A 115,343-nucleotide genomic window follows, 5' to 3' on the forward strand; every position below is an offset into this window, starting at 1 on the left:
ACGTTGTTTCTCCAATAGTTCAAATTCAATTCTTTCAAGCCCGAGTATTGACTCCATAATCAAGGGGGTACTAATAAGACCCTGCAGCTTGTACTGCGGATCTAATACAGGTATTGCCGAATACCCACTTTTAGTAAGAACTAATAAAGCGTGCTCCAAGCTATTTTTTACCTGTACATGGGCAACCCGTTCAGAAGGAATCATCAAATCTTTAATATTAATCTCCAAAAACTCTCCACTGTGAAGATCTATCATAGTCGAAAACTCCTCGTAAATGTTTTCATTCTATTTTATTCTATCACAGTTTCAGCAGTGATGCTTCATAGAACACCCTGGAACACGATAAAATGCATAAAATTCAATTAGCCTTTGCTCGTATGAATATTTCGCACTTCATAATGACATTGCGGACACTTATAAATGACATTTTGATTCGATTGCGCTGTTAAAACATGATTCATTTCTGCAATGTAAGAACATTTTGGGCATTTAACTGTTGGCAACAAACGTGATCGCTCCTCTTCAAATTGATCATTATTCAGCTTTTTCAATAAGTCCATTTCACTTACTGTATCAGGTCAAAAATTTCAATCGTAATCATATCAATATTGTCAAATTGATAACGCTTAGGCTTTTCTTTCTCATTATATACCTCGAGCTCAAACGTTTCTGTTTTGGGGTGATATGTAACCTGACACTTTCTTTCGCCATTTACTTCAAAAAAGCGTTGCGCTGATTCTCCAGCGCCACCTTGTTCTTGAAGACTTTTTAAACGTGTGATGATACCTTGTAGCTGTGACATGTTTCCTCTCCTTTCACAAAAACCATGTATGATATGCATTCCGCTTTATCCTTAGGTTTCTCTTTTGACATGTTTCTATCCATAAGTAATAATTTCAGAAAATTCAAGTTATTATCTTTACATGCCAATATTAACAGCATAAAATAAGACATAGGTTTGTACAAGAAAAAGGTATGAAATGGAGGAATTTTTTTGAGCACTGTTGAAAAGCTTTTTGAGAACCTATATTTAATTGACGCGCTTGATCTCAATATAAAAGAAAGAACTGGCTCCTACGTTTTACTTGAACGGGAATTAACAATTATTGAAACAAGTGCCAGTCCCTCTGTTCCACATATTATCAATGGTTTGAAAAGTCTAGGGCTTTCCCCAAAAGATCTGAAATACATCATTGTAACCCATATTCACCTTGATCATGCAGGTGGTGCAGGTCTCCTTTTACATCATTGCCCTAATGCAAAAGTTATTGTCCATCCTAAAGGAAAAAGACATTTAGCTGATCCTTCCCGGTTAATCGCTGGCGCAAAAGCAGTCTACCGCGAAAAGTTCGACACCTTCTTTCATCCGATTGTCCCAATTCCTGAAGAACAATTAATTTCGATGGACAATGGAGACAAATTACAAATATCCGAGGATTGTACCCTTACGTTCTATCATACGCCAGGACACGCAAATCACCACTTTAGCATTTATCATCCAAAATGGAATGGAATGTTCACCGGAGATACAGCGGGAATTTATTATCAACTAAAAAAAGAGATAGAGTTCTACCTTCCAACTACGACTCCTTCAAATTTTGATCCTGATAAAATGGAACAATCGATTGAATTATACAAATCAATGAACTTAGACTATATCTTTTTTGGCCATTATGGAATGTCCGATAACCCAAAAGAAGTCTATAAACAAGTGCTCAGTTGGATTAAACCCTTCGTTGATGTGGCCGCTGCCGCCTTTAAAAATGGGGGTACTCCTGAAGAAATGATAGATGTAACAAAAGTAGGACTCTTTCAATTAGTTTCCTCTCATTTAGACAACTTAAATATACCTAGAGAACATGAAATATACGATATTCTCGCACTTGATCTTGAGGTATGTGCAATGGGATTAATTGATTATCTCTTCAGAAAGAACAAGTGAAAGCATGGCTCCTATGTTCCATGCTTTTTTATTGATGTTATCCTTTGCTAATTTAGCAGCACTCACTTACCATTCTTCCTTTAAAATAATTCGCTGCTTCTTTCATTTTAGCTCCATACCAGAACATTTCTCCATCGACAATTAACGGCACTGCATCTGGTAAAAATTCTAAAAATTCTTGTTTATGCTTCTCCTTAAAATGAAACGGTTCTGTGGCGAGAAAAATGTAATCTAGCTGACTTTCTTGAAACTCTTCTTTTGTAATTGAAGGATATCTTTGAGGAGAAATTGCAAATGGATTTTGAAATCCCATTTCTTCCAATACAGAGTTTATATATGTGTTGCCCCCAACAACCATATATGGATTTCTCCAAATAACATATGCCGCTCTTTTCCCAGTAATCTTCGGCAGTGTCATAAACTCCTTTTTTATGGAGTCTATAAGGCATTGCGCATTATTTTCGTGATTTGTTATGATTCCCATATCTTTTATCATCCTGTATGATTCAGTAATCGAACGCACCTCAGCAACAAATACGGGAAAGTTGTATTCCAATAGCTCAACAATCTCCTTCGTATTCTCTTCTTTTTCTGCAATGATAAGGTCAGGGTTTAATTTTCTTACCATTTCCATCTCAATATCTTTTGTACCTCCGACAATCATTGCTTGTTCCACTTTGTCTTTTGGGAAAATACAATAGCGGGTTCGCCCTACTATTTCGCTTTCTAACCCTAGGGCATATAGAGTTTCCGTAATTGCAGGACAAAGCGACACAATTCTTCTAGGAGGATACTCAAATTCAATCTTTCTTTGAAGATGGTCTTCCATTCTTTTCAGCACAATAAAACCCCCTTCTAATGATTTGGAACTGGTTTCAAAACGGTTAACTTGTAACTGTTTCACAACTGATAAAAGTCTGCATCAGTTTTGCAATGCTTGATCAAATGAACAATGATGAACCAGTTCTCTTTTATGGATATTATACCGCCAAATCACTATCAACACTTAAAAGAGTTCCGTTTGCTTAACCTGCTCCATCAGAAGGCAATCTTGAAAGTTAGATGGATACTTCTTCTAGTCAAAATTTTATGCAGTACTTATTTCACTAGTCTTCTTTTTTAAGATTAATAGTTTTAAGTCTGCAGGAATAACAATAGTCAATTTGTTCATTTTACATCTCAATGCTGTTTACTACCAGAACGGACGGTACCGCGTTATAATTAATTTATCAAAATGTAAGCGGAGGAACATATATTGACAAAGATTACAATTTATACTCAGCCGGATTGTCCATCATGTGAAATAGCTAAACTTTTTTTACAAGAATATGGCTTTACATTTGAACTTAAAGATATAAAAAAGGACAGCAAGGCTCGCAATGACTTAATCAACAAGTATCAATCATACTCAACTCCTACCTTTGTCATCAACAATGATACTGTGATTACAGGTTTTGAAATTGACAGGCTAAAAAAAGCATTGGCGATTGAATCATAAATAACATTTCATCATGTACGACCATTAATTAAAAACAAACAAGACTAATTTTTCCAATGAACACATCAAAAAGTAGACATGCAACTAAAAACTATAGACAAACTCGATTGTTAGTGAGTTTGTCTATAGTCAGCACCAATTTACCAATAAATTGCTGTAAAAATAATTAACAATAGAACTAAAACTGCAAAAGCAAAAAAAGTGATAAAGACCGGGTTGCGTTGATATATTCCTTCTTGAACTTTGCCGGGAATGGATGTGTCCAACTCACCCTTCAATCTTTTTTGAGTTTTTGTCACCGCCAATGTGTACCCTAAAGCAAAAAGAACGATTGCAACGGCAATAATCGTCAAAACAAGCATATAAGTTGTCAATATTCTCACCCTTACAGAATGTATTACTCTTACATTCCCTCTAAAGGCAAGGGATTATTCGACTCCTCTTTACCAATTTACAGCAATTCAAGATGCTCTAAAATGAACTCATAAGATATATCTATAAATAAAAACTGCTTATCTTTCAATGGATAAGAAAATGTTCGCACGTTTTCCCCAGTCTCAATGTCACTATATAAATCCGACAGAATTCCCTTTTTTTCTTTACTCATTTTCAAAATATTTTCAAGAAAGTACGGTCTCCAACTCCAATTTTTATAGACATACTCACGTTGTACAAGCCATTCATTTTGAGTTTTGAAAAGGTTGGGAGAGAGTTGAAAACCGTTTTCATCACAAATATACATTCTAAAAGCAAAGTTCTCCATTTCCTTTCCCAAAACCATTAATAACTCCTCATATTTTTCTATTTTACGATATTTTTGCAATAACTCAGAAACAACACTTTGGAACTTCTCCGTTTGTTCAAACAGGGCCGCCAGTTTTTTCTTTTCACTATCAATAAATTGCTGACATTCATTTTTCAATTGTTCCTTCAGTATATCCCGGTCAACGAATTGAGAATGCGGTTTTTGCAAATAATAACCTTGATAATACCTCCCCCCATTTTTCCATGCATATTGAAGCTGATAGACCATCTCAATATTCTCGAATAAAAGGGTTGCTCCAATCTTTCTTGCTAAAAGTGAGTAAGAATAAATAATATCTTGAAAGCTTGAGGCAAGCCTTGTTGATCTTAAAGCCTGCAAATCAACTTTTAGAATAGTAGGCGAAATCAGACCAATGAGGTCAATTTGATGACTACTATCTCCGAGTTTGTCAAAGGCAATTTTAATGCCATAAGTTTTGTAATAGTTAATTAAATGACCAATTCTTTCAGCATCATCTAAATGGTTATTGAAAGAAATTTCAATAACCACCCTTTCGATTTTGACTCCTTTCTCGCCAAATTCTAGTAAAAGATGAAGTAACTCTTCATTTTCATCATATAATAATAAATCGGCATCCCGATTAATAAAAAGAAGAACATCGTCATCAAGTGCTGTTGCCTGTTGAAGGGCTTTTCTTAAAACTGTATTGTCAAGCTCTAAGCGATATTCCTCAGGAATACCTTCATCAAGAAAATAAGGACCAAGGCTAATATGATCATCGTCAGTTTTAAATCGGCCTAATACCTCATACCCTATTACACGATGTTCATCAGCACTGAATATCGGTTGGAAGAATGGAATGACATTTTCAAGATCGGTTAAAATATCCAATGCATCCATTTACATCCCTCCTATCAAAGTAAACTATTGCTTTTAAAAATTATATCATGTAACAAAGTTGATTTCACAATGTACAAAAGCAAAGAAAAAGCCAGCACTTTAGCAAGTTATTCTTAAATATTTTCATCCCCCATTTTTATTTCCCGTTCAGCTTAAGCTACAGTATTATTAATGTCATTCATTTTATTTCAAATAACGAATTTTTCCTTCCTTCCAAAGATAAACATCCTTCTTTTTCTTCTTATTATTTGATAGTATTAACTATACAAGCATGAAAAAACATCGTGTTTATTACATTATTGAGTATTACCTATCATGATTCAATCATATGATTGAGGACAGTCCCAACATTCAAAAAAAAGACAATAAATGGATTTTTATTTCATGGTTGAGAGAGCGGAATTTTTAAAGTTAGGTTGGTAAAGAAAATGCCCAAAAAAGTTTCAAGAAGATCTTTTTTGAAAAGATTTTTCGGTACATTACTAACGACAATTGGATTGTCAGTCGGCGGATATACTTATGCTGGAAGGATAGAGCCTAAACTGCTAAAAATCAATAAATATCAGATTTCTCATCTTGATATTCCTGCGGATTTTGAAAATATTAAAATTATCCAATTCAGTGATACCCATTTAGGTTTTCAATATACATTAGAGCAGCTTCAAGAATTAGTTGAGGAAATTAATCATCACAAGCCGGATATTCTCTTTTTTACAGGAGATTTATTAGACGAGCCGAATAAATATGGAGAGTTTGAACGTGTGATCACGATTTTAAAAAAGCTTAAGGCCCCACTCGGGAAGTACGCTGTATATGGAAACCATGACCACGGTGGATATGGAACAGATATTTTTAAAAGAATTATGGAAGAGTCTGATTTCACTTTACTTCTTAATGATTCAATCAAAATTGAAAAAAATGCCCAGAATTCCATCTACCTTCTTGGCATTGATGATGCCATGCTTGGTCAACCTGATATTAGTGCAGCACTCGCCAACGTGCCTGATGACGCATACAAGATTTTATTGTCCCACGCCCCAGATCTTGCAGATAACGCTGCAATGTTTAATATCCAATTACAACTAAGCGGTCATAGTCATGGAGGGCAAATTCAAATTCCTTTACTTGGAGCATTAGTCAAACCGCCATATGGTGAAAAATACTATGAGGGATTTTACACGGTTGGAGAAGAAAAGCCTTTAACATTATATGTAAACAGAGGATTAGGTACAACAAGACTACCCTTTCGCTTCCTCTCCGTACCTGAATTAACGATTTTCACTCTTTCCCGTAAGTAATGCTGTCGTTTTTACAAGTAGCGATGACTTTCTATCTATTGAAAGTATAGGAGGTTTTTAGTCTCCACCTGCTGCATTATGTCCATGTTAACATCGAGCCATAAGCATGAACAACATGAGCTAAAGATTCAGTCACGGCGCTTTTTTATGAAGATATTCAGCTTTTCCACAAAAGCCATCGAGAGTGATGTCTTTTGTTATTCCCACACGAGATTGCGGGTAAATTCATTGATTTCCACTCCAAGTACTTGCTTTCCACGGGGTGTTCGCCAAGCTTTCTCGTTTTCAATTTTCCATCACCTTTATTTAGCTATGTCGGTGTTGATTTTGGGCTCATTTCATGTGAAATGAGCCCAAAATCAACACCGACATATAACAGAGCCTTCTTAAAAAATAACCATTTCCTCATTGCCGTTAAAGATTTTGAATTCAACATCTGTTGCACTAATCGGTCTAGAGAATAAGTATCCTTGACCTTTATGGCAATTCGCTCTCATCAGAAACTCAGCTTGTTCCTTCTCTTCTATACCTTCAGCCACTACTTCTATACCGAGACTATTGGCTAAATGGATGATAGTTGTGGTAATTGCTGCATCCTTCTCACTATTTATAACATCTCGAACAAATGACTGGTCAATTTTTAAAACATCAATCGGGAATTGCTTAATATAATTTAATGATGAATAGCCTGTTCCGAAGTCGTCAATTGATATGGTTACTCCGAGTTCTTTTAAACTATTAAGAATAGGTGAAGTCTCCGCCGTATCCTGCATCGCACCTTCCGTTATTTCAATTTCTAACAGCGACGGTTCAATCTTATGTTTCCGGATCGATTCTTTAATCGTCTCGACTAGCTTTGGTTGTAAAAACTGTTTTGGCGATATATTAATGGCAATTTTTATCCCTTTTTTGCCCAGTTCCGACCATTTCTTAATTTGCCTGCACGCGGTATCGATAACCCAGTTACCGATCGGAATAATTAGACCTGTATCTTCCGCTAAAGGAATAAAATTGGCAGGTGAAATCATCCCTAACTCTTTGCTATTCCAGCGTATTAATGCTTCAAAACTCTTGACCTTGCCCGTTGCTAGACTCACTTGTGGCTGGTAAAACAACATAAATTCATCTTTTGCGAGAGCTTTTCTCAGATGGGTTTCTAATGAAACAATATGGGCACCTACGGAATTCATTTCTGTTTTATAAAATTGAAAATGAGCCTTGCCTCTCTCTTTGACACGAAACAGCGCCTCATCGGCATTTTTTATAATCGTTTCAGCATTTTTTCCGTCATGCGGATATATGCTAATTCCAATACTTGGTGAGATAAAATATTCTTGATAATGAAGATAAAAGGATTTAGTAAAAAGCGAAAGAATTTTTTGAGCTAACGATGTAATTTCCTTTCTTGAACCCTCAAAAAGGATGCTGAACTCATCTCCACCCTGACGATAAACTTTAATATTGTCATTATTAAATATACTTAATCGCTCGGCAACTTGAATCAAAACTTGATCGCCAGCTAGGTGTCCTAACGTATCATTCAAATATTTAAAGCGATCCAAGTCGATAGAAAGGAGCGCAAACATGCCTCTGTTTTTATTTGCCTTAATCATTTGCTCCAAATCGTTTAACAAAGCCCGACGATTATATAGACCTGTTAGGTGGTCATGGAAAGCCATATACTTAATGGTTTCAGCATTTTTCGCATGTTCAGAAATATCTCTTGTGATGACATAAACACCTTCAATTTTTGAATTGATGACAATCGGAATTGTCTTAATATGAGTGGTTATACCGTATCCTTTTGAATGAATCAAACGACAATCAAGTGACTCCAACGCAACGCCAGCTTCAACTGTTTGTTGAAATAAATCGATAAATTTTTGCACCTCAGCATCAGGAATTAAATCAAAAAAAGAGCGTTTTGTCATTTGTTTTTCAGCATACCCTAATAATAGTTGGCCAGAAGGATTTACTTCTAAAATCTTGCCTTCCAACGACACAGTAAATACACCATCTAGTGTATGATCAACGATAGATCGGTACTTTTGCTCTGCATTAATAAGCCGATTTCGTTCTTCGACCAACTCTGTAATATCCCTTGTCACAGCAACAATATATTTTATTTTATTATGTTCATCCCGAACTGGGGTTAATAAGGATTCTGTATAGCCCATGCTTCCATTCGGAAACATGATTTGATCCGAATAAGTAACTGAATCATTTAAAATGACAACACGATCATATGCCTTTTTTATTTTTAAGTAGCGTTCATATGGCAGAACATCCTCCATTGATTTCCCAATCGCTTCTTCTGATATCCCAGCATAAAGAAGCCCCATTTCATTAACAAATAAGTATTGAAATCGAGGACCTTCTTCAACCTTCATAACAAAAACCATATGCTTTACATAATTGAAAATTAAATTGTAAATGATCGATTCAACTGTACTGTCATCTGATATTAACTTCTCTCTTTCCTTTGCATTTTTTCTCAGTGGCCCCACCTTACCAACCTCATTCCATTGAGAAGGTTTTTCTTGATCATCCCTTTTCCAGTCACTGTTTTTTAAAAATTCATCTCGGCTGCTGCTACTCAGAATGAGTACAACAACGTTTCATTTTTTTTAGGCGAGCAGATCAAATAAATTCCAAAAAACAATGTTTGTGAAAAAATCCTCATCAAGTAAAAAACCTTGTCGTCTCTATCTTTTCGTTTCTCTGAATTAATGCATTAGTATAATATATTATAGCATTGATTAAATAGTGCAATCAATTTCATAAACCGAAAGAACTCCTAAAAAACGAACATTACCAATCATTTTCGAAAATTTTACGATTTATTGACGAAATATAATTATCTTTTTAAATATATTATTCGTTTTTAGATAAATAATTGTATATTTCGCAAATCTTCTGATTCTTTAATCAGATTATTGCTTTCAATAATTATTCAAAGCTACGTTTTATAACGCATTTCCTTATCGTTACCATTTATTCAAGATATTATCAATCACCATTTCCTTTTTTATGATAAAAAGGGTATACTATGTGAAGAAGGAAATTTCATTTTGAAAGGAGCAAGCATTTTGAATCGGGATAGGAATCACTCTCCTCATTTGGACCCAACGGTAGAAAACCTCTCACAAGCAATCTTCACGGTTAATCGTCATGCAAAAACGGCTCCAAACCCAAAATTTCTTTATAAGTTAAAGCATGATGCCTTAAAAAAATTACTAAAGGAAGGGAAAGCCAAAAAAGTTGGTCTTCATTTTTCAAATAATCCTAAATATAGTCAACAACAATCAGATGTTTTAGTTGTCTGTGGCAAATATTCTTTCCACCTGCCCCCTTCAAAGAGCGATTTTGCGTATTTACCTCATTTAGGAAAACTGGACAAAAATGTTCGTAACCCTAAAGCGCATCTTTCATTGAATGAAGCGAAAAAATTACTTTCACTGTATACTGGACTAAAAGAAGAAAAAAAACAGTCTAATAACAATAAAAAACGTTATGAGAAACCTGTATTTAAAAGACTTGGAGACAATTATTTTTAATTCAATCCAAAGCAAATTAACAACCATAGTGTATGTAAACTTTAACAAGCCCATTTTATGGTTCGATATGATAAAACGATTTTTAGCTCAACAATTCCATATAATAAAAACGGCAATTAAAAAAACACCCCTAACTCGTTTAAATTTTTTACTTTTAACCAGTTAGGGGTAGGTTTAGCTCTTATTTATCAAGCTTGTCTCCAAATTTAAAACGCTCACTTTTATTCTACGAATCTTCTCTATCGAATTAGAAACAGTCAATGACATTATTCATAGACGAAAAAGATAAGGCAGTAAAAAGATCCGCTCACTTATAAGATGAGTTCGTCAATTAATAAGACTAATTCAGCTATCTCTGGTTTACTCACCTGCCCATCAGCTCCAACCATTTGACCTTTATGGCGTAAATCATCGGTAATTAGGGAAGAAAAAATGATTACTGGAAGTTTTGCAAGTTGCGAATCGTCCTTAATTCTTTTTGTCAAATGATGACCATCCATCTGTGGCATTTCAATATCTGTAATAACTAATTGCACCACGTCTGCGACATCTTTGCCAGCCTCTATCACAGACTCCAAATAGCTTAACGCGTCACGACCATTTTCAAAAAATTCAACTTGTTCATACCCTGCTTCACCAAGAGTGTCACTGAGAAGCTTACGCAATAATGGAGAATCCTCTGCGACAACCAATTTTTTCGATGAGCGCTCTCTTTTTCCTAGCTTCTTTATTTGTCCAACATTAATACCTGAATCAGGGTTAATTTCTACAACAATCTTTTCAAAATCTAGCAATAACACCATTTCACTATTAATTTTTACAACACCGATTACTTGACTATCCGTTCCCTGATACATGTCAGACGGTTTTTCAATTTGATCCCATGAAATACGATGAATTTGAGTAACACTATGTACATGGAACACTACCTTTTGTTTATTAAACTCTGCTACAATAAATTTGTCGAGTTCAGGGTTAGCTGATGGTGGAAAACCAAGAGCTGCTGCTACGTTAACAACTGGCAAAACTTCTCCCCTTAATTCAATAATCCCTTCCACGTTTTGGTGAGCATGAGGAATTTGCGTTATCGCAACAGGATTAATAATTTCTTTTACTTTTATGACATTAATTCCGAATTTATTTTGACCGATGCTAAATTCAACCATTTCTAACTCATTTGTACCGCTCTCTAATAATATTCCTTTGTTTATTTCCATCCCAGTTCTTCCTTCCTATTTCTTAAGTAACATATATACATACTACTATACCATGAATAGGTAAAAGAACTAATTCGATTTTTCATTTAAATGATTAAAAATTTACGTCCTTTTCATCATTATTGAGAATTATGTGAACTTTATAACAATCATATAGACTTTTTAACGCTAGAGGAATACAATTCAGTTGAACAAATAAGTTAGGATTAAAAGAGGTGCAATTGCAAATGAAGGGAACTGCCATTCTGTATAAGAAAGACCAGACTCTTACAATTATTGAGAATATCGATCATTCCGTATTTAATGAAATTCAAAAACAATGTGGTTGCGATCAATGTACCTGTAAATATGATAACAAGGTTGTGAATTTCGGAGCAGTGTCACCAGTGTTTTGGCACGAAGATGAAATTGATTGGGATTATGGATATTAATATTAGTGCTCCCCCTGCTTATGGCAGAGGGATTTTTTTATTGTTTCAAGCAATGAATAATATTTCATAATCAACTTCACTTTGCTAAAATAGATCCATAAATGGAGGTTGAGGTTATTGGAACATTTAATTAATGCCAAAGTTAAAAATATAGAAATCTCAGGAATTCGAAAATTTTTTAATTTAGTTGCTGGCACGGAGGACATGATTTCCCTAACAATCGGGCAGCCAGATTTCCCGACACCCTTTCACGTAAAAGCGGCGGGAATTAAAGCGATTGAGGAAAACTTTACTTCCTACACGCATAATGCAGGGACGTTAGAGCTTAGGCGCGCAGCAGCACAATTTGTCAAAGAAAAATATCAACTTCACTACAATCCAGAAACAGAAATTATTACTACTGTTGGAGCAAGTGAAGCAATTGACATTACTTTCAGAACTATACTAGCTGAGGGTTCCGAAGTAATCTTGCCTGGTCCAGTTTATCCCGGTTATGAGCCGATCATTCGATTATGTGGTGCAAAACCAGTATACGCAGATACAACGACAAATCAATTTCGATTATCTGCAGAAATAATCGCAAACTACATAACAGATAAAACTCGCTGTATCGTTCTTCCTTACCCTTCTAATCCGACTGGAGCAAGCTTAACAAAGGAAGAACTAACCGAAATCGCTGCGCTAGTAAAAGAAAAAGAGATTTTTATTGTCGCTGATGAAATTTACAGTGAACTCGTCTATGAACGGGAACATTTTTCAATTGGAACTATACTAAAGGAGAAAGCGATTATCATCAACGGCTTATCGAAATCTCATTCGATGACAGGTTGGAGAGTGGGCTTTATCTTTGCCCCCGAAATCATTGCGAAGCATATTCTGAAGGTTCATCAATACAACGTCTCCTGTGCAACTTCAATCTCTCAAATTGCTGCGCTTGAAGCGTTAACCAATGGAAAAAATGATGCACACGAAATGAAAGAGGAATACTTAAAAAGAAGAGACTATATGTACATGCGACTAAAGAAGATGAAGCTTAATGTCGTAAAGCCTGACGGTGCTTTTTATTTCTTTGTTAAGCTGCCTTCCCAATACGAGAATTCCTTTGAATTTGCCCTCGCGCTTGTTGAACAAGCTCGGGTAGCTGTTGTTCCGGGCAGTGCATTTTCTCCGATCGGAGAAGGGTATGTGCGGCTGTCTTTCGCCTATTCAATGGAAACCATTAGAGAAGCGATGGATCGCATGGAACAATTTTTCCTGACATCCATATAAATAGGAATACCCCAAGAATACGTTCTAAACCAAAAAGCATGGGAAGAAAATGGCTTTTTTCTTCCCATGCTTTTTTTACACGACAATCCGTGGGATGAGTCTAAAAAAATGGCTTTGTTGAAAAGCGTATTGGCATTTTAGCACAACTAAAGGACATATGAAACTCAAGTTTCACACAAAAGTTTTGAACAGCAGCAATAAAAGAACAATCATTGCCAATATTTATATAACGCTTGTGTGCCGCTGTTTTCCTCACCACGCTCAGCCAGCTCTTTATATAATGACAACGCTAACGCTAAGCCTGGCGCTTCCATTCCCATACTTTCCGCTTCTTTGAGAGCAATCGACATATCCTTTATAATATGTTTAATAAAGAAGCCAGGTTCAAAATTACCTTCAATCATTTTCGGCGCCAAATTAGAGAGCGACCAGCTTCCAGCAGCTCCAGAGGAAATACTTTTTAAGACGTTTTCTGGATCCAGTCCGGATTTGACTGCATAAGCCATCGCTTCGCTAACCCCTATCATTCCTGAAGCAATAGCAATTTGATTACACATTTTTGTATGCTGTCCAGCACCAGCTTTTCCTTGATAAACAATATTTGTTCCTAGCACATTCAAAATCGGCAACACTGCCTCAAAATCTTCCTTATCTCCGCCAACCATAATCGAAAGTTTACCTTCCCTTGCACCGATATCGCCGCCTGATACAGGGGCATCAAGAGCATGTATTCCCTTCTTTTTAGCTTCTTCATATATTTCAACAGCAAGGCTAGGTGTGGAAGTTGTCATGTCAATTACATAAGTATCCCGATTCCCATTTGGAATTACACCATGATCACCTAAATATACTTCTCTTACATCTGAAGGATAACCGACAATCGTAATAATAACATTAGCTTTTGTAGCAACCTCTTTACTTGAACTCCCCCATATTGCCCCTTCTTCAAGGAGGCTTTGTGCCTTAGCTTTTGTCCTTGTAAAAACGACAACAGGATACCCTGCTTTTAAGAGGTTTGTGGCCATACTTTTTCCCATAACACCTAAGCCTATAAAGCCAATTACTGTTTGCTCCTTCTTTAACATACATATTCCCCTCTCATTTTTCATTTCGAAAATTTATGTCATTATTCTATCATTTAATAGAAGGACAGAGGAGAATTTAGATAAAAAAAAAGCCGACTGGAAAAAACAGTCGACCTTAATAGGGAGAAAATAGGTTCACCAAGTGCCTTGGTTCCTATACCCTTATTTTTATCCAATTAAACCTAATTCTTGCTTGTAGCAGCCGTCACCATTTCAATGACTTCTTCAGTCGTTGATTTCTGTAATGCCTCTGCCGCTAATTTTTCCATCTCAGCCTTGTTTAAATAACGAATCTGGGAGCGCGCTTTTAAAATGGAAGTTGCGCTCATGGAAAACTCATCCAAACCAAGACCCAATAGAAGTGGAATGGCTGTTTCATCTCCGGCCATTTCCCCACACATGCCTGTCCATTTTCCTTCTTTATGAGCGGCATCAATGACCATTTTTACTAACCGTAAAATAGAAGGATTATATGGTTGGTAAAGATACGAAACTCTTTCATTCATGCGATCTGCAGCCATCGTGTACTGAATGAGATCATTCGTACCGATGCTAAAGAAATCAACTTCTTTTGCAAATTGATCCGCAAGAACCGCTGTTGAAGGAATTTCTACCATAATACCAACTTCTATTTTGTCTGAAACCTCGATACCTTCACCTTGAAGCTTTGCTTTTTCTTCCTCAAGCATTGCTTTCGCTTGTCTGAACTCATCTAAAGTCGCAATCATCGGGAACATTATTTTGAGATTTCCATACGTACTAGCTCGAAGTAATGCTCTTAATTGTGTTCTAAAGATTTCTTTTTCCTCTAAGCATAAGCGAATTGCCCGGAAGCCAAGGAAAGGATTCATTTCTTTCGGCAATTTTAAGTATGGAAGCTCTTTATCTCCACCTATGTCCAACGTACGAACAACAACTGGCTTCCCTTCTAAGCCTTCGAGGACAGCCTTGTAGGATTCAAACTGCTCCTCTTCTGTTGGCAGCTCGTCTCTTCCCATGTAAAGAAATTCAGTTCTATACAGGCCGACGCCTTCTCCTCCGTTATTCTTCACACCTTCGAGATCGTTAGGCGTTCCAATGTTAGCAACTAATTCCACTTGATGCCCATCTGCTGAATAAGTATGTTCATTCTTTAGCTTCGCCCACTCGGCTTTTTGTGCTTCAAAGTCTTCAGTCGCTTTTTTATATTGTTCGACAAGCTCAGGGGTAGGGTTAATATGTACCTCTCCCTTTAGACCATCAACAATAACTAAATCACCATTCTCAATGTCCTTTGTCACTGTTTTTGTACCAACAACCGCTGGAATTTCTAAAGAACGCGCCATAATTGCTGAATGCGATGTTCGCCCGCCAATATCAGTTGTGAAACCTTTGACAAACTGACGATTTAACTGAGCAGTATCTGAAGGAGTTAAATCCTCCGCAACAACGACAACCTCTTCTGAAATCATACTAGGATTGACAATTTTCACGCCAAGTAAATGAGAAAGAACTCGTTTCGTAACATCACGAATATCAGCTGCTCTTTCTCTCATATATTCATTATCCATGGATTCAAACATGGAAACGAACATATCTGCTGTTTCCTTTAGGGCAAATTCAGCATTTACTTTATCAGACTTCACCTTATCCTTTATTGGATTTAGTAATTCTGGATCACTTAATACAAGAAGGTGAGCTTCAAAAATAGCCGCCTTATCAGCACCTAGATTTTCTCTCGCATTATCGCGAATCATTTCTAATTCACTTTTGGATTGAGCAATTGCAGCCTCAAAGCGTTCTACCTCAGAATCTACCTTCTCAATCGTTTTTTTTTCAAAAGATAAATCAGGCTCAACTAAACGATATGCCTTCGCAATTGCAATTCCACTTGATGCAGCAATACCTTGTAAAAAGCTCATTATGCAGTTAACCCTTCTTTTTTCATTAGTTCTTCAAGACTTTGAAGAGCATTCGCTTCATCTCCACCTTCAGCAGAAATAGTAATTTCAGCTCCTTGACCAATTCCTAATGACATGACACCCATGATTGATTTCAAGTTTACTTTTTTCCCTTTATATTCAAGTTGAATGTCAGCTTCAAATTTACTTGCAGTTTGTACCAACACTGTAGCTGGACGTGCATGAATTCCTGTTTCAGCGATTACTTTAAATTGTTTTTCTACCATAATTCATCAAACCCCTTATCAAATTTAATAATGTTACATGTTTACTTTATAATATATAATACCTTTTTAATAAAAGGAATACCTACCTCCATTATTGTTTTACAAATAAACATGTTTCATGTAACCTCGAAGAAGCTTTTCTATCTAATTCGACAAAAAAAGCACTCAGTGAAAGAATAACAAAAACTTGACTATTTTACAAAAAAATCGCATCAATTTATGTGAAAAGTTTGTGAAAAATCATACAAAATTTTTCGACATATTTCATATTGCTTTGTTTAACAATTATCTGTATCATAATCAATAATTCATTTCCACTTCTCAAAAAGGAACCATAAAGAACTTATGAAAATGTTGTGAAAACGAAATTCTGCTTCCTTGACCAATGAAAATCCCATTTCGCACGCTTTTCAACATATTCAATACTTTATCATATGTCGATATTGATTTTCGACTCATTTTTTAGCACACAAACTGAGCAAAATTCGTTTTATCAACCATATGGTTTCCAAAGCCAATAGAAAAAGGAGCGCATTTGCATGCTTTTTAAAAGAGATGAGTCCTTTCGTTTTACATTCGAGAATCCGGTTAAGGCTACATTCAAAGTTTTACGATTAAATCAGCTCAATAACGACTTAAAAGAAGGCTCTGCCTTGATTATAGATTTGAGTCCTAACGGTTTAAGACTCTCTTCCTCTCTAGATTTACCGATAAATGAAAAAAATATAGTATTGATGATTTCATTTGTATTAAATGCTCAACCACTTTCAATCATGGCAGAGCCAATTTGGAAAAAACGCACTTCTGCTACTTCTTTTTCCTATGGGCTTGTAGGTGTGAACGACGAGGAAACGAAGAGCATGATTATAACTGAATTAAAGGAATACACGAAAAAAAAACAGCACTCATAATGTCTAAACGGCAACTTTAAATCTGAAGCCTTGTTCTATGATTTTAGTTTATTTTCTCTCTGATTCCATACATAAAATGAGCCAAAAACAGTTTACCAACATTATTGTATCTCAAAGCCGAATCTTAAAAACAGTTTGACTCAAATCAATAGTTGAATTTTCCACCATTTCACTAAAAATGTGGATATTCGCTAAATATTTACATCTTTTTCTTTACGAATGATGGAATTTAGTGCAAACTGTTACTTATAATCATTCGACTTTGTGAGAAAAAGGAGAGAGGACAGATGAAAAAAGCAGAAGTTGGAAATATTATAGAATTTCGCGATGGCCTTCAGGGCGTTGTTGAAAAAGTAAACGAAAACTCTGTTATCGTGGATTTAACCTATATGGATAATTATCGCGACCTCGAACTTGAACAAAGAACCGTTGTCAACCATAAGAACTATAAAGTAATTAAGGAATCAATTTTGTAATATGTTCAACACAAAACCCTAATGGTTCGCCAATAGGGTTTTTGTATGCTGCTAGAGGGAAATCTTTTATCTTGCCAACTCCTTAAGTGAGTAAATTTAACCCTATCGTGTTGCTCTTCTTTGTTCTTAGTCCAAAGTCTTTTTTGTTTTAGTCAAATAATTGTCCTCCTTTTAACTAACCTATATAATGAATTAATAGATTTACTTCCTCCTTTTTCAATGGAATAAAGATAGTTCTTTAAGTGATTGCAGCCAAACCAACTCCTGCCATTTGACGATAGTAGAAAGGAGCTTTTCATATGGCCATACCTAATTGGGCGAAAGATTATCGATTTATCATTGGTTTTCTTCTTGCTCATCTTTTGATCTTTTTCACCTTCCAAGATAAGAGTATATTTTGGTATATTTTCACTGCGACGATGCTATTTCTTATTAGCTATTCAATCATACATGAAGAAATTGAAGATAGAGTTCCACTCTTCACATATTTATCTCTTGGTGGTATGTCTGGGGTCATTCTCTTTTTAATATTTTTACTAGGGAGTCTTCTTATCGATTTATTTCAGCTCCCCTTTTCAAACGAAATTGCAAGGCTGTACAGTCGTCTTTCTCCTACTGTTCTTTGGCATTACATCGTTTTGCTGCTGGTGATCATCCCTGGTGAGGAGATCTTTTGGAGAGGCTTCATTCAAAAAAGAATTCAAAAGACTGCCAGTGTGACGACCGCAGTATTCATGTCGTCTATACTGTATGCATCGGTACATGTTTATTCAGGCTCGTTCATTCTTCCACTTGCTGCTCTGATTAGCGGTGTTTTTTGGGGATATTTATACGCATGGAAAAAGAGTCTGCCATTAGTAATCGTATCACATCTTATTTTTGATTTATTTTTGTTTGTCATCTACCCATTAAATTAAGTGGATCGATTTCATCATGTACGATCACTAATTAAAAAACGAACCATATCACGTTTAATAATCATTTTATATCCGTATTTACTCCTTAAAATAATGTAAAAGGTAAATGAACGTTCGTTTTTTAACTTGAAGTGCGCAATGATGAATTGGACTCAAGTTTATGAGAAAGCAATCAATTTCACAATACCATTTTACAAACCGAATATTTACTTTTTGAAAGTAAACATTCGGTTTTTTCGTGTTACACTATTTCAACTGCAGTTAGTTCATTTTTTTTCAATTTTATCTAATGGCTTCATCCAAAGCAAAATGATGAAAATAATGCTAATATAGCCAAAAACAGGATACAGATAGGATAATAACGTACCATACTCAATTTGGCTAATTAGAAAGGCAATAGTAAGTATACCTCCTACAATCGCTATACTTGGCAAAGGCAGAAAAGTTTTAATTTGTCTTTCTAAACCAAAAACATTGCCGATTACAGAAGTAAATATTTCGCCATAAATAATTAATATATACAAGCCGTACAATCCTGCCGCTAAACTTTTCATGACCACTGCCATTGGAATTTCAAAAGCTTCAACGTTAGGAAGCATTACCAATGTGAAATGACTTGATAAGAGGATGAGGGTTAGCGCAGCTCCTCCTATAATTCCGCCCCACTTTACCGTCTGTTCATCTCTTATTTCTGCCGCAACAGGAACCAATACTGCTTGAGCAAGTCCCAAATTCAGCGCAGTATAAGAAAAAGGGGCAACGACTGACTTCCAGCCGTCATCCACAAAGGGAATGAATAAAAGTTGATCTAAAAAATTGGGCAACTGCACCGACATAACCATTAAAATAAAGCTAAAACTAATCATTAGCGGAACAACAATTGTGTTAGCTGCAAATAGTCCTTTTATACCAACGATCATAACGATGATGGAAAGTGATAGTGTTAAAATTAATCCAAAACTTCTCGATAAACCAAGCTGCTCGCTAAACACCGCCCCTGCTCCGGATAACATGACGGCACATACTCCTAAGAGCATAAAAAGCATAATGACATTTATGATTGAACCGAATACTCTCCCAAATAAAAAAATATTAAATTCCTGATAAGAAGTTGCTCCGATCTTGGCAGAAATTCTCATCAGTTTTGAGCCTTGAGAGATAAAAATATAACCACTAAATAATATCCCTATTAACCCTATAAAGCCGAATCTCGTAAAAAACTCAACAATTTCTCGTCCTGTTGCGAATCCAGCTCCAACGACAGTTCCCACGTAAACAGCTGCGATTTGGAAGGCAGCTCCCCAGTTTGTTTTCATAAAATATCCTCCCTCCATTTCAATATATGAAAAGAAGGACAAACAATGACGAGCATTTTAAAATGATTTTAAGTTGCTTAGAAAAATGTTCATTTTTCCCTTTTTACATTAAATTACCAAAATAAATTGGGTAGATTCTGATGCAAATCACTTGAAAGTCAAAAAAGGTCAAATTATAATAAAAACAAGAAGGTCAAAGTTAGTCAAAGTCAAAAAAATAGGAGGAATGTGAAATGCTTTGTCAAATTTGTGAGCAAACAGACGCTCAAGTACATGTAACGATGAATTTAAATGGTGTTGAGAAGCAACTCCACCTCTGTCAAAATTGCTACAAGGAAGAGGAAGCAAAATTGACTTCATCCTTTGGTCCAAGCATGTCAGGTTTCTCTCCCTTCAATCAAACACCAATGGAAGATCTTTTTAAGAAATTTTCAGCAGCAAATAATCAGCAACAGATGAACATACAGCCTTCACACGGTCGTGGAGGAACTGGGGGCTTTATTGATCAATTTGGTCGCAATCTCACCCAAATGGCACGCGCTGGACTCATAGACCCTGTTATTGGTCGTGATGAAGAAGTGAACCGTGTAATTGAAATCTTAAATAGAAGAAATAAAAATAACCCTGTCCTGATTGGGGAACCTGGTGTTGGAAAAACCGCCATCGCTGAAAACTTAGCTGTTCGAATTGCCGATGAAAAGGTTCCTAACAAATTAAAAAATAAAGAAGTATTTCTATTAGATGTTGCGTCTTTAGTTGCGAATACAGGAATTCGTGGCCAATTTGAAGAAAGAATGAAGCAAATTATTGCAGAGTTACAGCAAAGAAAAAATATTATTCTCTTTATTGACGAAATTCATCTATTAGTTGGCGCAGGTTCTGCCGAAGGCTCGATGGATGCGGGAAATATGTTAAAACCCGCGTTAGCCCGCGGCGAATTGCAACTAGTAGGTGCTACAACTCTGAAGGAATATCGTCAGATCGAAAAAGATGCAGCGCTTGAACGCAGATTTCAGCCTGTTCAGGTTCATGAACCTAGCACACAACATGCAATTGAGATTCTGAAAGGATTAAGAGAAAAGTATGAGAACTTTCATGAGGTTACTTTCTCAGACGAGGCTCTCGAAGCGTGTGTCACATTATCACAACGCTATATTCAGGACCGCTTCCTTCCGGATAAGGCAATTGATTTAATGGATGAGGCAGGTTCAAAACTTAATTTAATGTCAGACTACAGTTCTGCAGAAAAAATAGAAAAAAGACTTGAAGAGATTGCTAAAGAGAAGGAACAGGTACTAAAAACTGAAAATTATGAAGCAGCAGCTAAACTTCACCAAGAGGAAATGGAACTTGAAAAAATACTTCAATCCAATCCAAATCAAAAGCGACCAATTGTAGATGTTGCACAAATTCAAGCATTGATTGAACAAAAAACAGGAATTCCTGTCGGAAAGCTTCAAGAAGATGAACAAACAAAAATGAAGAACCTTCATAAGCTACTTTCAGAAAAAGTAATTGGTCAGGAAGAAGCTGTTGAAAGGGTTACTAAGGCCATAAAAAGAAGTCGTGCAGGGTTAAAAGCGAAAAATAAGCCAATCGGCTCCTTCCTTTTTGTTGGTCCAACTGGTGTTGGGAAAACAGAGCTGTCTAAGACGCTTGCACTTGAGCTATTTGGCTCCAAAGATGCGATGATCCGCTTGGATATGAGTGAATATATGGAAAAGCACAGTGTATCAAAGCTCATAGGCTCACCTCCTGGTTATGTTGGACATGAAGATGCGGGTCAATTAACCGAAAAAGTCCGCAGAAACCCTTATAGCATTATTCTACTAGACGAAATTGAGAAAGCTCACCCTGACGTTCAGCATATGTTTCTGCAAATTCTTGACGATGGTCGTCTTACTGACAGTCAAGGCAGAGTCGTCAGTTTCAAAGACACAGTGATTATTATGACAAGCAATGCTGGTGTCGGACATAAACAAGTTAAAGTTGGGTTTGGCCAAGATCATACAGCGAAAGAGCTTAATATCCTGGATTCTCTTGGAAGCTTTTTTAAGCCAGAGTTTTTGAATCGCTTTGATAGCATTATTGAATTTAAACCGCTAGAAAAGGATGGTTTATTAAAGATAGTTGATTTAATGCTGCAAGATCTAAATGCCATGTTAAGAGAACAAAATATGACGCTTAAGGTCACAAACGAAGTCAAAGAATATCTTGTAGAGAAAGGATACAATCCAACTTTTGGTGCCCGTCCTTTACGAAGAATCATCCAAGAAATACTCGAGGACAAAATAACCGATCTCATCATCGATGATTCCTCAACAAAAAGCTTCATCGCTGAACTAATTGACGGGGAACCTGTCATCAACCGTTTATAAATGAATTCAGTTGACATCACAAGTTATCCCTGTCAAAATAAAGAAAAACACTGTACATACTACTAATTGCACAGTGTTTTTCTTTTTTTTAAGCTTTTTTATTTTTTGGGCTGTTGAGCCGGGAAGTAATCATTTGTCGCATGATCCTTCTTCTTAAAGTTATCCGGCTCACTCTTAACAGCCTCTTTTACTTTTTCTATCTCTTTATCTAATTCTTCAATACTTACACCTTTTTTCACTAATTCCTCTGTCGCTATTTTAATTGCTCTGAATGATTCCTCTGAGGAGATTTTCAGTGTATCCATTGCTCCTTGTGGATTATGGAAACCAGCAGCATTTTCGGCTGCAACATAATCCCAGTACCATTGTCCCTTACGGATATGGTTTTGAGCTTCTTTTATCTTCTCTTCACTTACTCCTGAAGTGATCATTTTGTTGACATAATAATGAGCATTAACAGATATATCCTCTGCTTCATGCAATGCTTTCATATGATTATCCTGAATTTCTTCTACACGATCGGCCAGTTCATCTAAATCGCGATTACTATGACAGGTTGCACAAGATTGTTCCATCGTCTTCAAAGGAGATGTCCACCAATGGGAAGTAATTTTCTTTTTACCGTCAGCACGTTCATATGGCATATGACAGTCCGAACAAGTAACATCCGCCTGTCCATGAGGACCAGTCATATGAGTTTCAAACTCAGGATGCTGAGCCTTTAAAATCGGTGTCCCTGATATGTTATGAATCCAATCCTGATTAAACCCGCGATCTTTTGCCACAGTCTCATAGTATTCATACATATCCTCTGCTTTAAATCCTTCAGACCAAGGGAAAGTAACCTCGCTATTTTCTGGAGCAAAATAATATTCAACATGACATTGACCGCAAACATAATTGCGCATTTCATTTTTTGTAGGATTAGACATGTCTACTCCTTGTGATTCCATCGCCTTAATAAAGCTTGGACGGGTAATGCGTAAATCCATTGTTTCTGGATCATGACAGTCAGAACAGCCAATTGGTGAGTGACCCATTGCTTCTGCTGCTGGCCAAATGTCATTATTGAAATTTCCACCCCAATAATCATCACCCATTTCTTCGATTAAATGTGGGACAGCAGTAGATTTACAGGTTAAACAAGAACCGACTGAAGCATCAGTAATACGCGCAATTTCTCTTACATCTTCATTAGCATAGATGTGACCGCGGTCTTCATTATATTCTGTGGCAAATCCATAACCATTAAATAAAATTGGTAGCAGTGGTTCCTTATCTTGATCATACTTACTTCTCTTTACAGAACCACTATATTTTGTATCTTCCATTTCTTCATTTTTCATGTAGCTATCATACTGAAGCGGAAACAGATCTTTAAACGCTTCATTGCTTATTTCATCTTTGCTCAAACCGGTTTTGGCATCAGCGGATGCCTCGGTATTATCTGAACTTGAACAGCCTGAAACAAGTAAAATGACAGCGACTAGGAGCAAATATGCCCAGTGAATTTTCCTAGCCATTATTCATTGTACCTCCTTTGTTCTCCAAAAGTTCTCCTGGTTTCGCTGGTTTAAAATAATCTTCTGTCTTGAAGTCGTTTCCATGCGGAAGACCATCATGACAACTAGTACAGCTATCTTTTGCATCATGGGAAACATTGTTTAACGTCTGCTGATGACAGTCTATACAGTTTTCATTTATGATCTCCTTCGAGTTTTCTGTTGTGTGCAGCACTTTAGGAATTTTATCTGCTCCTAATGTGTTGTAATAAACATGCCCTACACCTGACTTTGCCTTATTTGTCAATTTATTGACAACTGAGTCATGGGGCAAATGACAATCACTACAAGCCAATTCGGCATGAGTGGAATCAGCAAACGAATCATGTACTTGAGTCATAATGTGGCAGCTACTGCAAAATTCGGGTGAATCTGTGTATGCTAGCCCTTTTACTGTAACGACAGACAAAATGATTCCTACGAAAACCCCGATAAACAAGAGTATTTTTTTATCGATTGACAGGAACTTTTTTAACATTTTCTCACCTCCCTCCAAATTAAAGCTATATAGCTAAACAGTTATTAGAGTGAGGCTTTCTCTTCAATTAGTGTAATGAGATCAGTTTTTTTTGTCGGTCCGGTAAAGCGCTCGACAATAACCCCTTCTTTATTAATGATGATGGTGTCAGGCTGACCAATCACTCCATATTTCTTTGCAACCTCCTCTTTTGTATCGAGCAAGTAGAGCAGCTTTGAATTTGTTTCCGAAATATATTTCTCCATTCGTTTCTTTGACTCACCCTTTGCAATAATTAAAAGCTGTGCGTCTTTATATTCTTGGGCGAATGCTTCAAGCTCAGGAGCTTCATCAATACATGGCTGACACCAAGTGGCAAAAAAGTTTAACACCACGGTCTGCCCATTAAAATCAGAAAGCTTATATATATTTCCCTTCACGTCTTTAAGTTCGAAATCAATCGCTTCCTCACCTGGATTGGTCGTTGCTTTTCCTTCAAGACCACTAATGAGAAAAGCAACAATCCCAAATACTGCACAGATGATTAAAATTGGGACAATTTTTTTTGCCATCACTATCACCTACTTTTTGCTTTAAGCATTATTGTTCGCTGTTCCATTCCTCTAATTGCTTCATTTCTTTTTTTAAAGACATTTGTCTTTTCCCAAGCACAATAATATAGCCTGCAATAAGCGCCCAAGTAGCTGTATAAGCGATAAATAAATAATTCATCTTTACTCCCTCCTTATTATAAGAATTCTAGCTTGCTAATTTGTTAATTAATTTATTTTTAGATTTTTTAACGATGTGCCGCATTTTCTCAATTTCTGCCCCCTTACGCATAAGAAACACATAAAGAATGGTAATCGTAAAAACGGAAAATAATAGGGTAGCCAGCATTTCTGGTTCAATCCCCCCTCCAGATTGATTTTTCCCTTCACCAAAAACAACTGGATGAAGCTTAGAGTTCCACCAGCGAATTGCCATAAAAACAATCGGGACATTTAAACAGCCAATGATTCCAAACACAGATGAAAGCTTGGCGATTTTTTCCCATGAACCATCCATTTTTCTAATAAATAAATAGGCGACATAAATAAACAGTAAAATTAGGGTTGTCACAAGTCTCGGTTCCCAGCTCCACCATGTATTCCAGCTTGCTCTACCCCAAGTCATGCCAGATAATAATGTAATTGTTGTAAAAACAACTCCGATTTCAGCAGAAATACCTGCATAAATATAGCGATTCATATTTGGTTTTATCAATGTCCAAACGCTATAGAAACCGACAACAAAGAAGGCGAGAAAGGCTACCCATGCCGTTCCCACATGGATGTAAAATATTTTCTGTGTTTCGCCCATAATTTTCTCAACAGGGGACCAAATAAAAATCAAGTACAATAAGATAAAAACTGACGGGATAAGAATATATAACAATATTCGATCGAAAAGATTTTCCTGTCTCATTAAGATTCCTCCATAATATATTCAAATAGCAAAAAGCAAACAGCTAAAAACAGAAAATCATATGCTATCATTAACTTAAGCCATGAAATGGCATCCGTTATCTCAAGGCTCTCAAGAACAATTCTTGTAGCCTGGACTCCTGCGATCAATAATGGGCTGATTAACGGGAGGAGCAAAACAGGTAGCAGCATCTCACTATTTTTTGCATTAGCAGCAAGTGCCGCCAAAAAGGTGCCGACAATAATGAACCCAATAGTCCCACAAATTACGATACAGCAAAACCACAGATATGACCCGGTAAAGCGGTAACCAAATAAGAGAAATAAAACCGGAATGCTGATCAGTTGTACGGAGGTTACGAGCGAGAAATTTGCCAGCACTTTTCCTAAATAAATACTGGATGGATCAATCGGTGCTGTTCGCAAGCCTGTTAAACAATGATTCTCTAACTCTGAAACAAAGGAACGATTTAAACCGAGAATGCCTGCAAAAATTGTAATAACCCAGACAAGTCCCGGAATAATTGCCTTAACCGTATTACTGGTAGGATCAAAGGCAAAGCTAAAAATAATGATGACAAGTGCCGAAAAAACGAGCATCATTCCTATCGTTTGCTTTGACCTTAATTCCCCCTTTAAATCCTTTCCTGCTATCGTTAGGGCATCCAGTAAAATTGTTTTCATCCTTCCGTTACCACCTTTTCATACCATTCCTTCATCTCATAAAGGTTCGATTCTTCCCCGATCGTAAGAGTGTCGATAATCCTCCCGCTTTTTAAAACGGCGACACGATCGGCCAACTTATGAACTTGCTCAAAATCGTGTGAAATCAGAATAATCGATATTCCTGCAGCCTTTTTGCTTAGAATTATGCGATTGAGAAGAGCCACTGCCTCTTGATCTAGTCCAGTATGAGGTTCATCGAGCATTAAAATTTCCGGTTCAGAAAGGAGTACTCTAGCAATAGATAACCGTTGAATCATGCCTCTGGAAAAAGAGCGAATCGGTACATCTTTGAATAAATGAAGCCCTACCTCCTTAAGAAGCAAGGGAATTTTCTCTTCTAAATGATTAACCTTATATAATTTTCCATAAAACAGCAAATTTTCCACTGATGATAAAGAGCTATATAAATAGGATTCATGACCAAGAAAGCCAATTTTACGTTTTGCTATCAGCGATTTTTTCGTCAATTGCCGCCCAGCAAAAGAAATATCTCCACTACTTGGCTGTAGAAGGCCGACTACGCATTTGAAAAATGTACTTTTCCCCGCCCCGTTTGGTCCAATTACAGCTAGAACTTCTCCCTTATTTAATGTAAGGGTGATATTTTTTAAAACTAGTTTATCCGCAAGGACTTTGGTCAAATTTTTAATTTCAAGCATATCAGCCATCTCTTTCATCATGTAATTTTCTTCCACTTCATATGCGCTCAGGCTTTCTTTAAACGGCTACGTGAACTCTCGTAATTGCCCTTTTGTCAACCTTAATTGCCTTTCCAATTCCTTCTTCTTCCTAGCAGTTTCTTCCGAGCTTTCAGGTTGAAGCATCAGCAGTTCTTGTTCGAGCATTTGCTTTTTCTTGAGCAAATGCTGAAATTGAACCTCTTCCTGATCGATTGCTGCACCGCTCCTTTTCTTTCTCCTTAATAGAAAGAGAGCAACGATAACCGTGATGACAACAACGAGCATAAGATGGGGATCTACCTTATTTAATCCAGGAGTGCTGAGCCAAAAATGAATGAGCCAGCTCGGATGTAATGGAGGTGTATCCATTTTTTTCATCACCCTTCCTGTTTTCTAAGCTTGTGGAGCTCTGCTAATAATTCAAGCTCAAGATTGTCTGTATTTTTAGATTGTGAGCGCTTCGTTTTTTCAGCTCCCATTTGCTTCATCATTTTAGAGGCAAGCAGTTGGTACTCTTCCTTTAATTTCAAGTAATGCTCTTCGTTTACCTTTTTCATCAAATAATCCATTTCAAGTTCGTTAACAGCACGATAAATGGCTTCAAGCGTTAATTCATCATTGCTCTCGTCTCCTTTTTCTTCATCGCTTTCCTTAGTGAGAAAAAAAGGAGAGAGTATAAAATAAATACACGCTAGAATAATAAGCGAACTTATGATTAAAAAAACGTAAATCATGATTATCAGCTCCTAAAAATGCTTGCGGCGCTCTTCTTCAAAAATTTTCTCTGTGATCTCTTTGTCTTCTTCAGACTCCCAGGCTATTTCTGGCACAGATGAATCAACACTTACTTTTTTCTTTCCCCTCTTCAACCAATAAAAGAGAACAGCGATGCCAGTTAATACCCCCACTATTGGCATGCTCCAAGCAATTAATCCACTTTTATCTTTCGCAGGCTCCTTTAATGCTGATTGACCATATTCAGCTACATAAAACTCGATGATCTCTTCAGGGGTCATCCCTTCATCAAGCATTTCCTGCACTTCTTTGTAATACATTTGCTTTACCTTACAGGTTGCCAAATCATCATTGGAATGTCCTTGCATATCAAGCTGGTTTACTACTTCTTGGAATTCCTTTGCATTGTAATCAAAGTTCGCCCATACAGAGGTTGGAGAAGACAAAAAGAACAATAACAAGACAAACAGCAAGTACTTTCCTTTCACTTTAAACACCTGCCTTTTTATGTTGTATTCCCATTTTGTACACACGAGAAGTCGTTGTCTTACCCCCGATTAAGGCTATAGCCGTACCAAATACCATCAGCATGCCGCCAAACCAAATCCAGCTTACAAATGGGTTGACCTTGACTTGAAATGTCGCTTTATCTTTGCTTTCCCATGAGCTTAATACAACATAAAGATCTTCTTTCCAATTTGTTTTGATCGCTACTTCTGTTGCTGGTTCTGGCCAGGTTTCATAGAAGATCTTTTCCGCATTTATGGTCCCTACGCTTTTCCCTTTATAAGAAGTTTCCAGTGCTGCAACAACAATGCCATTTCCGTTCTTAGAGTGCTCCGTTAAACCGTTAAATGTTAATTGATAATCACCAATCTCCACTTTTTCACCAACACTTACCGTTTGCAGCGTGTCTTTTACATAGGCGTGCGATGAGATAACTCCAATTGCAATGACGGCAATGCCAATATGAACGATATAACCGCCATATCTCCTTTGATTCTTGACTAATAGCTTACACGTGGCCATTGCCACACTTTCTTTTGTGGCTTTTCTCCTCGCCCTGATCCCGTCATAAAACTCCTTGAGATGGGAAGCAAACATAAACACAGTTGAGGCAAGACCTACAATTGCAAAACTCCCTTTTATACCGATCGCAACTAAAATGATTGCTGAGATCACTCCGGCAATAAGAGGCCATAATGCGCTCTTAATAAATCTTTCAAAAGTTGCTTTTTGCCACGCAATGAGCGGACAAATTCCCATTAATACAATTAATCCAAGCAGTATCGGCGCCATAACCTTTTCAAAATATGGCGGTCCAACGTTTACTTTTGTTCCCGTCAGAGCCTCGGATATTAAAGGATACATTGACCCCCATAAAACAGCGAATGCTCCTCCAACTAGAATCAGATTATTTAATAAAAATGAACTTTCTTTTGAAAAATATGATTCAATTGGATTTGTTTCTTTTTTGATCAACTGGTACCTTGTTAAGACGACATAAAGTGATAATACAATCATAAAGACCATAAAAATAAGAAAATATGCGCCTAGATTTCCATCACCAAAGGCGTGGACGCTTGTCAAAACACCGCTTCGAACTAAAAAAGTTCCAAATAAAGTTAGTAAATAAGATATAATAACCAGGCTTATATTCCATGTTTTCAGCATTCCTTTTCTTTCTTGAATCATAACCGAATGTAAAAAAGCTGAAACTGTTAGCCATGGTAGGAAACTGGCATTTTCAACCGGGTCCCAGGCCCAGTAGCCTCCCCAGCCTAATTCTAAATAAGCCCACCAGCCGCCAATAATATTTCCTAACGTTAAAAATACCCAAGCAACAAGTGTCCACCTTCTTGTCAGTTTAATCCATTCCGCATCCATACGTTTTAAAATAAGAGCGGCAATGGCAAATGAAAATGGGACAGCGAGTCCAACATAACCAAGATATAATGTCACAGGATGCAGAATCATACCAGGATGCTGGAGCATCGGATTCAAGCCTTTTCCATCTGCAGGTATTGTTTCTGTCATTTCAAACGGATTGCCGCTAATGACAATGACAATAAAGAAAAAGAGAATATTAAGAAGCATAATAATAGAAACATACGGCATCATCGGATTTCTTTTTTCCTTTGAGAAAACAAGAAATCCTGTATATAGACAAAGTAGAAACAGCCACAGTAATAGAGAACCGGCGTTTCCAGCCCAAAAGGCAGTTAGCTTGTAAACTAACGGAAGGTTTTCGCTTGTATACGCAGCTACATATTTGTATTGAAATTGACTTGTTCCTAAGTTGTACAACAAAAGAAACGTCGCTATGCTTGAAAGAAGAACAAGTGATAAAACTCCTCCACGTGCGCTGTTAATCATTTTATTATTTTTATTTTTCAATCCCCAAACGTATAGAATAATTGAATAGAATGCGATCCCAATTCCTAAATAGAGGCTTAAATTCCCAATAATATACATGCTGCTCACCGCCTGTCTGACTTAATCTTTTTGCTCCCCTAAAATCTGTTTATGTGTCTCGACATCATAATTTTCCATATCTTCGCCTTCATATTTAGAAGGACATTTCGTTTGCACCTTTTCCGCTTCAAAGACGCCATTTTTATCGAGCATTCCCTCAACGATTACGATGATATCGTCTGAAAAATTGTCCGGTTTAATTCCCTTATGAAAAACGGGTAGTGACACATTATTTTCATCATAAATTTCGAACTGAAGCTCAATTTTATCAGCATCCCATTTAATAGACTCCTTATTTAATAGACCTTGTGTCATTAAATATTCGCCAACATATTCAGCTTTATTTTGTTCTAATTCAGAAATCGATATTTCCTTACTTCCTGCACTGGGCATTGATGAGAACATCATGATCGCAATGGCAACTGCCGCAAGCATTAAGCCCGTAATGATTTTTTTGTTTTTAGTCATTCCTTCAGCCTCCTATATTTTTTTCATTAATTCGTTGTATTCTTCCTCTGTAATAGTGCCTTCAAGCAGCATTTCACGAAGCTTGGCTTTCTTTGCATGATTTTCCTCTTTATTTTTAGGTTGCTTTAATTTTGTCTTAGTTTTTGCACTGTATTTTTTTAGAAAATAAACAAGCAAAATAGCAGACATAACCGTAATGACGCTAATGACAGTAATAATCAACCATGTCGGAATCTTCTCCTCGTTATTTCGCACAGAGGCTTGTTGCATTCCAGCACTTCCTGCCATTTCTTCCATAATTTTCGTTGTTGTTCGGTCATCTGCTCGTTCATATTCCAATTTTATTGATTTTTCGTCTCCTTTTTTCATCCCTTGAACTTGGTACAGAAACATGTTCATGTTATAGCTATTTTTTTGGTGCGTTTCTGCTTCAGGTTCAAGCTTAAAGCTTTCGGTCCTTAGCGGTTCCACAAAAATTAAGTTCATTAAACCAATATCGGCAAAGCTTTCGAAATGAAAGTCCAATGTCTTTTTATCTCCATCAACGATAGAGTCTGTATAATATTCAATCACAAAGCGATACAATTCCTGCGGTTGAATTTCTTCACTTGTCTCCCATGAGATAAAGCCTTCTTTTTCATCCAATTCATACTCAATTTCATACATATCCCGCATATCGGCTGAGTAATCTGCAACAAAACCTATTTTAAAATTCTTCTCCTTTGTTGGAAGAGGAATCTGAATTTTTCCCTTCTGTGCTTTGTCTGTATTATTTAATAACGAACCATGATAGCCAACAAGCAAAGGCGGTCGCTTTCCTTCCTTATCTTTTGGATGATAGGAATACTCAGGCAAGATCTGGACAGTAAGTTCTTCCATTTTCAGTGAATCTTTTGTTTCTTCTGCAGTTGCACTTCCCGTTACCATCAAACTTAAACAAAAAACAAACGTCCATAAGAACGATAATCTTTTCAATGTGTGTACACCCTTTCTTCCTTTATGAACACAATAGTGACATTTTTGTGAACTTATTCACATTAATGCTAATGAATAACTAATTCCTCTCCATCATTCAATCATTTATATCAATTCCTCTTCTGTGATCTATCGCACAAAATATGATCATCCTATTACCAAATTGTGAACAAATAAAGATCACTTAAATCAAATCAAGCCTTATGTTTCCTATCGTTGACAGGTTTTGCAAATACAAAAGGCGCCACTCTCTCGCTGTGTCGAAAGAGTGACGCCTTCTTGAATCAACAGGATGATTAAATTTTGATAACGACTTTATTGGTATCATTAACTCAAACTTTACTGCGGACTAAAAAAATACAAAGTAAAAATGCGGATAATAACCTAGTAAAAAATATATTTTATTAAGCCAAAATGGCAAAATAAAAGCTGGCGTGTATTAATATATAAAGTAAGTGGCGATATTAGTATCCTTTGATTCCAATGTTGAATGGTGGCTTAGATAGTAAAAGCTTAAGATACGGATTATTATGTTCCAAGTTTCGGATATATGTACAAAAAAGAGGGTGATATAATGAACTATATTATGAAATACGGTAAAAATTTTATTGGTATATCCAATAATATAGAAGCTGAGTGTCATAAACACTGGTTATTGCAAATGTTCTTATCCAGCCAAAAGGAATTAACTATTGAAGTTAATGGACAACCTATCCCGTGCAGCTCCATTATTATTAACATGGATACCCCCCATAAATTTAACACCCAAGGAGAACCTCATTTCACCATGCTGATTGATCCTACAACAAAGCTTGGGCAAGTAATGAGAGAGCTGCTAAACAATCGCCCCTTCTTTGTTATTCCATACGAAAAAAATAGGATTATGCAAGAAAATTTCAGAAATATGCTAGAACAGAAAAAGGATGAAGCTATTCAATTCTTTATTCAGAGTGTTATCTTTCCATTTTCTTATAATAATCTTAAAGCATTTGATGATCGAGTGATACAAGTATTGAATCTTTTTGATGACTTTACGCCCGAAGATGAAATCCTTCAAATCAAGTATCTTTCTAAGAGAATCGGACTTTCTGAAAGCCGTTTGGCACATTTATTCAAAGCAGAAGCAGGTATTCCATTAAAAAGCTTTATTGTTTTGCGCAAACTTCAGAGAGCATATGAGTTAATTTTTAATGGGGAAAATATTACCACAGCGGCTCTCAATGCTGGCTTTAATACTCCCTCACATCTTGCACATACTAATAAATTGATGACTGGAATGTCTGCAAAAAATATTTTAAGAAATAGCGAGTTTTTGAAAGTTTTCCAATGAGTACTTTGATAATGTGTAATCAAGCAAATAAGGAGGGTTACACAATGAATAAGTATTTGCAAGAAACTAAAATGTTGAATTTTAAACATAACTCAATCCAAAGATTAATAATGGAAAAGAGCTGGGGAAATTATGATGATTTCCAAAAAATTTTACAAATTTATAATTTTGTACGTGACGATATCGTATTTGGATATAATACAGACGATACGATTTCCGCCTCCAGAGTCTTAAATGATGGTTATGGACAATGTAATACAAAAGGTACATTATTTATGGCTCTTCTAAGAGCAGTTGGAATACCTTGCAGATTTCATGGTTTTACCATTGACAAGGAATTACAAAAAGGAGCAATGACAGGAGTCATTTACAGGCTTGCTCCACAAAGTATTGTTCACAGTTGGGTTGAAGTACTGTATAAAGATCAGTGGTATAACATGGAGGGTTTCATTTTAGACAATCAGTATTTGAAAAAGCTCCAAGAAAAATTTTCCGATTGCCAAACTAGCTTTTGTGGATATGGCGCCGCTACCGATAACTTTCAAAATCCTCAAGTAGAATGGAATGTCAATGATACCTATATTCAAAAAGAAGGGATCAACCATGATTTCGGAGTGTTCAATTCACCGGATGAATTCTTTGAGAAATATCAACAGCAACTGACACCACTTAAAAAATGGATTTATCAGAACATTGCACGTAAACTTATGAACCGTAATATAGAAAAAATTCGTAATGAATCCAAAAAATAACCTATATATCTTACGAACAAAGATTAATAGATTAAACCACTTTTACGCTTCTATTTTATGTCGGTTTAAGCAGCCGTCATCTCCTTTCTAAGCGGACTTGCTTTAAACTGATTGAAAACGTTTGTCACATCACCACAATGAAGCCTTGAAAGGAGAGAGGAACCATAGTCAATAATCTTACTGCCCGAACTTAAGCATTTAAAGCTATTTAGATTCCAAGTACTTTTGATATTGCTGGGAAGTGCAGCCAACAAGGAAAGCAACAAAGAAAGTGAACGTTTGCGGGCAGTAAGACAGTTTGAGCCATCTGCTTAGTATTTTTTTATCTTAAATATAACTGACAGCCCTTTTATATTGGGACTGGTTCGAAAGAAAATGAAAAGGGCAAAAGTCTCAAATCAATCATAAACTTTTATCATCAACAGTGTTTAACCATTTTTCAATTTCTTCAACTACGGACTGTACACAGCCTTCTTTAAATGGAGAAATTAAGTTTGCTTCCTTCACAAGTTCCGTAAATGGTAAACTCCCCCCTAATTTACACAGCTTTAAATAGTCACTCCATGCTTCCTCATGGTTTTCCCTGGAGCGCTTCCAGAATTGAAATGCACAGATTTGAGCCAAAGTGTAATCAATATAATAAAAAGGGGAGTTATAAATATGACCTTGACGCTGCCAAAATCCTCCATTTTCTAAATATACATTGCCATCATAATCTCGATGCGGCAAGTATGCCTTCTCAATTTCTCTCCAGACTGCCTTCCGTTCCTGTGGAGTTGCCTCCGGATGATCATATACCCAATGCTGAAATTCATCTACTGCAACTCCGTAGGGAAGAAATAATAGGCTTGAGCTCAAATGGGAAAACTTATACTTTTCTGTATCTTCTTTAAAAAATAATTCCATCCATGGCCAAGTGAAAAACTCCATACTCATAGAGTGAATTTCTGCTGCTTCATATGTTGGCCAATAATACTCCGGAATGTCAAAGTGACGGCTTAAATAAATTTGGAATGCATGGCCTGCTTCATGCGTTAATACATCAATATCACCGGAAGTACCATTAAAATTAGAAAATATAAACGGAGCTTTGTAATTTTCGATCAAGGTACAGTAGCCGCCTCCAGCTTTCCCCTTTTTTGCAACAAGATCCATTAAGTTCTCTTCTCTCATATATCGAAAGAATTCACCCGTCTCTTTGGAAAGTTCATTATACATCTGTTGACCGTTGTCAATAATCCATTCAGGATTGCCTTTCGGAACCGCATTGCCAGAAGTAAAATTAAATCCTTCATCAAAAAACTTTAAAGAATCGACGCCTATTCTTTCCTGTTGGCGTTTTCTTAATTTACTAGCAATCGGGACAATAAATTCTTTTACTTGATTGCGAAAATTAGCAACCATTTCCGCATTGTAATCCGTTCTGTACATTCTATAGTAAGCTAGTTCAACAAAATTATTATAGCCAAGCTTTTGAGCAATCTCTGTACGAACCTTCACTAATTCATCATAAATACGATCCAATTCATCCTCATGTTCTGCAAAAAAGCCAAAACGTGCAGTACTTGCCTTCTTTCTCATGCTTCGGTCCTTTGACTCTGTAAAAGGTTCTAATTGGGCAAGCGTTCTTTCTTCACCTTCAAACATTATTTTCGCAGAAGCGATAAGCTTAGTATATTCACTTGAAAGTTTATTTTCCGTTTGCAGCAGTGGCACCACTTCTGGAGAAAAAACCTTTAGTTGTGCTTCTGCAAGAGCAAATAACTGTTTGCCCCATTTCTTTTCAAGCTCTGGGCGAAATTTCGAATGAACTAATGCTTCATAATATTTTGTCACAAGCCCATCAATCTGTGGCTCTAATTCATCGGTGGCATCCTGTTCTTGCTTATAAAATACATCATTTGTATCAATTGAATGTCGAATATAGACTAAATTAAACATCGTTCCAACATCGTTGCGAATTTCATTAATCTTTTTCATTATTTCATTTTGCCCATCAGCGGTTTGTGCTTCATTGAAACTTTTAATCAATTCCTCAAAATTTCTTTCAATCGATTCTAAATCCGGTCTCGTATATGTAAACTGCTCAAATCCCACTAAATAGCCCCCTATTCGAAAAATTTAGAAATTACAAAGTAATTATACAAGAAAAAGACAAACCAGTCTATTTAATAGAAAAATAGGGCTTTGTTAAATGACGGTATTGATTTTTGCCTCTTTTACTCACCTTTTCAGGATATCTGAAAAAATATTGATGCTTACTAGATCGGATTTTTACAGCCAATATCCAAAAATGACAAAAGCCATCGAGAGGTTGCCTCTCGACGGCTTTTGTCGACACTCTGCAGCAATATGTCAATTGCCTTACTTACGAAACAGATAAACCCAATTTTTTCAAAAGGGCAATCGCTTCACCTTTTTCCTCATTAGAAAGTTCGGACATTATTTCATGAATTTTTTGTTCATGCTGAGGAAAAACATCTTCGATGAACTGCTTTCCACTATCGGTTATTTGCGCAAACGTAACCCTTCTATCACTTGGACAAGCTACACGAACTAAATATCCCTTTTCCTCCAGTTTGTCAACCACGTAAGTAATACTACCGCTTGCTAAAAGGATCTTTCCCCCAATTTGTTGGAGAGGTTGATCCCCTTTATGATAAAGCAATTCTAATACAGCAAACTCAGTCGGATTTAACCCATAAGTATGAATTAATTTATTGACATTTTCATTGACCGCGCGATAGGCACGGGATAATACGATAAATAGCTTAAGAGATTGTTTAATTTCATCGTTACTCATTTGTCTCAAATCCTTTAAACGAAATATAGTTATTCAAGACCTATGCCTACTTAGATCATTATTAGAAGAATTAGGAGAAGGTCCCATAATATCTTGATTTAAAACTATTATAGAGAAAACCCTTGTTCTATGTCAATTTCATGAAGCTTTTCACTTTATTATGGAAATTGTGAAGGCTTACTAAATCAAAATCTCTGTTATATTGGTCGTGTTATTTGGCCATTCAGCATAATCAAAAGCGTTTGAAACCAAGATTTCACACAAATGAACCAAAAATCGTAGTTAAACACAGACAAAAAAGTTCGTCTCTATAAATAATTCGCTGTTATTTAATGCTATAATATTAGTGAACTATCCAGTTTTTACAAAATCTAAAGCACTGTTAAAATTCATCATCATAAGCTGTTGTTTTATGCTGGAAATTAACATGGCGAAATTGCTCAAACTTTGACCATCAACAGCATGTGTACTTTTTTGCAATTTCTCGCTCAAATTTGATAAGGTGTGTATATTAACAAATTCACTTAACTAAAGGCTTTGTTATATGTCGGTGTTGATATTTGGCTTATTTTCTCTCTGGTTTCACATGCAATGAGCCAAAAAGCATTTTATCAACAATTCTATTTAACAAAGCCTAACTAAATAATGAATAAAGCTTTGGAGCCACTGAATGAAAAAACATCTGAAATTATTGATTATCTATATTTTTGTCGTATTTGTTCCTACCATTATTGGAAGTTCTTATTTCATCCATTTACGATCGATAATTAATTTAAATGAACGAATAAATGAAGCCAACTGGATTGCCTCGATTCATGAATCACATTGGGATAAGTTTATTAGCGGAACCGTTACTTCCCTCGAAATGATCTCTATGACCGCAAAAACTCTATTCGCTGATTTAGAGCAAATGAAACCTTTACTCGAAAAAGCCCACCAATCAGATCCACGCTATGGGGGAATTTATTTAGTAGGGAAAAATGGGGAGATTATTGCCGGTTCAAACCAGCATTTACACGAAAGTAACTATATTGAAAAAGAGTTAGTTGATGAAGTGATGAAAACAAAAGATGTTATCATCTCAAATAAGTCATTTTCTTTAGAAAACGGACAAACGGTCATTGGAATTTCCTATCCAATATTAGCCGGAAACAATGAATTGATGGCAGTATCATTGGCACTGTTACGAATTGATTACGTTGAAAACTTAATGAAAGTTCTCACACCTGACTCAAAAATTTTGCTGTTGAGTGCAAATGAAAATATATTAATGACATTTAATATTAAAAAAACCGATAAAATCGAAGACCTTTCAAATGAGGAGAAATGGGTCACTTACCCGATTGAGCGTCTGCCATGGAAAATAAAAGTGAAGGTGGATGAGGAAGAAAAAACTGCGATATATTCATTGATCATTATTGGAATTCATTTGATCCTCACCCATATTCTATTTTTATTAATCAATTATTTATTGCTTAAGCGTCAAGCAGCAATCGAAAGAAAAGAGAATGAGGTGCAAAAGCTAGAACTAGTCGGCACTTTAGCGGCCAGCACCGCCCATGAAATCCGCAATCCATTAACGGGGATTAAAGGGCTTGTACAGCTTCTTAGTGAAAAATACGATGAACCGACTGATCGCATGTATTTTTCCGTCATTGATAAAGAAATAGAGCGGATCAATGAAATTGTGAGTGAATTTCTAATCTTAGGGAAGCCGACAGCGCAAAAAATGGAGATTGTTGATATTTCTGGTGTTCTTAGAGAACTTTACCCACTGATTTTATCGGAGGCAACGTTTAATAGAGTCCATCTTCATTACGAAGTTGTACCAGAACCAGTTCTTGTCAAATGTACAAAAGACCAAATGAAGCAAGTCATTTTAAATATTACAAGAAATGCTTTTGAAGCAATGAAGGGCGAAATAAAATGCGATGGAATCCTGACAATAGAACTGCGTAAAGAAAACCATCTCTGTGAAATTATCATTACGGATACAGGAGTTGGAATCAACGAAAAGGTGATTGAGCAAATATTTACTCCTTTTTATACTTCAAAAGAAACAGGAACTGGACTCGGTCTAGTCGTGTGCAAACGTATTTTACAATCATTTAATGGAGAAATTTTAATCACAAGCGAAGAACATAAAGGAACTACAGTCACACTTAAACTACCTTTAATAGGTTCTTCTTAACAAACAACCCTCTTTTAAAGGCAGTCCTGTTTTCATCCAAAACAGAACTGCCTTTTGCATTCTTATGAAAAAACGTTTTTGTCGAGTATCCATAAAAAAGGAGAGACGAGTGCTGAAAATTGCTAGTAACTGGATATAAATACCTCATTTGAAAGAGATATTCACAGCAACAAATTCTATAATTTAATGAGCGGCTCATTCCTTTCAATGCGTGCTCTTATTTCCTTTAACAGAGCTTTGACCCGCTCACTTCGATCCTCTGTGGCAATTTTCTTATGAAATACAGAATATAGTGTTACATCTCTTAACCGCAAAAAAAGTAAAACTTGCTTTATCCAATCATCTGGCAAATTATTTTCTGTTGTATAGCCCGCTATGAAAGACTCTAAAAAGATGCTAGCAAATGCATCCCTTTCGCCTTTCTTATTGTCAGGATAACGAAATAAAGTGGCGTAATATATTGGAATTGCAATATCTGAACAAAACCAGTGAAAACAACAATCATCAAAATCAAATACATGAATGTCCTTTCCATCATAAAAGAAGTTACCTTGATGAAGATCAGAGTGAATCAAGCCGTATTGGTCAGCCGTTCTTTCTAAACGTTCAATGTTTGCAATCAGCTTTTTCGCATTGGAAATAACAAGCTCCTCTTCCTTAGGAATGTACCTCTCGATTGCAAGTAGCTCATCTTCATTCCAATGTAACCTTTCTTTCACTCCCTCCCCACGGTGATACTCTTTCGTTGCAGAATGAATTTTCCCAATCGTACTCCCCCATTGATAAAATAATTTCTTTGAAAAATTCTCATCATTAACCTTGACTGGACTGCCTGGAGCCTTTGAGAATAAGGACCCAAAAAAATAGGAACCATCCCTTGCCCGTATGGCTGCAACAAGCTTGCCTTTAACAGTTTCGTAGACTTTTGGCACATTCATCCCGCAATTGTGAAGATAGTTGATCCAATCCAATTCTGAACAAATGGATTCCTGACTTCTATGCGAACTATGAGTGAGCCTTAAAATATATGATTGTTTATTCTTTACTACTTCATAAACATAATTCTCAAAATCACCAAGCTTTTGCATTTCTTTTTGAATTGAAAACTGTTGAAAGGCTGTCTTCATAATTTCGTCTGTAAATACATCAGCAACTCTTTTTTCCAAGCCCAATCCCTCCGATTGATTATTAACATCTTCATTTAATTCCTCTTCTCGAAGTGAAATCCTTCATTCTTTTAAATTTTTTTTACGAAATCGATCAAATTCATCCCAATTTCTTGTAAGATAGCATTATCATTATTCGAAAGAAGGGTATAAATTTTGAGTCAAGCTGCAATAACTTCTCAACTATACAAAAAGGAAATGGAGAAGACGAATTACAAAATTCTGATCATTATGGGTATTTGCCACTTATTAAACGATTCTATTCAGGCAGTTGTTCCTGCTATGTTTCCCATCCTTGAAAAATCGATGGGATTGACCTTTACACAGTTAGGAATTATCGCTTTTGCACTAAATATGGTTGCTTCCATTATGCAGCCAGTCGTTGGAATCATGACTGATAAAAAACCTATGCCTTTTGCTTTACCAGTAGGTTTAACATCCACATTGATTGGAGTATTTGGGCTCGCTTTTGCTCCCTCATTTGCTTCAATTGTCTTGTCTGTCCTATTGATCGGTATAGGCTCTGCCGTTTTTCATCCAGAGGGTTCGCGAGTCGCTTACATGGCCGCTGGACAGAGGAGAGGCCTCGCTCAATCTATTTATCAAGTAGGAGGAAATTCTGGGCAAGCACTTGCTCCACTCATTACTGCTCTAATATTAGTTCCATTAGGGCAAAGAGGTGCAGTCTGGTTTACTTTTGTTGCGGCTATCGCCGTTTTGCTTTTAGTATACATCGCAAACTGGTATACAAAGAAGCTGCGCTTCGATTTAGAAATTTTAAAGCGAAAAGGCAAGGAAGCGACTGCAATAAGTTCCCCTTATTCAAACAAAATTGGGCTCTACTTAACGCTGCTTTTATTTTTAATTTTTGCCCGTTCATGGTACGTATCTGGAATGACCAATTACTATGCGTTCTTTGCGATTGAAAATTACCAGTTTTCCATACAAAAAGCCCAGGTTTATTTATTTGCCTTTTTAGTAGCTGGAGCCATCGGGACATTTTTTGGCGGACCTTTAGCTGACCGCTTTGGAAAAAGAAACATTATTTTGCTATCACTAATCGGAACATTACCATTATCCATTTTGCTTCCATTCGCTTCACCAGCTTTTGCTTTTATCCTTTTGGCATTAACAGGATTTGTCCTCATGTCAAGCTTCTCTGTTACAGTTGTTTATGCTCAGGAACTTGTCCCTGGAAAGATTGGATTAATGTCTGGTTTAACAGTCGGTTTGGCATTTGGCATGGGAGCCATCGGTTCAGTAGTTTTAGGATATTTAGCAGATCAAATTGGGATCACGTTAACCATCATTTTGACAGGCTTTCTCCCAATCTTAGGGGTATTGACATTATTCCTACCACAAGATAAAAAGTAAATTTCTGCAAACAGGAACATCGACCAAGCATTATTGTTCGTATTTTCCTGTTTCTTTTTCGTTTAATCGTTTTAATTTTTCGAAAATTAGTAACAAAATAGAGCTACATTTGCTTACATTACCATATATAATAATAATACAAAATAAAAAATGATGGGAAAGGAGGAATTACACCATGCATTTCCAAAATTATCGCGATTTTTATCAATTGAAACTCATCCCAATTAACTTTAATGACAAAATACCATCAAGTGATGTTACACATTGGCTCATTGCATTAGAAGGGCATGCTCCTTCCGATGTTTCTGAATTTTATATTTGGAATGTCGTCGTTTATCAAGCAAACTCTGATGGGTATTTCCATGAGAAAAAACCATATTATATTTCTTCAAGTTTTAATTGCTTCCATAAAGCATGTCAAGCAGCATCAAAATTAACAGAGAAAATGAAAAACCCCCATTTTAATTTTGTTGCCACTGAAAATATTGGCTAACCTCACTTACTCTTCTATTAGCATCTCCCTTCTTTTTAAAAATCCATGTGAAAAACTATACAGATAGTAAGAAAAACAATTAAAATATCGTAAAAATTTTCTTCATTACCCAAGAAATCATTAATAAAAATTTAATTTTAAGACAAACTAACGATAACAGGTGATGAAGAAGGATAACTAATGTTTAGAATGTGCAACTGCTTCATCCTTGTGAAACTTTTTCTCATAAGAAAGGTGGTTAGTATGGAACATTTTAAGGCATTAGCACTTAAATTTCTTGCAACGTTGGCACTTTTGTATATTATTTTAGGCTTATACTATGGAATGACGTTTGGAACGGTATTTCTAATTACACTTATCGTAGGAATTATTTCTTATATTATAGGTGATTTAGGAATTCTTCCAAGAACAAACAATGCCATTGCAACATTAGCTGATTTTGGACTAGCGCTAGCTGTCATTTGGGTGATGATTTCATTGTTAACTGCTTCAACAAATGCATTTACGATGGCATTATTTTCTGCTATCGGAGTAGCGATCTTTGAATTTTTCTTCCACAGCTATATGGCAAATATCTTGAAAAATCCTCAAGATCGGAATGATCAAACAAAAAGAAGAGATCTGCAATATCAAACTGAAGCGTCGGAAGAATTTACACCAGAGGTTAATAAAGATTACGAAAATAGAAGATAAAAAACAAAAGGCGAAAGCGTCTTCGGAACAATCATAAAACAGATTGTTCCTGTGATGCTTATTCTTGAAGCCTTTCCCTAGTGCTCATCGCCGTACATAACTGAAGGGCCTGTTCTTTCGATAAAGGAAACCTACGGTGCTTATCGTAGGGAGGAGACCTGAAGTTTGTCAGGGGATAGGCGCTGGAGCATAACATAGATACACTCATTGAAAAAATGGTACATTTCCTGCAAAGAAAAAGTGGAAGCTGTTTGCTTCCACTTTTTTTCTAAGCAAGCCTAAAAACGATGCCATGTCCACCTTTTGGATATTCCCACTTAATGTTTTGCTGCGGGCAGCCGATTCGACAACTTCCACATTCATGGCAGCCTTCATACCCAACTTGCATTCTCGTTCCTTCCCATTTATACACTTCCGCTGGACAAAAAATGGTACAAAATTTTTCCGGACAATTGTTTTGGCAAACCTCATGGTTAACAATCGTTAAATGTGATTTTGTGTCTGCCTTAAATCGAGTTAAATATTGTTTTTCTTCAATTGTACTTGTAGACATTATTTCACCGCCTTCCATGCACGGTAAAGATCTTTGATCACATTAAGAGTTCCCTTTTCCCCTGTAAACCCTTTAACAATTTGTTTTTGCTTTTCTCTCTTCGGTGTGCCATCAACGGTAAAAAATTTACTCATTGCTTGATTCAACATTGGAACATAATCGTTGAAATACTGTGGGTGATGCTCAAATGTATGAGCTGCATCCTTATATTTCTCCAAATCTTTTAGGATAAAGCTTTCATACAACGCTTCCCGATACTTATTCAAGCTTGCTTCACTAAAATCTTGACGTTCTTTAGCTTTAATAATCGCCTCTGCAGCCATTTTTCCAGACGCCATTGCCATATTAGATCCTTCGCGATGGATGGCATTGACAAGCTGAGCAGCATCACCAACGACGACCACTCCATGCCCAGCCACTTTTGGAACTGAATGAAATCCACCTTCAGGTATTAAATGGGCAAGATATTCAACAGACTCTCCTCCGGCAAGGAGCGGTGCGACCATCGGATGGTTTTTTAAGTAATCTAATAAATCATAAGGTTTTAGTTTAGCGTTCATCATACTCGATAATGTTGTTCCAACACCGATATTCAAACTGTCTTTATTTGTATACAGAAAAGCTGTTCCTAAGTTTCCTTTTGTTGAATCACCGAATATTTCAATCGTACATCCTTGATTGTCTTCAAGATTGAATCGATCGTTAATTTTTTCCTTCGGTAAATTGATGACCTCCATGACCGATAGAGCGACTTCATCTGGCTTTAGCTCTTTACGAAAGCCTAACTGTTGGGCTAAAAGTGAATTAACCCCATCTGCTAAAACAACTACATCTGCCAAAATCTCTCCATCGGGACGGTCTGTTTTGACCCCAACCACTTTATCATTTTCAACGATACATTCTGTGACAACCGTCTCATTTATTAAAAGAACCCCTTGCTCTACTCCCTTTTGGGCAAACCATCTATCAAAAGGAGCACGTAAAACAGTAAAGTTATTGTAAGGCTCCTTTGCCCACTCCAACCCTTTGTAGCCAAACGTAACGGTCGACTCTTTATCCATCATCCAAAAGCGCTGTTCGACAATCGGCCTTTCTAACGGTGCATCATTCCAAAATTCTGGAATAATCTCTTCCGTTTGCTTACGGTATAATACCCCTCCCATTACATTTTTGCTACCAGGGTATTCTCCTCTTTCAATTTGCAATACTTTTAAACCACTTTTCGCACAAAGATACGCACAAGCGGTACCAGCAGGGCCTGCTCCAACTACTATCACATCGAATTTCTCAGACATAGCTTACTTCACCGCCTTGTTCCACTCGCAATTGTTTTACCTGTTCGATCAATTTCGGAACAACTTCATGGGCATCGCCAACAATTCCATACGTGGCGACTTCAAAAATTGGTGCATTTGGATCGTTGTTGATCGCAATAATAAGCTCAGAATTTTTCATTCCAACAACATGCTGAATCGCTCCTGATACCCCGATCGCAAAATATATTTTTGGAGTAACCGTTTCGCCTGTTTGGCCAATTTGCAACTCATGAGGAAGCCATCCAGCCTCTATTACATCTCTTGTACCACCTACGCTTGCCCCGATTGTATTAGCAAGTTCATGAATCAATTTAAACCCCTCGGCATCCCCAAGCCCTTTACCTCCACAAACGATAACATGCGCATCAGCCAAATTTGCCTTTTTCGTTACATCCTTCACAATGTTGATAACCTTTGTCCTCATATCCTCTTCATTTAATACAATCTCCTCTTCGATGATTTTTCCTTGTCTACTTTCATCAAAGGATAGTGCCTTCATTACTTTCGGACGAACGGTCGCCATTTGCGGGCGATTTTTCTTACATAAAATGGTTGCCATTATATTACCACCAAATGCCGGCCGACTCGCTTCCAGCAGCCTTTTATCAATATCAACATCCAACATCGTTGTATCGGCTGTTAATCCAGTGCTTAAATCTGTTGCAACGGCACTTGCCAAATCCTTACCATTTGGGGTTGCTCCGTATAAGAATATTTCTGGCTTATACTTTTCCGCCAAAAAGTTAACACCCTTCATATAGGATTCTGTTCGGTAATGTTTTAAAACAGGATGATCGATTAAATAAACAATGTCCGCTCCGTAGCCAATGACTTGAGATGAAAGCTCTCTTATTCCTTCACCTAATAAAACACCTGCAAGCGGTACATCTAATTTTTCAGCGAGTTTGCTACCTGCTCCTAATAATTCCTTAGAAACTCCGGCAATCTCCCCATCGCTCTGTTCGATAAATACCCATACACCACGATACTCTTCTATCATGTAGGTCTCCCCCATCATCTTGACTTATTGAAATATTGTTCACTACTTCACATTAAGAAGTTCTTTTCTCTCTGATAATACTTCAATCAGCTGTTTCACTTGTTCATCGACAGCTCCTTCGAGTAGCTTTCCGCCGTCTAATTTCGGAGGTGTAAACATTTTTCCGACGACAGTCGGTGAACCTTTTAATCCAAGCTGGGCTTTATCAACTGCTTCTAAGTCTCCAACTGACCAAATATTTGGCTTATATCGGGCAGCTCTAATCATATTTGGTAATGGAGAGTAGGCAATTTGATTAATTTCCTTTTCTACAGTCAAGAGGCATGGTAGCTGAACTTCGAGCTCTTCATAGCCATTCGTAAGCTTTCTTTTGACTAGTATTATCCTATTCTCCTTGTCAAATTTAGTCACTTCAATGACATTTGTAATCGGTGGAATATCCATTCTTCTAGCAATTCCTGGACCAACTTGACCGGTATCCCCATCAATAGCATGCTTTCCGCATATCACGATATCAATGGGATGCTTAGCAGCTATTTTCTCCAATGCTTTTGACAATGCATAACTAGTGGCCAAAGTATCTGCTCCGGCAAACGCACGGTCTGAGATTAAATAGCCCTCATCTGCCCCAATCTCAATGCTTTTCTTAATCACTTCAGTTGCTTGTGGTGGCCCCATAGATAAAACAGAAATTTTTCCCTGCCCTAAAGCTTGCTTGAGTTTAACAGCTTCTTGTACGGCATGTGCATCATAAGGATTTAAAATGGCTGGTGCGCTCCGCCTGTCAAGCGTATTTGTCTTTGGATTAATTTTAATAATTTTTGTGTCTGGCACCTGTTTAACACAGACGACAATATGCATGCGTTAAAAACCCCCTTCTTAGTTCGATAAATTTCACCATATATTTTGTAATGACTTCTGCTACGAAGACATATTACAAACAGCTACGATTCGGTTATAAATAAATTGTGTTAACCATTCATGTTGTTGGATTTTTTACAATGTTTGAAGTTCTGGAAGCTTGTTGAAGGAATCAATTGGAGTTAGGTTGTTTTTTTACAAGTATGTCGGTCTCGCTAGCGGATTGATGCTTGGCCACAAACTTTTTACCCTTTCATTTGTCCTGTATTTTCTTTTTTACATTTCAGACTATCTCAATGTTGCATTTTATTTTACCGTGTTGCTGAAAGAACACTCTCTCAATGTAAGCTCTCTTTCACTATGTTTTATTGGTTCAGAGCTAAGTCATATTGCTGAACAGAGTCTTAATAAAAACCATTGAAATCGTTTACACTCATCATATATTAATTACTCATCATGCAACTATGATTTTTATCACATAATTCAAAATTTCCCATTTTTCCAATACTGTTTTAAGCGTTGGCTTTGTTAAAAATCTTGTTGAGAGAAACAATTTTTGGGCTCATCTTCTCAGTAAGCCTTTCAGCATGCGTGAGAAACCCTAATTTGACAGAAAATGAGCCAAAAAATCAGCAGCAGCATATAACAAAGCTTAAATATTATAGATTCAAAATGATCTTAATCGGGATAATGAATAAACGTCATCGTAAAAAAAGCGGTAGACAAAGAAAAAGAAGACCTCTTTTGAAGCCTCCAAGCTTGTACAACTATTAAGTTTTTAGGCTAGCACCTGTACTTGTGGGATAATAAACATCATTTGTCTGAAATTTAGCCTCATTTCGTCTTCTCTTTTATTACTAAAAAGACATTGATATTCATAAATGAGTTGATCTAGCTCCTGGCTGTATCGAATCGTATCATCATTTGTGAAACCTTTTCTATTTGCTGTTTCAATCATTTTCTCTCTCTTTTTTTGTATTTCATCCAGCATTAACCTACTATCATATTGCACCTCATATCCCCCTAATCATCATCCCATAATCCATTTCATTAGGCTCTATTTTGTATTTCCAATCTGGAACATACGTTTATCATAGTTAATGCCAAAATCATAGGAAACATATCTTTTATAGTATCCTTGATGAATTATTACAAGAATTAATTCAAAAGTAAATAGAATCGCAATATTAGACAAAAAAATCTCCAAACTTAACAATAAATCTCAATCTTCTAAGGAATCTACCAGTTTAATTCGACATTTTTCTTCTCTTTTCTTTCACTTTTTAAATGAGGCGCCTTCTAGTAAGAGAAGCTGTTCTTTTATATTTGTCCGCTTCCCAGCATAACCTGTCAACGTTTTATCCTTGCCTATTACTCGGTGACAAGGAATAAAAATAGGTAATTGATTTGCTTTATTAGCCTGTCCAATCGCCCTCACTGCTTTTTCATTTCCGATTGCCAATGCAATGTCTTGGTAGCTCTGCGTTTTTCCATATGGAATTTCCTTTAATGCTTCCCATACCTTCATTTGAAATGAAGTTCCCTTTGCCCGTAACGGGAGGTCAAATGTTTGCCTTTCTCCGGCAAAATATTGATGTAATTGGGTAACTGCTTTCATTAATAATGGTTGTTCCTGATCCAAAGCAATGAATTTCTGATCTTCCGCTTCAATGAAATCTTCCTTGCGCTGATAGAGAGCGGTAATACTATTATTTTCTGTAACGATATAAAGCTGACCGATGATCGAATCATAGGTTGCGTAATATTTCATTTTTCTCAACCATCCTTGTTTAAAAATTACGTGCTTGAAAGAACAAAAGGGCAGGGGACAAGGAATAATTGAAGTGCAAATTATTCCTGCATTCTAACAGTCAAAAAAGCTTTCATTTGTGCTCGGACGCAGGACAAACGATAAAGGTCTGCTATCAATAAAGGAAACTTACGGTACAAGCACCACCATTGCCTTAGTCGATTGTATACCGATTTGTGAAAGTCACATGGTTTGCAACGACTGAAATCGCTCAGAAAAAGTAAGTATCATTTCCCTTTTCAAAATATTAATTTAAATCATGCGATGAAATATTGTTCATCTCAATTTACCATTGTACATTTATGAAATCGATTTAATAGGCAATTTAATATGAAAGGTCGTGCCTTTACCTTCCTCACTTTCAACTTCAATTTTTCCTTTATGTTCATCAATAATCCGATAGGAAACCATCAATCCTAACCCTGTACCCTTTTCCTTCGTCGTATAAAATGGCTCTCCTAGTTTTTGGAGCAGTTCTGCATCAATTCCTTCTCCCTCGTCTTGAATGGAGACGTATATATAATCACTCTCTTCCTTCATTGAAATATTAATAAATCCACCATTGCTCATTACTTCAATCGCATTTTTTATAATGTTTATAAACACTTTTTTCAATTGATTGGGCTCGCAATAGATCGATGGAATATCATTCTTTAACTCCAGCTTAAATTGAACATTATGTAGTACGGCTTGTGGCCGTAACAGCTCGATTGTCTCCCTCATAATCTGGACTATGTCTTTTTCTAAAAATTTCGTTGCTTGAGGCTTGGCTAACACTAAGAACTCATTAATGATCGAATCGATCCGGTTCAACTCTGTTTTTATTACGCCAAAGTACATAGAGTGATCGTCGGTCATCGTATCTTCCAATAATTGAATAAATCCTTTCAGGGCTGTCATCGGATTGCGAATTTCATGAGCAATTCCAGCAGCAAGTTGTCCAACTACACTTAAAGTATCTGATTTGCGCAAATGTTCTTCAATTTGGAGTTTATCGGTAATATCTCGAAACGTACTTAAATTTAAATTCGAAAACACATTCTGCTTCGTTGAATATTCCATATTCAGACGGACACCACTCTCGAGTGTCATTGTTAAAATGCCTGTAGCATGACCGTGTAACCGAAGCTGTTTTAAATGCTCCTCGATTTCCTTTGAATCAACTTTTTTGTTTGCAAGTATATCGAGCAAAGAATGGCCAACTAAATCTTCTTTACGACCTCTAAAAAGCTTTTCTCCTGCCGGATTGACATCTACAATTTTAAATTCATTGTTCCAAAGCAATAAGCCCTCTAATGTTTCTTCAAAAATGCTCCGAAATTTTCTCTCTCTTTCCCGCAATTCTTGTTCCATCTCGTATCGCTCTGTAACATTCCGAAAAATAGTCATATGATGGTCGTTTACCGAATGAAGCTTTGTCGTAAATTCGAGTATTTTCTTTTGTCCATTCGGCATTAGAAAAACTAGTTCATCACGTATTGAATCTTTATTGTACATTTCATTAAGCACTTTAATCGATTTACTGGATTTGCTATAAATAAAGTCCTCAATTTTTTTATTTTTTAATTCCTCTTCACTGCTCTCAAAGATTTTACACGCCGATTGATTCGCCTCAACGATTCCCTTTTCACTGCTCCAAAATATTATGCCATCTAACGCCTCTACAAATAAATCCCGGTACAGTTCTCCCTGTTTTTGCACCTTATCTTCACGTATTGGCCATCTTGCGTCCTTTTTTACGGCTACTGACTGTAATTCCATATGATTTTGCTGACACTCTTTCACCGTTTTCCCCCCTTTGTGCAAAGTAAATGAAATCCTCTAGGTTTTTCAAAACTTTATCATACAACACTGCAAGTTTTGAAAAAGACGGCGTTTCGCAACCTTAACAGCACTATTTCAGTTATTTCCTGCGGTTTAAAACTGCTATAATTTTCCTAAGGAAAGATGAATATAGTTTCTATTCTACAAAAGGGAAAAAAACCCTTCCTTCTTAATTAGAAAATGAAGAAGATTTATTGAGAATGTTGAATCTTATCGAATTAAACAATAGAGCCGGTTTCAATTTTGACGCATTCACATGCTCCTGAACGCTAACCATAGCGAAAAACGCCGTAGACTCTTTTCCAATATTAAGAAAAGAGCCTACACGTCGTAATTATTATTCTATTTCAGACAAACGTCCCCAGTTTACTCCTTGTGAAATTTTTCTTTCTACAAGAATGAAATTTTCATGCAGCTTTCACCACTAGCAAATGGCTCTTTATTTCACTTTGGCATAAAAGATTTACAACAATGGATTTTCATGCTGCGCCTTTAATCGATTCCATCTTCTTTCTATTTCCTTCTCAAAATTTGCAAGAAGTTCTTTATTTTCTTCCTTTAATAAATGCTTAGTTTTTCCCATATATTTTAACCACTCAGTTAAAGGAATGGCCTTTTTCTTTGTTTCAGGATTATACGTAATCGTTGTTTCTCCTTGTTCCACTTCATATAATGGGAAGAAATTACAATTTACCGCAGCTTCCATAATCGTATTACCATAACGGTCTTCAGATTTCCAATTTAAAGGACAAGTGATTAAAATTTTTCCATAGACAGTCCCAACATGTTGTGCATACCACTGAGCTTTCGCTGCTTTTTTCACAAGGTCCTGTGGAAAAGCTTCAGTTCCAGTAAACACGTATGGAATGTTAGCAGACGCCATAATTTGTGCTGTATCCTTATGATGGAATGCCTTACCTTGTTGTCTTTTCCCCACATTTGTTGTACTTGTCATATTTCCAATTGGAGTTGAATAAGACATCTGAGATCCTGTATTCATATAACCTTCGTTATCATACTCAAGAATAATCAGCTTATGATTGCGAAGAGCCGTTCCGATCGCTGAGCCCATTCCAATATCCATACCACCATCACCAGTAACCATAACAAACGTGACATCATCAGATACTTGAACTTCACCCCGCTCCTTTAATTCTAAGAAAGCTTCCAAAGTACCGGATAAGGTTGCCGCACCATTTTGAAATAAATTGTGGATCGTCGTTTGCTTATGGGAGGAGTACGGATAAGCAGTTGTCGTCACATAAGCACATCCAGTTTGGAATAAAACAACGACATCTCCTTCTATACCTTTAAAAAACAACTCTAGTCCACCAAAAATGCCACAGCCTGGACAAGCCCCGTGCCCTGAAGCAATTCGCTTTGGTTTTGAAGTTAAAGCCCTTAATGGTGGGATTTTAACCTTTAGTTTCTTTGTTTCTTCATCTTGTGTTACTTGGATCAGTCCCGTTTTGTACACATCTCCATACTGTGGCTCGATCACTGGTTTTAAAGCATTTTCAGATTTACCTGGAACATGGCCATAATAATCAAATGGTTTTACAGCATAGCCCTTTTCCATCGCTTCTAATGCCATATTAAAGAAATGTTCTGCATCATCGGCATAAAAGTCTTTTCCGCCTAAACCAAAGACTCTGCTTAAAACAATCGTTTTATTCTCTTTATCATCCTGTAGTGCAGATTTAACTTCGTGCGTTAAATTTGGACCGTTCGCACCGTAAGAGTCTGCTCTTTCTCCAACAAGTAAGGCTTTGACATTTTTCAATGCATTCCTAATTGCTTCAGAAGGAAATGGTCTGATGATATTCGGACTAATGACACCTGCTTTTATTCCTTGCTTGCGCAGCTTGTCAACGACATCCTTGGCAGACTCTGCCGCAGAATTTAAGAGGAATAAAGCCACCTCAGCATCTTCCATTTTATATAAATCAAGAACAGGGTAATCACGACCGGAAATTTTTGCATATTCCGCTGCCACTTCCTCAAACACCTCAGCAGCTGCATACATTGCTTCTGATTGTTGAAAATGATTGTTTGTTAAATCTTCCCCGTTCATATGGGCTCCAATTGTTACTGGCTTTCGTGGATCTCTGGCAAAGTGATAATCCGTCGGACATTCCCCCACAAAGCTTTGCACGGCATTGCGATCTTTGAAATAGCTTACTTTCCGCTTCTGATGGGAGGTAAAGAAACCATCATATGCCACAATAACAGGAAGTCGTACTTTACAATGTTCCGCAATTTTTAATGCCATAATATTCATATCATAGACAGCCTGGGGAGTTCTTGCTGTTAAAATGACCCATCCTGTATTTAATGCATAATAAAGGTCTGAATGATCACCGCGAATATCTAACGGGCCGCTGATCGAGCGGGTTACTAGATTCATCACCATAGGGAAACGCGTCCCCGATTGAACAGGAAGCTGTTCGAGCATGTACATAAATCCATTTGCACTTGTAGCATTAAAAACCCTTGCTCCAGTTACCGCTGCACCATAGCAAATTCCTGCTGAACCATGCTCTCCATCAGCTGCAATTAGCTTAATATCATGTTCTCCTCGAGCCTTCATTTGATCTAAATATTGTGCTACTTCAGTTGAAGGGGTGATCGGAAAGTACCCCATAATATGATAATTAATTTGAGCAGCTGCCATCGCAGCCATTTCATTTCCTGATTCAAAGGTCATAAGTTGTTCTGCTTTCGTCTCTTTCAACTCAGTTTCTAATATTGACATTAGGAAACACCTCCTGCTACATATGGGAAGTTATGCTTCACTTGATGCTCTTCTGCAAAACCGATTTTTTCCCGGATTTCTTTTAAAGCTGAAGTTGGACATGCCTCCACACACTTTAAACACCCTTTACAAAATTGATAATCAATTCCCTTAAGAAACATTTGCTTCCGCCCTCGTTTGTCTTCTCCCTCTTCCCAGACAAAGCAATAATCAGGACAAACATTGTCACATGCCGCACAATGAATACATTCTTCACGGTTCAATTCTGGCAAAAATCCTTGCCTTGAGCCGCTTAAATCTTTTAATATACTATTTCCTTGAGCTGCAATGACTCCGCCGAGAGCTTGAGTTTCATAGCCTAATAGAGGGTCTGGTCTGCTAAATGTTTTTCCGACAGCATTAACAGGAGTTTCAAATGTACGAAAATGCACTTCTTGATAACCACGATCAAAAGTGCGAATATTTGGCTCAACTAAATGGGGATACTTTTTTTCAAATGTTTTGCGAATAACTGATCTCATCGCATCTGGATCAAGAAAATCACAAATACGGAAAAGAGCACCTAACATTGCTGTATTGACTTTTGTCCGTTCTTCAACAGCAATACCTAGCGCGTCGACAATCGCTAACGTGCCATACTCGATTTGTAAATCTTCCTTTATAGCTGAAAAATCTCTTGTTGAATTTACGAGCACGATTCCATCTGAGGTGAGGCCGCTGACAACATCTACTGTTTTGTAGAGTGCTTCATGAAACACGCCAATCACATGGGGTTGTTCTATTGGACTGTGATCTCGAATTTCGACCTCTTCATCGCAGAAACGGATGAAACTTTTGACTGGAGAACCTTTCTTTTCAGATCCATAGGATGAAAAGTTTGAACCATTTAATCCCAGCCCAAGCACTCCTGCTTCAGCTAGCATTTTTCCTGCTAAATTTGCTCCTAATCCACCGATCGACTCTAAACGTATTTCAAAAAATCCCAATGAATTTTTTTTCGGTAAAATAGACATAATCTCCCTCCCTATATACGTCCTGTGTGAATAGTTTTTTTATCCCCAATTATCAGTTTAGAGTAATTCATTTGTGCTAGCTGTGATAAAAATCAAACATAAGCATAAAAAATTTGAAACAGTTAAAAAAATCTATATATACAAAGGATGAAAGTTATATAACAGTGTTATTTTTGTATTATAACAGAATTGGTTGTTTTCATAACAATGGCACCTTACTTCATCCTTATCATTATGTAAACTTTAAAGGTATGAAGGGAGGGTGCCTGAAGTTTGTGTGGTACCAGAGGCCAACGTAATACATTGTGAAATCGACCATTTTCAAAGTGAAAAAGAGTCGCATCCTAAATTGGTTGCGACTCGAACTATTGAAGTATATTTCTATCTCGATTTAACTTTTCAACTATTTTATCGTATATCACGAGATTGGCGACAATATTTTTATAAATCTTCGATCACAATGTAAGTTGCCTTAATCGGACCATGAACACCGACGACCAATATCATTTCGATATCTGCTGAATTACTCGGTCCGGTAATAAAGTTCACACACGAAGCCACTTGCTCACCATTTTGAACTTTTTCACGAATAATTTTCGCAGCTTGTGTCATTCGCGGAACGATGCTGCTCTTCGGAACAAGAATAATTGAGGTTGCCGGCAGAAAACTAACTGTTCTGCCCCGATCCTTGTTGCTGAAAAGAACAGCAGTTCCAGATTCAGCTAATGTAATATCACTAATCGTAATGCCAACATTGGCGCAGTTGGCTTTTTCAATATTTTCCGCGCCTTTTGTATAGTCCCATTCATGAAGAGAAATTCCTTTAGCCACCCACTCTTCCTTCATTAATGCAGAAAGTCCAAATTGGGCAAATCGCTCATCCTTCCACGATACGATTGGGCCACCACCATAGCTTTCAACAACCTTATTTAGTGCTGAGGGGAGAGTATTCGTATCCACGAGAACAAAATTTGTATGAATGTTTTTGCATTGTTCCTTTAAAACTTCTACAAGCTGATCCTGAGAAGCATCTTTCAAGACCTCTTCTTGAGGATTGTAGTTCCATTCAGGTTTCGCAATTTCTGTTCGCCTTTCACGTCCAAGACGACTCGCCAATTTATTTAAAAAGGCATCGCGATTTTGGATTGTTCCGATCATGAGTGTTCCCCTCCTTTTGAGCGATTCTTAAACCAATCACGGAATCGTTCTTTATTTGGCGTTGGGAAATCGCGAATTTCAGTCCAAGCCTTTAACGGGCCAGGTCCCTTCGAGATTTTCTCACCGTCAGAAAAAGGATTCATCGCGGCTGGTGCCATTTTCGAACCAATTTTATAAAGTGCTGGTGTTGAAGCACCGATCCCGAATGCCTTCATTAAAAGTTTTTCTGAAATAGGGGCTCTTCCCTCTTTTTCAACAATCACTTGGCGATGCTTATGAAGAAGATCATGTAACGGAATCTTTACCGGACAAGCTTCAGTACAAGCACCACAAAGAGTGGATGCATATGGTAATTCCTTATAATCATCATATCCACCTAATAAAGGTGACAAAACAGCGCCAACTGGCCCTGAATAAATGGATCCGTATGAATGCCCGCCAACATGGCGATAAACTGGACAGACGTTGACACAAGCCGCACAACGGATACATTGAAGGATCGATTGGAACTCTCCTCCTAAAATATCAGAACGTCCATTGTCAACTATGACAAGATGAAACTCCTCTGGTCCATCAACATCTCCCTCATCCTTCGTTCCAGTTAAAGTCGTAATGTAGCTAGTAAGCTTTTGCCCAACTGCACTGCGGGTTAACAGACTAACAAGAACTTCCATTTCTTCAAACGTGGGCACCAACCTCTCCATTCCCATCACTGTAATTTGTGTTTTTGGTAGCGCAGCTACTAAATCAACATTTCCCTCATTCGTTACTAATGTAACAGAACCGGTTTCTGCAACTGCAAAGTTACAGCCTGTAATCCCCACATCTGCAGATAAATACTCTTGACGTAATTTCTCACGTGCATGCAGTGCCAATTCTTCTGGCTGATCAGAATTTTGATACCCATGCTTTTCTTTAAATACGTCCCTTATTTGTTGCCTGTTTTTATGAAGTGCCGGCACAACGATATGTGACGGAGGTTCGTGATCATCGACTTGAAGAATATATTCCCCAAGGTCGGTTTCAATGACATCACAGCCTATCTTCTCAAGACAAGCATTCAAATTGATTTCCTCTGTAACCATTGATTTCGACTTGACTATTTTTTTCGCATTCTTTTTCTCTATGACGTTCTGAATATATTCAGTGGCTTCTTCTGCTGTTTCTGCAAAAAAAACATGACCACCACGCTTCGAAACGCTTTCACTTAACTCATATAAATAATAATCAATATTTTCTAACACATGCTGACGAATTTCTTCACCATGTGAACGCCATTCTTCCCAATTTCCTAACTCTTCAGCTGCGCTTAATCTCCGAGATTGGAAGCGTTCCTGCGCACTTGAAACAGCTCCACGCATAAAAGCATCTTGAATGCCTTTGTCAACTCTTTCCCCAAATTTTTCATTGCTCGTTTTCATTGCCATACGCTATTCCCCCTTTTGTCGATGTCCATTTTTCATTTCCCTTACTTGTTCATCGACTATTAAGAACCTCCGCTATATGCATTACTCGAATCGGCTTTCCTTTTCGGTCAATTCTTCCACCGATATTCATTAAACACCCTGCATCAGCGCCAATTAGAATATCTGCCTCAGTTTCTTCAACACACTGAACTTTTTCATCTACCATCTGTTCTGAAATATGCGTCATTTTAACTGAAAATGTTCCTCCAAAACCACAGCATTTATCTTTAAAAGGCAATTCGGTAAATTCAAGACCTTCAACATTTTTCAACAATTCCATTGGCGCCTCTTTTACACCAAGCAATCTAGTCATATGACATGATGTATGATAAGTAGCTTTGCCCTTAAGACTTGCGCCGACATTTTTCACACCTAGAACTTCGACGATAAATTGCGTTAACTCATACGTTTTATCTGCTAACGCTTGAGCTTTTCGCTCCCAAATCGGGTCACCTTTAAAAATATGTGGATATTCCTTAAAAAAATAAGCGCACGATCCAGATGGTGAAACGACATATTCAGCATGCTCAAATGCTTCAATCATTTTTTTCATTGCTGGTTTCGTATCCTCAACATAGCCGCTATTATAAGCTGGCTGTCCGCAACAAATTTGCGACTCAGGAAAATCGATTTCACAGCCTAAACGTTCTAGTAACTCTACAGTTGCCTTTCCAACATCTCCTTGAAACATATCTACTAAACAAGTAGCAAAAAGGGTTACTTTCATTTTCCCGCTCCTTAAAATACTTTTTTAAAATTCTTCCTTCAGTCAACCGGTCATCTGATGACTAAAAACTGGAAGACTCAATTTCTGTTATTTTTATACTACTACAAATAATTACGGTGATGAAAGAGTTTTCACAAAAAAAATAATAATGGAAAATATATCCTCACTCAATCTTTCCTATTAAAAAATAGGGCCTATCCCAATACAAGAATAAGCCCTGCTTTTATTACCGAATTTCCTTTTCATCAAAATACTTTTGGAGTATGTCCTCTACATTTTCGAGATGTGAAAGCATCGCTTTTCTTGCATCATCTTCATTTTTTTCCAGAATTGCTTTATAAATGGCTACATGCTGCTCATAAAGTTTTTCACTTGTTGTTTGCTTTGAAAATAACCACAATCTACGTGTTTCTTTCTGCGTCTCAAACATGAGCTCAGAAACTTGAGCCATCAATCCAGATAAAATCGGATTATGCGCAGCCTCTGATAAAGCTAAATGAAACTTAAAATCAGCCTGCTCCCCTAATTCTCCATCCCCTTTCACATTTTTCATTTCCTCCAAAACTTGCTCCATTGCTTTTAAGTCTTCATTCGTACGCTTTCGTGCTGCCGCAGCAGAAGTGCCTGCTTCTATAACTTTTCTAACCTCTAGGAGATTGGCAATATCCTCCTTATTCATAAGAATGGCTGTTGATAAAGGAAATGTAATTTGTTGAGCTTCAAAGCTTTTTATAAACGTTCCTTCCCCCTGCCTCATTTCTACAAGTCCCATTGCTTTCAATGCAGAAAGCGCTTCACGTATTGCTGAACGTCCTACTTGAAAATTTTCTGCAAGTTGTTGGACGGAATCAAGTCTATCACCAGGGCTAAGCTCACCTGTTCGAATCATTTCATGAAGTGCTTCCGCTACCTCTTCATAAATTTTTTTTGGCTTAATTTGTTTATATTTCAAGTATGTCCACCTCATCTAATCCCTTTGTCCATCGTAAGACATAGCTATATTATACTCGAACCCTACTTTAGTTAACAGTATTGAAAATGTAGTCACGCTAAAAAATAGATAAAATTTTGAAAAAACTGTTGAAATATGTTTTCGAACCAAATATAATTTGAAACATCCAGTCATCTGATGACCTTATCATCTTGTAATATGCTATTTTGAAAACGATTACTTTTTTAAAAGGGGAGGAACATTTTTTCACGGGGAGATTCATTTGAAGGTTATTTAAGCTGATCCATTATCAAAAATATTCATCAATTGGGGGAAGTTATTTTGTCATTTACTCAAAACTACACAGCAGTTAATAACAGTTTAGCTTTAACAGCAATTGTAGCTCTTATTCCAATTTTGTACTTTTTCTGGGCGTTAGCCATAAAAAAAATGAAAGGCTATGTCGCAGGTTTGACCACATTGCTTGTTGCATTTGTTCTGGCCATTTTCGCATTTAAAGTACCAGTCAGCACAGCCTTGATGTCTGCCAGCCAAGGTGCAGTCTATGGACTATTACCAATCGGCTGGATTATTATTGCCTCAGTTTTTCTCTATAATTTAACTGTAAAAACCGGACAATTTAATATCATTCGTCATTCTGTATTATCGATTACAGAAGATAGAAGAATACAGGCTTTACTTGTCGCTTTTTCTTTCGGGGCATTTCTTGAGGGAGCAGCTGGATTCGGTGCACCGGTTGCCATTTCTGCCGCCTTATTAGTGGGACTTGGTTTTAATCCATTATACGCGGCTGGTTTATGTTTAATTGCGAACACCGCACCGGTTGCATTTGGTGCAATTGGCGTACCAATTACAGCAATGGAAGGTCCAACTGGAATTGCTGCTACAGAAATTTCAAAGATGGTCGGACGCCAGCTTCCATTCCTATCTGTTTTTATTCCATTTTTCCTAATTGTCATTATGTGTGGTTTTAAAAAAACTTTGGAAGTAATGCCAGCAATTCTTATTTCTGGTGTTTCTTTTGCTGTCACACAATATTTAACTTCTAACTTTCTAGGTCCAGAATTACCAGATATTCTATCCGCATTAGTTTCTTTATTTGCCTTAGCTATTTTTATGAAATATTGGAAACCTAAAAATATTTATCGATTCTCTGAGGAGCAGGAAATGGCTTCAGCTTCTGCAGCAAATGCAGCTTTACAAAACTCCTCTTATACTGGAGGACAAATTTTTAAAGCATGGTCACCTTTTATCGTTTTAACTGGATTTATTTCACTTTGGGGAACACCAATCATTAAAGCTGCATTAACTGGACATTATGAAGGAACCAATATTATTCTGAAAGGCATTAATACTATTGGACATGCCTTAACCTTTGTACCAGAGGTCCCTTTCTTGCATAACAAGGTTATTGACGGGGCAACAGGGGAAGCGATTGCAGCAGTTTATAAACTAGAACTACTAGGTGCAGCAGGTACTGCTATCCTCCTCTCAGCTATTGTGACAAAATTTATATTCAACATGAATTGGGGCGAATGGGGAAAAACATTCTTTGAAACCATAAATGAAATCAAATATCCACTCATAACAATTTGTGCAGTTGTTGCCTACGCATATGTAGCAAATGTAGCGGGAATGACAACAACGCTTGGAATGGTGTTAGCTAAAACGGGGGCATTATTTCCATTCTTTTCACCTGTTCTTGGTTGGCTTGGCGTATTCATTACTGGTTCGGACACTTCAGCAAACGTCTTATTCGCCAAATTACAACAAGTCACAGCGACATCAGTGGGAATGGAACCTGTACTCGCTCTGGCAGCAAACTCATCTGGTGGTGTTACTGGGAAAATGATATCACCTCAATCTATTGCGGTTGCTTGTGCCGCTGTAGGGTTAGCAGGCAGAGAATCAGAGTTATTACGTTTTACCCTTAAATACAGTATTTTCTTATTATTAATTCTTTGTGTGATTACAATGTTGCAGGCTACTGTATTTACTTGGATGATTCCATAAAAGCATAATCGCCTAAAAGCTGTGTCAAAAGGTCTTAAAAATGACTATAATTGACAACAGCTTTTTTCTTTACTTTTTTCCAGCAGAATAAATAGCTTTATTAGGCTTGCCGTAAACGCTTGCTTCTTTTGTAGCTTTGTTTTATCCGGTGCTCGTTTTACCGCTCCACAAAAGCACTTTTGTTAAGGCTTTGTTAAATAGAATGGTTGTTAAAATGATTTTGGGCTCATTGCATGTGAATCCAAAGTTTCACATGCAATAGCTCCATTTTATATTGATCGTTATTAATTACGTTTTCATTTTGTCTGCTCTGCGAAAAATATGTATACTAATAGAGTTAATCATGAAAACTTTTTAAGGAGTCTGCGATAACATGAAGATCGTCTGCACTACATTAAACGCTAAGTACATACATACCAATTTAGCCATTCGTTACCTTAAGGCATACGCAAAACCCGAATTTGATATTGAAATCGTTGAATTCACCATTAAAGACCCTACCCTAAATATCGTAACAGACCTAATTCAAAGAAAACCTGATGTAATTGGCTTTAGTTGCTATATTTGGAATATTGAAGAGACACTTAAAGTGATTAAAATGATAAAAAAGATAAATTCCTCCATTCGCATTGTTGTTGGAGGACCTGAGGTCACCTACGATATATACGAATGGATGGAAAGAGAAACAAACATTGATTTTATTGTCATAGGCGAAGGTGAGGAAACTTTTAAGCAACTTCTGCACCAACTCAGTCACAACCATGATTTTTCGCAAGTGATGGGAATTGCTTACCGCGAAGGTGAACGAATTCGCATAACACCGCAAAGCAATAAAATTGATTTACGCGAGCTCCCGTCACCGTTTCGTTTTGAAGAGGATATCCCCCATCTATCGAAAAGAGTTACCTATGTAGAGACGAGCCGTGGCTGTCCCTTTAATTGTCAATTTTGCCTTTCTTCAATCGAAGTAGGTGTTCGTTATTTTGACAGGGAGAAGATAAAGAACGATATCCGCTATTTGATGAAGAATGGTGCTAAAACAATTAAATTTGTGGATCGCACCTTTAACATTAGCCGTAGCTACGCGTTGGAAATGTTTCAATTTCTAATTGATGAGCATGAAAAAGATACTGTCTTTCAATTTGAGATTACAGCAGATATTATGCGCCCTGAAGTAATCGAGTTTCTTAATAAAGAAGCTCCAAAAGGGTTATTCCGCTTCGAAATTGGTGTGCAATCAACCAATGATTTTACAAATGAACTTGTGATGAGAAAACAAAATTTCGAGAAACTTACCCGCACAGTTACAATGGTAAAAGATGGTGGAAAAATTGCCCAGCATTTAGATTTAATCGCTGGTCTACCCGAAGAAGATTATGTTTCATTTCGTAAAACCTTTAATGATGTGTTTGCCTTAAGGCCTGAAGAGCTTCAATTAGGGTTTTTGAAGATGCTCCGCGGAACAGGCTTAAGAATTCGGGCTGATGAACATCAGTATATATATATGGATCACTCTCCATATGAAATACTGGGGAACAATGTACTTTCTTTTGAAGATATTATAAAAATCAAACAAGTGGAAGATGTTCTTGAAAAATACTGGAATGACCATCGCATGGATCATACAATTGAATATCTTATCCACCACTTCCCCAGTCCATTTGATTTCTTTCAGGAATTCGGCTCTTATTGGGAAACTCAAGGGTGGGCAAGAATTGGGCACCAATTAGAAGATTTATTTACAAGACTTGTTCAATTTTTACAATTTATCAAATTTAAAGAACTGGAAACAGTCGTTGGATTAATGAAAATCGACTATTTATCGAAAACGAAGTACAAGCCGCGGAAACCTTGGTGGGAGCCTACATTAACGAAACAAGAGCGTTCAAAAATTTATCAAGCCGTACTTCAGAAACAACTACAAATTGGGCAAAAATTTGAAGCGCTACATTTAAATGAACGAGATCTGTATAAGCATACTCTTGTTGAAGAATTACCATTTGATTTAGGTAAATATTTGAAGACAAAGACTATTGTAAAAACAAATACGTTTATGATTGTTCATTTTGATTCAACTCAGGAAAAAGCAAATTTCTATTATGTAAGTGACTAATTCTTTACAAAACACACGGTCCAATCGACCGTGTGTTTTTAACATTTTTTCTTTTTACTTGAAACATCCTTCTTTTCTTTACTGGCAAACGGGATCTCATGATGTTTGGCGGCATTCAAATCGCCAAATTCATTTCCAAATTCAACACGGCTTGCAGCCTCTTCTTTTTTCTTACTCATTTTTTTCCCCTTTCGCCCTTTCTTAGCATTACGATTAAAACCCTTCATTTCATTTTCACCATGAGCAAATTCAGCAGAAAACTCTGCTTCTTCTATATTTTTCTTTGGTGTTCTACTATGTTTTGCTACAGCATCAAACTCTGCTTTTCTTTTTGCCATTTTGCATCCTCCTCATGAAATCTCCGCTCATTGTTAGGAAACGCTGTCATTAATACGTTCCTTATACAATATTATTTACAAAGATTTTCACAATACACTCCCTTTTATTTCATCGATAATCGAACTGTCCTTTGGAAAAATTAAATTTGTACCTAAAAAAGGAGTGATAACAATGAAGAAGAAGCTAAAAAAAATTACGGTTGATGAAACAATGCCTCATCAAATTGATTCACCCGATTTTAAAGATACAAATATGAAAATGGAGCGACCATTTGTAAATGATTTTGGTGTGGTCATCGGTGATAGTCAATATTCATCTGCCAATTCCCCACTTGAGCAGTGGAGCGATGAAATCGATCCGGCAATCATGTCTGGTGAAGAGTGGGTTCATCCGACAAATGATATTGGTTGGAATACTCGAGAAAACAGAGAGTTAATTGAAAGCAAAAAAAAACCTAATGCTTTTCCATTTATGCATCCTACAAAAGATGTCAATCACGGAAAAGATTAGGTTTTTTACCCAATAATAACTCTTTCTTTTGGATAATGATAGTTTGTTTTTTCTTCCTTCCCACCGATCATAAAAAGGAAAGAAAGAAGTCCAATTCGACCGATAAACATTAAGATCATAATAACAATTTTTCCAAATGAGGATAACTCCGATGTGATTCCCATCGAAAAACCGGTTGTACCAAATGCCGAACATATTTCAAACATAAGCTCCATCAAGGAATGATCTTCTGATATGGATAAAGCAACAAGGGAAGTCGTACATAGGGCAAAAGCAAGCATCGTTACGGCTAATGACTTGCGGATGTCATCTTCATGCAACTCTCTGCGAAAAATTTTAATATGGCGATTTCCCTTAGCAAAATGCCATAAATAAAGAATATTTAAAGCAAAAGTTGTCGTTCTAATGCCTCCTCCAACCGAGCTTGGTGAAGCCCCGATAAACATCAAACCACTCATAACGATTAAGGTTGCTTGTGAGAAATTGCTAACATCAATCGTCGCCAGCCCGCCACTTCTTGTTGAAGCAGATTGAAACAGGGCATAGAAAAATGATTTATGCCATGTTTCATTTGCAAAGGCATGACGCCACTCTAACAGTAAAATTACCACTGTTCCAAATACAAGAAGAGCAAGGAATGTTATTGAAGTCAATTTTGTAAATAGGGAAAATCGAAATGCCTGTTGACTTTCCTTTTTTATTAAAAACTGTTTTACTTCAATTAGAACTGGAAAACCAATCGCACCAAGGGTGATTAAAATAATATTAATCAACTGGACAAAATAATCATTTGCGTATGGTTCAAGCGATTGACCAGTGATATCAAATCCACCATTTGTGGTCGCACTGATCGATGCAAAAAGACCATGAAAAAAAGCATCCTGCCAGTTTGAATAATAATTCAGGAAATATATCCCTAAAATAAGTGTTCCAATTAATTCAATCAAAAGGATGATTTTTAAAATATCTTTAATCAAATTAACAAGCCCGGCTAGACTCGTTTGATTTTGGTCGACCATAATCAAACGGCGTTCTTTTAAGCCAATCTTACGTCCAAGCAAGAGCCAAAAAAAAGTTCCTAACGTCATGACCCCTATACCACCAAATTGGAGGATCGCCATTAATACGAAAATTCCAAACACACTATATGTCTCGGAAATATTAATGACCGTTAAACCTGTTACACTGACAGCGCTCACCGCAGTGAATACGGAATCAATGAAAGGAATTTCTACTCCATTCTTATGCACTGCTGGAATCCGCAGCAACAAAACTGAGACTGTGATCGCCAACGCATAATAACCGACAATTACTTGTGCTGGTGTTCGTTTTTTAAGAAAGCTTTTAACATTTGTCCACATTTTATGTTCCTCTTTGCCTAATTTAGTCCATTTCACTTTTGAATTCGACTAGTTTCATTATCTCATGATCTATTCCCCTATCATAAAGAAATTTGTTCTATATTTAAAGCTTTTACGAAAATTTTGTTTGGTAAATTCAAGGCAGCTTCCACTCCACACTTGTTAAATATTCTCCCCTCATAAACGAAATCGATTATACTTAATGAAAAGGAGGCGAAAATAATGCTCTATAAAGAACTAGCAGATAAAATCGTTTCAGAGGTGCGAAGATTATTAGACGAGGACATTATTGTCGTCGACACAACCGGAATGATTATCGCAAGCACTGATCCAAAAAGAGTAAATTCATTTCATGAAGGGGCGTTAATTGCCTCGCAAAGAAAGGAAAAACTTATTATTTCAGAGGCCGATCAAGCGATCTTAAAAGGAGTGAAAGCCGGGATTAATTTACCCATTTTTTTTCAAGGCAACGTAGTTGGCGTTATCGGTATTACCGGCACACCTGAAGCCATATCTCCTTTTGGTGAAATCATCCGCAAAATGACCGAGCTTCTTATTAGTGAAACCTATTATACAGAACAGTTTGATTGGCAATCCCGTTCAATGGAGGCGTTTCTTCTTGATTGGCTATATTTAAAAGAATGGAACGAAAATTTCCTGGATAGAGCTCATCTTCTTGATATCGACATGAACATCAATCGCCAAGTAATGATTGCAGAAGTTACGCAGGATCCTTCATTTCTCCACCGTGATGTCTGGTTATCGATTTTATCTTGGCAGGAAAAGGGGCATTTTGAAATCATTTCAAGATGGGGAAATAATCGCATCATTTACCTGCTTACCCCACAAAAACAAAAGCAAGATTACAGTCGAGAAAAAGCGAAGCGTTTTCATCAATTTTTAGTAGATTGTTTGCACACAGATGTTTTTGTCGGGGTCGGATTAGCCGTTTCACCACTGCATATTCAAAATTCCTATCAACAAGCAATTAGAGCTTTAAATGCGTGTAAAACAAAGCGTGAAGTTGTTTTTGATGAAGATCTCGCTTTAGATATGATTCTCGATGAAATCAGTCAGCAAACGAGAGATGATTTCGTTAAGAGAACGATAAAAGCGCTACTGACTGAAGAGGAGCTAATACTTACTTTAAAAAAACTAATTGAGCACCATTTCTCCTTAAAAAATACGGCTCAGGCTTTACATATTCACATTAATACACTCCATTACCGCCTTAAAAAAATCACGGATCTAACGAAATTGAATCCTCGCAATATCGATGATCTATTTGTCCTTTATTTAGCACTTCAATTTTTAGAAAACCAATCATGACAATGCTAAAAACTGGGCAAAACGATCATATAGATATATAGACAAAAATAAGGATATAATATCAATATTTTTTATATAAATATACATAGAAGATTTCCCCTTTATTTTTTATACTTATAGTGAGTAAGTAATATTACGACTATACTGTAAGCGTTTTAAAGGCAAATAAAATGACGGGGGAAATGCATTTATGATTAACGAACAAATAAAGGAAAGGATCATCTCTATTGTAGGTACCGAAAACTTTGATGATAGCAAAGTAGGAAGACTGACTTATTCTTATGATGCAACACCAAATTTCCAGGCCCTCCCCGATGGGGTAGTAAGTCCTAGAAATACTGAGGAAGTTGCTGAGCTTGTGAAAGTTTGTAATGAACATCATATTCCTGTTGTACCACGAGGTGCAGGTTCAAATTTATGCGGCGGTACATGTCCTACTGAAGGTGGATTGGTGTTTCTTTTTAAACACATGAACGAAATTTTAGAAATCGATGAAGAAAATTTAACTGCAACAGTTCAGCCCGGTGTTATCACCCTTGATTTAATCAATGCAGTGGAAGCAAAAGGCCTGTTCTTCCCTCCTGATCCTGGTTCGATGAAAACATCAACAATTGGAGGCAATATAAATGAAAACTCAGGCGGACTACGCGGATTAAAATATGGAGTCACTCGCGATTATGTCATTGCACTTGAAATTGTACTTGCTAACGGGAGCATTATCAAAACTGGTGGAAAACTTGCCAAAGATGTAGCGGGATACGATTTCACCAGATTGTATGTTGGTTCAGAAGGCACTCTGGGAATCGTTACGGAAGCAACTTTAAAGCTTGTCCCGATTCCAGAGACAAAAAAAACAATGCTTGCCTTATATGAAGACCTTGAAGCAGCAGCTACAACCGTTTCGAAAATTATAGCGAATAAAATCATTCCAGCCACTCTTGAATTTTTAGATCAAGCGACACTGAAAGTCGTAGAGGATTATGCAAAAATTGGACTTCCTACGGACGCAAAAGCCGTCTTATTAATCGAACAGGACGGAGCTCCTGAGGTTGTCGAAAGAGACATTAAAAAGATTGCTGATCTTTGTACTGAAGAGAATGCCGTATCGGTGCAAATCGCGAAAACAAAAGCTGAAGCAGAAGCGTTAACAACCGCTCGCAGAGCTGCTCTTTCTGCATTAGCCCGCTTAAAGCCAACGACTATTCTCGAGGATGCGACTGTTCCTCGTTCACAAGTTGCGAACATGGTTAAGGCGATTAATGAAATTGCCGAGAAATATCAATTGAATATTTGTACGTTCGGACACGCAGGAGATGGGAATCTCCACCCTACTGTTCCAACTGATGCTCGTAACAAGGAAGAAATGGAAAGAGTGGAAAAGGCATTTGAAGAAATATTCGAAAAAGCAATCGAGCTTGGAGGAACCATTACAGGAGAGCACGGCGTCGGCATTATGAAAGCTCCTTATTTAGAATTAAAACTTGGTCAAGAAGGTATTGCAGCAATGAAGGCGGTAAAAACAGCTCTTGATCCAAACAATATTATGAATCCTGGAAAAATATTTGCCAAGGATAGCAGAAAACGTGTGGTGATTGGACAATGACAACTTTGCAAGAACAACAAGTAATCCAAGATCGCTTTAAGGAGCGCATGGATGAAGATGAATTATTAAATTGTATGCGCTGTGGTTTCTGTTTACCTAGTTGTCCCACCTATATTACTTCAGGCTATAAAGAATCCCATTCACCAAGGGGAAGAATTGCCTTAATGAAAGCAGTTGTTGATGGTTTAATTGAACCAGATGAGGATTTTGAGACCTCTCTAAATCAATGTCTTGGCTGCCGAGCTTGTGAACCAGTTTGTCCATCTGGAGTAAACTACGGTCATTTGCTGGAGGAAGCCCGCGATATTATCAATCAAAATAAAAAGCACTCCTTACCTGTAAGAACAGTCAGAAAAGCGGTTTTTGAAGGACTATTTCCACATCAAAATCGCATGAGAAATTTTACCGGTTTGCTGGGATTTTATCAGCGTTCAGGACTACAAAAGGTTGCTAGAGCCACTGGAATTATGAAGCTTTTTCCTGAAAGCCTAGCAACCATGGAACGTGTCCTACCGAAAGTGCCTACGATAAAAGAAATGAAAAACCGTCCACGTTTTTTACCTGCCGAGGCACCTGAGACGAAAAAAGTTGCCTTTTTTACGGGCTGTTTAATGGACACGATGTTTCTTGAAACCAATAATGCAACAATGAAGCTATTGCAGCTAGCTGGCTGTGAAATCATCATCCCGGAGAGTCAAAATTGCTGCGGTGCTTTGCATGGACACAGTGGTGAAAAGAATGGTTCGAAGGAACTTGCCAAAAAGAACATTCAAGCATTTGAAGATTTGGATGTTGATTATATTATTACAAACGCAGGTGGCTGTGGAGCATTTTTAGTTGATTATGATCATCTTTTAAAAGACGATCCAGCATGGAAAGAGCGCGCATTAGCTTTTAAAAATAAAATCAAAGATATTACGGAAATTCTTTTTGAAGTACGCTTCCATGAGAAAGTTAAATTAGAGCTCCCTTTTCAAATTGTGACCTATCAGGATTCCTGTCACTTACGCAATGTAATGAAAACAGCAGCAGCACCGAGAGCACTTTTACAAGCGATCGAGGGCATTGAGTTTAAAGAGATGAAGGATGCTGATCGTTGCTGCGGTTCCGCCGGAATTTATAATATTGTTGAATCCGAAATGTCGATGCAAATTCTTGATTACAAAATGGAGCAGACAAAGGCAACACATGCGTCCACCGTCGTAACGGCAAATCCAGGTTGTCTGCTACAAATGAAGCTTGGTATTGAAAGGGAAGGCTTAAATGAGAAAATGCGTGCTGTCCATATTGTTGATTTATTAATGGAGGCTGTAAAATAATCACAGATATTATCCAAAAGGAACTGAAAATCTTCAGTTCCTTTTTTGTCTCGTTTAGGATTTTTGACAAATTTACCACTCATGGATTTGATTCCATTTCGAATACTATTTTTACAAGGAGTTTTTATCCCTTGTTTTAAAAAATAAAGGAGTTGAGAAAAATGGCAAGAAGCAGCAACAAATTATTAGTTCCTGGAATTGAACAATATTTGGACCAGGTTAAGTATGAAATCGCGCAAGAATTTGGCGTTAATCTTGGCTCTGACACCGTATCAAGAGCCAACGGATCTGTTGGAGGAGAAATTACAAAAAGACTTGTAAAGCAAGCGCAGTCTCAACTTTCTGGTCAACAAAAGTAAGTACTTATAAAATGGAAATAAGTCCGACAAATTTTGTCGGACTCATTTTTAATTCAACGGTAGTGCCTATCATTGATAAATTGTTTTTGGTTATTGTTTTTCTGATTATTATGCTTTTTATTCTTATTTTGGTGGTTATTTTGATTATTGTTCTTTTTATTCTTATTTTGATTATTATGCTTTTTATTATTTTTGTGCTGGCTTTTGCTGTTCTTCATCTGTTGATGCTGTTGATTATTTTTATGCAACTTGCTCTTTTCACTCTTGCCATTTTCTTTGTACTGTCTTTTATGAGCAGAATTACCTTTTTCCTTTTGTTTTTCCTTAACTTGCTTATAACCATTCTCATTTTGTTTTTTTGTTTCTTTATTTATCACTTTTTGCTCTTTAGTTTTTTTAATTTCCTCTCCATTTCTAGTCGGAGTTTTTGAGTTTGATCGATTTCCTTTTAGCTCTTTTTTAAATTCTTTTTTCGGTTTTTTTCTTTGATTCATCTCTTTAGTCGTCGTTTTTTTCTGTTCTGAAATTAATTTCCCCGGCGTAACTCCATTTTCAATCGCCTGATCCCGTTCTTTAACAGTAGCCTCATAAGAAGTGACTTTTGCATGTTCTTCTGAAATTGTTTTTTCTAAATCACTAATGGTCTTTTCAATTTCTTGATCAGCCTCTTGTTTAGATTCAGCAATATGAACTGTACTAATGACAATCTCCTGCTCTTTTTTTAAATAGCCCTTGCTTTTAATTGTATTTAAAATACTGTCTGCCACCTCATGAATGCCTTTAAGCTTCCAGTCTCCCAATTCTTCGATGATCTTCTTGCCCTCTTCATTATAAGGAATCAGTTCAATTACCTTTAAATTTTTATTAAAGCCAAGCTCTATGCTCGGATTCACATCAATGCTCATATATGCATATACTTGATTTTGATTTAACGGAAAAAAGGCAAAGAGCAAAAATAAACAAGCGATTGCCAATGCTACAACGGATTTTCTTTTTAACCTTTGCCAAAAAGCAAAAGGTGAGCTTTTTTCTTCCTCAAGAACAGGGATCGGGATTTCGTCACCTATGTCATGATGCACTCCATCGCTTGAAACTTTTAAAAATTCACCATCAGGGGTTAGCAATGTTAAAAAACGTCCATCTTTATCCATAATAATACCCGTTTTCACGTTTCCAACACCCCTTTTATATAATCTCTTAAATATAAGTAATCCCCGAGCAATATTAAGGAAATCGCTATAATGTATTTACGGTTTCTTTCAATTGTTTTTCTGCTTACCTTAACGGTTTCTTCAAGTTGCTTAATCGGCAGTTTCTTTTTTTCAAGCAAATATTGTTTAAGTTCTGCTTGTTCTACTAGCGTTTGCGCCACTTTCATGGCATTTTTTCTAGCATCAGCATGCTTTGGCGAATTTTTTACAAGTTCATCAAAAGAGAGATCGTATTGTTGTAAGATGCCGGCAAACTGAATAATTTCACTTTTTCGATATTCTGCTTCCATTTTTCTATGAAATTCATCAATAGATAGTTGAGCCTCTATCGATGAATGCTGACTGTCTTCTTCGAATTCATCATTTATTTCAAGACTTATATTTTTATATTTTGCCTGCGAACGAATATAATCAATCACTTTTCGCTTAATTAATATATCAGCAAAGCTCAAAAGAGATCTTCCTTTGGAAGGGTCATATTTTTGGATAGCTTCATTAAATGCTATTAATCCAATACTAAATTCATCATCCGTTTCTGTAATATACCGCTTACAAATAGATGATACTGATTTTGCAACAAAGGGTTTATATGTTTCGATCAATTCATTTTCTAAACTATGATCACCCTGCTGAATGGATTGTACAATTTCTTCTAGTGATTGCTTTTTCTTTTTTGCCATGAATATTAAGCCAAACAACAGTCTCACCCCTCTTTGATCACATATAATATATTACGCTATGACGATCTATTTTTTAAGGGTAAGAATTTGGAAATTTATTCTGTGATTTTTGGGTAAGAGATTTATCATTGTTGGCTTTTTATCAAAAATTAATACTATTATTTATCGTTTTTCCCCCTCTAAAATTTGAGTGGCCACTGTTAATATAAAGATACGGAGAGTCTATTCATATTTATGGGGGTTAATTTTCTGCAGGTATTGTATATGTCGGTGTTGCCATTTTGTTCATGTCTTTTCAGCATCACTTAAAAGGCGTGGGAAGCCTTGGTTTAACCCCCAGTGAACTACATATTTTAGAAAAATATCACTTAGCAAAAAAAGCCTTTCTGTAAAAAAGAAGACCCTTTCTGATCTTTTTTAATCGTCGCCAGGAGGGAGCAAGAACTCCCCTTTGCACTTTCATTCTAGCCCTAAAGACAGTGACTGATTGCTCCTTCTCGAGTATTGGAATAGATATTAACTCCTCTTTGAATAATGAAAAGATCTGAGCCCAGTATTCTGGACTCAGATCTAAGAATTTGCTTAAATTAGGTTTGATCTTTTAGAGACAGTTCAAATTTTCTAAGGATGGTATAGCACTTTCAATCACCTTGAATTCATAATATCAGCTCTATTAACGCCCTTCCTTTTGGTCATTTTTTTCATCCTTTTGTTCATCTTTGCCACTCTCATGAACGAGCTTTAACAGTTCTTCCAGCATTGAGGCCATATCCGCTTTACTGTATTTTCCCGAATCTGTACTCGGATACTGTTCTTCCCCTTCTGTCATCTCTTCTTCCATTTCAACTCTTTTTTCTAACAAATAGGCCGGAATTAAGTGACCTTCAGGTGTAGCATACATTTTATTTAATCTTCTTGTTTCCTTATCGAAAAAGCTATAAACAATCGGGATAATAAATAGGGTCAGCAAAGTACTGCTAATAAGCCCACCGATAACAACAATTCCCATCGGCTGCATAATTTCTGCACCTTCTCCAATCCCAATCGCCAATGGAATTAACCCTAAAATCGTTGTTACCGCCGTCATCAGTATCGGCCTCACCCGATCTTTTACAGCGACGATGATAGCGTCATAGGTTTTTAGCCCTTTTTCCTTCTTCTGATTAATATAATCTACAATCACGATAGCATTATTAACAACAATTCCAGCAAGCACAATAATGCCGATCATCGCTGTTAGTCCAATCGGAGTTTCTGTTAATATCAAAGCGATGGCAACACCAATAACCATTAATGGTACAGTAAATAATATAACTAATGGATATTTTAATGACTCAAACTGAGCCGCCATGACAATGTAAATTAATACAAACGCTAAAGCAAGTGCCATAAATAAATCATCCATTGTTGATTCTAATAAATCTCTGTCACCGCTGTATACAATTTCTGTTTCTCCATCTAAATCAAGATCAGCAATTTTCTGATCAACCTCTTTGGACATATCTCCTAGATTCGTCGTATTTTTATATTTTACCGTAAACTGGACAGCATTTTGTTGGTTGATTCTTTGAATATGAACCGGTCCTTTTCCTCTTTCAATTGTGACAACCTGATCCAGTGTAATATATTGACCATCTGGCTTTTTGATTAAAAGACCTTCTAGTTGCTCTAAATCCTGAGTGATTTCTGAATCATATTCAACAAAGACACCATAAATATCCCCTGTCTCATCAACCATTTGCGTAGCTTGGCTGCCCCGTGTCACATCATTGACAATCATGGCAATTTGAGCGGGGAGCAAGCCTTCATCAAAAGCTTTTTCCCGGTCAACTGTCAGCTTTATTTCTTCAAGTTCCTCCATTCTGTCTGTTGTTAGCTCGGTTACATCATCTAATCCTGCAAGAGCATCATAAATACGTTCAACCGACTCATTCAAGCGCCCTTCATCTAAATCTCTTACACTGAAAGTCAGCGTATTTGGACTAGAGCCAGTGGAAGATTGAAGCTTAAAGGAAATTTCCGCTGTATCATTGAGCGAATGTGCCGTTCTTTCTACATCTCTTTTGATCTCATCAACAAAATCAAAAGTCGAAATCTCACGCTCTTCTAAATCCTTCATTTTTACATAAAGTTCTGCCATATTAGCATTTTTAGTTCCTCTGAAAGCTCCTTCTTGTGTAGTTCCAATTAAACTGACGTAGGTCTCAACCTCATCGTGAGCAACGAATTTTTCTTCAATTGCACCGATCACTTTTTCTGTTTCAGTTAATGCTGCTCCATTTTCTAATTCCACTCGAACCGTGAAATACCCTTCGTCTGTACTCGGAATAAACTGTGTTCCCACCGTTGTTAAGCCGTAGCCGCCAACACCTAAAATGAGTAGGCTGACAAGCAGAACGACAGCACGATGACGCAATGCCCATTTTATCGACTTTTCCAACCATTTCATTGAAGATGAATGCTGCCTTTTTTCTTCTACATTATATTTTGGCTCTTTTAGCCATCTGCTTGCCAGCATTGGAACAACCGTTAACGCAACAACTAATGACGCGAACAAACTAAATGATATCGTCAAAGCAAATTCTGTAAACAATTCACCGATAATCCCAGTGATAAATATAACTGGTAAAAATACTGATATCGTCGTTAAAGTAGAAGCGATAATCGCCGGACCGACTTCCTTTGCCCCATCTCTTGCTGCCTCTTTCGGCTCCTTGCCCATCGATAAATGTCGGTATATATTTTCTATTACAACAATTGCGTTATCCACAAGCATTCCGATTCCTAATGCAAGTCCACCTAAAGTCATAATATTTAAGGTGAAATGAGAAAAATACATAAGTACAAATGTGACAATCACAGAGTAAGGAATCGCCACTCCAATAATTAACGGGCTTTTCACACTTCGCAAAAAGAAAAACAGCACAATCATGGCTAATATGCCGCCCATGATCAATGTCATCGTTATATTATTAATCGCCAGTTGAATATAATCACCTTGGTCAAAGAGAACATCTGATTCAATACCTTCAAACCTTTCCCTTTCAAGGAGTTTACCTAACTCTTCTGTAAAACTTTTCGAAACAGCCGCCGTATTGGCGTCCGATTGCTGCATGACACTTAACAAAACAGAAGGCTTCTCATTCGTTCTTGTTATTGTTCGATCATCTGCATTGACAATTTCAACGCTGCTTACTTGAGATAGAGCAACCTTTTCACCATTTTGTCGATTCACCGTCACGGTAAGATTCTTTAACGTGTCAACTGAATCTAAAGAGCTGATAATTCTAGTTGTTAGTTCTTTCCCTTCGGTTAAAAGCGTGTCTCCTGGCATTGAGATGTCATTAGAGCGGATTACATCGACGATATCCGCCTGACTTAGGCCATGCTCCTTCAATTTTTCCTGATCGAGCTCCACCCTTACCTCTTTAACAGTCGTACCAGAAAGGTTTACACTCGCTACTCCTTCAACTTTTGAAAGTTCCAGTTGAAGCTGGTCAGCCAATTCTCGCAAGCTCTCTTGATCTGTATCAGAGCTAAGTGAAAGCTGTATAACTGGAAGCTGTGACGGATCAAACTTCATAAACCGAGGTTTTCCAACATCTTCTGGAAGAACAGCACGATCCAGTCTTTCGATAACGTCGCTTTGAACGTCATCAATATTAGAAGTCCACGAAAATTCCAGCAAAATTAAATTATTCCCTTCCTGAGACGTAGACGTCATCGTCTTTATTCCAGGAAGTGTTGCTAATGTTCGCTCAAGGGGTCTCGTTACCTTCTCCATGACCTCCTCTGGGCTTGCCCCTTCATAGGAAGTCACAACAACACCAATTGGAGGATTAATATCAGGAATCAGCTTTAATGGAATATTCGATAATGATACTGCTCCAAGAATAATGACTAGAAGCATTGTTACAAGTGTAAAAACTGGACGTTTAATCGAAAAATTACTAATTTTCAATGACAAAGCCCCTCTCGTAATCAAAACTAAATATGGTAAGAAAAAGCTAATAATAAGGACGAAAGCTACATCTTACTATATAGAAGTCATTTTTTGGATGCAAGTGAAGATAAATCTTTGAATTCCATAACGCTGTGACAGCAATTGCCCTTCATAATGCGAGGATGAATCAAATCGTTTTCCTTCGCGTTCTTCGCTATCCAAATGCTAAATGTTCTTGTACTAAAGAAAACTTGCAGTTTAATCACCTTCACTTGGCTTATTCAGAGGCTGTAAAAATTCAAGTTTGTAATGGGATCTGAAGTTTGTAAACGTTGGCACTTTGTGAGGGACTGGTTACACTCTTTTAATGTATAATCCACAGTTCATTTCTAAACCATAAAAAAACAGCCGATTATGTGTCGTTAGCTCCACTCGAACACAAATCAGCTGTTTTCTAATCATTCCCTTACAATCGTTAATCCTGTAAATCCGTAGAATAGTGTTATCACAGGACATAGCAAGCAAAAGAATGCAAAAGGCAAGTATTCTATTGTAGGCACCTCGAGCACAGCTGTTAAAAAGATTCCACAAACCCCCCATGGAACGAGTGGATTAATAACCGTCCCTGCATCCTCCAGCACTCTTGATAAATTTTTCAAGTGTAATCCAGCTTCCCTAAATGGCTTTATAAATGCATTTCCAGTTAAAAGAATCGATAAATATTGCTCACCAACCAAGAAGTTTATTCCGACAGCAGTTGTCACAGTTGTCGCATAAAGAGTCGGTAATTTGTAAAGCAGCTTGGACATGCCATTTAATAAAGCCGGGATAACACCTAGCTTAAACAAGAGGCCACCCAGTGCTAATGCGAGAAGCACTAGCGAAATCGAAAATAACATGCTTTCAATCCCGCCTCTACTTAATAATCGATCAATTTCTTCAACTCCACTGTCAATCGTATAACCTGAAAACAACAATTCCAGCATTCCTTTAAAATTCAAATCTTTCTGTATTAAGAAAGCGAGAAGCAAAGAAGAAACAATTCCAGATAATAAGGTAATCATTGCTGACGTCCGCTTGATCGCTAAAAAAGCGAGAATGAAAAATGGCAGGAGTGAATAAATGTGAACGAGATTAAGGTGCTGCAACGTTTCTTTTAGACTGATTATTTCCTCAAAACTAACCGGCATTTCCTTTGGCGATAGAATTGTAAATAGAACCAATGAAATGACAAAAGCGGGAATGGTTGTCCACAGCATATTTTTAATATGTTCAAATAAGTCTACCTTTACAACCACTGATGCAAGATTAGTAGTATCAGACAACGGAGACATTTTATCACCGAAAAATGCACCAGATATTACAGCGCCTGCAGTAATCGGCAATGATAGCTCCAACGCACTGCTTACACCAATAAATGCCACTCCAAGTGTTGCAGCTGTAGTTAAGGAGCTTCCGATACTTATTCCAATAACCGCTGTCACGATAAAGACTAAACTATAGAAAAAATGTCCACTTACTAATTCTAAAGCTAAAAAGATGAAAGTTGGGATCGTCCCACTCACCATCCAGCTACTGATAAGCATACCAATAAAGAAAAAGAGCATAACTGCGCCTAAACCTGATTTTGCCCCTTCTATCATGCCATTTTCTAATTCTTTCAGCGGTACCTTTTTCACAATCCCAAAGAACAGCAAAAGAAATATTGCGAGAACAATGGGGATGTGGGGATCTGCATTGTAGCGAATGATCGAAACGCTTATTCCAACTAAAACTATAGCGATAATAATAAACGCTTCTAGCGTTTTTAATTGTATAATCGGCTTTCCCTGATTCATTTTTTATCCTCCAAATTCATTCACTGGAAAGTTCATTTTCGCACTCAAACGCTTTTTAGCACTAAAGTATATATTGCTATTTTAATATATGTTTTTTCATTATCCTTGTCAATGATCATTAAATTATTTTTTTACTTCATCGTTCAGTGCGATAAGCAAATTGAACTTGGTTTTCTGTTTCATTAAACAATTTTACGCAGGTTTGTTGCTCTATGTGGACAAAGGTACTGCTTTTCTTCCTTGTACCGGCTTGAATCGAAGCTTTATTCGGACTAAACTAACTTTGCGCTTCTTCCTACCGGTTCAATCAAGGCTCTATTCGGATTTTACTCTCTCTTCATTTCCTCCTTCCGGTCCTATCATCCCGTTTTCAAATTTAAGACTCTACCCAGATCCCAAAAAAACGACTCTATAGAAGAGTCGTTTTAGACTGTCGACAAAATCCATCGAAAGGGCTCCCTATCGATGGATTTTGTCATTTTTGGATTGGAATTGCGCTAAAAACGTTGATTTCCTCTCCAGACGCTTGCTTTCCGGGGGCGTGCGCCGAGCCTCCTCCTCGCGGATGCTCGTGCGGGGTCTCGGCTGTCACGCTATTCCCCCAGGAGTCAAGCGCCTTCCGCTCCAATCAACGAGTTTGGCACTCACTCAAGCAGGTTGCCAAGTCCAAGTGGCCATTTTCTTTAAGTTCATGGCAGCAAACGTAAGCATCGCCTGCATAGATTTGTTTTTAAGACCTTGTCAGGTTGTCCATCGCACACCATGCTTTTCCTTCGCATCCGCAAAGGCACGTTCAATCGTCTCCTTGCGTTTCGCGTATATCTGTTTGATTTCATCGTTGTGACGTAGATGTTCTGCCTCTTCTATGTAAGCTTCCCAAATATGACGCAGTATAAGTTTTTGATGGTTTTTCCTTTCCGTACACTGGGATAGAAACGGACATTCTGCACAAATGGATGAATTTGATTTATATTGCCGATATCCTTCCTTCGTTGTCGTCGTGTACTTTAAGACCTGCACTTGCGGGCAGAGATAACAATCATCATACTCATCATACACATAATCATGCTTTCGGAAGAAACCATCTTTTGTTTTTGGACGAGTGTAAGAAAGGACAGGGAACATTTGATTCTCTAATAAAAAGTTTGTAATCGCTGGGGTTTTATAAGCTGCATCAGCAGCTACTGCAAGTGGTAATTGTGCTCTATCATTTGATTGATTTCTCCTCATCATTGTAAGTCACCTTAAAAATTTCTTTATTCTATATTCAAAAAGATAAAGTGGATTGGAGCGGAGGGTGGCGACTCCTGCGGGAAAAGCGGGAAAGTCGAACCTTGGACTGAGCGTAGCGAGGGAAGCGGCTCGACCCCGCCCGCGGAAAGCGCCACCCGGAGTGGAAATTAACCTACGTTATTTAATTAATTCTATTTTAAAAGAAAAAAGAGTGTAGACAAACTCGAAAATCTTCGAGTTTATCTACACTCTGAAACGACTCTATAGAAGAGTCGTTTTAGAAGTTCTGCAAAATGAGCCGGGAACACTTAGCTCGAGGTCATTTTGTCACGTTAAAAAATGCAAAAATGGTGACAGAAACTAAGCTACCTCGCCCTTTTCTCCTTGTTGATGAGTTGAACAGGGTTAAGAAGCACTCTTTCCCATCTATAAAACATATTTTTGCTTGAAGCATAGGCGGTGTTATTGATAATCATCCATTGGATTATATAATTTAATCTCAGGATTTTTATCTTGGAACCACCTTAAAGCAAAGTCATTTTCGAATAGGAAAGCTTTTTTTCCATAGCGATCATTGACTAGAATACTTCTGGCAGCGGATAAACTTTCATTGACCTCGTCATTTTCGACCCAACGGGTAATTTTTGACCCTAATCGCTCCATAATCACTTCAACATTATATTCATTTTTCATACGGTGCTCAAATACCTCAAATTGAAGCTGTCCAACTGCCCCTAATAAGTACTCTTCCGTTCGGACATTTCGGAACAACTGAATTGCACCTTCCTGCACAAGCTGTTCAATTCCTTTATGAAAGTGCTTCTGTTTCATAACGTTTTTTGCAGTCACTCTTACAAATAGTTCTGGTGTAAACTGCGGTAATTTTTCATACTGAAATTGATTTTTTCCAACTGTTAACGTATCGCCAATTTGATAAGTACCCGAATCGTATAGCCCAATAATATCACCGCTAACTGCTTCATCAACTGTGCTTCTGTCATCAGCCATAAATTGCGTAGATTGAGCAAGCTTCGTTTGTTTTCCTAATCTTGGGATATTAACCGTCATCCCTCGTTCAAATTTTCCTGAACAAATTCTCAGGAACGCGATTCTATCCCTATGTGCAGGATTCATATTGGCTTGTATCTTAAAAATAAATCCGGAAAATTCCTCAGTTAATGGATCAATTTTACCTTCTGTTGATTTTCTTGCCTGAGGCGACGGTGCAAATTGTAGATAAGTTTCTAAAAAAGTTTGCACCCCGAAATTTGTAAGAGCACTTCCGAAAAACACAGGAGTCAGTTCCCCTGTCTCTATCCTTTCTCGGGAAAACTCATTCCCAGCTTCATTCAAAAGCATTATTTCTTCAAGAGTTTGATCATATAATCCTGAATCCTTGAGCGGATGAGGTCCGTCAATTTCGCCCTTATCATTCAGTGCAACATATTTATTCTCCTCATCGACGCGAAATTGTTCAATTCGGTTGTAAAAGCGATCATAAATTCCAAGAAATTCTTTCCCCATACCGATTGGCCAATTCATCGGGTATGACTCAATCCCCATCACTTCCTCAAGCTCAGCAAGAAGTTCAAGCGGTGCTCTTCCTTCACGATCAAGCTTATTAATAAAAGTGAAAATAGGGATTCCGCGCATGCGACAAACCTTAAAAAGCTTCAGCGTCTGTTCCTCAATTCCTTTGGCCGAATCGATAATCATAACCGCACTGTCAACAGCCGTTAATGTACGATACGTGTCTTCGCTAAAGTCTTGGTGTCCTGGTGTATCAAGTATGTTGACGCGACGATTTTGATACTCAAACTGCATCACACTGGAAGTAACAGAGATTCCCCGCTGCTTTTCGATCTCCATCCAATCGCTTGTTGCAAACTTCCCTGTTTTCTTTCCTTTTACGGTACCAGCATCACGAATTGCACCGCCAAATAACAAAAGCTTTTCAGTTAACGTCGTTTTCCCTGCATCCGGGTGAGAGATGATCGCAAAGGTCCGACGGGATAAAACATCTTCTTTAAAATCTTTAGCCATAAGTAATTGTGTCCTTTCCATCAAACAGCATGTAATATTTTTGCGCTATCGTGTATGAATCTGATATTTGGCTCCCTTTCGCTCAAATTCAATGAAAGCTCACTATCCCAACATTTAGCTATTGTACGAAATTAGCCAAAAACGAGTTATTACCCGTATTGTTTAACATAGCCAATATTTTAAAACAAACATTCATTTTATCGTATTCATCTGCAACGATATATTATATCAAATAGTTGCTTTTTTACATAGTCCTAATCCAATATAATAAGTACAAATCATAATCAAGCAGGTGAGCAAATGGATTCGGTTACACACACATTATTTGGACTAGCATTATACGGAACAATTGATAAATCAAAATTTGATTCTAAAACAAAGAAGGCTTATTTTACAACTGCTGTTGGAGCAAGTTTGATTCCTGACATTGATGTCATTTCGCAACTTTGGGATACAGACGGCCTATATCAAATGTGGCATAGGGGCATTACCCATTCCATTTTCTTAACGCCCATTTGGGCACTTTTATTTTACCTTTTAGCCATTTTACTATTTAAGGTGAAAGATAAACGACTTTTTTTCCTTGGTTTATTAGCTGTATTTATCCATAATACAAGCGATCTTTTTAATGCATGGGGAACGGGATACTTAGAACCTTTTTCCTCAATCCGAATCACCTTCGGAACCATTCCAATTGTCGATCTCGTTTTCTGGATCATTTTAGCAGTCGCATTTTTACTATCACGAAAGAACAAGAAGCTTTCCCCATTTTACTTTCGAGCTGCTTGGGGGTTTATCATACTCCATCTTGTTATTCAGACAGCACAAGGGGCCCTTATTTATAAAAATTATCAAGCGGACTATGAGCAAATTGCCTTATCAGCTGATTTTGTTCCTTGGAATTTTACTGTCATTACGAAAACAGGAGACGAGGTTATGCTTTTCCACGATAATCTTTTTAAAGAAAAGGAACTTCTCTATACATTAAAATCTTCTGAGGACGCAGATTTAGAAGAGCTTTTTGTTGAAAAACCAGAAGCAAAAACACTCGTTGAATGGTCTCCATTCGTTGTCATTGTAGAAGACGAGGAACGGATCGGCGTTTATGATCCGCGTTTTTATCGAAATGGCCAGTCCTTTTTGTTTGAGTACTTGGAAATGAGATAATACTGGAAGAAGATAATCCAACACATCATTGTGGTCTCAAATAAGGAGCTACCAAATGTTATTCTCAAAATTTTCTGGTGGACGAATCTTAAAAACAGGGATTTCTGTCTTTTTGACAGCTTTGATCTGCTTAGCACTGGAATGGCCAGCGATATTTGCTGTTATAACGGCCATTGTAACTATAGAACCAACTGCATCTGATTCAATCAAAAAAGGAATTGTTCGCTTTCCTGCATCGGTAATTGGAGCTGCCTATTCCATGTTTTTCACCGCATGGTTCGGGAATTCCGCCATCACCTACTCCCTTTCTGCCATGCTGACAATTTTCACCTGCCATAAACTTAAGCTTGACGCAGGAATACTTGTTGCAACATTGACCGCTGTCAATATGATCCCTTTTACTGACGCTCAATTTTTTGATAGCTTTCTTGTTAGATTAGGAACGACATCGATCGGACTAGCGATTTCAACCGTTGTTAATTTATTGATTTTACCGCCGCACTATGGAAAAATTATCGTTGATTCTACCGCCGAATTGTTGGCTAACAGTGCTATACTGCTCAAAATGGTTTTTATTGATGTTTCAAAAGGAAAAAAGAAAAAAGGCACGCTCGATCTCTTTCATCGCGTTCTAAAGGATCTGGAAAAAGCGGAACAATTTTGTCATTTCCAACGGCAGGAATGGAAGTATCATAAACACAGCGAAAGGGAAATGCAAAAGGTTCATTATGAACATAAAAAAATACTCGTAATAAGACAAATCCTCTTTCATCTTGGCAATATCATTCATGCTCCAATAAATAACAGCAATAATAACCTTAAGAACGGAAAAGAGATAATAGCTGTTGTTAATTCCCTTGCTTTAATGTTAGCTGACAGGGGCAATGACAAATCGCCGGATCATGATGCATTAATCGCCAATCTTTTGCAATATTTTTGGGATTTAAAAAACGAAAAAATAATGTCCTGCCATTTCACGGCTGAAACAACGGTTTTATATGAGGTTCTTGTTTTAAACGATCTAGTGGAAAAACTTCACGAAATCGAATTAACGAAAAAGTAAAAACAAAAAGAGCTTCCTACTCATAAAACTCATCTTTTAATGTAACATTTGAGGATACGAATAATTAACGCACCCTTTAAAAAGTTCTGATTGACCGATTTTACTAGCCAGCATTGCTCCGAATTCAGTTTTTCTTTACTGGCTTGTAGAATTATTAACGCTCATCCACCTCTCAAAAAACGTTTTGCCAAAAAGCTGTATTAACACTTCCTTGCAAAGGGTTGCTGCAATTAGAGTAAACTTAAAAAGACTCGATCGATAAAATCCCACTTCCCCTATCCGGCTTTCTATTTGGGATGATGATATCCCCATTAGTCTATCAAAGCAATAATTGCAGACAATGACGGAAGAAAAAAAGAAGGCGGAATTTCCTCCACCTTCTTTTTCCCTCTTACCACTTAAAGCACGCTGCTCCAACAATAATCAATAGGATGAATAAAACTACAATTAAAGCGAAGCCACCACCATAGCCGGCACCAAAGCCGCCGTAACCGTAGCCACCGTAACCACATCCGTATGGCATTCAATCTCCTCCTTTATTGTTCGTTTATTCATTAATAAAATCCGCCGTAACCCCAAGAAGCACCGATGATAATCAATAAAATAAACAGTACTACTAATAGGGCAAAACCGCCGCCATACCCGTATTCAGCTGACATATTTTAGACCTCCTTATTGTGAGTCAATATATCCTATTCACTTCGATAAAATATGGGAATAGACAAACGCACATTTTTTAGGTAAATACATCACAAAAATAGGGCATTTTTCTCGAAATATTAGTGACCAACTGCCTTAAACCAGAACCAAAGTGCAGAGTGAGCTACTGCAGCACAATTAAAATACCGACATATCGTAATTTTTCCCATAAAAAACACAGACTGCAACTCAGTCTGTGTCCTTTTTTTTCCTAGGAATATAATCAAAAATCTCTTTAGATTCAAAGCTGTTAACTAAACGTTGAAGCCAATCATAATATTCTAATGCGTAGTCTAGTTTAGCTAACATCTTTTCTGCCTCTAATCGAACCTCGTCATCGAGGTTGTCGCAATTTAAAAGTTCAAATAATTCTTTTTTCGACTTTTCAATCGCATTTATGTTGGCCGAGACGCCTGCACGCCACTTTATTGTAAAAAGGTCACTAAAGGTTTGATACCAATCCATTTCGGCGCGATATAAATCCTTTCTTTCTCCTCGCTTCCAAACCTTTTCCACCATCTTTAATTCCATTAATCCCCTTACAGATGTACTCATGCTTGTTTTACTCATTCCAAGCTCATCTTTCATCGCATCCAACGTCATGGGTTCTTCCTGAAAGTAAAGGGAACCATAAAGTCTGCCGACAGATTCGGTTACTCCGTACAAATTAATATTTTGAGCGATCGCATCGATTACTCTCTCCCGTGCTCTTTCAAGTTGTTCATTACCACTCAATTTTCTTCACATCCATTTATTGCGTTACTGATAGACTATCATGTTTAAATTAAAAGTTAAAGTGTTTACTTATCTTGATATATGGTTAATTCCTATGTAGACCTGAAATAGCAATACACGCTATTTCAGGAGTTTTTCCGTTAGTCATTAATAGAAGCCACCGTAGAAAGGATATGGTGGATAATACGGATAGTATGGCGGACTAATCAAAGCACCTGCTGCTAACCCACCAAGAAAACCTAACGGAAATCCAAAACCAAAGCCGAATGGTCTAAAGCCAAATGGTCTAAAACCAAATGGCCTAAAGCCGAACGGTCTTATTATTCGAAGGTCATGATTAGAAGAATGGCTCATATCGGGCACTTGATACACGTCATATTCCTCCCCTAATTAATAAAATGTGGTCCCATTTATAGACTATTCAAATGCATCATAAAACAGCTAGGTAATTGCCCCATTTTCATGAGATTCTTTTCTTACATTAATTAGCAAAAAACTAAGTCAAAGCTTTTTACTGTAGAGTATTTTTATACACGAAACTTTTCACAAGGTAAAGAACTGATTTAATAACTAAATTGGGATAAATAAAGAAAATCAAGGCGACTATATTGTGAAAGTAAATAGGCAGACTTCTGGGCATTAGGTTTTCTTAATGTATTTAGAGCTCTTATCATCTCTTCCTTCGACTTTATCCCTATTCCATGTCCAAAGTATTGATCATCTCCGAAATAAACGGTATTTTCACCAATCCATACCGGATATAAATAATCTGGATTATGAAAATATAATACATCTCCTGGAATAAAGTCTGTACCTACTTTTGTAATAATGCGTAAATCTTCATCATAGCTCCAATCCCATACTAATAAATTAGGAAAAATTCGATTAAATGCTTCAAGATTAATGGAGTTCAAAACAGCATAGTAATAGATGACAACAATAGCCGTTGAGCATTCGAAGGAATATTCCTGGCCGTTTTGAAAAATGTCCTCAATCGCTTGAGATGGGAGGACAAACGGATTAAGCAAATATCCTCCTTGCGTTTTTGTCCAATAACGAGGATTAAACTTTGAGTCCTGGAACACTTTAAATTCAACCGAACTGTGGGCAAGTTTATTAGCTGCTTCAATGATGTTTTTGCGAAGCAGCAGTTCAAAGCGGAGGTGTTTCCATGACTGATATTGATGCGGAAATTCACTTTTCAATAACGCATCATATATATTTTTTTCTAAATCACTTAAATTTGTCGGGGGTGGGCTTTGTAATTTTGCCCCCATCATGATAATCATCTATAGTTACACTCCAATCTTCTGTCATTAGAAAATTTGAGCACATGATAAAACAAACCTTCACTCCCATTATAATCACCATCATGACCCAAATTAGGAATTCTACTATAGAGTATGCGACCTACAGTAAAGGGTTTTAGGCTCTAATTATAAATCCCATTTTTTACTTAAGAAATCAATAGGAGCTGTAAAATCTACATCGACATATCACAATTGCCATTAATAAAAATTTCCTTCGACTTGTCCTTCTCCTTCCTTTCCCTGCATAGAGTATTAAAGGAGGGGATATCAGCATGTTTCAATTTTTAGAGAAAGCAATTATAGGAATGGCTCTTTTAAGAATATTATCAGGAAGTATCGAGATATTCGCAGCACTGTTGATATTAAAAGTAAATCAAATTGAAAAGGCCTTGATAATTAACAGCTCTCTTGCTTTAATTGGTCCAATTATTTTAATTCTCACCACAACGATTGGACTTATTGGGATCGCTGAAAAAGTTTCTTTTACGAAAATGCTTTGGATTTTTTGTGGAGTTGGTCTAATTCTTTACGGGGTTAAAAGCTCATAGACGCTTTTCCCCTTTCCCAAAAAAAAAGACTCTATTTCCATTAGAGTCTCATAATCTTGAAAGCCGTTCGTATACATCATGCAAATTTTTGCAGCCAAGCGTTTTTAGTTTTTCAATATATATACACCATAATTGTGCAGTCAGCTTTGCATCACCAAGTGCATGGTGCCGAGCAATTACTTTAATCCCATTGTACTCACATAAATCCTCCAATCTTGACATCCTATGTTCTCGCTCCGCAATACGATAAAGAAAGGAGGTATCAACAATTCGATGCTTAAAAGGGGTTCGAAACAACTTCCAGCTTGCATTTTGTAAAAAACTTTTTTCATGCTTTGCATGATGAGCCACCAGCGTCTCATTTTGCACAAATTCAAAAAAAGCGATCAACACTTCCGATAAAGGTTTTGCCTCCTTAAGCTCAGACGATGTTATCCCCGTTAATTTCTCTATTTCTAATGGCAATTCCTGTTCATATCGAACAAGTGAATAAAAAACCTCTTCATCATTCATTTTTCCATTACAAACTCTTACGGCCCCAATGGAAATAATTTCATCCCCTAGGTCTGGATAAAAACCTGTCGTCTCAATATCAAAAACAACTACGCTCAACTGATCGAGCTTAGTATGCAGGGCACTTTCTTGCTTTAGTTCTTTTTGCATTTGCCTAAAAAATGCAATCTGCTGAGAGCTTTGAAGATTCCCGTCGAAAATCGATAATCTACCTTGAATTCCTCTCATTAATTGACGAAACGATTCTAACGGCACTCCTTCTCACTCCTTTCCCCAATCGAAAATTAACGCATGAGTAAATTTGAGACATAATGATGAAGTTTTTTTCCATCCTTCAATATTCTTTTTATTTCCTTCTTTTCTTCCTTGCTTAACTCTTTTACGCTTAAATAATGAGTATCATCATAAGTCTCAGCCTTATATAAAGAATTTCGATATTTTAATAGCGTCATAAAATATTTTCTGCTTTCCCTTAATACTGGATTGTAACCATTCATTCTCGCTAAACGATTCATCCGCTCAATTGTTGAGGTTTCATACAAGCCTTCTTTTATAGCCAACAGACGAACTGCATTAACATATGGAAGAAAGGCTGTGTATTTCAAGTTGATGGAACCCTCTTTCGTTCCATGCTCTTCGACAATAAGTTGGCCAAGCGGACCGACACTATTTTTTATATGCTTAACGTTTTCCATAAATCGCTTCAGCAACGAAGGATGTTGTTTTTGATATTCATAAAAAACATCCTTTAAATCTCGAACAAGAAAATCATCCCCTTTTAATGTCCTGGCATCATAAAAAATTTGCAAATTTCGCACCGATTCCCAAGAAGCTTCCTTCATCCATGCTTGAAGCTGCTGTTTCCACCCATCTAAAGACTTGCACCAAAGCGGATTTGAGCTCATTACATTGCCCTGACAGTACGGATAGCCAACTATGTTTAAACCTAATGAAATTTCCTTTCCCAGCTCAGAAAAATAATCATCGTTGGAGCGATTGGATGTCGCATAGACGATCCCATGATCCTGATCACTTATTGGCCCTTGCTCAAATCGCCCTCCACTCCCGGTCACAAACCAGGAAAACTCACATGGAGGCTCACCTTTATTGAGCCTTTGAACAGCCAAATTGAAGACCATTCCCATTGCTTCATCATGGCACTCATTTAATCGAAATGGATCAGAAAAATTCGCTTTTACCTTTTCATCCTTATCATTTTTAATCGTTTCATACGATCTTAGTTGCATCAATCATCACCACACCCTCACATCCTTCAAATATGATAAAAATGTTAAAAAGCCTCTATAAAAGAGGCCCTCATCGTTGGTTCATTCATGTAGAAGTTAAGCTTAGTTTAGCATAAATTAGCTTAACTTCACTTGAGAAGAATCACCTTTAACTGTTTTAGATGCTTCAAATTGTTCAGGATAGCCATAGCTGCCATGTTCACTGATATCAAGACCCATGATTTCTTCCTCTTCAGTAACACGGAGCCCGCCCATCACTTTATCCATAATCTTTAAAAGAATATAAGCAACAACAAAAGCATACACACCAGAAGCAACAACACCTAATGCTTGAACACCTAATTGCGTGAAGCCGCCGCCATAGAATAGTCCTGCTTGCCCCCAACCAATTTCAGTTGATAAGGCAGGAACTGCAAATAGTCCATTTGATAACGTCCCCCAAATACCGACTGTTCCATGAACTGATAATGCTGCAATCGGGTCATCAATTTTGGCTTTATCAAAAAACTTCATACTGAAAACAACCATAATTCCACCAATTAAGCCGATTAACACTGCTGCCCAAGGTTCTACGAATCCACATGAAGCTGTGATAGCAACGAGACCTGCCAGAGCACCATTTAAAGTTGTTGGGACATCAGCTTTTCCTGTAAGAACCCAAGCAGTAAACATCGCTGCAATAGCACCAGCCGCTGCTGCTAATTGCGTGTTGAGAATAACAAAACCTAAAAAGCCATCCTCCACTCCAAATGTACTAGCTCCATTAAACCCGAACCAGCCTACCCAAAGGATAAGTACTCCCAATGCTGTAAACACTTGGTTATGCCCGGCAATATTATTAGAAGAACCATCCTTATTGTATTTGCCAATTCGCGGTTTTAGGATTATTGTTGCTGCTAAGGCAGCCATAGCCCCAGTTAAATGAACAACCGTTGAACCCGCGAAATCCTGCTTACCATGATCAGCTAACCAGCCACCGCCCCAAATCCAATGTGCAACAACTGGATATACAAGAGCTGAGAACAAAACAGCAAAAATGACATAAACAGATAATTTAGCCCGCTCAGCAAATCCACCGAACGCAATCGTCAGTGACACAATTGCAAACATAACTTGGAAAGAAAAATCTACTGCTGGAGTCAACCCTTCATCAACTGTTGATGCGTCACCATAAAAGAAGTTTGATAATCCAATAAAAGCATTTCCATCACCGTAAATAAATCCATAACCCACTGCCCAAAATACCAAACTGCCGATTCCTGCTGTAAAAATGGTTTTACCAGCAATATGTCCAGCGTTTTTCATTCTAGTAGAGCCTGCTTCGAGTAATATAAATCCACCAATCATAAAAAATACTAAAATTGCTCCAACCGCTACCCACAGGTTATCCATAAGCACAACCGGATCCAAATTAATTCCCCCTTTTATATCCGTTATAATTCCTATCATTATATGTAAGGAAATATAACATTCATTAATTAATACTTATTTTACTCTATAAATTACATATGTCAATACGATTTTTAGATTTTTTTGAATCTTGTGTTATAAAACCTAACATCTTATTTTGATTATGATTTTTATTGACGATTCATTGTAATGTATGTATTATTTTAAGTAGTATTAATAACTACATGAAGAATCAAGGAGGTATTTATAATGAAGTATATTCGTGAACCTATAAATGGATTAACACATTTAAGCGCTGCCCTGCTGTCTTTCGTTGCATTACTTGCAATGGTGATCAAAGCTTCTATCTCAGCGCAGACAGCCCTCTCGATTGCAGCTGTTATCATTTTCGGTGTTAGCATGATCCTACTTTATTCAGCATCAGCTACATATCATATGGTCATAGCAAAAGAAAAAGTGATTGCTTTTTTAAGAAAGATCGATCATTCGATGATCTTTATTTTAATCGCTGGTACGTACGCTCCTTTTTGCCTGATCAGTTTAAACGGAATAACTGGATGGGTGCTTTTTTCCCTCATTACATTTGCAGCATTATGCGGTGTGTTATTTAAAATGATTTGGTTTAATTGTCCTCGATGGCTTTCAACTTCCATCTATATTGTAATGGGCTGGATGGTTATATTTGTTGCTCCTCCATTAGCTAAAGTGTTAAGCAATACCGGTTTGTTTCTCCTTGTACTCGGAGGAATTTTTTATACGATCGGCGGGATCATATACGGAACAAAACCAAAATTTCTTGAATCAAAATATTTAGGATTCCATGAAATTTTTCATATTTTTATCATGCTTGGCAGCACCGCCCATTTTCTTTCTGTTTATTTATATGTCCTATAAAGAATAAAAGCTAGGAGCGCCTTCGGAACAATTCAAGTTCAAACTGTTCCTTCGATGATGGATCATAATCGTTTTCATTCGTGCTCATCTCTGCACCTGAAACCGTTAGACTTTGGCTCCTTGTGCTAGACGTAGATGCACTCACGAAGAAGTTTCTACAACAATCGAAATTACTGTTTTCTTAGAGTAAAATAAAAAAAAGAAGATGCTTCACTCTGAACGAGTCCAGCATCTTCCTTTTTAGTTATTACAACTATTTTTCTTTCATCATCAAAAGCTTTTGCTTCAAATTGTTTTCCATGGTCGCTAATTCATATTCAGCTTGACGGCGTTTATTTCTACCTTCCTCCTGAATCCTCATTGTTTCTTCAAGAGTGGAAATTAAATTTTCCTGCGTTTTCTTTAATGTTTCTATATCGACGAAGCCACGTTCATTTTCTCTCGCTGTTTCAATCGTATTCGCCTTCAGCATTTCCGCATTTCGCAGCAACAGATCATTGGTTGTTTTCGCCACCTGCTTTTGAGCTTCCACTGCACTTCGCTGTCTAATTAATGTTAACGCAATCGCGACTTGGTTTTTCCATAACGGAATAGCGGTGAGAATCGACGATTGAATTTTCTCGACCAACGCTTGATTTGTATTTTGAATGAGTCGAATTTGCGGTGCACTTTGGATCGTAATTTCACGACTTAGTTTTAAATCATATAAACGTTTATCTAATCGATCGGCAAACTGAATCATATCATTTACTTCTTGAAACTTCATTTGGTCTTGAGAGAGCTCTGCCGCCTTTTGTAATTCAGGAATTGTCTTTTCACGAATCTCTTCTAGCTTTAGCTCCCCAGCTGCAATATAAACATTCAAAGCATTGAAATAATCTTTATTGTTCTCATAAAGCTTTTCCAAATAATGAATATCACTTAAGAGCGTATTTTTGCTCCGTTCAAGCTGTATGCCAATTCGATCAATTTGCGCACCTGTTTTTTGATATTTCGATAACACCTCTTGGATGGAACTTGAAATTCTCCCAAACATCTTCGATAAAAAAGAGGGCTTCTCAGGTTTTAAATCATCTGGATTCACACTGCTTAATTTTTGCATTAAATTATGGATAATATCGCCTATTTCTCCGACATCCTGTTTTTGAACATGCTCTAACATCGTATGGGAAAAGGATAAAAGCTTTCCTTGCGCTTGAGAACCATAAAAAATCATCGCTTCATGGTTTTTCGGATCAATTTGCTCTGCTAATTGATAGGCTTTCGCTCGATTTTCTTCAGGTATGACATCAATAAGCTTGACTGGTTTTTTCCCTTCGGCAGTAGTGTTTGCTTCATTCTCTTTTGATTCTGCAGCGAAAGGATTAGCCAATAAATCGTCAAATACATCACTCGTATTTCCAAAAAGCGAATCGTTTTTTTGTGTCATTTTAGTTTCCTACTTTCATCAAGATATCGCGTTTCTTTCAATGTATTCATGTTATGCTTCGCCACATCAAGCTCCAAATGTAACATATCAAGATCATTTGCTAAAATTTGTTGAAGGTCCTTCTCCAATGAATATCTCATTTCTTCCATCATTCTTCGAGTTTCCTTTAATGCTTGGCTCATCTCGACATTTTTTGTCGGTTGTGAGGATAAAAAAGAATATTTCTCAGCCAATTCAACAAAAGAATCTAAATGATAAAAATAAAATCGCTCAGCAAAATAGAATCTTTTTGGCTCTTTTTTTGTAATACGATAAATCTTTCTAGCAACGCGGGCGATTTCCATATTTTGCTTTAACATCCCCACTTGTCTGACTGAAAATAAAGCCTTCGTAAGTCGATTAATTTTCATTTTTGCTTCGTCTAAATTTTTTTCTATATATTTATATTCACGCCTTGTCAATCCTTGGTTTTTAATAAAGCGATGCTGCATAACCCCTTTTACAACGAAGTAAGCAAGACAGCCACCTACAAATGAAAATCCTGTTGAGGCTAAAAGGGTTTGATCAAAACCGAAAAAACTAATTAGCCAAACGAATCCAGCAGTTGGGATTGCGATAAACGTCCGTAGCATAAACGAGATAAATGGATTCATTTAATATCGACTCCTAACATAAAATCCTCTATTTGTATTACGATTGGAGCGAAAAAAGGTTTCGAATACACCTTACCAAAATTCTACTCTCAAATCTTCTTACTGTTATCATACCAAAAGATTGCAGATTTTCTATAGACTGAGTAAGTAAATGAATCTAAGTCTTAAGACGTATTTGTGAGGTTATTAAAGAATATGAGGGAAAAGGCGAGGATAGTTCTCTTTTAAAAAAATAAGCTATATTATATGCTGATGTTAATTTTGGCACTTTTTCCCTACCTTTTTAACATAACTAAAAAGCTTGTAAGACCAAAGTTTCACACGAAATGAGTCAAAATCCTTTATCATTTATCAATCCTAAAATTATTTATGTACGATTTCTCCGTTGCCGTTGCAACAGAGGCAATAAAAGTTTACAAACAAGCATTAGCCAAGCTTGCGGGATCTCATCCAAACAAACAGAGCTTTTTTGCCCGATTGCACCGATCATTAAGGCTGCAACTGATGGGGAGGCCATTGCCCTTGCTGGTGATACAGAATATGGCTTAAATTCTGCCATTTTCACAGCTGATCTTCAAAAAGGAGAAGAACTCGCACTTCATATCGACGCTGGCATGACCCATATTAACGACCAAACCGTTAATGATGCCCCATTTATTCCGTTCGGTGGAAATAAATCGAGTGGATTGGGCCGCTTCGGAAATCCGTGGGTTGTCGAGGAATTTACTGCAACCAAATGGGTGTCTGTTCAGACAAGGGATCGTCAATATCCATTTTAATTTGAGGAAGAAAGTTTATCAGGCTGTTCGAATAACATTGTACTATCAAAGGATAGCAAAGGCTTGTCGACAGCCTGAGTATTTATTTCGCAAATGTGTACATCATCCAAAACCCGATATCTTCGAAGCCAATTCGTTTATAAATCGCTCCTGCGGCAGGATTATCATAAAAAAGACAGAGTTCTTTTCCCTCCTGCAGCAACTCTCTACAAAGTTTAAGCACACATGCTGTTGCATAGCCTTTTTTCTTATATGCTTCCAATGTGGCAACTCCAACAACCATCGCCGACATGGAATTTTCTGCAGCCGTTGAGGCAGTGGAAACCATTTTTCCATCCTCCTCAATATAAAAAGTACGGGATGTACCATCCTCTAAGCCTCGACGTTTTTTTTCCACCGTAATGATGGAATCACTGAACTCAGGAATTTGATTAACTAATTCGACTAATCGCTCTGCTTCACCAGGACTTGCCTTCTTCACAATCGAAACCTCGCTCTGTGATATTTGAAGTTTCGTACATTTCGCATAGTAAGTTTCCCGTTTACGGACAAGTCTCTTTTTGAGAAACGGCTCGATTTTTGCTGTAACTTCTCTTAAACCTGACATCATCAAAAAATCTCGATCCTGTTCCATTATTACTGCAAAACCTTCCGCATCAAACTCCGCAACCGCAAAAGGAATATAATTATTTTCATATTTCAACAGGACTGCAATTAGCTTTCCATCCGTACTAAAATCTCCCCAAACCTTCTGAAATTCTTGATCATAGCCATATGCCTCAATATCACCGATAATAAAAAGGTTCTCTGCCGGTGCGGTTTTTAATAGTGCAAAACACTGCTCATGATCGTCTTTTGTTAACCTTCTAATCATTTTCGCTTGCCCCCTTTAATTTTTCTATTTTACCTCAAACTTTTTGGTAAAAGATAGCCCTTTCCAAATCTTTTTAGCGATCGTTATCGGCTTCGTTAATCTAAATTATTGCTAAGAATCATTACCGACATATAGCAAAATCAAATTAATGATGCTCGAATTATCGTAAAACAAAGAAAATAGCGTGCAACCTCTAAAAAAAGATTACACGCCATTTTTTTATTATTGCAGAGCTGTATTATCATTCATTCTCAAAATCACAACAATACTTTCTGCTAGTATTTCCATGATTCCTCACATAGAAAATTGATTCATCCTACCAATCGATTCCAACTTTTAATGGTGATGATGTCCGTGACCCTCTTTTGAGGGATTTGTGATTTCAAATTGTGGTTCTGGAACATAGAAGTATTTAATCCAAACTCCATCGAGAAATTCTTCCCGCTTATCAAGGAGAATGTCAATTCCTTTATCCGTCTTTACAATCTCATCATGCTCGGTAGGTGTATCAAACCTCAAATCATAATGAGCATGATCACCATGCATATGTGTAATGAAAACGCGAATCATCTTACCTTCAGCTTCTTCACGCGCTAACATTTCTTTCAATACCTTTGCTGCATTTTTGTTGATTTTGCAATTCATTTATAATTCCTCCACATAAATAAGTTAGAAAGCTCTTATTCATTATACAAAGAAAACTACAGCATAGATAATGACATGCCTCACTCATATCCTACACAAGGTATAAAAAAACGCAGAAAAAGTGAGCAACACTGCCACCAATCACAAAGACATGCCAGAGGGTATGGTGATATTTAAACCCCCGCCACACGTAAAATACAGAACCGAGCGTATACAATAATCCACCAATCACGAGAAGAAGAATGGCATTTTGCGGCAGGTTATTCATTAAAGGCTGCCAAGCAAAAACAATGAGCCATCCCATCAGAACATACAATAATGTTGAATAAAGAACAAATTTTTTCACAAAAAAAGATTTAAAAACGGTACCTGCAAGGGCTAGACCCCACACAATACCAAAAATAGTCCAACCAAGCCAACCTTTAATAACGAGAAACAAAAATGGTGTATACGTTCCAGCTATAAAAAAATAAATGGCTGAATGATCAAAGATTTCAAAAATATCCTTTGCCTTCCCTGAAGGTAAACTGTGTAGCATTGTAGAACATAGATACATGAGCAGCATCGTACTTCCGAATAATGTAAAGCTTACGATATGCCATGGGCCACCATGAACAACAGACTCGATTATCAAGAACACTAAGGCAACTACACTTAGTAATGCCCCAATACCATGGGTAATTGCATTTGCAATTTCTTCACCTTTCGTAAATGTATGCGTTTCGCTCATTTTATCTCCTTCTTTCCATTTTGTTCTTCCATTATTTCATCAACAAGTTGTTCAGCAGCCCTTCTATACAAATTACTGATATGAGCAAGCGAAGTAATCAGCATCACTTTACGCAAGTAGTCACTTTTTTCTGTTTCAAGTTTGGCTACTTCCTTATCAACCTCCGCTGCTCTCTCCTGAATATCCTTTTTAAAATGAACCGTGTTCTCTTTACTTAGCTGTAAATAACTATGATAAAAAGGTTCTAATTCAAAGCTTTCCTCTTCTACTATCATCTTATTAATTCCCTGAAAAGTCTCCTTAATATCACTGATCGATAATGACCCTTTTAATTGGTAAATAAGACTGATTAATAATAAATGTTCCTTTGAATACTTTTTATTTTTTATTGGAAAAAATAATTTTGCTTTCGCATAATTATTTATCATTGTTTTCGTTAAAATTTTCTCATCTTCATTTCTTTTTGTATCCTTAAAATGATTTTCGAACAATTGAATCACTTGATCCATATATAAATCAATCTCAGGAATATCTGTAAGTGATATTTCATGCTGAAGGTCAAGCCCTTCCATAAACTGATCTAGCCTTCCCATTAACAGACCTCATTTCATCTAAAAATCCCCTTTATTGTAACTTAAAAACCGGATGATGTAAACTCACCACTACATAACAAATTCCACAAACAACAAGAAGTAGTTATAAAAACTACTGATATCTTTATTAAATAAAAGCATTAAAGGAAAAATTCTGTCCTATTTCTTAGAATAATGATAAAATATGAAAAAGTTTAAAAATTTGTATTATAGTGTTTTTGAAAGCGAGGGAATGAAAGTGGCAGAATTACGAAGTAACATGATCAAAAGAGGATTTGACCGTGCACCCCATCGAAGCTTGCTTCGAGCTGCTGGTGTAAAAGAGGAAGATTTTGATAAACCATTTATTGCTGTTGTAAACTCATATATTGATATTGTTCCAGGACATGTGCATTTACAGGAGTTTGGGAAAATTGTCAAGGAGGCAATTCGCGAAGCTGGCGGTGTACCGTTCGAAATGAATACAATCGGCGTTGATGATGGGATTGCCATGGGGCATATCGGGATGCGCTATTCACTCCCTAGTCGCGAGATCATTGCTGACTCTGTTGAAACCGTTGTTTCTGCCCATTGGTTCGATGGTATGGTTTGTATTCCGAACTGTGACAAAATCACACCAGGGATGTTAATGGCTGCTCTTCGTGTAAATATTCCTACGATTGTTGTCAGCGGCGGACCAATGAAAGCAGGAATCGATAGTCAGGGGAATGCCCTCGATTTAACCTCCGTATTTGAAGGCGTAGGGGCATTCCAAGCTGGGAAAATTGATGAAGCTAGATTAACTGAAATCGAGCAAGTCGCTTGTCCTTCATGTGGTTCATGTTCAGGGATGTTTACAGCGAACTCAATGAATTGCTTAGCCGAAGGGCTCGGTCTTGCTCTTCCGGGAAATGGTACTATTTTAGCGGTTGCCGAGGAACGTAAGGAATTTGTGAAGAAATCAGCGAAGCAATTAATGACATTAATCGAGAACGATATTAAACCGCGCGATATCGTCACGATTGAAGCAATCGATAATGCCTTCGCATTAGACATGGCCATGGGCGGCTCGACCAATACGGTTTTACACACATTAGCATTAGCCCATGAAGCTGAAATCGAATACTCACTTGAGCGTATCAATGAAATTGCTGCTCGTGTTCCCCATTTAGCCAAAATCGCACCTGCATCGAATTACCATATTGAGGATGTTCATAATGCCGGTGGCGTCAGTGCGATTATTAATGAAGTTTTAAAGAAACCAGGGGCAATGAATGGAGATTGCTTAACTGTAACTGGGAAAACATTAAAAGAAAATGTTGCAGGCTGTGATATTTTAGATAAGGATGTCATTCGGCCATTAGACAATCCACACTCCGAAAAGGGCGGGCTCGCTGTTTTATTTGGGAATCTTGCTCCAGAAGGTTCTGTCATCAAAGTTGGTGCCGTTGACAAAGAAGTCGGCGGCTATCACAGAGGACCAGCCATTTGCTTTAATTCTCAAGAAGAGGCATTATCAGGCATCATCACTGGAAAAGTTAAAGAAGGTGATGTCGTTGTTATCCGTTATGAGGGACCAAAAGGCGGACCAGGAATGCCTGAAATGCTGGCACCAACCTCTCAAATTGTCGGTCGAGGTCTCGGTGCAAAGGTTGGACTTATTACGGATGGAAGATTTTCTGGTGCTTCTCGCGGAATTTCAATCGGCCATATTTCTCCAGAAGCCGCTGAAGGCGGACCAATTGCTTTTGTCGAAGATGGAGATATTATTGAACTCGATTTAAATAACCGTAAAATCACCTTGGAAATTACCGATGAAGAATTTGCAAAACGGAAAGCAAACTGGAAGGGTTTTGAACCAAAAGTGAAAAAAGGCTATCTTGCTCGCTATTCAAAGCTTGTTACCAATGCGAGCACTGGTGGTGTACTGAAAATATAAGCAAACTAAAGAAACAGCCCACTTTCCAATTGGGCTGTTTCTTTTATAATTATTAAACCAAAACACTGTTCCTTGCACTTTGAATTCTCTAACAATTTCTTGTAATTTTCACGTATTGCCTAACCAAATTAAAAAACTGCTGACAAACTCAATTATAAAGTTTACCTGCAGTTTTACTGTCCATGCTGTTATTCGCTCCTTATATTTTAAACTCTGCAACAGTCTCCTGAAGCTGTTCAGCAATAGAATTTAGGGAATTGGCTGCTGACAATATTTGTTGCATAGAAGCCAGTTGCTCCTCAGTTGAAGCAGATACCGACTGTGTATGATGCAACGATTGCTGGGCAATTTCCGATATCCCGCCTGACGTGGCAGATACTTCCTCGGAACTTGCTGACATTTGCTCCGCAGTTGCTGCCGCTTCAGTAATTTGTATTTCCATCTCTTCCATCGCTTTCATGATCTCTTTAAAGCTAACCTCCGTTTTCTCAACGATTGACAACCCTTGGGAAACATCTTCATTCACCTGATTCATTGATTTGAACGCATCCACCATATCATTGTTAATCGCATAAATCAGTTCAGAAATTTGCGTCGAAGATTGCTGTGCTTGCACAGCCAACTTTTGTACTTCTTCAGCAACAACAGCAAAGCCTTTCCCGTGCTCACCGGCACGCGCAGCTTCTATCGCCGCATTTAAAGCTAACAAATTGGTTTGATTGGCAATCTCAGAGATCGTATTCGTAATCACTCCTATTTGTTTCGAACGCTCATCTAATAATCTTACCGCCTCGGTACTTGCATTGACAGATTCGTGAATGGTTTCCATTTGTGCGACAGTCTCATCAATTAGCACTCCCCCGCGCTGTGCATGTCCTCTTGTCGTTTTAGTAGATTCAGAGATCAGCGAGGACGTTTCTGCGAGATTATTAATGCCAATCGTTATCTCATCCATCGCACGAGCACTCTCTTCTACACTAGTTGCTTGTTTTTCAGCTCCCCCAACAACTTCTTGGATGATCTGTGTAATATGTTCTGTTGCTGCAGTTGTTTGCTCGGCCCCTGCGGTCAATTCCTGAGATGAAGCAGCAACTTTTTCAGAATTTGTCACTACCTTTTCAATCATCACACGCAAATTATCCTTCATTGAATTATAGCTATCAGCGAGTGCACTTAGTTCATCACTTTTACCATCGTTAACTTCTATTGTAAAATCACCATGCTTTGCAGCATCCAAAGCGGTCGAGATTGCCGATAATCTCTTCGTTAATCCTCTAGTGAATAGATAAACAACAATAATAGAAAGGGCAATCATTACGACAAGAACGATGAGAAATATTTTCATAAATGCAACGAGGGTATGATCAATAATATCCTGTGGTGCACCCACATAAAAAATTCCAATCGTCTCACCATTTTTATCATGAATAGGCGTGTATCCGGTTACATAGTTATTACCTACTACATTTGCTTCACCGAAAAAATCCTTATTTTGTTCTAACACGGCTTGAGCAACTTCTTCAGATACTTGTGTACCAACAGCCCTTTCACCGTCAATCATAACATTTGTAGCGACACGGGTGTCTCCTTGAAAAATTGTCACCGTATCCCCAGTTTGTTTCCCTATTTCATCAACAATCTCAAAATTCCCACTGATTTGCGTTTGGCCCTTATAAAGATTTCCATCTTTAATTTCCCAATCACCAGGGTATTTAGCATCAATATAGCTTTTGCCAAGATTTAGGTCTCCCCTCGCCTTTTCCAATGCAAAATCTTTTATTCCCTTGGTAACTTGTTGAACAACTACTCCTCCAACAGCTACAGCTAACAACAACATCATAATTAAAACAATCAAGTTAATCTTTGGACCAAGCTTCAACTTTAATTTCATACATGTGTCTCCCCTAAGTTTCATTATAGATTGTCCAAATAGTATATATTGAGAAAAAAAAATGGGCAATGATAAATTTCACACATTCGCCAAATTTCACCAAATACCAAGACTTGGATTATCCGAGTGCCTCAATTGATCCATAACAGTTAAAAACTGCGAAAAATTTCATGCAGTCAACCAAAAATAAACAATCGGCACTGTAACATTTTAAAGGAAGTCTATTGGCTTATTGTGCATCCACCTTACTAAAACAACTATCTATTTTGATTGAAATTTATACTCCTTTAAATTGAGGCTGTCGACCTTCACTAAATGCCAGAAGAGCTTCGGTTCGATCTTTTGTTGAAATGATAGCCTCGTATGCTTTCGCCTCCATCTCAAGACCTGTTTTCAAGTCGACATTGTTCCCATTATTGATGGCATATTTTGCCTGAATAACAGCTAATGGTCCATTTTGCAATATTTCTTTAGCTAAATCAATCGCACTATTGATAAGCTCATTCTGCTCTACCACTCTATTCAAAATCCCCAGCTCTAAAGCTGTACTGGCATCAATCTTTCGAGCTGTAAGAATCAATTCTTTCGCTTTCGAGACCCCGATTAATCGAGATAACCTTTGCGTTCCACCTGCTCCTGGAATAATAGCCCAACTCACTTCTGTTAAACCAAGAATGGCATTCCTACTCGCATAACGAAAATCACATGCAAGTGCTAATTCAAGCCCTCCGCCTAAAGCAAAGCCGTTTATAGCGGCTATTGTCGGTTGGGGCAGCTCTTCGATTTGTGTAAAAACATCACGAATCTTTTGGACATTTATTCGCACTTGCTCCTCATTTAACTGCTTTCTCTCCTTCAAGTCGGCTCCCGCACTAAACGCTTTATCCCCAGCACCAGTAATAATTACAATTCGAATATCAGAATTGGTTTTAATTTCCTGGACTATTTTTTCAAAATCATATAATGCTGCCAAATCGAAGCAATTTAATTTCTTTGGACGATTAATTGTTATAAAAGCAATTTTTTCTTCCTTTTTAAACATAATTTTCTCCATGTCGCTCACTCTCCCTTTTATTACTATCATACTTAAGAGTTTGTAAAACATGCTGTCAATTTATTTGTTACAAGTAACTACAAAATAGGGAATCGGATTACGTTTGAAAGTATTGGATTTTTCAGTGATCGGTCGCTAAAAGGATCAATAAATTTATGATTTAGAAAGACTTAAATGCTACACCATGAGCGGTTTTGACAATTCTCATGCGAAAAACAAAATTGTCCGGTATGGAAACTTTGAACATTGTGAAATATATAGATAAGGTTCTAAACAAGAACTCAAAAGTTTAAGCAGAATCAGATAAGTAATATTCAAGCGCACTTTAAAGGACTTTATGTGGAACGACAAAATGCCCGTAAGAGCAAATACTCAAGCATAAGATAAAACAAAATCATTTGAAGGAGGTAAACGTATGTACTTTTATAGAGAAGATTTGATTAATATGATTGTTCCTGATAAACCAGATCCAGCTGCTGCAAAAGTCATGCAGGAGATACTCGGCGGTCGTTTTGGTGAAATGAGAACCATGATGCAATTCTTTTTCCAGAGCTCAAACTTCCGCGGTCCTGCCAAACAGTTTCGCGACTTGCTTAGAGGGATATTTTTAGAAGAGCTTGCTCACGTGGAACTTGTCCAAACTACCATTAACCAATTATTAAATGGTGCGGGAGATGAAGGGGTAGGAGCAAGCGGAAGCGATGCAGCACCTCTTGATGATGCAGTAAAACATGCAAATCCACACCACTTTATTATTGGTGCTCAAGCATCGTTACCAGTTGATGCCTCAGGTTTGCCTTGGCAAGGAACGTATGTATACGACCATGGCAACTTAATTAGTAACCTGCTTGATAATTTAGTACTTGAGTCTACAGGTGTTCTGCAAAAATCAAGGATATACGAAATGAGTTCAAATAAAACATTTAGAGAGACGCTTGCATTCTTAATAGTCCGTGATAATGCACACCAAAATGCATTTGCCAAAGCATTAGAAACACTCGGTGTGGACTGGGCCAAATTGTTCCCGGTTCCAAATTATGATATTAACAAATATCCAGAATGCCGAAAATATGTAGAAGCAGGCTTCCATAATGCACAATTTAATTTTAGATTAGATAGTACTTTAATCGGGGAGATCTTCTCTGGTGAAAGTCCTAGTCGAAATGGCGGAGATCTGACTGTTACAGAACCTCCACAAGGTTATCCGGTACCTCAACTTCCTGAAATGCCAAACGAACACAGCCCTGGTCTTAGCGATCTAAATAGATAAAAAAATCAAAGCTTACTGAATTTTTAGTAGGCTTTGATTCTTTTGATTGCCTTAAAAATATTATCTACTGCTGTAGCTGATATGATCCTATATTGTCCTATACTCATTTATAACAAAAACTTATAAACCCTGGCTCACTCTTTATACACGACGCAGTGTTTCCGCTAAGATTTTTGCTCCCTGATGTAGAGCAGATTTATCAAAAAACATTTTTGGATGATGAAGTCCGGGCTTTAAGTTTGCGCCTACTCCAATCATTGAAGCCTTTACATCTGGCCTCTTAATTGTGTAAAAATGGAAATCATCTCCTCCTGGAGTAATCACGAATGGAACAAATGCTTTCTCACCAAATAGGGATTTTATTGCTTCTTCCACAATCTCTTCAGCTTCCTTTGAAACTTCTGCTGCTGGAGTATAACCGGTCCACTCCCAATTGATTGTCATTTCAAAAAGAGCCTCTAATTTCCCAATTATTTGCTCTACTTTAGTGCAAATTTTTGAAAGAACTTCATTCTTCTGTGCACGAACATCAATAGCAAACTCCGCTACACCCGGAATAATATTGATACTCTCGCCGCCGGCAATAACCTTCGTTAACTTAACCGAGCAGGCTTCAGAAGGATCGATATAGATTGTCTTTAATAATTGATGAAGACTTGCGATGACATCAAGAGCATTCTGTCCCTGATGTGGTCGTGCTGCATGAGCATCTACTCCTTCTACTTTGCCAATAAGCGCGACATGGGCACCATGACGAATTGATGCGGAAACCTTTCCTAATGGTAATTCCTCAATCGGACGAAGATGAATGCCGAAAAGATGGGTGACTTGATCCATCACTCCTTTCTCGATCAACGCCAGTGCCCCTTCACCTTTTTCTTCAGCAGGCTGAAAAATGAAGCGAATTTTTTTTGCTAATCCCGTGTCTTTCAAGGAAAAAATTGCCCCTAACACCATTGCAATATTAGCGTCATGACCGCAAGAATGATTCCCTTGCCATACTCCATCTACCTCTTGCCAAAGAGCATCAATATCAGCCCTAACGGCTATTACCTCGTCACCCTGACCCATCTCGGCAACAATTCCCGTCATGTCGGGGAAGCGTTGGTAGCTGACTCCGATTTCATCCAAAATGGCAGCGATTTTATCTGTTGTCTTGAATTCCTTCCAGCCAACCTCTGGAATCACATGAAGTTCCTCATACCACCTTATTATTTCTTTCATCTCTATGCACTCCATTCAACCCTATACTCAGTCATCCTTCAATCATATAGAATATGTCTGATAATTTCAACTATTAAAAAAGAAAGGAATCTGCTTCAGAGAACAGATTCCTTCTGTGGTAACGGCTTCACTTTTTGCTGAAAATCAAAATCAACCAGTTTAGTAAACTGAGCGTACACAAACTCTCCTTTCGCTATTGGGCCGATTTCACGATATTTCTCCTCATTAAGCTCTGCCTCAAATAATATATCCTCATCAAGGCGAGTTAGTTGGATGCGAACAGTTGAACCAATAAAGTGAACATGAACCACTTTTGCCGGAAAACTCTCGCCAAGAGGAGCCCTTTTTAAACTTACTTCATGCGGTCGAATATATCGGCCATTAACCTCATTCACTCTACCAAGAAAACGATAGACAAACTCATTCACCGGACGTCGGTAAACCTCTTCAGGTGTACCTGTCTGTACCACTTTCCCCTCATTCATGACAACAATCGTATCAGCCATTTCTAAAGCTTCTTCCTGATCATGAGTGACAAAAATAGTCGTTATTTTTAACTTTTCGTGAATCTCTCTAAGCCAGTGCCTAAGTTCCTGACGCACTTTTGCATCCAAGGCTCCGAACGGCTCATCAAGCAAGAGAACGTCCGGCTCGACAGCAAGTGCCCGGGCCAATGCAATCCTTTGCTTTTGACCTCCAGACACTTGTGATGGATAGCGCTCTGCCAAATGTTCAAGTTGGATAAATTTTAATAAATCATATACCTTCTCTTTTATTTCCTCTTTGCTTGGGCGAAGATGTCGTGGTTTTACCTTTAAGCCAAATGCAATATTGTCAAAGACAGACATATGCTTAAATAGCGCATAATGCTGAAAAACAAAACCGACTCTCCGCTCTTTCACCGCTTTATTCGTGTAATCTGTATCGTTAAATAATATTCTGCCAGAATCCAAGTTTTCCAAGCCGGCAATCATTCTGAGCAGGGTAGTTTTTCCCGAGCCAGAGGGACCTAAAAGAGCAGTAAAATCCCCTGAAGGAATTTCCAAGTACACATTATTTATCGCTTTGTATTCTCCAAAGTTTTTCGAAACTTTTTCAATTGTAATTCCCATTTTACCTTCCCCCAGTAACATTTTCTTGCCTTTATTTAGTTTTCCATTCCACAACACTCTTTAAAAATAACGTTACAATCGCTAGCATTGCTAAAATGGAAGCGACAGCAAATGCAGCACTGAATTGATATTCATTATATAAAATCTCAACATGGAGAGGGATTGTATTTGTCAAACCTCTAATATGACCAGATACTACAGACACGGCTCCGAACTCCCCCATCGCCCGGGCATTACACAGAATTATCCCATAAAGGAGACCCCATTTTATATTGGGAAGCGTAATGCGGAAAAACATTTGCCAACCGTTCGCTCCTAATATTCGGCCTGCTTGTTCTTCATCTGTACCTTGCTCTTGCATAATAGGAATTAACTCCCTAACAACAAAAGGAAAGGTAACAAATACAGTTGCTAAAATAAGTCCAGGGACGGCAAAAACAATTTTAATATTATTGGCTTCGAGGAAGGGGCCGAGAAATCCCTGTGAACCAAATAAAAGGACAAACACAAGACCAGCGATGACCGGCGAAACAGCAAAAGGAATATCAATGAGTGTGATGAGAAAATTCTTCCCTTTAAATTGAAATTTTGCAATCGCATAAGCAGCTATAACACCGAATATAGTGTTAAGGGGAACAGCAATTGCAGCAACCAGTAAAGTAAGCTTTATCGCTGAACGGGCATCTGGATCCATTAATGAGGCAAAATACAGCTCTGCTCCTTTGCTAAAAGCTTCAGTAAACACCGCGATTAATGGAACAACAATAAACAAAGCTAAAAATGCGAGAGCTACTCCGATCAATCCCCCTTTCCGAAAAGCTTCGAAATTAAAATTCAGACGGTTAATTTTATAAGGTGATTTGATTTTATTCATCTTTTACTCTCTCCTAAACCGTTTCGTACTTCTTCGATATTCTCCACTGCCAGAAGTTAATTAAAAATAAGAGAATAAAGGAAATAACAAGCATAACGGCTGCAACCGCAGCGGCTCCAACATAATCAAACTGCTCCAGCTTAGTGACAATTAATAAAGGTACAATTTCTGTCTTCAACGGCATATTTCCTGATATAAAGACGACCGAACCATATTCTCCCAATGCGCGGGCGAAAGCTAACGAAAAGCCTGTCAAAATAGCTGGAAAAATGGTTGGTAAAATAATTTTCATGAATATTTGCAAAGAATTGGCTCCAAGGGTTGAAGCAGCTTCTTCATACTGTTGATCCAACTCCTGCAATACCGGCTGTACTGACCGAACGACAAATGGCAGTCCAATAAAGATTAATGCAATCATAATACCAAGTGGTGTGAAAGCAACCTTTATTCCGAGTGCTTCAAAGAATCGACCGATCCATCCGTTTGGAGCATAAAGCGTTGTTAAAGCAATGCCTGCCACAGCAGTTGGCAATGCAAAAGGCAAATCAACGATTGCATCAACGATTTTTTTGCCAGTAAATTGATATTTTGCCAGAATCCAAGCTATTAGCGTTCCAAATATCGCATTAATGAAAGCTGCCATAAAAGAGGTAGAAAAGGTTAGTTGAAAGGAGGCCAACACTCTTCGATCCGTAATAATGCTCCAAAAATCATCCCAGCTGATTGCCGCTGCTTTTATGAATAGAAAAGCGATCGGAATGAGAACGATCAGACTTAAATAGACAAGCGTATAACCCATCGACAACCCGAAAGCGGGCAAAACTTGATGATGGCGTTTTTTCTTCTTAAACACGGGCTCCCCGCTCCTTCTTTATGGTTGATAAATTTGATCGAAAATTCCTCCATCTGCAAAATGAGTTTGTTGAGCATTTTGCCAACCACCAAATTGTTCATCAATTGTAAAAAGCTCAATTTTGGGGAACTGATCTTCATATTTTTCAACCACTTCTTCTGACCTTGGCCGATAATAGTTTTTAGCGGCGATCTCCTGTCCAGCATCTGAATACAAATAATCAAGATAAGCCTTCGCTACCTCTTCCGTCCCATGTTTTTCCACCGAACTATCAACGATAGTTACAGGTGGTTCTGCCAAAATACTTACAGATGGAATAACAATTTCAAACTTATCTTCACCAAGTTCATTTAATGCTAAAAAAGCTTCATTCTCCCACGCCAGTAAAACATCACCAATTTCTCTTTCAACAAATGTAGTCGTTGCTCCCCGTGCGCCTGAATCTAGAACAGGCACATTTTTAAATAACTTTTGTACAAACTCCCTTGCTTTTTCTTCATTACCGTTATTTTGTTTTAGCGCATACCCCCATGCTGCTAAATAATTCCATCTTGCCCCTCCAGATGTTTTCGGATTCGGGGTAATAACCGAAACATCCTCTTTAATCAAGTCATCCCAATCTATTATATTTTTCGGGTTCCCTGTTCGAACAAGAAATACAATGGTTGAGGTATAAGGAGAGCTATTATGCTCCAATCTTTCCTGCCACTTATCCGCAAGTTTGCCTGCTTCAGCAATAGCATCAATATCATAAGCAAGTGCCAATGTTACGACATCCGCCTCTAGCCCATCAATGACAGAACGAGATTGTTTTCCAGAGCCACCATGCGATTGGTTTATTTTCACCTTTTGCCCGGTTTCCTTTTCCCAATATTCAGCAAAACTTTGATTGAACTCTTCGTACAACTCTCTTGTAGGATCATACGAAACATTTAATAATTCAATTTCTTTACCTTGATTTTCTGACTGTGAATTAGTCGGATCACTTCCGCAACCGCCGATTAATAATAGAAAAATTGATAAATATACGCTGACAAATATTTTCTTCATTCCCTTACTCTCCCTTTCACTCTTATACTCGTTAGGGCTTTTCAATAGACGATGTGTTATGCTGATGTTGTCCATAAGGCTGCAACATCTGACCTCATATTCCATCGCGTTGGATATGCACTCCATTGCTTAACACAGTCTATCAATAAAAAAAGCCCCAATAATTTTCAAATGTACATGAACGTACTGAAAACTAAAGGGCCTTCGGGTGTCCGATCGGCGTATGATTCATTTTAATACCTCTGTTTTGACTTTTTTCCATTTGGCTGCTGCCTCATCTTTCCTTGAGGTGGGAGACGATATTTTTCCAATCGGTCAATTTGTGTAATTTCAGAATCATGAACAGTAATTTGAACAGTCCCATATTCAAGTCCTTCTAGTAAACTGACTATCTTTTCAATTACTTTTTGATCAAGCGTCCCTTTTAATGGCAACTGAATCATCTCCTTCCAGCTTTGTCACACGATTTTGCAACAAATCTTCAAGTGTAGTCCGTTCCAAAACATAGGCGATTGTATCTCTAACCAATGTCCACAATGGTTTTAATTGGCAGCCCTCTTCCAGGGCACAAGGTTCATACTTCGTAATCGAAGCACAGCCCATTGGAGATAATGGGCCTTCTAATTGACGAATGACCTCCCCAATATTGATTGTCTCCGCATTCATTTGAAGTATGTATCCTCCCTTTGCTCCCCTTTTGCTTGTTACATACCCAAGCTTTTTTAACTGAAGCAGCAATTGCTCGAGATAATGAATACTGACCAACGTTTTTTCGGCAATTTCTTGTATCCCGATTACTTTGCCTGGGTGATTTCCAAGTAGGATTAACGCTCTTAGTGCATACTCTCCTTTACTTGACACCTTCATCGAATTCCTCCTTGCAATCTTGAGTATTTCAGTCAACATTTGCAGCAAAAATTCCAGCCCATATTGCAATTTTTACTTTTAAAGTATATGCACGAAAGAACAAAAGGACACTTATCCCATTTAAAAGGATAAATGTCCTTCAGTTTATCTGATCAGACAAGCTCAATAAATCCCGATTAATTCCATTGGAATAATATTTATTGATTATCATAATACGGATTTTTAATAAAAGCAATTGTTTTTTTGGAATTTTTCGTTTTTTTAACTGCTTTCTTTTTTAGTTACCATTTCATCCTCCAATTTAAGATACTGGAATTATTGTCAATGTTGATAAATCTCTTCTTTAGAATGGAAACCGTCGGAAATGACAGTTTCGGCAATATTGTTTTTATCAACAGAAATAGGTGGGAGGAGAATGGATGGGACTTCTATTTTTCCATTATTGATTTTTCTCTCCGTTACGATGTTTTCACCTTTTGCCAACCGGACTGCCGCTTTTGCTGCAGCAACAGCTAAAGATTTAATCGGTTTATACACCGTCATCGTTTGAGTTCCATTAACAATCCTTCTGATCGCTGCCAATTCTGCATCTTGACCAGCTACTGGAGTTTTGCCTGCAAGCCCGTGACGAGAAAGAACTTTAACTGCTTCCTCTGCCGTCGCATCATTTCCGGCAAACACTGCATCTATTTCATAATTATTAGCTTTAAGTGCGGCTTCCATATTCGAATAGGCATTCGTCGGAATCCAATTTTTTGTCCATTGGTCATAAACTATCTTGATATCGCCTTTATCGATCAGTGGCTTCAAAACATTAAAAACTCCCTGTTTTAAAAGATGAGCATTATAATCAGTATCAGCTCCGCCTATATAAACATACTTTCCTTTCGGCACGAGAGCGGTAAGTGCCTTTGCCTGCAATTCTCCTACTTTTTCATTATCGAATGAAACATATAAATCAATTTCAGCATTCTTTACAAGACGATCGTATGAAATCACTTTAATTCCTGCGAGATGGGCCTTCTGAACAATGACACCCGCCGCTTCCGCATTATAAGGTACCATTACTAGCACATCTACACCCTGTTTGATCAAGGTTTCTGCTTGAATGATCTGTAAAACCTCATCACCGTTTGCTACCATGATTTCCACTTCGGCTCCAATTTCTTCTACTGCCTCCTTAAACAGTCTTTTATCCTTTAACCAGCGCTCTTCCTCTAACGTATCCATCAGAAACCCCACTTTTATTTTCCTGTCCTCACTTTGAACAGAAGCATCAGCTTCAGGAGGAGATTCTGTTGGATTCGTCATTTGCGGCACAGTTTTCTCGCAAGCTGCGCCAAGGAAAGCAAGGACGATAATGCTCAGGAAGAACATAGGCTTAACAATTCTCTGTTTCATCTACATTCCTCCTACATTAATTATTGGCGGCAAATAAGTTTTTTCTGTAATCCTTTGGCGATATTTTACAGACCTTTTTAAATACTTTACTAAAATAATTAGGCTCGTGATAACCGACCTCATAAGTAATTTCCTTAATACTTTTCTCCGGATCACACATCAATATTTTTGCCTTTTCTATCCGACACTCTGTTAAAAAATCAATATAATTAATCCCTAATTTTTCTTTGAACATTTTACTAATATAGATTGGGCTTAACCCAACCTTCTTTCCTAACGATTCTAAAGAAATATCTTTATGGGAATGCTCCATAATATACTGTTTGAGCTGTCGAATCGTATCGGCTTCGAATTGATCGTAATGCTCAGCATGGGTTTGCTTCATTTTTTCGAGAAGAAGATTAACTTCTGCACGCAATTGACGATAATCCTGAATTTTAAATGAATACAATGGGGTAATCGTTTGAATTCCAATCTCGCTCATAATTCTTGAGATAAGCCAAAGCACTTCCACAACTCTTTGCTGTGTATGAACGATGGGAATTCCTTCTTTTTCATAAGTTTGAATAAAACCCATCACATTCATTTCAACTTTATCCCATTCACCAAGACGAATTTGATCGAAAAACTCCTTTTCCCGTAAAGCCATTATGCTCTTCTCGTTTCCGGCTACCGTCGGCACATCCGAATAAAAACGATATTTATGAGAAAATTTTGTTTCGCTCGTAGCTATTAATGAATCGTGGTAGGATTGTCTTATTTCCTCTAATGAACTGACGACACTCCCTATTCCGATAAACCATTCTTCATGCTCCGATTTCCTGACAGAAAGCAGTTCACGAGCTAGATAAATTGCCTGAGAGCGAAACGTTTTAGCCGGATCTCTAAAGACGATAATCGGAAGCTGTGTTCCATATAAAGCTCCTACCCAACACCCGCCTAATTTTCTTAGCTTCTTTTTAATGAGAGGATATAGATTGTCTTTATCCTGTGGGAGTAATAAACACATCACGAACATTTCATTCGTGGATTTAATATCTAACATTTCCACCAACATGTCTAAGTGAACTTCATGTACGTGATCAAATAAGAGTTGTGTCACAACATCAGTCTCCACAAGGGCTAATGCTTTTTGATATTCCTGCTGCTTTTGTTTGCGCTCTTCTGCCAACCTCTTTTCCTCTTCAATCTGTTGCAATACCTTCCCCACAGTTTGCAATATATCGCTCGCCTTGCTAGGCTTTAATAAATAATCCTTAACCCCGAGCTTGATTGCCTCTCGCAAATATTCAAACATATCATAAGCTGTAACCATGATAAATTTTATATTTTCATGCTTCTTTTGAATGAAAGCAACCGCTTCCAATCCACTCATACCTGGCATTTTAATATCCATTAAAATTAGATCAGGGCAAAAATCCTCTGCCATTTGCACAGCCATTTTACCATTTTTCGCTTGTTCAATTTTAATATTTGGATAAGCCCTCTGCAAAATTGCTTGCATTCCTTCTCTTTCAACTTGTTCATCGTCAACAATTAGGAGCTTTATCATGTTTTTTATCACCCCTTTTTTATTTTGAGCGTAACGGTCGTGCCTTTATTTTCACTGCTCTCAATTGCGATTACATCTTCGTATCCATAAAAAAGTCGCAAGCGTTTTACTACATTACTAAAGCCAATCCCGGTTGAATGTCCTTCAGTTTGAACTTGTTGCTCCCTTAAGATCTGCTCGATTTTTGCCGCAGACATTCCTACTCCATCATCTGCAATGTGAACTTGCACCCAGCCAGGTTGATCTTCAATTTTCAATGAAACCCTACCACCATCTTCCTTTGGCTCCACTGCGTGAATAACGGCATTTTCAATAATCGGCTGTAATGTTAAGGCAGGAATGCGAACATTCAGGCTGGCCTCATCAATTTCTGTCTGAAACGTTAAACGATCTGTGAACCTTGCCTTTTGAATATCCATATACTGTTTTAACACTTCCACTTCTTCCGACAAAGTAACTGAACGATCTAAACGCTTTAAATTATAACGAAGCAATCCTGCTACACTTACAAGCAAATCACTCGTTTGCTCGGAGCCTTCCAAATAAGCCTTTTTCGATAATGTATTAAGTGTGTTAAATAAAAAATGAGGGTTTATTTGACTTTGGAGGCTACGAAACTGGCTTTCATGTAAAAGTAATTTATTTTGCTGAAGCTCATGTTCAAGCTGTGCTTTTTGTTTAATCTCTAAAATTAAATTATTTATATTGATGCGCATCCGATCGAATGTTTTCGCTAAAAATGCAATTTCATCATTGGCCTCGACATGAATTTTCACGTCAAAATCGCCCCGTGACAATTCATTGGCTGCGTCTGTTAACCTTTGAATCGGTTTTGTGATGCTTAGTGAAAGCCAATATGTGATCATAAGCAGTGCGATCGTAATTAATAAAATGAGCCATATGCCGAGTTTGATTAACTCTTCTGACTGCTGAATGATCGTTCGATAAAAACGATCGTACGTCCTCAGCTCTGTGTCCAGCAAGGTTAATTTCATTTCTGAGATGTAATTAGAAATTCGATTGGCTTCGGAAAACTCTTTGGTAACTGACTCTGAATCATCCCCATTATTGAATAAAATTAATCTGTCAGTCGTCTCAACTAAACTATCCACTAGATTAATATAATTCGTTAAAGCAAATTGATTTTCCTCATTTCTTAAAGGAAATACGTCATATTTTGCTTTTTGAATTTTTTCCTTGCTTAATTCAAGCTTCTGTAAATTTTCTGCAGTTGGACTAAGCATATAGTTATTTAAGTAGGTGACCATTTCTTGACTGACTCTTGTCACTTCATTCATGCTTAAGTACCTTTGTAATATTTCGTTGTAATGATGCTGTGTTTTATAATTGTAATACGTAAGAGTAAACCATATACTTGCCATAATAAAGAGCACAAAGGTTGTCAGCATTAAGATCTTTTTTTGGATACTAATCATCATAGTCCATCGCTTTCACAATCCGAATATCTGTAAAATAACCATCAATATTGAGTGGCATCGTTTCTCCAGTAAGCCAACCCTTTATTAACTGAACGCTTTTTCTTCCCATCATTTCTGGAGTTTGCTCCACTAATCCATCAATTTTTCCTTCTTGAAGAAGCGAAATGGAATCTTGTCCATCATCAAAAGAATAAATATAATAAGGCTCCACTTGAGAACGTTTACTTATTTCTTGAACCAGTGCGGATGCAATATCAGAATTGATCGCAATAATCGCATCAACATCTGGCCATTTATTAAGTATATCCTGCGTTGCGGCAATCACTTCTTCCCGTGAACTTGATGTCTCTGCCTCTACAAGTTGAATCTCCCGATGACTTTCAAGTACTTCCTTCATTCCTTCCAGTCTCTGCAATTGATAAAACTCTTTATCACTATTATACGTAATCAGAACCTTGCCCTTTGATCCCATATCTTTTAATAATTCCTCAGCGATCATCTTTCCTGCTTTATACTGGTCTGAACCAACATAAGTTCTTCTCAAACTTTCTTGAACAGGAACATCATTTGCAACCGTTATAACAGGAATTCCATAAAAAGAAGCTTTAACTTTCGTTAAATATTTAAAATCATCAGAATCAAGCCCTTGAACAATAATCCCATCCACTTTTGAGTGAATGGCAATTTCCAGCTTCTTTAAAAAGTCTTCACGATTATTTCCGTAACTGCCCCAAATTTCGAGTGAAGCGCCTTCCTTTTGAGCCTGATCCATCGCTCCGCTCCCAACCTTATTCCAAAATGGAGTCTCTGTATCTTGTGTAATGAGAACGATCCTATGTTGCAATTTCTCTTGTTCAATAAATTTCGGCATTTGTCTATCTGAGCGAAAAACAATTTCAGATGAAACAAATGTGAGATACAGCAGGAAGGAGAACAGGACAAACAGTAAAATAAAGCCTATTTTTCGCAAAAGCTGATCTCCCCTCATTTTTCCCGCGTTTTCGATAAAACGCTTTCATAATGTAATAGTTTCATTAAGTAAACGACTAGATTTCAGCATCTCTCTTTATCAATAAAGACTGATTTTACTCTCATCATACCACTAACTGGGAATCGACTGAAAGTGTTGGCAAACTTTTATATTTGCGAAATGAATTTCTTGCCTTTTTACTATAGTTATTCAGCTAAACCCTTTACAGACCTCTTCGCTTTGCATCTTCCCCCTCAACTATTACGCAATACCCTTTCGCAGATTGAAAAAGAGCATCCTTTTTTGGATACTCTTTTCTACTCGCCAAGAGTTATCCCAGCGCGCATCTATCTCTTTTTCCTCGTCATCACATCAAATATTACCGCTCCTGCCAATACGCCGCCCCTAATCATGTATTGATAGGAAATACCGACACCGAGCAGATTCATCCCGTTCGTAAGAGAGGCCATGACAATCGCACCGATGATTGCTCCGGTCACTTTGCCGACGCCTCCCGCTGATGATACACCACCTACATACGCAGCAGCAATTGCGTCAAGCTCAAATAAGGTTCCAGCAGTAGTTGTAGCTGACTGTAAGCGAGAGGTAAAAAGAATTCCTGACAATGCTGCAAGCATTCCCATGGAACCAAAGACAATATAAGTGATTTTCTTTACGTTAATTCCGCTTAAATGGGCTGCTTCTGGATTGCTTCCAACTGCATAGATATGCCTTCCGAGTACGGTCTTTGTTGAAAGAAAATGATACACGATAACGACTAATAGCATAATAATGATCGTCCATGAAAAACCATTATAACCTGCTAAAATCCAAGTGATGTAGGCAATAATGGCAGACATAAAGAGCAATTTTAAAATAAATATATTTTTCGAGACGACCTCAAATTGATATTTAATTTTATTTTTGCGGTTGGATATTTCACTATAAATATAGACGATAATCCCAAGTAAGCCAACGATTAAAGAGAGAAAATGCAAACCGTTTATTTGAAAGAGAGATGGGATATACCCATTGCCAATTGCATTAAATTTATCATCTTGGATAATAATCGTTCCTGTTTTTTCTGTCACCTGAAGTAAGGCTCCTCTAAAAATCAGCATCCCCGCCAAAGTTGCGACAAATGCCGGAATTCCTATACTAGCAACTAATAAGCCATTGAATAAACCAATCACAATTCCTAGCCCGAGAATAATGGGAATCGTAACAAAAACGGAAACACCTGCTTGCGTAAGCAAGATGGCAGCAATTGCCCCAAGAAATCCAGCAGCGTAGCCCACTGATAGATCAATGTGGCGAATAACAATTACAAGTGTCATACCTACAGCTAAAACAGCAATATATCCGGCAGAATCAAGAAGATTACTAATGTTTCTAGAAGACATAAACAAACCATTTGTCATGATCGTAAAAGTAAGGATAATCACAACCAAGGCAATATACATTCCATAGTCGCGAATATTATCCTTAATCAAATTTTTTGCTTCATTAATCGTATTCATCGTACTGATTCCTCCTATTGCGTAGCGAGCTGCATAATCTTTTCTTGTGTAGCTTCCCCACTTGCCAGCTCCCCTTTTATTTCTGCCTGGGCCATAACGTATATTCGATCACTCATTCCTAGCACTTCGCCCAATTCTGAGGAAATCATAATAATACTCATTCCCTCTCTTATTAATTTGTTCATTACCGAATAAATTTCAAACTTCGCTCCAACATCAATCCCACGTGTTGGTTCATCCAGTATTAAAAGCTTTGGACTTACAAATAGCCATTTTCCTAGAGAAACCTTTTGTTGATTGCCTCCACTTAAATTTCCAACACTTTGTTCAACAGAGGAAGCTTTTATATAAAGTGATTTTCTGTATTCATCAGCAATTTTTATTTCTTCATTATCGTTGATTAAACCGTTTTGTGAAATCGCTTTTAAATTCGAAGCCGAAATATTATTTTTAATATCTTGGCTTAAGAAGAGCCCATCCCCCTTTCGATCTTCGGTTACATAGGCAATCCCCGCCTTAATCGCCTCATTTGGATGTTTGAATGCACGATGTGAGCCATAAAAAATAAACTCGCCTTGAAGCTTATACCCTTTTGCATTTCCAAAAATGCTTAAGGCAAGCTCTGTTCTCCCTGAACCCATTAATCCTGAAATACCGACTATTTCGCCTTCGTTAACATGCATGTTGATATTTTTAACAATATTTCGACCTAACTGCGGATCATATGCGGACCAATTATGCAGTTCTAAAATTTTCTTACCTATTTTTTGCTCCGGCCTTTTGGGATAAATATCGTTTATCTCCCGGCCAACCATATTTTTAATAATCACCGCCTCTGTAATTTCATCTTTTTTGCTATCTAAAGTACAAATGGTTTGCCCATCACGAAGGACTGTTGCTCTATCGGCAATATGGATCACTTCCTTCAATTTGTGGGAAATCATGATGCAGGTAATTCCTTGTGATTTTAATTCCTGCAACAAATTCAATAGATTCTCACTATCATCCTCATTTAACGCTGCTGTCGGTTCATCTAAAATAAGAAGCTTAACATTTTTACTTAACGCTTTAGCAATCTCGATTAGCTGCCTTTTGCCAACCCCTAAATCCTTTACAAGCGTGTCTGGATTGACATCTAACTTAACTTTATTTAACATCTCCTTCGCTTGGACGATCGTCTGATTCCAATCAATAACTCCACCACGCTTCACTTCATTGCCAGCGAAAATATTCTCATAGACCGTCAGATCTGGAAA

At 37.4% G+C, this 115,343-nt stretch carries 105 protein-coding genes and 3 pseudogenes (2 of these 108 only partly in view); 30 read left to right on the top strand and 78 right to left on the bottom strand.

Translation table 11 applies throughout. The features are described from left to right. Both cbpB and NST02_RS16000 read right to left on the bottom strand, forming a co-directional pair. On the bottom strand, positions 1-255 hold the 5' portion of the coding sequence (cbpB, locus tag NST02_RS15995) for a cyclic-di-AMP-binding protein CbpB (RefSeq protein WP_095313491.1). 189 nt of this gene lie to the left of the window's left edge; 255 of the gene's 444 nt are visible here — the first part of the coding sequence; the start codon lies at positions 253-255; its stop codon lies off the left edge, out of view. A 310-nt stretch (positions 256-565) separates the two neighbouring features. Next, positions 566-802, bottom strand: a complete 237-nt coding sequence (locus NST02_RS16000) for a YkuJ family protein (protein ID WP_095313495.1) — start codon at positions 800-802, stop codon at positions 566-568. 192 nt (positions 803-994) lie between these two features. Here NST02_RS16000 and NST02_RS16005 point away from each other — a divergent pair, with 192 nt between their 5' ends. Beyond that, positions 995-1,942, top strand: a complete 948-nt coding sequence (locus NST02_RS16005) for an MBL fold metallo-hydrolase (RefSeq protein WP_095313498.1) — start codon at positions 995-997, stop codon at positions 1,940-1,942. Positions 1,943-1,994: 52 nt separating this feature from the next. On the opposite strand, the gene NST02_RS16010 is transcribed toward NST02_RS16005, so the two are convergent. Continuing rightward, positions 1,995-2,783 (bottom strand): ABC transporter substrate-binding protein, encoded by a 789-nt coding sequence (locus NST02_RS16010; RefSeq protein WP_095313502.1) that lies wholly within the window; start codon positions 2,781-2,783, stop codon positions 1,995-1,997. A gap of 414 nt (positions 2,784-3,197) precedes the next feature. On the opposite strand from NST02_RS16010, the gene NST02_RS16015 reads away from it, so the two are divergent. Next, positions 3,198-3,440: a glutaredoxin family protein gene (locus NST02_RS16015; protein ID WP_212933404.1), complete on the top strand. Its 243-nt coding sequence runs from the start codon at positions 3,198-3,200 to the stop codon at positions 3,438-3,440. Between the two features lie 140 nt (positions 3,441-3,580). Here NST02_RS16015 and NST02_RS16020 read toward each other — a convergent pair whose 3' ends face one another. Then, the gene (locus tag NST02_RS16020) at positions 3,581-3,814 is read right to left on the bottom strand and encodes a hypothetical protein (RefSeq protein ID WP_095313507.1); all 234 of its coding nucleotides are present in this window, start codon (positions 3,812-3,814) and stop codon (positions 3,581-3,583) included. Positions 3,815-3,891: 77 nt separating this feature from the next. After that, the gene (locus NST02_RS16025) at positions 3,892-5,106 is read right to left on the bottom strand and encodes an EAL domain-containing protein (protein WP_137742780.1); all 1,215 of its coding nucleotides are present in this window, start codon (positions 5,104-5,106) and stop codon (positions 3,892-3,894) included. A gap of 428 nt (positions 5,107-5,534) precedes the next feature. Between NST02_RS16025 and NST02_RS16030 the strand changes: the two genes are divergently transcribed. Beyond that, positions 5,535-6,404, top strand: coding sequence for a metallophosphoesterase (locus tag NST02_RS16030; protein WP_095313510.1), 870 nt, complete (start codon positions 5,535-5,537; stop codon positions 6,402-6,404). A gap of 386 nt (positions 6,405-6,790) precedes the next feature. Here the strand turns inward: NST02_RS16030 and NST02_RS16035 are convergent, their stop codons facing one another. After that, positions 6,791-8,911, bottom strand: coding sequence for an EAL domain-containing protein (locus NST02_RS16035; protein ID WP_095313511.1), 2,121 nt, complete (start codon positions 8,909-8,911; stop codon positions 6,791-6,793). Positions 8,912-9,493: 582 nt separating this feature from the next. Here NST02_RS16035 and NST02_RS16040 point away from each other — a divergent pair. Beyond that, positions 9,494-9,961 (top strand): YkyB family protein, encoded by a 468-nt coding sequence (locus tag NST02_RS16040; RefSeq protein WP_095313518.1) that lies wholly within the window; start codon positions 9,494-9,496, stop codon positions 9,959-9,961. A gap of 311 nt (positions 9,962-10,272) precedes the next feature. On the opposite strand, the gene NST02_RS16045 is transcribed toward NST02_RS16040, so the two are convergent. Then, positions 10,273-11,178, bottom strand: a complete 906-nt coding sequence (locus tag NST02_RS16045; RefSeq protein ID WP_340949271.1) for a chemotaxis protein — start codon at positions 11,176-11,178, stop codon at positions 10,273-10,275. A 215-nt stretch (positions 11,179-11,393) separates the two neighbouring features. Between NST02_RS16045 and NST02_RS16050 the strand changes: the two genes are divergently transcribed. Both NST02_RS16050 and NST02_RS16055 read left to right on the top strand, forming a co-directional pair. Next, positions 11,394-11,609 (top strand): hypothetical protein, encoded by a 216-nt coding sequence (locus NST02_RS16050; RefSeq protein WP_235879384.1) that lies wholly within the window; start codon positions 11,394-11,396, stop codon positions 11,607-11,609. 117 nt (positions 11,610-11,726) lie between these two features. Further along, positions 11,727-12,878, top strand: a complete 1,152-nt coding sequence (locus NST02_RS16055; RefSeq protein WP_340949272.1) for an aminotransferase A — start codon at positions 11,727-11,729, stop codon at positions 12,876-12,878. Positions 12,879-13,087: 209 nt separating this feature from the next. Here NST02_RS16055 and NST02_RS16060 read toward each other — a convergent pair whose 3' ends face one another. The 3 genes from NST02_RS16060 to NST02_RS16070 form a co-directional block, all read right to left on the bottom strand. Next, the gene (locus tag NST02_RS16060) at positions 13,088-13,963 is read right to left on the bottom strand and encodes an NAD(P)-dependent oxidoreductase (protein ID WP_095313525.1); all 876 of its coding nucleotides are present in this window, start codon (positions 13,961-13,963) and stop codon (positions 13,088-13,090) included. A gap of 182 nt (positions 13,964-14,145) precedes the next feature. After that, positions 14,146-15,864, bottom strand: a complete 1,719-nt coding sequence (gene ptsP, locus NST02_RS16065) for a phosphoenolpyruvate--protein phosphotransferase (protein WP_340949273.1) — start codon at positions 15,862-15,864, stop codon at positions 14,146-14,148. Further along, positions 15,864-16,130 carry a phosphocarrier protein HPr gene (locus NST02_RS16070; protein ID WP_095313529.1) on the bottom strand — a complete coding sequence of 89 codons (267 nt, stop codon included), beginning with the start codon at positions 16,128-16,130 and terminating at the stop codon, positions 15,864-15,866. Before NST02_RS16070 ends, ptsP begins: the two co-directional genes overlap by 1 nt. A gap of 539 nt (positions 16,131-16,669) precedes the next feature. On the opposite strand from NST02_RS16070, the gene NST02_RS16075 reads away from it, so the two are divergent. The 3 genes from NST02_RS16075 (at position 16,670) to NST02_RS16085 (ending at position 18,434) form a co-directional block, all read left to right on the top strand. Beyond that, a complete protein-coding gene (locus NST02_RS16075) occupies positions 16,670-17,041 on the top strand; it encodes a PilZ domain-containing protein (RefSeq protein WP_212933403.1) in 372 nt (123 codons plus the stop codon). A gap of 287 nt (positions 17,042-17,328) precedes the next feature. Beyond that, on the top strand, positions 17,329-17,517 hold the full coding sequence (locus NST02_RS16080) for a YkvS family protein (RefSeq protein ID WP_019153004.1): 189 nt from the start codon (positions 17,329-17,331) through the stop codon (positions 17,515-17,517). A 299-nt stretch (positions 17,518-17,816) separates the two neighbouring features. Beyond that, entirely contained in the window at positions 17,817-18,434 is a 618-nt protein-coding gene (locus NST02_RS16085) for a CPBP family intramembrane glutamic endopeptidase (protein WP_170943648.1), read from the top strand. Positions 18,435-18,700: 266 nt separating this feature from the next. Here NST02_RS16085 and NST02_RS16090 read toward each other — a convergent pair whose 3' ends face one another. After that, on the bottom strand, positions 18,701-19,750 hold the full coding sequence (locus tag NST02_RS16090; RefSeq protein ID WP_095313534.1) for a YkvI family membrane protein: 1,050 nt from the start codon (positions 19,748-19,750) through the stop codon (positions 18,701-18,703). A 233-nt stretch (positions 19,751-19,983) separates the two neighbouring features. Between NST02_RS16090 and NST02_RS16095 the strand changes: the two genes are divergently transcribed. After that, the gene (locus NST02_RS16095; protein WP_340949274.1) at positions 19,984-22,128 is read left to right on the top strand and encodes an ATP-dependent Clp protease ATP-binding subunit; all 2,145 of its coding nucleotides are present in this window, start codon (positions 19,984-19,986) and stop codon (positions 22,126-22,128) included. Positions 22,129-22,226: 98 nt separating this feature from the next. Here NST02_RS16095 and NST02_RS16100 read toward each other — a convergent pair whose 3' ends face one another. Genes NST02_RS16100 through NST02_RS16160 form a run of 13 tightly spaced genes read right to left on the bottom strand, consistent with a single transcriptional unit; the run spans position 22,227 to position 31,672 of the window. Further along, on the bottom strand, positions 22,227-23,651 hold the full coding sequence (locus NST02_RS16100; RefSeq protein WP_095313538.1) for an ammonia-forming cytochrome c nitrite reductase subunit c552: 1,425 nt from the start codon (positions 23,649-23,651) through the stop codon (positions 22,227-22,229). Continuing rightward, a complete protein-coding gene (locus NST02_RS16105) occupies positions 23,644-24,168 on the bottom strand; it encodes a cytochrome c3 family protein (RefSeq protein ID WP_095313541.1) in 525 nt (174 codons plus the stop codon). Before NST02_RS16105 ends, NST02_RS16100 begins: the two co-directional genes overlap by 8 nt. Positions 24,169-24,212: 44 nt before the next feature. Then, the gene (locus NST02_RS16110) at positions 24,213-24,719 is read right to left on the bottom strand and encodes a TlpA family protein disulfide reductase (RefSeq protein WP_095313543.1); all 507 of its coding nucleotides are present in this window, start codon (positions 24,717-24,719) and stop codon (positions 24,213-24,215) included. 28 nt (positions 24,720-24,747) lie between these two features. Next, positions 24,748-24,879: a CcmD family protein gene (locus tag NST02_RS16115; protein ID WP_095313545.1), complete on the bottom strand. Its 132-nt coding sequence runs from the start codon at positions 24,877-24,879 to the stop codon at positions 24,748-24,750. A gap of 27 nt (positions 24,880-24,906) precedes the next feature. Beyond that, entirely contained in the window at positions 24,907-25,614 is a 708-nt protein-coding gene (locus tag NST02_RS16120; protein WP_095313548.1) for a cytochrome c biogenesis protein, read from the bottom strand. Then, positions 25,614-26,297 (bottom strand): heme exporter protein CcmB, encoded by a 684-nt coding sequence (locus tag NST02_RS16125; protein WP_095313551.1) that lies wholly within the window; start codon positions 26,295-26,297, stop codon positions 25,614-25,616. Before NST02_RS16125 ends, NST02_RS16120 begins: the two co-directional genes overlap by 1 nt. After that, positions 26,294-27,019 (bottom strand): heme ABC exporter ATP-binding protein CcmA, encoded by a 726-nt coding sequence (ccmA, locus tag NST02_RS16130; protein ID WP_340949276.1) that lies wholly within the window; start codon positions 27,017-27,019, stop codon positions 26,294-26,296. The genes NST02_RS16125 and ccmA overlap by 4 nt, the downstream gene beginning before the upstream one ends. Positions 27,020-27,064: 45 nt before the next feature. Continuing rightward, complete coding sequence (locus NST02_RS16135) at positions 27,065-27,397, bottom strand: hypothetical protein (protein ID WP_340949277.1); 333 nt, start codon at positions 27,395-27,397, stop codon at positions 27,065-27,067. After that, positions 27,397-27,753, bottom strand: coding sequence for a hypothetical protein (locus tag NST02_RS16140; RefSeq protein ID WP_095313558.1), 357 nt, complete (start codon positions 27,751-27,753; stop codon positions 27,397-27,399). Before NST02_RS16140 ends, NST02_RS16135 begins: the two co-directional genes overlap by 1 nt. A gap of 12 nt (positions 27,754-27,765) precedes the next feature. After that, entirely contained in the window at positions 27,766-28,242 is a 477-nt protein-coding gene (locus tag NST02_RS16145; RefSeq protein WP_095313561.1) for a cytochrome c-type biogenesis protein, read from the bottom strand. Between the two features lies 1 nt (position 28,243). Next, entirely contained in the window at positions 28,244-30,229 is a 1,986-nt protein-coding gene (locus NST02_RS16150; protein WP_095313563.1) for a heme lyase CcmF/NrfE family subunit, read from the bottom strand. 21 nt (positions 30,230-30,250) lie between these two features. Continuing rightward, a complete protein-coding gene (locus NST02_RS16155) occupies positions 30,251-30,697 on the bottom strand; it encodes a cytochrome c maturation protein CcmE (RefSeq protein WP_095313565.1) in 447 nt (148 codons plus the stop codon). 12 nt (positions 30,698-30,709) lie between these two features. Further along, positions 30,710-31,672 (bottom strand): hypothetical protein, encoded by a 963-nt coding sequence (locus tag NST02_RS16160; RefSeq protein WP_340949278.1) that lies wholly within the window; start codon positions 31,670-31,672, stop codon positions 30,710-30,712. A gap of 574 nt (positions 31,673-32,246) precedes the next feature. On the opposite strand from NST02_RS16160, the gene NST02_RS16165 reads away from it, so the two are divergent. Both NST02_RS16165 and NST02_RS16170 read left to right on the top strand, forming a co-directional pair. Beyond that, the gene (locus tag NST02_RS16165; protein ID WP_340949279.1) at positions 32,247-33,002 is read left to right on the top strand and encodes a helix-turn-helix domain-containing protein; all 756 of its coding nucleotides are present in this window, start codon (positions 32,247-32,249) and stop codon (positions 33,000-33,002) included. Between the two features lie 44 nt (positions 33,003-33,046). After that, positions 33,047-33,754 carry a transglutaminase-like domain-containing protein gene (locus NST02_RS16170; protein ID WP_137742774.1) on the top strand — a complete coding sequence of 236 codons (708 nt, stop codon included), beginning with the start codon at positions 33,047-33,049 and terminating at the stop codon, positions 33,752-33,754. A 402-nt stretch (positions 33,755-34,156) separates the two neighbouring features. On the opposite strand, the gene NST02_RS16175 is transcribed toward NST02_RS16170, so the two are convergent. Together NST02_RS16175 and NST02_RS16180 are read right to left on the bottom strand one after the other, a co-directional pair. Next, positions 34,157-35,851 carry a M3 family oligoendopeptidase gene (locus NST02_RS16175; protein ID WP_095313575.1) on the bottom strand — a complete coding sequence of 565 codons (1,695 nt, stop codon included), beginning with the start codon at positions 35,849-35,851 and terminating at the stop codon, positions 34,157-34,159. A 271-nt stretch (positions 35,852-36,122) separates the two neighbouring features. Next, positions 36,123-36,557, bottom strand: coding sequence for a MarR family winged helix-turn-helix transcriptional regulator (locus NST02_RS16180; RefSeq protein WP_095313577.1), 435 nt, complete (start codon positions 36,555-36,557; stop codon positions 36,123-36,125). Positions 36,558-37,227: 670 nt separating this feature from the next. Here NST02_RS16180 and NST02_RS16185 point away from each other — a divergent pair. After that, positions 37,228-38,748 carry a PAS domain-containing sensor histidine kinase gene (locus tag NST02_RS16185; RefSeq protein ID WP_137742772.1) on the top strand — a complete coding sequence of 507 codons (1,521 nt, stop codon included), beginning with the start codon at positions 37,228-37,230 and terminating at the stop codon, positions 38,746-38,748. A 176-nt stretch (positions 38,749-38,924) separates the two neighbouring features. Here NST02_RS16185 and NST02_RS16190 read toward each other — a convergent pair whose 3' ends face one another. After that, complete coding sequence (locus tag NST02_RS16190; protein ID WP_095313581.1) at positions 38,925-39,914, bottom strand: phosphotransferase enzyme family protein; 990 nt, start codon at positions 39,912-39,914, stop codon at positions 38,925-38,927. A gap of 198 nt (positions 39,915-40,112) precedes the next feature. Here NST02_RS16190 and NST02_RS16195 point away from each other — a divergent pair, with 198 nt between their 5' ends. The 3 genes from NST02_RS16195 to NST02_RS16205 all read left to right on the top strand — a co-directional run bounded on the left by NST02_RS16195 (position 40,113) and on the right by NST02_RS16205 (position 42,474). Continuing rightward, entirely contained in the window at positions 40,113-41,288 is a 1,176-nt protein-coding gene (locus NST02_RS16195; RefSeq protein ID WP_095313639.1) for an MFS transporter, read from the top strand. A 175-nt stretch (positions 41,289-41,463) separates the two neighbouring features. After that, positions 41,464-41,781, top strand: a complete 318-nt coding sequence (locus NST02_RS16200) for a hypothetical protein (protein ID WP_095313583.1) — start codon at positions 41,464-41,466, stop codon at positions 41,779-41,781. Positions 41,782-42,024: 243 nt separating this feature from the next. Further along, positions 42,025-42,474, top strand: coding sequence for a YndM family protein (locus NST02_RS16205; protein ID WP_095313585.1), 450 nt, complete (start codon positions 42,025-42,027; stop codon positions 42,472-42,474). 268 nt (positions 42,475-42,742) lie between these two features. On the opposite strand, the gene NST02_RS16210 is transcribed toward NST02_RS16205, so the two are convergent. From NST02_RS16210 to NST02_RS16270, 13 genes are all read right to left on the bottom strand, one after another. Further along, positions 42,743-43,027, bottom strand: a complete 285-nt coding sequence (locus NST02_RS16210) for a ferredoxin family protein (protein WP_095313587.1) — start codon at positions 43,025-43,027, stop codon at positions 42,743-42,745. Then, entirely contained in the window at positions 43,027-44,322 is a 1,296-nt protein-coding gene (locus tag NST02_RS16215; protein ID WP_095313588.1) for an FAD-dependent oxidoreductase, read from the bottom strand. Before NST02_RS16215 ends, NST02_RS16210 begins: the two co-directional genes overlap by 1 nt. Beyond that, complete coding sequence (locus NST02_RS16220) at positions 44,315-45,343, bottom strand: electron transfer flavoprotein subunit alpha/FixB family protein (RefSeq protein WP_095313590.1); 1,029 nt, start codon at positions 45,341-45,343, stop codon at positions 44,315-44,317. Before NST02_RS16220 ends, NST02_RS16215 begins: the two co-directional genes overlap by 8 nt. 42 nt (positions 45,344-45,385) lie before the next feature. Further along, positions 45,386-46,204 (bottom strand): electron transfer flavoprotein subunit beta/FixA family protein, encoded by an 819-nt coding sequence (locus NST02_RS16225; RefSeq protein ID WP_095313592.1) that lies wholly within the window; start codon positions 46,202-46,204, stop codon positions 45,386-45,388. Between the two features lie 778 nt (positions 46,205-46,982). Next, entirely contained in the window at positions 46,983-47,216 is a 234-nt protein-coding gene (locus NST02_RS16230) for an aspartyl-phosphate phosphatase Spo0E family protein (RefSeq protein WP_170943650.1), read from the bottom strand. A 264-nt stretch (positions 47,217-47,480) separates the two neighbouring features. Then, a complete protein-coding gene (locus tag NST02_RS16235; protein ID WP_095313595.1) occupies positions 47,481-47,975 on the bottom strand; it encodes a methylated-DNA--[protein]-cysteine S-methyltransferase in 495 nt (164 codons plus the stop codon). Positions 47,976-48,314: 339 nt separating this feature from the next. Next, on the bottom strand, positions 48,315-49,799 hold the full coding sequence (locus NST02_RS16240) for a PAS domain-containing sensor histidine kinase (RefSeq protein WP_095313597.1): 1,485 nt from the start codon (positions 49,797-49,799) through the stop codon (positions 48,315-48,317). A 502-nt stretch (positions 49,800-50,301) separates the two neighbouring features. Further along, positions 50,302-52,593, bottom strand: a complete 2,292-nt coding sequence (locus NST02_RS16245; RefSeq protein ID WP_137742771.1) for a thiamine pyrophosphate-dependent enzyme — start codon at positions 52,591-52,593, stop codon at positions 50,302-50,304. Then, positions 52,593-53,606: a 2-oxoacid:acceptor oxidoreductase family protein gene (locus NST02_RS16250; RefSeq protein WP_095313601.1), complete on the bottom strand. Its 1,014-nt coding sequence runs from the start codon at positions 53,604-53,606 to the stop codon at positions 52,593-52,595. The genes NST02_RS16245 and NST02_RS16250 overlap by 1 nt, the downstream gene beginning before the upstream one ends. Before the next feature lie 441 nt (positions 53,607-54,047). Beyond that, complete coding sequence (locus tag NST02_RS16255; protein ID WP_137742770.1) at positions 54,048-54,764, bottom strand: LutC/YkgG family protein; 717 nt, start codon at positions 54,762-54,764, stop codon at positions 54,048-54,050. Next, a complete protein-coding gene (locus NST02_RS16260; protein WP_340949282.1) occupies positions 54,761-56,191 on the bottom strand; it encodes a LutB/LldF family L-lactate oxidation iron-sulfur protein in 1,431 nt (476 codons plus the stop codon). The genes NST02_RS16255 and NST02_RS16260 overlap by 4 nt, the downstream gene beginning before the upstream one ends. 49 nt (positions 56,192-56,240) lie before the next feature. Beyond that, positions 56,241-56,957: a (Fe-S)-binding protein gene (locus NST02_RS16265; protein WP_095313607.1), complete on the bottom strand. Its 717-nt coding sequence runs from the start codon at positions 56,955-56,957 to the stop codon at positions 56,241-56,243. 226 nt (positions 56,958-57,183) lie between these two features. Beyond that, positions 57,184-57,909 carry a FadR/GntR family transcriptional regulator gene (locus NST02_RS16270; RefSeq protein WP_137742769.1) on the bottom strand — a complete coding sequence of 242 codons (726 nt, stop codon included), beginning with the start codon at positions 57,907-57,909 and terminating at the stop codon, positions 57,184-57,186. 321 nt (positions 57,910-58,230) lie between these two features. Here NST02_RS16270 and NST02_RS16275 point away from each other — a divergent pair, with 321 nt between their 5' ends. Next, the gene (locus NST02_RS16275) at positions 58,231-59,922 is read left to right on the top strand and encodes an L-lactate permease (protein ID WP_095313610.1); all 1,692 of its coding nucleotides are present in this window, start codon (positions 58,231-58,233) and stop codon (positions 59,920-59,922) included. Positions 59,923-60,295: 373 nt separating this feature from the next. Beyond that, entirely contained in the window at positions 60,296-62,035 is a 1,740-nt protein-coding gene (locus NST02_RS16280; RefSeq protein ID WP_095313612.1) for a B12-binding domain-containing radical SAM protein, read from the top strand. A gap of 38 nt (positions 62,036-62,073) precedes the next feature. Here the strand turns inward: NST02_RS16280 and NST02_RS16285 are convergent, their stop codons facing one another. Next, positions 62,074-62,373 (bottom strand): hypothetical protein, encoded by a 300-nt coding sequence (locus NST02_RS16285; protein ID WP_340950046.1) that lies wholly within the window; start codon positions 62,371-62,373, stop codon positions 62,074-62,076. 172 nt (positions 62,374-62,545) lie between these two features. Here NST02_RS16285 and NST02_RS16290 point away from each other — a divergent pair, with 172 nt between their 5' ends. Continuing rightward, the gene (locus tag NST02_RS16290; RefSeq protein ID WP_340949283.1) at positions 62,546-62,884 is read left to right on the top strand and encodes a DUF3905 domain-containing protein; all 339 of its coding nucleotides are present in this window, start codon (positions 62,546-62,548) and stop codon (positions 62,882-62,884) included. Positions 62,885-62,889: 5 nt separating this feature from the next. On the opposite strand, the gene NST02_RS16295 is transcribed toward NST02_RS16290, so the two are convergent. Continuing rightward, entirely contained in the window at positions 62,890-64,245 is a 1,356-nt protein-coding gene (locus tag NST02_RS16295; protein WP_095313618.1) for a TrkH family potassium uptake protein, read from the bottom strand. A gap of 222 nt (positions 64,246-64,467) precedes the next feature. On the opposite strand from NST02_RS16295, the gene NST02_RS16300 reads away from it, so the two are divergent. The 4 genes from NST02_RS16300 to NST02_RS16315 all read left to right on the top strand — a co-directional run bounded on the left by NST02_RS16300 (position 64,468) and on the right by NST02_RS16315 (position 68,855). Further along, positions 64,468-65,574, top strand: coding sequence for a CdaR family transcriptional regulator (locus tag NST02_RS16300; RefSeq protein ID WP_340949284.1), 1,107 nt, complete (start codon positions 64,468-64,470; stop codon positions 65,572-65,574). A 190-nt stretch (positions 65,575-65,764) separates the two neighbouring features. After that, positions 65,765-67,177, top strand: coding sequence for a glycolate oxidase subunit GlcD (glcD, locus tag NST02_RS16305; RefSeq protein WP_095313622.1), 1,413 nt, complete (start codon positions 65,765-65,767; stop codon positions 67,175-67,177). Then, positions 67,174-68,496 carry a (Fe-S)-binding protein gene (locus tag NST02_RS16310; RefSeq protein ID WP_095313624.1) on the top strand — a complete coding sequence of 441 codons (1,323 nt, stop codon included), beginning with the start codon at positions 67,174-67,176 and terminating at the stop codon, positions 68,494-68,496. The genes glcD and NST02_RS16310 overlap by 4 nt, the downstream gene beginning before the upstream one ends. Positions 68,497-68,657: 161 nt before the next feature. Further along, on the top strand, positions 68,658-68,855 hold the full coding sequence (locus NST02_RS16315) for an alpha/beta-type small acid-soluble spore protein (RefSeq protein ID WP_095313626.1): 198 nt from the start codon (positions 68,658-68,660) through the stop codon (positions 68,853-68,855). A gap of 53 nt (positions 68,856-68,908) precedes the next feature. Here NST02_RS16315 and NST02_RS16320 read toward each other — a convergent pair whose 3' ends face one another. The 7 genes and pseudogenes from NST02_RS16320 to NST02_RS16345 form a co-directional block, all read right to left on the bottom strand. Next, the gene (locus tag NST02_RS16320; RefSeq protein ID WP_235879383.1) at positions 68,909-69,760 is read right to left on the bottom strand and encodes an anti-sigma-I factor RsgI family protein; all 852 of its coding nucleotides are present in this window, start codon (positions 69,758-69,760) and stop codon (positions 68,909-68,911) included. A gap of 156 nt (positions 69,761-69,916) precedes the next feature. Further along, positions 69,917-70,024 (bottom strand): annotated as a pseudogene (locus NST02_RS23800) (anti-sigma factor domain-containing protein); the annotation flags it as partial. Continuing rightward, positions 70,021-70,773: an RNA polymerase sigma factor SigI gene (sigI, locus tag NST02_RS16325; protein WP_235879382.1), complete on the bottom strand. Its 753-nt coding sequence runs from the start codon at positions 70,771-70,773 to the stop codon at positions 70,021-70,023. The gene sigI and the pseudogene NST02_RS23800, both read right to left, overlap by 4 nt. A 646-nt stretch (positions 70,774-71,419) precedes the next feature. After that, on the bottom strand, positions 71,420-74,707 hold the full coding sequence (locus NST02_RS16330) for an efflux RND transporter permease subunit (RefSeq protein ID WP_340949285.1): 3,288 nt from the start codon (positions 74,705-74,707) through the stop codon (positions 71,420-71,422). A 440-nt stretch (positions 74,708-75,147) separates the two neighbouring features. Continuing rightward, positions 75,148-76,527 (bottom strand): Na+/H+ antiporter NhaC, encoded by a 1,380-nt coding sequence (gene nhaC, locus NST02_RS16335; protein ID WP_340949286.1) that lies wholly within the window; start codon positions 76,525-76,527, stop codon positions 75,148-75,150. A gap of 648 nt (positions 76,528-77,175) precedes the next feature. Continuing rightward, positions 77,176-77,727, bottom strand: a pseudogene (locus tag NST02_RS16340) (transposase); the annotation flags it as partial. 495 nt (positions 77,728-78,222) lie between these two features. Then, positions 78,223-79,803, bottom strand: coding sequence for a peptide chain release factor 3 (locus tag NST02_RS16345; RefSeq protein ID WP_095310896.1), 1,581 nt, complete (start codon positions 79,801-79,803; stop codon positions 78,223-78,225). Between the two features lie 300 nt (positions 79,804-80,103). Here NST02_RS16345 and NST02_RS16350 point away from each other — a divergent pair, with 300 nt between their 5' ends. Beyond that, entirely contained in the window at positions 80,104-80,970 is an 867-nt protein-coding gene (locus NST02_RS16350) for a metal-dependent hydrolase (protein ID WP_095310898.1), read from the top strand. Positions 80,971-81,025: 55 nt separating this feature from the next. Then, a complete protein-coding gene (locus NST02_RS16355; RefSeq protein ID WP_340949287.1) occupies positions 81,026-82,033 on the top strand; it encodes an FUSC family protein in 1,008 nt (335 codons plus the stop codon). A gap of 391 nt (positions 82,034-82,424) precedes the next feature. On the opposite strand, the gene NST02_RS16360 is transcribed toward NST02_RS16355, so the two are convergent. The 5 genes from NST02_RS16360 to NST02_RS16380 all read right to left on the bottom strand — a co-directional run bounded on the left by NST02_RS16360 (position 82,425) and on the right by NST02_RS16380 (position 84,756). After that, a complete protein-coding gene (locus NST02_RS16360) occupies positions 82,425-82,556 on the bottom strand; it encodes a YjcZ family sporulation protein (protein WP_340949288.1) in 132 nt (43 codons plus the stop codon). Positions 82,557-82,587: 31 nt separating this feature from the next. Continuing rightward, on the bottom strand, positions 82,588-82,692 hold the full coding sequence (locus NST02_RS16365; RefSeq protein WP_019153049.1) for a YjcZ family sporulation protein: 105 nt from the start codon (positions 82,690-82,692) through the stop codon (positions 82,588-82,590). Positions 82,693-82,921: 229 nt separating this feature from the next. Beyond that, positions 82,922-83,467 (bottom strand): GbsR/MarR family transcriptional regulator, encoded by a 546-nt coding sequence (locus tag NST02_RS16370; protein WP_095310904.1) that lies wholly within the window; start codon positions 83,465-83,467, stop codon positions 82,922-82,924. Between the two features lie 147 nt (positions 83,468-83,614). Then, positions 83,615-83,839, bottom strand: coding sequence for a hypothetical protein (locus tag NST02_RS16375; RefSeq protein WP_373315039.1), 225 nt, complete (start codon positions 83,837-83,839; stop codon positions 83,615-83,617). 191 nt (positions 83,840-84,030) lie between these two features. Then, complete coding sequence (locus tag NST02_RS16380; RefSeq protein WP_137742759.1) at positions 84,031-84,756, bottom strand: protein-glutamine gamma-glutamyltransferase; 726 nt, start codon at positions 84,754-84,756, stop codon at positions 84,031-84,033. Positions 84,757-85,049: 293 nt separating this feature from the next. Between NST02_RS16380 and NST02_RS16385 the strand changes: the two genes are divergently transcribed. Then, entirely contained in the window at positions 85,050-85,325 is a 276-nt protein-coding gene (locus NST02_RS16385; RefSeq protein ID WP_095310907.1) for a YqhV family protein, read from the top strand. A 48-nt stretch (positions 85,326-85,373) separates the two neighbouring features. On the opposite strand, the gene NST02_RS16390 is transcribed toward NST02_RS16385, so the two are convergent. The 3 genes from NST02_RS16390 to NST02_RS16400 form a co-directional block, all read right to left on the bottom strand. After that, positions 85,374-86,093 (bottom strand): exonuclease domain-containing protein, encoded by a 720-nt coding sequence (locus NST02_RS16390; RefSeq protein ID WP_170943606.1) that lies wholly within the window; start codon positions 86,091-86,093, stop codon positions 85,374-85,376. Between the two features lie 29 nt (positions 86,094-86,122). Continuing rightward, positions 86,123-87,085, bottom strand: coding sequence for a DUF294 nucleotidyltransferase-like domain-containing protein (locus NST02_RS16395; protein WP_095310909.1), 963 nt, complete (start codon positions 87,083-87,085; stop codon positions 86,123-86,125). Between the two features lie 117 nt (positions 87,086-87,202). Further along, complete coding sequence (locus NST02_RS16400) at positions 87,203-88,495, bottom strand: ammonium transporter (protein ID WP_340949289.1); 1,293 nt, start codon at positions 88,493-88,495, stop codon at positions 87,203-87,205. A gap of 246 nt (positions 88,496-88,741) precedes the next feature. Between NST02_RS16400 and trhA (NST02_RS16405) the strand changes: the two genes are divergently transcribed. Further along, positions 88,742-89,389 (top strand): PAQR family membrane homeostasis protein TrhA, encoded by a 648-nt coding sequence (gene trhA / locus NST02_RS16405; RefSeq protein ID WP_095310913.1) that lies wholly within the window; start codon positions 88,742-88,744, stop codon positions 89,387-89,389. 253 nt (positions 89,390-89,642) lie between these two features. On the opposite strand, the gene NST02_RS16410 is transcribed toward trhA (NST02_RS16405), so the two are convergent. Then, the gene (locus NST02_RS16410) at positions 89,643-90,818 is read right to left on the bottom strand and encodes a toxic anion resistance protein (protein ID WP_095310915.1); all 1,176 of its coding nucleotides are present in this window, start codon (positions 90,816-90,818) and stop codon (positions 89,643-89,645) included. After that, the gene (locus NST02_RS16415; protein ID WP_137742758.1) at positions 90,815-91,471 is read right to left on the bottom strand and encodes a 5-bromo-4-chloroindolyl phosphate hydrolysis family protein; all 657 of its coding nucleotides are present in this window, start codon (positions 91,469-91,471) and stop codon (positions 90,815-90,817) included. Before NST02_RS16415 ends, NST02_RS16410 begins: the two co-directional genes overlap by 4 nt. Before the next feature lie 455 nt (positions 91,472-91,926). Between NST02_RS16415 and NST02_RS16420 the strand changes: the two are divergent. Next, positions 91,927-92,250 (top strand): annotated as a pseudogene (locus NST02_RS16420) (aldehyde dehydrogenase family protein); the annotation flags it as partial. 82 nt (positions 92,251-92,332) lie between these two features. Here NST02_RS16420 and NST02_RS16425 read toward each other — a convergent pair. From NST02_RS16425 to NST02_RS16440, 4 genes are all read right to left on the bottom strand, one after another. Next, entirely contained in the window at positions 92,333-93,124 is a 792-nt protein-coding gene (locus NST02_RS16425; RefSeq protein WP_137742757.1) for a GNAT family N-acetyltransferase, read from the bottom strand. Positions 93,125-93,460: 336 nt separating this feature from the next. Further along, complete coding sequence (locus NST02_RS16430) at positions 93,461-93,769, bottom strand: iron-sulfur cluster assembly accessory protein (RefSeq protein ID WP_137742756.1); 309 nt, start codon at positions 93,767-93,769, stop codon at positions 93,461-93,463. A gap of 91 nt (positions 93,770-93,860) precedes the next feature. Further along, positions 93,861-94,499, bottom strand: coding sequence for a PAQR family membrane homeostasis protein TrhA (gene trhA / locus NST02_RS16435; protein WP_137742755.1), 639 nt, complete (start codon positions 94,497-94,499; stop codon positions 93,861-93,863). Further along, positions 94,496-95,092 carry a DUF1836 domain-containing protein gene (locus NST02_RS16440; RefSeq protein ID WP_137742754.1) on the bottom strand — a complete coding sequence of 199 codons (597 nt, stop codon included), beginning with the start codon at positions 95,090-95,092 and terminating at the stop codon, positions 94,496-94,498. Before NST02_RS16440 ends, trhA (NST02_RS16435) begins: the two co-directional genes overlap by 4 nt. A gap of 232 nt (positions 95,093-95,324) precedes the next feature. On the opposite strand from NST02_RS16440, the gene ilvD reads away from it, so the two are divergent. After that, positions 95,325-97,010 carry a dihydroxy-acid dehydratase gene (gene ilvD, locus NST02_RS16445; RefSeq protein WP_137742753.1) on the top strand — a complete coding sequence of 562 codons (1,686 nt, stop codon included), beginning with the start codon at positions 95,325-95,327 and terminating at the stop codon, positions 97,008-97,010. A 199-nt stretch (positions 97,011-97,209) separates the two neighbouring features. On the opposite strand, the gene NST02_RS16450 is transcribed toward ilvD, so the two are convergent. Both NST02_RS16450 and NST02_RS16455 read right to left on the bottom strand, forming a co-directional pair. Further along, positions 97,210-98,901: a methyl-accepting chemotaxis protein gene (locus NST02_RS16450; protein WP_095310931.1), complete on the bottom strand. Its 1,692-nt coding sequence runs from the start codon at positions 98,899-98,901 to the stop codon at positions 97,210-97,212. A 277-nt stretch (positions 98,902-99,178) separates the two neighbouring features. Continuing rightward, positions 99,179-99,955, bottom strand: coding sequence for an enoyl-CoA hydratase-related protein (locus NST02_RS16455; protein ID WP_095310933.1), 777 nt, complete (start codon positions 99,953-99,955; stop codon positions 99,179-99,181). Between the two features lie 415 nt (positions 99,956-100,370). On the opposite strand from NST02_RS16455, the gene NST02_RS16460 reads away from it, so the two are divergent. Further along, a complete protein-coding gene (locus tag NST02_RS16460) occupies positions 100,371-101,225 on the top strand; it encodes a manganese catalase family protein (protein WP_095310935.1) in 855 nt (284 codons plus the stop codon). 141 nt (positions 101,226-101,366) lie between these two features. Here NST02_RS16460 and NST02_RS16465 read toward each other — a convergent pair whose 3' ends face one another. The 13 genes from NST02_RS16465 to NST02_RS16525 all read right to left on the bottom strand — a co-directional run. Continuing rightward, positions 101,367-102,449, bottom strand: coding sequence for an amidohydrolase (locus NST02_RS16465; protein ID WP_137742752.1), 1,083 nt, complete (start codon positions 102,447-102,449; stop codon positions 101,367-101,369). A 95-nt stretch (positions 102,450-102,544) separates the two neighbouring features. Further along, complete coding sequence (locus NST02_RS16470; protein WP_095310939.1) at positions 102,545-103,561, bottom strand: sulfate/molybdate ABC transporter ATP-binding protein; 1,017 nt, start codon at positions 103,559-103,561, stop codon at positions 102,545-102,547. 31 nt (positions 103,562-103,592) lie between these two features. After that, positions 103,593-104,435, bottom strand: a complete 843-nt coding sequence (cysW, locus tag NST02_RS16475; RefSeq protein ID WP_340949290.1) for a sulfate ABC transporter permease subunit CysW — start codon at positions 104,433-104,435, stop codon at positions 103,593-103,595. 13 nt (positions 104,436-104,448) lie between these two features. Beyond that, positions 104,449-105,288: a sulfate ABC transporter permease subunit CysT gene (gene cysT, locus NST02_RS16480; RefSeq protein ID WP_095310943.1), complete on the bottom strand. Its 840-nt coding sequence runs from the start codon at positions 105,286-105,288 to the stop codon at positions 104,449-104,451. Between the two features lie 18 nt (positions 105,289-105,306). Continuing rightward, entirely contained in the window at positions 105,307-106,338 is a 1,032-nt protein-coding gene (locus NST02_RS16485; protein ID WP_212933386.1) for a sulfate ABC transporter substrate-binding protein, read from the bottom strand. A 233-nt stretch (positions 106,339-106,571) separates the two neighbouring features. After that, positions 106,572-106,781: a YezD family protein gene (locus tag NST02_RS16490; protein WP_445678157.1), complete on the bottom strand. Its 210-nt coding sequence runs from the start codon at positions 106,779-106,781 to the stop codon at positions 106,572-106,574. Further along, a complete protein-coding gene (locus NST02_RS16495; RefSeq protein ID WP_340949292.1) occupies positions 106,750-107,205 on the bottom strand; it encodes an RrF2 family transcriptional regulator in 456 nt (151 codons plus the stop codon). The genes NST02_RS16490 and NST02_RS16495 overlap by 32 nt, the downstream gene beginning before the upstream one ends. Positions 107,206-107,526: 321 nt before the next feature. Then, positions 107,527-108,606, bottom strand: coding sequence for a sugar ABC transporter substrate-binding protein (locus NST02_RS16500; protein WP_340949293.1), 1,080 nt, complete (start codon positions 108,604-108,606; stop codon positions 107,527-107,529). A gap of 16 nt (positions 108,607-108,622) precedes the next feature. Further along, entirely contained in the window at positions 108,623-110,158 is a 1,536-nt protein-coding gene (locus tag NST02_RS16505) for a response regulator (protein WP_095310953.1), read from the bottom strand. Between the two features lie 8 nt (positions 110,159-110,166). Then, positions 110,167-111,594, bottom strand: coding sequence for a sensor histidine kinase (locus NST02_RS16510; protein WP_340950018.1), 1,428 nt, complete (start codon positions 111,592-111,594; stop codon positions 110,167-110,169). After that, positions 111,587-112,567 carry a sugar ABC transporter substrate-binding protein gene (locus tag NST02_RS16515; RefSeq protein WP_095310955.1) on the bottom strand — a complete coding sequence of 327 codons (981 nt, stop codon included), beginning with the start codon at positions 112,565-112,567 and terminating at the stop codon, positions 111,587-111,589. The genes NST02_RS16510 and NST02_RS16515 overlap by 8 nt, the downstream gene beginning before the upstream one ends. 347 nt (positions 112,568-112,914) lie before the next feature. Further along, positions 112,915-114,087, bottom strand: coding sequence for a sugar ABC transporter permease (locus NST02_RS16520; RefSeq protein ID WP_095310957.1), 1,173 nt, complete (start codon positions 114,085-114,087; stop codon positions 112,915-112,917). A gap of 14 nt (positions 114,088-114,101) precedes the next feature. Next, positions 114,102-115,343, bottom strand: partial view of a sugar ABC transporter ATP-binding protein gene (locus tag NST02_RS16525; protein ID WP_095310959.1) — the 3' portion only. It continues 279 nt past the right edge of the window; the window shows 1,242 of its 1,521 coding nt (coding positions 280-1,521); its start codon lies beyond the right edge, outside the window; it ends in the stop codon at positions 114,102-114,104.

Source organism: Robertmurraya sp. FSL W8-0741 (assembly GCF_038004005.1).
Taxonomy (GTDB): domain Bacteria; phylum Bacillota; class Bacilli; order Bacillales; family Cytobacillaceae; genus Robertmurraya; species Robertmurraya siralis.

What these genes read in the sequence shown, in the direction of transcription:
- NST02_RS16000 (WP_095313495.1), bottom strand. Translation starts at nt 802, where the DNA reads ATGTCACAGCTACAAGGTATCATCACACGTTTAAAAAGTCTTCAAGAA.
- NST02_RS16025 (WP_137742780.1), bottom strand. Translation starts at nt 5,106, where the DNA reads ATGGATGCATTGGATATTTTAACCGATCTTGAAAATGTCATTCCATTC.
- NST02_RS16030 (WP_095313510.1), top strand. Translation starts at nt 5,535, where the DNA reads ATGCCCAAAAAAGTTTCAAGAAGATCTTTTTTGAAAAGATTTTTCGGT.
- NST02_RS16045 (WP_340949271.1), bottom strand. Translation starts at nt 11,178, where the DNA reads ATGGAAATAAACAAAGGAATATTATTAGAGAGCGGTACAAATGAGTTA.
- NST02_RS16060 (WP_095313525.1), bottom strand. Translation starts at nt 13,963, where the DNA reads ATGTTAAAGAAGGAGCAAACAGTAATTGGCTTTATAGGCTTAGGTGTT.
- ptsP (WP_340949273.1), bottom strand. Translation starts at nt 15,864, where the DNA reads ATGAGCTTTTTACAAGGTATTGCTGCATCAAGTGGAATTGCAATTGCG.
- NST02_RS16070 (WP_095313529.1), bottom strand. Translation starts at nt 16,130, where the DNA reads ATGGTAGAAAAACAATTTAAAGTAATCGCTGAAACAGGAATTCATGCA.
- NST02_RS16075 (WP_212933403.1), top strand. Translation starts at nt 16,670, where the DNA reads ATGCTTTTTAAAAGAGATGAGTCCTTTCGTTTTACATTCGAGAATCCG.
- NST02_RS16080 (WP_019153004.1), top strand. Translation starts at nt 17,329, where the DNA reads ATGAAAAAAGCAGAAGTTGGAAATATTATAGAATTTCGCGATGGCCTT.
- NST02_RS16085 (WP_170943648.1), top strand. Translation starts at nt 17,817, where the DNA reads ATGGCCATACCTAATTGGGCGAAAGATTATCGATTTATCATTGGTTTT.
- NST02_RS16090 (WP_095313534.1), bottom strand. Translation starts at nt 19,750, where the DNA reads ATGAAAACAAACTGGGGAGCTGCCTTCCAAATCGCAGCTGTTTACGTG.
- NST02_RS16095 (WP_340949274.1), top strand. Translation starts at nt 19,984, where the DNA reads ATGCTTTGTCAAATTTGTGAGCAAACAGACGCTCAAGTACATGTAACG.
- NST02_RS16100 (WP_095313538.1), bottom strand. Translation starts at nt 23,651, where the DNA reads ATGGCTAGGAAAATTCACTGGGCATATTTGCTCCTAGTCGCTGTCATT.
- NST02_RS16105 (WP_095313541.1), bottom strand. Translation starts at nt 24,168, where the DNA reads ATGTTAAAAAAGTTCCTGTCAATCGATAAAAAAATACTCTTGTTTATC.
- NST02_RS16110 (WP_095313543.1), bottom strand. Translation starts at nt 24,719, where the DNA reads ATGGCAAAAAAAATTGTCCCAATTTTAATCATCTGTGCAGTATTTGGG.
- NST02_RS16115 (WP_095313545.1), bottom strand. Translation starts at nt 24,879, where the DNA reads ATGAATTATTTATTTATCGCTTATACAGCTACTTGGGCGCTTATTGCA.
- NST02_RS16120 (WP_095313548.1), bottom strand. Translation starts at nt 25,614, where the DNA reads ATGAGACAGGAAAATCTTTTCGATCGAATATTGTTATATATTCTTATC.
- NST02_RS16125 (WP_095313551.1), bottom strand. Translation starts at nt 26,297, where the DNA reads ATGAAAACAATTTTACTGGATGCCCTAACGATAGCAGGAAAGGATTTA.
- ccmA (WP_340949276.1), bottom strand. Translation starts at nt 27,019, where the DNA reads ATGATGAAAGAGATGGCTGATATGCTTGAAATTAAAAATTTGACCAAA.
- NST02_RS16135 (WP_340949277.1), bottom strand. Translation starts at nt 27,397, where the DNA reads ATGAAAAAAATGGATACACCTCCATTACATCCGAGCTGGCTCATTCAT.
- NST02_RS16140 (WP_095313558.1), bottom strand. Translation starts at nt 27,753, where the DNA reads ATGATTTACGTTTTTTTAATCATAAGTTCGCTTATTATTCTAGCGTGT.
- NST02_RS16150 (WP_095313563.1), bottom strand. Translation starts at nt 30,229, where the DNA reads ATGTATATTATTGGGAATTTAAGCCTCTATTTAGGAATTGGGATCGCA.
- NST02_RS16155 (WP_095313565.1), bottom strand. Translation starts at nt 30,697, where the DNA reads ATGACTAAAAACAAAAAAATCATTACGGGCTTAATGCTTGCGGCAGTT.
- NST02_RS16165 (WP_340949279.1), top strand. Translation starts at nt 32,247, where the DNA reads ATGAACTATATTATGAAATACGGTAAAAATTTTATTGGTATATCCAAT.
- NST02_RS16170 (WP_137742774.1), top strand. Translation starts at nt 33,047, where the DNA reads ATGAATAAGTATTTGCAAGAAACTAAAATGTTGAATTTTAAACATAAC.
- NST02_RS16180 (WP_095313577.1), bottom strand. Translation starts at nt 36,557, where the DNA reads ATGAGTAACGATGAAATTAAACAATCTCTTAAGCTATTTATCGTATTA.
- NST02_RS16185 (WP_137742772.1), top strand. Translation starts at nt 37,228, where the DNA reads ATGAAAAAACATCTGAAATTATTGATTATCTATATTTTTGTCGTATTT.
- NST02_RS16195 (WP_095313639.1), top strand. Translation starts at nt 40,113, where the DNA reads ATGGAGAAGACGAATTACAAAATTCTGATCATTATGGGTATTTGCCAC.
- NST02_RS16200 (WP_095313583.1), top strand. Translation starts at nt 41,464, where the DNA reads ATGCATTTCCAAAATTATCGCGATTTTTATCAATTGAAACTCATCCCA.
- NST02_RS16205 (WP_095313585.1), top strand. Translation starts at nt 42,025, where the DNA reads ATGGAACATTTTAAGGCATTAGCACTTAAATTTCTTGCAACGTTGGCA.
- NST02_RS16210 (WP_095313587.1), bottom strand. Translation starts at nt 43,027, where the DNA reads ATGTCTACAAGTACAATTGAAGAAAAACAATATTTAACTCGATTTAAG.
- NST02_RS16215 (WP_095313588.1), bottom strand. Translation starts at nt 44,322, where the DNA reads ATGTCTGAGAAATTCGATGTGATAGTAGTTGGAGCAGGCCCTGCTGGT.
- NST02_RS16220 (WP_095313590.1), bottom strand. Translation starts at nt 45,343, where the DNA reads ATGATAGAAGAGTATCGTGGTGTATGGGTATTTATCGAACAGAGCGAT.
- NST02_RS16225 (WP_095313592.1), bottom strand. Translation starts at nt 46,204, where the DNA reads ATGCATATTGTCGTCTGTGTTAAACAGGTGCCAGACACAAAAATTATT.
- NST02_RS16235 (WP_095313595.1), bottom strand. Translation starts at nt 47,975, where the DNA reads ATGAAATATTACGCAACCTATGATTCGATCATCGGTCAGCTTTATATC.
- NST02_RS16245 (WP_137742771.1), bottom strand. Translation starts at nt 52,593, where the DNA reads ATGTCAATATTAGAAACTGAGTTGAAAGAGACGAAAGCAGAACAACTT.
- NST02_RS16250 (WP_095313601.1), bottom strand. Translation starts at nt 53,606, where the DNA reads ATGTCTATTTTACCGAAAAAAAATTCATTGGGATTTTTTGAAATACGT.
- NST02_RS16255 (WP_137742770.1), bottom strand. Translation starts at nt 54,764, where the DNA reads ATGATCGGAACAATCCAAAATCGCGATGCCTTTTTAAATAAATTGGCG.
- NST02_RS16260 (WP_340949282.1), bottom strand. Translation starts at nt 56,191, where the DNA reads ATGGCAATGAAAACGAGCAATGAAAAATTTGGGGAAAGAGTTGACAAA.
- NST02_RS16265 (WP_095313607.1), bottom strand. Translation starts at nt 56,957, where the DNA reads ATGAAAGTAACCCTTTTTGCTACTTGTTTAGTAGATATGTTTCAAGGA.
- NST02_RS16280 (WP_095313612.1), top strand. Translation starts at nt 60,296, where the DNA reads ATGAAGATCGTCTGCACTACATTAAACGCTAAGTACATACATACCAAT.
- NST02_RS16285 (WP_340950046.1), bottom strand. Translation starts at nt 62,373, where the DNA reads ATGGCAAAAAGAAAAGCAGAGTTTGATGCTGTAGCAAAACATAGTAGA.
- NST02_RS16290 (WP_340949283.1), top strand. Translation starts at nt 62,546, where the DNA reads ATGAAGAAGAAGCTAAAAAAAATTACGGTTGATGAAACAATGCCTCAT.
- NST02_RS16295 (WP_095313618.1), bottom strand. Translation starts at nt 64,245, where the DNA reads ATGTGGACAAATGTTAAAAGCTTTCTTAAAAAACGAACACCAGCACAA.
- NST02_RS16300 (WP_340949284.1), top strand. Translation starts at nt 64,468, where the DNA reads ATGCTCTATAAAGAACTAGCAGATAAAATCGTTTCAGAGGTGCGAAGA.
- glcD (WP_095313622.1), top strand. Translation starts at nt 65,765, where the DNA reads ATGATTAACGAACAAATAAAGGAAAGGATCATCTCTATTGTAGGTACC.
- NST02_RS16310 (WP_095313624.1), top strand. Translation starts at nt 67,174, where the DNA reads ATGACAACTTTGCAAGAACAACAAGTAATCCAAGATCGCTTTAAGGAG.
- NST02_RS16315 (WP_095313626.1), top strand. Translation starts at nt 68,658, where the DNA reads ATGGCAAGAAGCAGCAACAAATTATTAGTTCCTGGAATTGAACAATAT.
- NST02_RS16320 (WP_235879383.1), bottom strand. Translation starts at nt 69,760, where the DNA reads ATGAGCATTGATGTGAATCCGAGCATAGAGCTTGGCTTTAATAAAAAT.
- nhaC (WP_340949286.1), bottom strand. Translation starts at nt 76,527, where the DNA reads ATGAATCAGGGAAAGCCGATTATACAATTAAAAACGCTAGAAGCGTTT.
- NST02_RS16345 (WP_095310896.1), bottom strand. Translation starts at nt 79,803, where the DNA reads ATGGCTAAAGATTTTAAAGAAGATGTTTTATCCCGTCGGACCTTTGCG.
- NST02_RS16350 (WP_095310898.1), top strand. Translation starts at nt 80,104, where the DNA reads ATGGATTCGGTTACACACACATTATTTGGACTAGCATTATACGGAACA.
- NST02_RS16355 (WP_340949287.1), top strand. Translation starts at nt 81,026, where the DNA reads ATGTTATTCTCAAAATTTTCTGGTGGACGAATCTTAAAAACAGGGATT.
- NST02_RS16360 (WP_340949288.1), bottom strand. Translation starts at nt 82,556, where the DNA reads ATGCCATACGGATGTGGTTACGGTGGCTACGGTTACGGCGGCTTTGGT.
- NST02_RS16365 (WP_019153049.1), bottom strand. Translation starts at nt 82,692, where the DNA reads ATGTCAGCTGAATACGGGTATGGCGGCGGTTTTGCCCTATTAGTAGTA.
- NST02_RS16380 (WP_137742759.1), bottom strand. Translation starts at nt 84,756, where the DNA reads ATGATTATCATGATGGGGGCAAAATTACAAAGCCCACCCCCGACAAAT.
- NST02_RS16385 (WP_095310907.1), top strand. Translation starts at nt 85,050, where the DNA reads ATGTTTCAATTTTTAGAGAAAGCAATTATAGGAATGGCTCTTTTAAGA.
- NST02_RS16395 (WP_095310909.1), bottom strand. Translation starts at nt 87,085, where the DNA reads ATGCAACTAAGATCGTATGAAACGATTAAAAATGATAAGGATGAAAAG.
- NST02_RS16410 (WP_095310915.1), bottom strand. Translation starts at nt 90,818, where the DNA reads ATGACACAAAAAAACGATTCGCTTTTTGGAAATACGAGTGATGTATTT.
- NST02_RS16415 (WP_137742758.1), bottom strand. Translation starts at nt 91,471, where the DNA reads ATGAATCCATTTATCTCGTTTATGCTACGGACGTTTATCGCAATCCCA.
- NST02_RS16425 (WP_137742757.1), bottom strand. Translation starts at nt 93,124, where the DNA reads ATGATTAGAAGGTTAACAAAAGACGATCATGAGCAGTGTTTTGCACTA.
- NST02_RS16430 (WP_137742756.1), bottom strand. Translation starts at nt 93,769, where the DNA reads ATGAATTGCAAAATCAACAAAAATGCAGCAAAGGTATTGAAAGAAATG.
- trhA (WP_137742755.1), bottom strand. Translation starts at nt 94,499, where the DNA reads ATGAGCGAAACGCATACATTTACGAAAGGTGAAGAAATTGCAAATGCA.
- NST02_RS16440 (WP_137742754.1), bottom strand. Translation starts at nt 95,092, where the DNA reads ATGGGAAGGCTAGATCAGTTTATGGAAGGGCTTGACCTTCAGCATGAA.
- ilvD (WP_137742753.1), top strand. Translation starts at nt 95,325, where the DNA reads ATGAAAGTGGCAGAATTACGAAGTAACATGATCAAAAGAGGATTTGAC.
- NST02_RS16450 (WP_095310931.1), bottom strand. Translation starts at nt 98,901, where the DNA reads ATGAAATTAAAGTTGAAGCTTGGTCCAAAGATTAACTTGATTGTTTTA.
- NST02_RS16455 (WP_095310933.1), bottom strand. Translation starts at nt 99,955, where the DNA reads ATGGAGAAAATTATGTTTAAAAAGGAAGAAAAAATTGCTTTTATAACA.
- NST02_RS16460 (WP_095310935.1), top strand. Translation starts at nt 100,371, where the DNA reads ATGTACTTTTATAGAGAAGATTTGATTAATATGATTGTTCCTGATAAA.
- NST02_RS16465 (WP_137742752.1), bottom strand. Translation starts at nt 102,449, where the DNA reads ATGAAAGAAATAATAAGGTGGTATGAGGAACTTCATGTGATTCCAGAG.
- NST02_RS16470 (WP_095310939.1), bottom strand. Translation starts at nt 103,561, where the DNA reads ATGGGAATTACAATTGAAAAAGTTTCGAAAAACTTTGGAGAATACAAA.
- cysW (WP_340949290.1), bottom strand. Translation starts at nt 104,435, where the DNA reads ATGAATAAAATCAAATCACCTTATAAAATTAACCGTCTGAATTTTAAT.
- NST02_RS16485 (WP_212933386.1), bottom strand. Translation starts at nt 106,338, where the DNA reads ATGAAGAAAATATTTGTCAGCGTATATTTATCAATTTTTCTATTATTA.
- NST02_RS16490 (WP_445678157.1), bottom strand. Translation starts at nt 106,781, where the DNA reads ATGATTCAGTTGCCATTAAAAGGGACGCTTGATCAAAAAGTAATTGAA.
- NST02_RS16495 (WP_340949292.1), bottom strand. Translation starts at nt 107,205, where the DNA reads ATGAAGGTGTCAAGTAAAGGAGAGTATGCACTAAGAGCGTTAATCCTA.
- NST02_RS16500 (WP_340949293.1), bottom strand. Translation starts at nt 108,606, where the DNA reads ATGAAACAGAGAATTGTTAAGCCTATGTTCTTCCTGAGCATTATCGTC.
- NST02_RS16505 (WP_095310953.1), bottom strand. Translation starts at nt 110,158, where the DNA reads ATGATAAAGCTCCTAATTGTTGACGATGAACAAGTTGAAAGAGAAGGA.
- NST02_RS16510 (WP_340950018.1), bottom strand. Translation starts at nt 111,594, where the DNA reads ATGATTAGTATCCAAAAAAAGATCTTAATGCTGACAACCTTTGTGCTC.
- NST02_RS16520 (WP_095310957.1), bottom strand. Translation starts at nt 114,087, where the DNA reads ATGAATACGATTAATGAAGCAAAAAATTTGATTAAGGATAATATTCGC.